Raw genomic sequence first — 93,427 nt, forward strand, 5'->3', positions numbered from 1 at the left:
CCCGACACTGCACATCCTGCTGAACCTCAATAAACGATCACTAAACGCATTCGGCAGTGTTCCCCGGCCGTCAGGCGGCCGGGGCGCCGGCCTGTGGTTCTTCTCAAGTGAGGGGGCTGCTCGGGGATCCCTCGATGTCGGCCACGGCGAGCTGAAAGATGCGGTGCTGATCCTCGGTTACTGGCACGTCCGAGGTCCCGGCCTGCTCAGCTGCCTCCACCCATTCGCGAATGATCACCTCGATGATGTCCGGCAAACCTGTGCCCAACAGCATCTCGATCAACTGCCAGGCGTGCTCCGTATGGGGAAATTTCGCGGCCAGGTAATGCGCTCTGGCTTCCTGCCATATCTTCCGTGCCGCCTCCGGTCCGTCATTGTGGGCTGCGTCGTGCAGCAGGCGGCACCAGCCGATAGCGATGCGGTCGGAACAACCGCTGAACTCACTCTCCCAAGGGCTGATTTCCGCGACCTCACGGAACAACGCACGGGCCGCGGCACGCTCGCCGACAGAGTAAAGCTCGTGCGCCTGCCCCAACTTCGCGTCCAGCCGTCCCCACGGCGTGGCCCCGTGCTTGGCCACGTAGGCGTGCATTTCCGCCTCGTATTCTCTGAACTCAGCTGCGCGGCTCAGCAGATGTTCGGAGTACCACCACAGCTCAGAAGTCTCACCCTCGTCGACGCCGTTGGCTTCGGCTTCCCGTAGCAGCTCGACGGCCCGTTCGCTGCCCTCTTTCATGTCGTCCGGGTCCATGAAGTCTTCCTGGGAGGCCAGGCAGCCGTATGCGCCGGCGAGGGCCACGGCACCTCGCACGTTCTCGTTCACCTCGCCGGATGCCAGATATTCGTCCACGGATGACGCGACATGGGACCAGTCCGCCTCGTCGGTCAGCTCTCCGGCCGGGGTGAAAAACGCCCGGAATTCCAACGGCAGCTCCCCGGAGGTGATCAATGTGGTGACACTGGCGGGAATGGACGGCAGGTCCATGTTCCTCCCCTAACGCTGTCGATCAACTACCGGTCAGTGTCCCGCACTTGGAGATTTCCGGAAGCGGATAGCGCGAAGCTGACGTCTTCCCTGCGCACTGGCCGGCCACGTGCAAGCGCATTGGCGTGCACGCGTACGCGCAGTGTGGCAGCCGTGGCTCAAGGCAGCAGCGTGTCGAGGAAGGCGTTGGAGAACACCCGCGCCGGATCGTAGGAGTTCAGTGTGTTCTGGGCAGTGCGCCAGTCGTTGAACGCGGCCGGGACCGTGTTGCCCAGCGTGGCAGGGTCCGTCCAAGGACCGCTGTCCGTGTAGGCCCAGCCCTTGGACCATTCGGGACGTACGGTCGCGTACGAGCCGGTGTAGGTCTGCCAGATCCATTCTTCCATTTCGCGGAAGAAGGGGGCCGCGCCGGGAGTGCCGGGGTAGGTGGCGAAGTCGAGCCACACCACGGTGTCCCATTCAGGGTGATCGGGACGGGCGAGGGCCGGCGAGAGGAGGGGGCCGTCGTGCGGATCGGTTCCGGTGATGCGGAGCTCGATCGGGCCGTTGACGGGGTAGGAGCCGCGGCTCTGGTGAGCTGCCAGCACGCTCTTGTAGTGACCGTAGAAGTCGCTCACCACTCGTTGTACGTTCGCCCGGGATGTCAGTACCGCCCAGCCGGCTTCGACGATGCGCAGTGTCGTGGGTTCGACGTACAGCAGACTGTTCTTCGACCAGCCCCAGACGTCCCACGTGCCGGTGACGATCAGCCCGGAGCCGACGATGGACATGGCGAGCTTCGTGAAGTCGGGTGTCTTGTCGCCCCCGCCGGCGGCGATCTCTCCGAGCAACTTCGACATGTCCTCGGTGACACGGTTGGCGAAGGAGTAGGGGTAGGGCGCGTCGAGCTGCTTGGCCAGCCAGGGCTTGGCCGGTGCCACACTCCACACCTTCAGCCACGGCACATCGGTGAACGGGAACCAGATCGCCTCGACGCGTCCGGTGCCGTCCAGATAGGAGCTGATCGTCCGGCCGCCGGTGCCGGGGGGACCGAAGACGGTGGCGACGTTGACGTCGTACCAGTTACGGCAGCGCAGACGGGCGTTGGCGGCAGCGGTCATGGTCACTTCGGTGATGAAGGCGCGGCCCAGGTGGACGAGGAAGGCCCGGATGTCGGGGTCGGAGCGAGTGAAGGTCCTGAGCGCGTAGCGGCCTTCCGCCGCGTTCCACACCACGGCGGTGAGTGAGGTGACCAGAGAGCTCAGGGTGCCGAAGCCGGAGCCGGCGGGCGGACGTTCGCCGGCGGTGGGCAGCCCGGTGCCGTGGCCACCGATGGCGAGGACCCCGCCGATGGTGAGGTCGCCGGGTGCAGTGGTCGCGGCGAGGCCGAGCCCCGAGTCCTCCAGGCGGGCGAGGATGGTGTCGAGGGTCGCCCCGGCCTGCGCGGTGACGCTCCCGGGGTTGCCGCCGCGGACGCTGACCGCGGTGAGATGGGAGGTGGTGTCGACGATGACGGTGCGGGAGGTGTCGGCGCCGGCGGGTACCACCAGCGGCGACCAGGTGTGGCCCTTGCCCCGGGCGCGGAGACGGTAACCGTGCTCGTGGGCCCAGTTGGCGAGGGTCACCACGTCGTCGGGGGTACGGGCCGAAGCGGTCCAGACGTCCTCGACGACGATCTCCAACGACCAGTTGCGGAAGGCTTGTTGGGAGAGGGGGATGCCGGCGGGGAAGCCGGGCGGTGGGGTGAGGGTGGCCGCGGCGCTGCCCGCGGGGATGCGATGCGAGGGCTGTAGACCGGCCGCCGCGGCGAGCCCGGCAGCGGCGGTCGCGGTCAGGAGCGTGCGGCGGGTGAGGGAAGTTCTTCGAGCGCTGTCATCGGACATGGCTGTCCCTCCGGCACGCGGCGCGCCGCCCCGCCTCACCGCGCACGGGATCGTAGGAGTGAGACCGTACGAGCGCCCCGGTGCGGTGGGGGTGCGGGGAGTGTAGGGTGACGGGCCGTCAGATGCAATGGCCGTGCGCAGGAAGCCGGTGGTACGCGACACGATCGCGCCCGCTGCCATCACGACGCTGGACTCACCATCACGGCGACGTGGTGCGTGCCGCGACGGAGTCATCAAGCCGGCGTCGGATGGCTCGCTCCGCGGGTGGCCGGCAGCCGCTTGACGGCGGACGTCCGACTCAGGTCACCAGTTGCCTGCGCCGGGGCCGACCAGGCCCTCTTCGTAGGCCAGAACGACGGCCTGAGTACGGTTGCTTGCGCCCAGCTTGGCCAGCACATTGCCCACGTGGGTTTTGACAGTCTCCAGGCTCACCCGCAACTGCGCGGCGGCTTCCTGGTTGGACTGGCCCTTCGCCATGAGTCGCAAAATCTCGGTCTCGCGGCTGGTGAGGGCGGCTGTCCGGGCGCGGGATGTGTTGTGGAGAACGGGCCTGTCAGCAGCAAGGCGGCGAACTGCTTCCGGAAACAGTACGGAATCGCCGGTGGCCACCAACCGGATGGCGTGCGCGATCTGCTGGGCCGGCGCCCGCTTGCGGATGAAACCACTGGCGCCGACCCGCAGGGCGTCATAGACGTGTTCGTCGTTCTCGAATGTGGTGATCACGATGACCTTCGGTGGGTCGGGCAGCGCGGACCGCAGCCGCCGGGTCGCCTCGATACCGTCCACACACGGCATCCGTATGTCCATCAGCACGACGTCGGGGCGTAGCCGCTCGACCATGGGAAGCACATCGGCGCCGTCCGCGGCCTCGCCGACGACGTCCACGTCGGATTTGGCGGCCATCAGGGCTCGCAGTCCGGTACGTGTGAGCTCGTCGTCATCGACGATGAGAACAGTAATGGGCGGGTCGGCGGCCGGGGTTGGGGCTGGTGCCCGAGTGGGGCTGATGCTCACGTTCACAGTGCCGAACGTAGCGGAATCCGAGCAGCCAGCCGCCAGCTTGTCCCGTGCTTGTCCGTGGGTCCCGCGGACACCTCACCGCGCAGCAGCCGCACCCGCTCGCCGATCCCGGTCAGCCCGTGCCCATGCTTGCGACCCGGGCGGAACGGCGCGGTGCCGTCGAGCGGGTTGATGAGCTCCACCTCCAGCCAGCCGCCCCGTACGGCCACCCACAGGCTCATCTCTGCCGTCTCGCCGTGCCGCAAGGAGTTGGTCAGGCCCTCCTGAACGATGCGGTATGCCTCCCGCGACACGGTGGCCGGTACTTCCGCGAGGTTTCCGGCGGTCTCCACGCGCAGCACCGCGCCGGCTTGCCGGACCCGCTCGGTCAAGGGACCGAGGTCGGCGAGGGTGTGCTGCGGTGTTGTGGACGTCTGCCCTGCCCGCAGGACACCGAGCACATGGTCGAGGTCGTCCATCGCGGCCCGGGAGGTCTCCTCGATGCTGCTGAGTGCGCGTCGGGCCGCCTGCGGATCGCTCTCCATCAGTTCCCCGGCGACCGCAGCCTGGATGGTGGATGCGGTCAGGGTGTGCCCGATCGAGTCGTGCAATTCCTGAGCCAGTCTGTTGCGTTGGGCCAGAAGATCCCGCTGCGCCTCCACGGCGGCCAGCAGGTCGGCAGGCCGCGGACCGAGGAGGAGCGGGGCGAGCAGACGCATGACTGCCGCGCCACCCACCGCGACGTATCCGGCGAGCGCCAGGCATCCGGCGGAGGCGACCGCCACCCACAGACCCTGCCACCCGGGCTCCACGTGGATGGTCCACGCGCCTGTCCTCACCGGACCGCCACCGCTCAGCCAGACCGAGAGGAACACCAGGGCCACGAAGACCGACAGACAGGTCACGACGGTCACCGCCACACCGACCGCCAGATGTGCGGTCAAGTACACCGCGGTGCGGAGCCGGTCCACCCAGGGGGAGGCCGGCGATTGCGGCGGGGCGGAAAGAGCAGTGCCCAACAGCCGGTTGGCCAGCCGAACGCACCCCCGGCGCGCCGCACGAGGAGCGCCCATGGCCACCAGCGCCGCGCACAGCGCGCAGCTGAATCCCACGACACGTAGCGCAGCCGGCCACTTCGGCGACGCCGAGACGAGCCCCAAGGCCATCGGCGGCAGGCTCATGACCGCCCCGATCCAGGCGTACATCCCACTCCGGCAGGCCGCTCTGCCGAAGGGCGAACGCATCATTGTGATCACGGCCTGCACCGTACCCTCGGGCGCCTCGGCGTGCCTCCCCCGAAAGAGCCAGTACCCGGGGCTCCGATTTCCCCCGTCGCAGCGATGCGCAGGAACACCGTCGACTGAGAACGTTGACGACAGAAAGTGACCGATTCGGCGCCTGAAAGGCCGTGATGAAAACCAGATCCGCGTCGCATTCCGAATACCGCACCTCCGCGACGGCAAGGATCGGTGCGGCCGCATGGCTCGTAGCCACCGTGCAGTTCTTCGTCGTCCAGCTTGTCGTGGAGGCCGGCTGGCGCACCCCCTACAGCTGGGCGAAGAACAACATCAGCGATCTCGGCAACGTCGGGTGCCGGATCTGGGATGAGTCCCGGCCTCGATATGTGTGTTCGCCGCTGCACGGCGCTATGAACGCCAGCTTCGCCGTCCACGGTGTACTGCTGCTCGCCGGCGTGCTGCTGGCCGGAGCCTGCTGGGGCCGCGGTGTGATAGCGGTAAGTTCCCGAATTCTGTTGGCCATTGGGGCCGGCGGGTGGGTTCTGGTCGGCCTTGTTCCAGCAGACGTCGAAGAGAATCTGCATGTAGGGGGCGCACTCCTCATCATGGGGCTGGGAAATCTCGGGCTTCTCCTCGCCGGATTTTCGTCCCGAGACTCACTCTTCGGCGGACTGCGGAGCGTAACCCTCTCGATGGCTGTCGCCGCGGTGCTCGGGGCATGGATGTTCTTCGGTCAGCACGACCCCGGAATCGGACTGGGCGGCCTGGAACGTATCGCGGCCTGCGCCCTGGACGCGTGGATCCTCGTCATGGCTCTCGCCATACTCCGTGCCCGCCGGTCGGACAACGCGGGCGCATCAGCGAGTCTTCGAAGCGACGGTGCGCGGAGCGATGGGTGACGACGCGTCCCTCGGGGCGCTCACCCAGAGGTACGTGCCTCGTCCAGGCCCCGGTATGCCCACGCCACCTGTACCCTCGGCGCGCCACCTTTCCCTGGACCAGCAGGCGTCCTGACTGGGGCAGTCAGTCTCTGACCGGTCACGGACGCAGCGATGAGTTCTCCCGGCCCGGCACGTCTCACCACCGTTGTCGCCAGCACAGGAGGAACACGTGGCCCAGCTACTGAGGGTTCAGAATTTCAACGTCTCGAGTGACGGAATCGGTGCCGGTGAGGATCAGACCCTGGAGAGGCCATTCGGTCATGTCGAGCCCGAGAGGCTGTTTGCCTGGGCCGGCGCCACGGCGAGCTGGCCCATGCGCACCGACTCCGGGGGCAGCCGGGGCCTGGACGACTATTTCACGCGGGACTATGCCCGCAACATCGGTGCAGAGATCATGGGCCGCAACAAGTTCGGGCCTCAGCGCGGGCCCTGGCGCGACCATGAGTGGCAGGGCTGGTGGGGTGACGAACCCCCGTTCCGCACCCCGGTATTCGTCCTGACCCACCACAAGCGTCCTTCGCTCACTCTTTCCGACACCACCTTCCACTTCGTCGACGGCGATCCGGCCACGGTCCTCGACCAGGCCCGGAAGGCGGCGCAGGGCAAGGACGTCCGGCTCGGCGGCGGGGTGAGCACCATCCGGCAGTTTCTCGACGCCGATCTCGTCGACACCCTGCACGTGGCGGTCTCGCCGGTGAAGCTCGGGTCCGGAGTACGCCTCTGGGAGTCCCCGGATGAACTGCTCGACCGGTTCCACCTGGAGGTCGTTCCCAGCCCGAGCGGGGTGACGCACCACCTGTTCTGGCGAAAGTAACCGGTCGCCCTGGCAGCCCCGGTCGGCGGTTTCGCCTCCGGGGCCGCCCTGAGGCGGGCCGTCGAGTCGCGCCTCGCCGGGCTCCGGTCAACGCGCCGTGGCAGTGAAGCGGACACGCGGCCCGTGGACTTTTGGATCACGGTGCGGTCGGTCAAGTCGGCCTCCTGGATCAGGCCGGGGGAGTTGGCCAGGTCGAATCCGCTGACCAGGGCCCCGTCCGAGGCAGGGGGCAGTTCCTCAGCTTCGTACCGCCCCCGTCACCAGCCAGGCCTCGCCGTGGGCGCGCCAGGCGAGTGTGGCGAGGCGGGCGAGCATCCATACGCCGATCGCGAGCCACAGGGCCACGAGTCCGCCGCCCGCCAGGTGGACCGCGCCGGCCGCCGGGAGGAAGACGAGGGTGGTCAGGACGCCGGCCACGGCGAGGAAGCGCATGTCGCCGGCGCCGATCAGTACCCCGTCGAGGACGAACACGGGTCCTGCCACGACTTGGAGGACGGCCACCACGACGAGCGCGCTCAGCAGGAGGGACCGCACGTGCGGCTCCATGCCGAACAGTGCGGGCAGCCAGGGGCGGACGGCAAGGAGCAGGAGGCCGAGGGCCGTGCCGGAGACGAGGCCCCACTGGGTCATCCGCCAGGTCGCCGCGCGGGCCGCGGGCGCGTCGCCGGCGCCCAGACAGCGGCCGGTGATCGCCTGCCCGGCGATGGCGATGGCGTCGAGAGCCAGGGCGAGGAACCACCACACCTGGAAAGCCACCTGGTAGGCGGCGATCTCGTCGTCTCCCATCGCTGTGGCGACGACCGTACCGGCGACCAGGACGACGCGCAGGGTGAGCGTGCGGACGACGAGGTTCACCCCGGCCGTCGCGGCGGCGCGGAGCCCCGCCAGGTCTGGGCGCAGCGGGGCCCCGTGGCGGTGCGCGGCGCGCAGCACCGTGGCCACGTAGACGGCGCCGCCGGCGGTCTGGGCGACCACGGTGCCCCATGCGGAGCCGGCGATGCCCCAGTGGAAGCCGTAGACGAAGGCCGCGTTGAGCGCGGCGTTGCCCGCGAAGGTGGCCACGGAGACGGCCAGCGGCGTGCGGGTGTCCTGCAGCCCGCGCAGTACGCCGGTGCTGGCCAGGGCCACGAGCATGCCGGGTACGCCGAAGAGGCTGATGCGCAGGTATGTCTCGGCGTGCGGGCTGACGGCCGCGGAGGCGCCGAACGCGTCGACGACGGCTGGGGCCAGTGGCCAGCCCGCGAGGATGACCAGCAGGCCGATGCCGACGGCCAGCCAGATGCCGTCGAGGCCTTGGCGGATGGCCTGGTCGAGTCGGCCGGCGCCGACCAGTCGGGCCACGGCGGCGGTGGTGCCGTAGGCGAGGAAGATGCAGATGTTCACCAGGGTGCCGATCGCCTGGCCGGCGACACCAAGGCCGCCGAGTGGAGCGGTGCCCAGGTGCCCGACGATGGCGGAGTCGGTGAGCAGGAAGAGGGGTTCGGCCACGAGCGCGCCGAACGCCGGCAGGGCAAGGCGCCAGATCTCCCGGTCGTGGGCGCGCGCGGAGACCCTCGGGGAGGCGGGGGTGGGGGCGGGGGCTCGGTCGGGCGGTGGGGTCATCCGTGCTCCGGGGTGTCGGGCCGGTCGGGGGCCGTGTCGCGGCGGCGGTCCAGTGCGCCCGCGATGGTGCGCAGGAGGTCGGCGCGGGCCGCTCGGTGCGAGAACGGGAAGAAGTGGCCGCCGGGTACGCGGTGGGCGGTGAAGGGTCCGCGGGTGCAGGCGCCCCAGGCCTGGACCGATGCCCAGGCCACCACGGTGTCGTCCGCGCCGGCGAAGGCGGTGACCGGGCAGTTGAGGCGGCTTCCGGGGCGGTGCCGGTAGGAGTCGGTGAGGGCGAAGTCGGCCCGTACGGCGGGTAGGAGGAGCTGCAGCAGTTCGTCGCTGTCGAGGACGGGGGCCGGGGTGCCGCCCAGGGCGCGCAGTCTGGACTTGAGTTCCGCGTCGGTGGGCTCGCGCTGCGGTGGTGAGCCGGTCCGTCCGGCCGCGGCGCGGGCGGCTACGGGGAAGAGGTGACTCACGGGCGTGCCTTCGCGTTCCAGGCGGAGGGCGAGTTCGAAGGCGAGGACGGCGCCGAAGCTGTGCCCGAGGAGTGCCAGGGGCCGCCCGGCGTGGGGTCGGACGGCGTCCATGAGGTCGGCGAGGAGGGTGTCGAGGTCGGTCTGGGGGTGCTCGTCGGTGCGCAGACCGTGGCCGGGTGGTTCGTAGGCGAACGCTTCGATGGTGGCGGGCAGGTCCTCCTCCCAGCCGCTGAACAGGCCGGCCGAGGCGCCGGCACCGGGCAGGCACACCAGCGCCGTGGCCCCGGTGTGCCTGGCACCCGGCGGCGAAGGCGAGGGCAAACGGGAAAGCGCGGGGGCGGGGAGGATCGTCACCACGAGGCGGGCACCTCCCCGCGCCCGGGGTCCTGCCCGGTGGTGCCGTAGCGCTCCCGCAGCTCGTCGGCGAGGCCGGGGAGCAGGGGCGCGGCCCAGGTGGCGAGGACCCGCAGGCCGTGGAGGGCCAGGGCGGGGTCGGTGGTGGCGCGGCCGGAGAGCAGGGCGAGCAGGTGGGCGGTGGTCTCGGCGGCCTGGCGGAGGCTGAAGGTCTCCAGGGTGTAGGCGCGTTGCATGCGGTCGCGGTAGCGGTCGAGGACCTCGGTGGTGGTCGGGTCGGGTGCGGCGGGCCGGTCGTAGGCGGTCAGGGCGGTGTGCAGTGCGGCGAGGGGGCGTTGCAGCCGGGTGTCGACGGTGGTGAGGAAGTTCCTCTCCGAGAAGTCGGCGGGCTGGTGTTCGGGGTTGGACAGGGCGAGGTGGAAGCGGACGGCATCGGCGCCGTGCTTGGTGACGAGGTCGCGGGCCCAGATGAGGTGGCCCCGGCTGGTGGAGAACTTGGCGCCCTCCAAGTGGAGGAACTCGTTGGTGATGATCGCGGCCGGTTCGGTCAGGCTGCCGTGGGCGAAGCGCAGGCCGAGGTGGGCGAAGGCGAAGTAGAAGGTGTTGTCGTAGCCGAGGAACTGCACCAGTTCGTCACCGGAGTGGTGGGCCCCAAGGTCCGGTGCCGGCCGGCCCGGGGCGAGCCCCGCGCGGGCGGTGGCGGCCATGTGGGTCAGGCCCGGCAGCATTTCGGCCCAGACGTTGAGGACCTGGCCGGGGAAGCCGTCGACCGGGACGGGTATGCCCCAGTCGGCGGGGTAGCTCACGGGGAAGTCGGGCAGCGGCCGGGCCAGCATCTCCTCGACGAAACGCAACACATGCGGCCGCATGGTGGCCCGGTGCCGGGTGTAGTAGGCCTCGAACCGGTCCCGGTAGTCCTCCAGGGGCAGGACGAGGATGTCGGTCCGGCGGGGTTCGGTGGCGGCCTGCTCGGCGGCGCCGCTGGGTGCCTGGTACAGCAGGGTGGCCGGCTCGTTGGGATGGCCGCAGGTTTCGCAGATCGCGCCGCAGGTCTCGGCCAGGCAATCGGGGCAGTACCCCGTGGTGAACCCTTCGAGGAGGTGGTGCCCGGTGGCCGGGTCGTAGGGGAAGGTCCAGGTGCGCCGGGCGAGGCGGCCGGCACGGTGGAGTTGGGCGAAGAAGTCACGGACATGGGCGCGATATGCCTGGTCCGGGGTGGTGAAGGCGTCGACGGCGATGTCGGCGAGGCGGAGGGTTTCGCGGATGTCGCGGTTGCAGCGTGCGGCGAGTTCGGTGGGTTCGACGCCCAGCCGCCGCGCCGTGGTGACCACGTAGCTTTGGTGGTCGTCGCCGCCGGTGACGTACAGGGCGGTATGGCCCAGCATGCGCTGGGCCCGGCAGAAGACGTCGGCGGCGAGGTAGGGGCCCGAGAGGTGACCGAGGTGCAGGTCGCCGTTGGTGGTCGGGGGCGTGGCGGTGACGAGGAAGGAGCGGGGGCGCGTTGTGCGCTCGGCGGTCATCGGGCCGCCCCGAAGGGGCCCATCGACCATACGGACACCATTTCCAGTTCCTCCTCGGCGGAGGTGTTCTCGAAGTGGTGGCGCCGGTGGGAGTCGACGACGAAGGCGTCGCCGGGGCCGATGGCCGTGCTCCCACCGTCGAGGTGGAGCAGGCCGGTGCCGCGGACGACGTAGAAGTGCTCGTGGTCGGCGTGGGAATGGGGCGTGGTGGTGGCGGCGGGGGCGACGGTGCACACGCCCATGCCGGCCTCGGAAGGGCCCGTCGAGCCCCAGGGCAGGATCCGGCGGAAGTCGCAGCCGTACTCCTGTGTCGTCGCGGCGTCGGCTCGCCGCTGAATGGGGGTGCTGCTCACGCGTCGGCTCCTTCGAGGGCGTCGGAGAGGGGAAGTTGTCCGGGGCCGGCCGGGTCGGGGCGGGGGCCGAAGACGGAGTCGAGGATGCGGGCGGACCGGTGGGCGAGGACGGACAGCAGGGTGCTGCTCAGGCCGTGGGAGTGCTCGGCGGCGCCGTGCAGGAAGATGCGGGGCCGGCAGTCGGCGGTCGTTTCCACGGAGTAGTCACGCCGGATGCGCAGGGTGCCGTCGGGGGCGCGCAGGAGCAGGGGTTCGAGGCCGGTCAGCAGGTCACCGGCCTCGCGGAAGTCGTAGCCGGTGGCCAGGACGACGGCGTCGAACCGGCTGGTGAGGGCCTGCCCGCTGGAGGGGGCGCGCAGGGTGACGAGGGCGGTCGGGCCGTCGGCCCGGCAGGCCGCCAGTTCCGTGAACCGGCACAGGCGCAGCCGGTCCTCGCCGCGGACGCGCTGGTCGTAGAGGAGCTCGGCGATGGCGCGAATGTCCTCGTCGTCGACGGCCGCGTAGTTGGTGGTGCGCAGCTCGGCCAGGATGGTGTGGCGGCGGGTGTCGTCGGCGGCGTGGAAGAGGTCGACGGACGCCGGGTCGAAGATCTCGTTGGCCAGCGGACTGCTGTTGGCGGGGACGAGGGCGAACCCGCGGTGGGCCAGGGTGATGTCGGCGTAGGGGAATTCGCGGGCCAGGTAGCGGAAGACCTCCGCGGCGCTCTGGCCGGCTCCGACGACGAGGAAGCGGTGGGGCAGGTCGCGGCCGCGCTGGTGGAAGCGGTCGATGCTGGGCAGGAAAGTGCTGCTGTGGAAGGTGACACCGCTGTCGAGGGCGTCGCGCTCGACCCCGGCCGGAACGACGGGCCGGCCGCCGGGTGCCAGGGACACGTGGTCGGCGGCGATGGTGTGCTTGTCCCCGGTGATGTCGCGGTAGTCGACCTCCAGGTGGCTGACGCCCCCGTCGGTACCGGTGACCGGCCGGACCCGTTCCACGAGGTAGCCGTAGGAGACGTGGTGGGCGAGCCGGTCCGCGGCCCAGCCGAAGTAGTCGGCGTATTCGCGTCGGGTGGGGTGCAGGGTGCCGAGGTTGAGGAACTGTTCGAGCCGCCCCTTGCCGACCAGGTAGTTGGTGAAGGAGAACGGGCTGGTGGGGTCCTGGGGGCTGACGAGGTCCTTGAGGAAGGCGATCTGCATCCGGGTGCCGTCCAGGAGCATGTCGGGATGCCAGCTGAAGGCGGGCCGGGCTTCCAGGCAGTGCAGGCGGGCCCGTACGGACGAGGCGCGGGTGGAGTCGCACACGGCGGCGAGCGACAGGTGGGACGGGCCGAAGCCCACGCCGAGCAGCCCGTAGTGCGGGAACCGCCGCAAGGAGGTGCCGGTCACGCGGATCGGCCCTCCTCGTCGGTGCGGAAGGAGGCGAGGTGATGGACGGTGCCCCTGCGGGTGAACAGGTCGCGCAGTGCGAAGGAGAATCCTTGCGCGCGGGCGAGCGAGGTGACCTTGAGCGCCGCCAGGGAGCTGCCGCCCAGTTCCAGGAACGGGGTGTGCACGTCCACGGCGTCGCTGCCGGTGCGCAGAACGGTGGCCCAGATGTCGGCCAGGGCGGCCTCGTTCGGGGTGTCGGGTGGGGCGGTGGGCCCGCCGGGAAGGGGCCGTGGAGTCGTGGCGGCGGGTGCCGTCTCCTGCGCAGGGCGGGGCGGCAGGCAGCCGGCGACGCGGTCGAGGAGTTTGCCGAGGGGTTCGCCACCGCCGTCGGCGATCGCCTCCAGGACGTCGCGGAAGGCGCCCATGACGCGGTCGACGGTCTCGCGGTCGAAGTGGGCGAGGTCGTACTCGGCCTGGAAGGTCAGCTCGCCCTCGGCCATCACGCCGATGGTGAAGGGGTAGTTGGTCCAGCCGAGGTTGCGCTCGTGCCGTACGGAGATGCCGTCGCGGCCGGCCCACCCGATGCCGTGGGGGATGTTCTCGAAGATCAGCAGCGATTCGAAGAGGGGGCGGCCGCTGGGGACGTCGGGATGCTCCTGGATCAGGGGCAGGGGGTAGTGCTCGTGGGCCCGGGCGGTGACCTGGGTGCGCTGGACATCGTGGAGCCAGCCGGCTACGGGCCGAGCGGGGTCGAGGATGAGCCGCATCGGCAGGATGTTGACGAAGATGCCGGCCATGTCCTCGATGTGGGACAGGCCGACGGGCCGGTGGGTGATGGTCATCCCGAAGCACACGTCGTGCTGTGCGCTGAGCCCGGAGATCACCGTCGCCCAGGCGCCCTGGATGAGGGAGTTGAGGGTGAGCCGGTGGGCCCGTGCGTAGGCCGTCAACCTGTCGGTCAGGTCTGTGCCGACGGGGTAGGCGGCGCCCGCGTGCATCTCCTGGGGGCTTGCGGACAGGCCGGGCCGGGCCGTACGGCCGATCGTGGTCGGTCCCTCGAAGCCCGCGAGGTGGCCGGTCCAGTAGTCCCGTGAGGCACGGCCGTCCTGGGCGCGGACGAAGGCGACGTAGTCGCTGAAGGGGCGGGTGGCCGGTAGATGGGGCGACGTGCCGCGGCGGCGGGCGTGGTAGATCTCCAGGGAGTCGCGCAGGAGCAGGAAGAGCGACCAGACATCCAGGATGAGGTGGTGGTAGCTCATGACGAGCCGGTGCCGGTCGGCGCCGGTGCGGATGACGGCCAGCCGGAAGAGCGGAGCCTGTTCGTACGCGAAGCCGCGGCGCCGGTCCTCGGCGAGGTGGGCGTCCAACAGGCCGCGTTGCCGCCCCTCAGGCATGCTCGACCAGTCCAGGACGGTCCACTCCAACGCGGCCTGCCGCTGGACGACCTGTAAGGGTTCCGCCAAACCCTTCACCGCGATCCACGACCGCAGAATCTCGTGCCGGCCGACGACCTCCTGCCAGGCCCGGTGGTAGGCGTCGAGATCGAGCTCGCCTTCGAGGGTGTAGAGGAACTGCTCGACGTAGACGCCCGAGTCGGGGTCGAGCAACGAGTGGAAGAGCATGCCCTTCTGCATCTCGGTGACGGGGTGCACCGTGGCGATGCCCTCGGGCTCGGCGGCGATCCGCCGTACGACCTGGAGGTCCTCGTCGGCCACCGTGAAGGGCCCGGCGACGAACGCGCCGTCGAAATCGCCGCGGTCACGGAGCCGTTCCTCGACGACGGCCGCGGTCTCCGCGATCGTCGGCGTGGCGAAGAACTGGGTGGAACTCAGCCCCAGCCCCTTCGTATTGGCCTTCGCACTGATGAGGAAGCCCTGGATGGAGTCGCCGCCGAGCGCGAGGAAGTCGTCGTGGATGCCGACCCGCGGCAGGGCGAGCACCTCCTCCCACAGCCCGCACAGGTACCGCTCCACCTCGTTGCGCGGCGGGTGGTACTCCTCCGACAGCTCCAGCCGGACCCCGTCCTGGCCGGCCAGCGCCCGGCGGTCCACCTTGCCGTTGTGCGTGAGCGGGATGGTGTCGACGACCGTGAAGGCGGCAGGGACCATGTAGTCGGGCAGCAGTCCCGCGAGGCGGGCGCGGATGTCGGCCGCGGTCGGTGGTGTGCCGTCGCAGGTGAGGTAGGCGACCAGGCGCTGGTGGCCGCCCGCGCCCCGGCGACCCACGGCGACGGCCGCGCTGACACCGGGGACCTCGCGTAATCGGGCCTCCACTTCGCCGAGTTCCACCCGGTAGCCGGCAATCTTGACCTGGTCGTCCAGGCGGCCGAGGAGCTCCAGACGGCCGTCGGCCGCCAGCCGGCCCAGGTCGCCGGTGCGGAACAGCCGGCCGTGCGGGCTGTCGGTGAACTTCGCCTGCGTCAGCTCGGGCAAGCGGTCGTAACCCTCGGCCATACCGGCACCCGTGAGGCACAGTTCCCCGGTCTCGCCGTCGGGCACCGGGCGCAGGTCCTCGTCCAGGATCAGCGGGGTGAGTTCGGCGGGCCTTCCGACCGGCACGAAACCGTCGTACGTGGCGCCGGGCCGGCATTCCCAATAACCGGCATACAACGCTTCCGTCAGGCCGTAGACGTTGAACAGCCGGGCCGACAGACCGACCGAGAAGAACGCCTCCGGCAGCGATCCGGGCATCGCATCACTGCTGCAAAAGACGTACTTCAGCGAGGAGAGGGACGCGAAGCGGGGGTTGTCCAGCATGCCGGAGAGCAGCGCCGGCACCACCATCAGCGTCGTCACCCGGCCCGCGTCGAGCCATTCGACGAGGCGGTCCGGATCCTTGTGCTCACCGGGCGGCACGACCACGGCGGTGCCGCCGGAGAGCATGGGCCAGAAGACCTCCCGCACCAGGTTGGTGATGCTGAGTGTGGTCCGCAGCAGGTGCCGGTCACCGCGGTCCAGGGGGAACGTCCGCTGCAGCCACTGTTGTCCGCTGAGCAGGGCGCGGTGGGTGAGCATGACGCCCTTGGGAACGCCCGTGGAGCCGGAGGTGTAGAAGATGAACGCGAGGGCGTCGTCGGCCAGGCGCACGGGTGTGGCGGGTGGTGCAGGGACCTCGTGCAGCAGGTCCTCGACGGCGACGGCACGCACACCGGACGGCCAGGGCGCACCGATCAGGGCGCGTTCGGTGAGCACGACGCGGGCCCGGGAGAACTCCAGGATCGTCCGGCGCCGCTCCGCCGGATCCTCCGGGTCGACGGGCACACAGACCGCGCCGGCGCGCAGCAGGCCGAACAGGGCCGGCCACAACCGCAGGGACCGCGTCAGATGCAGGCCCACGCGGTCACCGGGCCGCACGCCCAGCAACGCCAACCCGGCCGAGACCCGGTCGGCACCGGTCTCGGCCTGTCCGAAGGTCAGGGTGTCATCGCCGAGGAGCGCGGCGATCCCTTCCCCGTCCGTCCGTGCCTGGGTGGTCAGCAGATCGTGCAGAAACGGCATGGAGAAACCACCGATCTCCGCCAGTCGCGGAAAAGTCTGAGTGGGACTGCGCTGCACACGTGAGGACTGCGCTGCATACGTAAGGAAGCGTGGGAACGGCCTGATGGTCCCGTGCCACAGGCATGTTTAATTGACCCGCCAGGAACGCGGAAGGGCGGGAATCAGACGTCTGCCTGCCCACCGACCCCATGCAGCATCCGACCCGCGAGGGGTGGACCCCACGAGCCTGAACACCCTTGAACCCCATGGCCAGCGCGGCAGTGCAGGAGCCGGGGCCGCCCTCGACCTCCAACACCGCCCGCAGCCTGACGGTGAGGAAGGCCGACGACTCCATGGGGGCCGTGGTGCGCAAGGGGACCCAGAGCACGGCCGGAACGTCCCAGAACGCCACCAACTGGCCCTGGCCATGGGTGACTTCCTTGACAGCCCGGGGGAGTCATGCGCCGTAGACCTGGGCGAACGTGGTGAACGCCGCCCGGGCGCGGCCGCGGTCCTCGGCGTTGCAGATCTCCGGGGAGGGCCTCCTTCCTCCTTGGCTGCGCCGACTTCGGCGCGGAAGCAGAGACATTGGCCGTTTTGTGAACCCAACCTTTTGCCCGTGGGTCTCGGGAGCACCTCGGTCGGCGTTTTCCAGAGGTCCGGGCACCTCCCCACCGCGAGCGAGCACCGGGCGCGCATGCCCCCGCGGGCTTGCCGCTGTCGCTCCACCGGCCTGGCTATTCCTCCGGGCGAATCCAGGCCCGGGCAAGTTCCGCGACCCAGGCGGCCGCCGCATCCGCACCGGGCGGCGGCGCACCGACCACGACGAGTTCGGTGACCCCGCCGCATCAAGTGCCGGCAGGTGCTCCGGGACGCCATCGCTCAGCCACTCGCATCCGCCACCTCCGGGCGCCACCTTAAGTACCAAGCGCGGACGCGCCCGGGCGACATGGCTGGCGTCGGTTGCGGAGGCTCGTTGAAATTCCCCACCCAGGGGCCCCACCCACCTGTCCATGAGGCGCTCGCCACGCGAGACGATCGGACATGCGAGTGAGACTGTGAGCCATTCAGAAGCTCATTCGATCTCCGTACGGTGGACACCACCACACCGAATCAACAGGGAGATCCCGATGCGAGCTGTCATCCAGAACACCTTCGGCGGCCCGGAGGTCCTCAAGGTCACCGAGGTCGAACGCCCCCGCCCGCTCTCCGGCGAGGTACTCATCCGGGTCCACGCCAGCGCGGTCAACCCCGTCGACGCCGCCGTCAGATCCGGTGCGTTCCCGCTCCTGGGCGAGCCGCCGTTCGGCGTCGGCTGGGACATCTCCGGGGTCGTGGAAGAGGCGGGACCCGGCGCCCGGTTCGCGGTGGGCGACGAGGTGTACGGGATGCCGTTCTTCCCCCGCGCCGCCACCGGTTACGCCGAATACGTCGCCGCCCCGTCGCGGCAGGTCGCCCGCAAGCCCACCACCCTCGATCACGTACACGCCGCCGCCCTGCCGCTCGCCGCGCTCACCGCCTGGCAGGGACTGGTGGACGCGGCGCGCATCAAGGAAGGCGACCGGGTGCTGATCCACCGCGCAGCCGGCGGCGTCGGCCACCTCGCCGTGCAGATCGCCAAGGCGCACGGCGCGCACGTCACCGCAATCGCCAGTGCCGCCAGGCACGAGTTCGTGACCAACCTGGGAGCGGACGAGGTGATCGACTACCACACCACCGACTTCACCGACGCGGTAAAGGACGCGGACGTGGTCTTCGATTCCACCGCCCAAGGCGCACGTTCGCTGCGCGCGCTGCGCCCGGGAGGCGTGCTGGTCAGCATCCTCGAACACGGCGACACCGACCTCGCGGCCACCGTCGCGGCGGCCGGTCGGCGCTTCGCCGGAATCTCCGTGGAGCCGGACTACGCAAGCCTGGAGGCGATCGCCGCGCTCGTGGACGCCGGCCGGATCCGCCCCCACGTCGAGCAGACCTTCCCACTGGCCGAGGTCGGCAAGGCACACGAGCTGATCGAGTCGGGGCGGGTGCAGGGCAAGGTCGTACTGACGGTCTGATACGGATACCGGCCGCTCTCTCCCACGAGGGCGGCCGTACCTCTCCCACGAGGGCGGCCGTATCGTTCGTCATCGTTCTCATCGTTCGTCATCGAAGAAGGGGGGAGCGGCGATGGACATCCTCACCGAGGCACTGGCCTCCATGCGCACCGGCAGCCCGGCGTCCGTCCGCACCGACGGCCGCGCACCATGGGGACTGCGGCTGCCGCCGGTCGCGGGGGCGGGATTCCACGTGGTGCTCCACGGAACGTGCTGGCTCGTCCCGCTGGACGACACCCCGCCGATCCCGCTCGGCCCCGGCGACGTGGTCTTCGTACGCGACGGCCGGGGCCACGTCCTCGCCGACCACCCCTCGACACCGGCCGAGGAGCCCCGCCCCGAGCAGTTCAGCGACTCCATGCCCATCGGCTCCGTCTCGCTGGGCGGAGACGGCCCGCGCACCAGCCTGCTGTGCGGCAACTACCACTTGGACCAAGGCCGTCCACACCCCTTGGTCACGCGGCTGCCGGAGATCATCCACCTGCCCACCCGGCACGGCCACCACCCCGAACTCAGCGCCGCCGTCCAGCTGTTGGGCGCCGAACTGGACAACCCGCGCATCGGCTCCGAAGGCATCGTGCCCAGCCTGATCGACTCACTGCTGCTCTACATCCTGCGTGCCTGGCTGGACGACCAACCCACCGACACCACCCAGGGCTGGGCCGCCGCCCTACGCGATGCCGCGGTCGCCCCCGCCCTGGCAGCCATCCACCAGACACCCGCGACGCAGTGGACCGTCGAGTCCCTGGCCACCCGCTCCGGCCTGTCCCGCGCGGCCTTCGCCCGCCGCTTCACCGCACTGATCGGCGAGCCGCCGATGGCCTACCTGACCCGCTGGCGCATGACGAGGGCCGCGCAACTGCTGCAGCAGTCCGACGCACCACTGACGACAGTGGCGGCACAGACCGGATACGGCTCCGAATTCGCCTTCGCCAAGGCATTCAAGCGGGAATTCGGCCTCGCCCCCGGAATGTACCGACGCCAGACACGCGCCGCATGAGCCGCACCCCTGGACTCTCGGTATCTGGCTCGGCCTGCTTTCCGGCCTGGCCACCACCGCCGTACTCCTCCTGTGTCGCTACCACCGGTGCCTGACCGCCCGCCTGACTGAGCTCGTACCGGCACATGACTGCTTCCACGCCCAGGATCCGTTCTCCTCCCGCTCAGCTGAAGATCGCCAGCGGACGCACTTCCAGGACCGCATCCGGCGGGCTCTCTCGTCACGGGGAGCCGGTGCGGCACTTCCACGCGGTAACCTCCAGCGTGCGGCGGTGGTCGGCCCAGTGGCGCCCACGCTCCTCACATCCGGGCTCTCAGTACGTCGACCTCACAGCCCGGCGCGGACGGGTCGAAGCCGTGCTCGATGAGCCAGCGAACCCCCAGCAGGCTTCGCAACGACCACCACCCGCGGATCACGTCGAGGTCGACGTCGGTGCCGTAGCCGGCGATGACGTCGCTGAGGTGCTCCTCGTGTCCGAGCGTGAGGGTGGCGAGGTCGTACAGGGCATCGCCCTGGCCCGCCTCGGACCAGTCGATGATGCCCGTGATCTCGCCGCCGTCGACGAACACGTGAGCGATCTGCAGGTCGCCGTGCGTGAACACCGGTGGCCACGGGCGGAGCGCGGCCTCGGCGACTTGGCGGTTGCGGATGACCAGGTCGGCGGGCAGGAGGCCGTTCGCCATGAGCAGTTCGCACTCGCCGTCGAGGTCCGCCGCCAGCTCGTCGAGGTCCCGGCCGGCCCGACCGGGTCGGGGCGGCAGCTGTGCGTCGTGCAGCTTCCGGATGGCGGCGCCCGCCGCGACCCACGCCGCCGGGGACGCGGTCGACGGCTCGCCGAGGCGGCCGAGCGCCGTCCCCGCGACGGCGGCGATCGCGAGTACGGGTGGCTTGCACCACAGGATCTCCGGGGTCGGGACCGGCGCCAGGGCCATCGCCTCGATCTCGACGTCGATGCGCGCCTGATCGGCGTCCACCTTCAGGAACACGTCGCCGACGCGCAGGGTCGCGCGCTCGGAATGGGCGACGATGACCTTGACCTCATCCATGACGCCCAGTATCCCGGGGTAACCGTCGACGTCGCCCGGTTTTATCGCGTGCGATTGCGCGGCCGACCGCGTCCGCCCTACCCGGTGGCCTCGTGCACGACACCGACAGCTGACCGGGTCAATCCCACCAGTTTTGTGAGGAGTCCTAAGTTGAGGGCACTCTTTGCGTCTCCTCGCCCGATGCTCATGGGACGGCCAGACCTGCTCAGTTGACCTCCCCACCGAACTCGTCCGGCTGATCTCCCCACCCAGTGGGTTCGGTCTCGGGCCCGTGGGCGCGCCGTCTAGGGTGCGGGCATGATCTCGCATAGCTACCTCTCCGAACTGTTCTCGCTGGACAGCCGGGTCGCCGTGGTGACGGGCGGCAGTTCCGGTATCGGCCGAGCGATCGCCGAGGCTCTCGCACGAGCGGGGGCGAGCGTGGTGATCGTGGCACGCAAGGAGGCGGAACTGGCCGCCACGGTCGATGAGCTCGCGGCGAACGGCTGCCGGGCGGCCTGGGTGAGCGCCGACCTGAGCACCCGCGACGGGGTGCGCGCGGCTGCGGAGCAGGCAGCCGAGGTGTTCGGTGAGCCCGACATCCTCGTCAACAGCGCCGGGATCAACCTGCGGCCGCCGATGGGCGAGCTGGGCGAGGAGGTGTGGGACGCCACGATGGCGGTGAATCTGGAGGCGCCTTACTTGTTGGGCCAGCGGTTCGGGCCTGGCATGGCCGAGCGGGGCTTCGGGCGAATCATCCACATCACCTCCCAGCAGGCGCGACGGGCGTTCGTCCAGAGCGGCGCCTACGGAGTCTCCAAGGGGGCGCTGGAGTCACTGGCCCGCTCTCAGGCTGAGGCGTGGTCGCCACACGGCGTCACCTGCAACACGCTGGTGCCCGGCTTCGTCATGACCCCGCTCAACGCACGGTTGGCGTCCGACCCGGAGAAGGTGGCGGCGCTGGCCGAACGCACGATGGTCGGGCGCAACGGCCTGGCCGAGGACTTCGCCGGAGCGGCGGTGTTCCTGGCCAGCCGTGCATCCGGTTACGTCACCGGGCAGGCGATCTTCGTCGACGGCGGGTTCTCCGTTCACTGAGCCCCACACCGCATGAAGCCGAACCGACTGGGGACCACGAGCAGAGCTGGGGATGTTCGGAGAGCGGCGGCAAAGTGCAGTGGCCGGGCCACTGGCAGGGTAGTTTCACCCGCCCTGTCCTTGCCCTGCCCCGGCCCCGCCCCGCCCCCGCCGCCGGTCAGGCATGCCGTGGGTCCGCTCTTCGGTGGGCCCCGGTCTTCCGGTCACATGGTGCGGCTCCATGCGTCGACCGTGGCGGCAGCCCATGCCTTGACGCGTTCCGCGAACTCTTCGGCGGGGAACGTCCCGTCGACAGCGACATCTTCGATCGTGACGGAGAAACGGGATGGCGGCGCGTCCCGGCGCGGCAGCTCCGCGTCGCGGACGACTCGTGCAGGGGTGTTCTTCGCGCGATGGGAGTTGCCACGACGAGCCTGACCGACAAGCTGGTTCACTTCATCGAGGCCGCCTTCGAGATATGCGTGCAGGAGCGCCCAGGCCCTCGCACCATCGTCGGCGGGAAGCCGACTGGGGTGTTGGAGGAGGAAGCAAGAGACTGAGATCCCGTGCAACGGCCCCCATGGTGACTGACGTGCGTGGTCCAACGCGAGCAAGACATTGAACAGGTCGTCACAGGACCGCGACTCCATGGACGCACCGCATTCCGCGCAATGTTTCATGCCTCCTCCTTGATCGTCGATGGCAAGTTCAGTAGGTGGGGGACGGGCGGCTCAGCGCCGCACGCGCTGCAGGCCGCGCACGGCTGGGATCGCCAGCAACAGGACGCAGGCGACGAGCGCCATGGACGCGGACACGCACAGCAGCGGCACCGTCCCCGCGACGACCGCGAACGGCCCTGCCACCGCCTGCCCGACCGGCTTCATCACCAGCGAGCCGGCCGCGTCGTACGCGTGCACCCTGCCGAGGACGGCCTGCGGGACGTGTGTCTGCACGCTCGTGTGGAACATGACGATCCAGAACGCCATGCCCACGCCGCTCACCCCGTAGCACCCGGCGATGAGCGGCGCGGGAAGGCCGAGAGCGACCCCCAACGGCATGAGCGCCCACAGGGGCATGGAGAGGGCGCCGGCCCGGAGTGGATACCGCGGGCGGAGCCTCATCGCGACGATTCCGCCCACCACGCTTCCGGCGCCGAGGGACGACATGACCAGGCCGAACGTCGGCGCCCCGTAGTCGGTGACCAGCGTGCTGTTGCCGAGGGTCATGGTGGGACCGGCGCCCGCCAGCTGCCAGAGCATGAAGACGACGATGACACTCCACAACCAGGTTCTGGCCCGGAACTCCCGCCATCCCTCGACGAGATCGGCCCGGAACGACGAGGCGCCGTCCCGCGCGGCCGGTCCCATCGGGACCGAGCGGAGCAGGAGCAGGCAGGTGCCGCTGACCGCATAGGTCAAGGCGTCGAGGGCGACCACCGTTGCCGGTGAGGAGACCACCAGCAGCAGGCCGGCCAGCGAGGGACCGATGACGGCGGTGACGGACTCCGAGATGCGCAGGGTGGCGTTGGCCTTCAGCACGTCCTGGGCCAGGCGCGGGGTGATGCTGGCGACTCCCGGTTGGAAGAGCGCGCTGCCTGCCCCGACCAGGGCCAGCAGCACCAGGATCTGCCACAACTGCGGCGTACCCAGCAGGAACAGCAGCGCAAGAACCGTCTGGAAACACAGCCGGGCCGTGTCCGAGACGACCATCAGGCGTCGGGCGCCGAAGCGGTCGGACAGCACTCCACCAAAGATGATCAGTGCTGCGAACGGGGCTACGAGCGCGGCCAGCGCATAGCCCACCCCACTCGCCCCGTATCCCGCCCGGATCACGGCGGCCGTGATCGCGACGGGGAGCATCGCGTCGCCCAGCAGAGAGGTGGTGCGGGCGGCGAAGAACAGCCGGAAGTCCGTCGTCCACAGCGGCAGATCGGACGCGGTCTCCTTGACGTGCAGGTCATGGGCCATGTCCGAGCCAGCCACCGTTCACCGTCCCCCGTATGCCGTTGGTCACGACCAGGGCGACACTTTCCTGCCTCGGACGTCCCTCGGTCAACGGAATATCCTCGACAGGCTCAGCAGGACGCAGCGTTCGCCCGACGGGTGCAGCCAGGCGCCGTGGTAACCGCCCACCAGCACGCCGGCGCCGCCGGCTGGAGGCCGCAGCCTCCGCCGCCCTGCCCGCCGCGAGCACCGGTGAGGTGGTGCTCGCGGCCCGACCGAGCACGAACGCCCCCTCCCACAGCGCGATCGCCGAGCCTGACGTCTGGTGCGCGGCCGGCCGGGGGATGCCGCCGCCGCGTAGTGGGCGGCCAGGCCTTCGAGCCAGCGGTCGAAGACCTCCGAAGTGGCCTGCCGCAGCGTCAGAAGAACCGGCTCAGCGCGCGAACCGCTGCTGGAGCACTAGCCTTGTTTGCGTTCCAAGTTCAGGTGCGCGCGCATGAGTTCGCCGGGGTTCGTCAGCGCTGCCATGGTGGAGAGTTCGCCGCACAGCACCGTGGCGGCCGCGATGACGGCGAGTCGGCGTGCGTTCTCTCCCGGCTCGCGCTCGGCCCGGCAGCCGAGTCGCGTCAGATTGGCCTCGACGAAGTCCAGATCCTTGCCGTTGCCGACCGTGCCCACGATCAGGTTCGGCAACGTGCACGAGAAGTAGAGGTCGCCCTCCCGGTCTTCGGCCACGGTCACACCCTGTGAGCCCTCTACGATATTTGCCGCGTCCTGGCCGGTGGCCAGGTAGAAGGCGAGCAGCATGTTCGCGTAGTGCGAGTTGGCCGAGCGTATTCCGCCGGCGAGTAGCGTTCCGATCAGATTCTTGCGCACGTTCAGCTCTGCTATCTTGGCGGCCGTGGTGTGCAGCATTTCGGTGACCACGGTGCGCGGCACGAGCAGTTCGGTTACCACATTCTTTCCGCGACCCAGGATTCCGTTGACGGCGGTCGCTTTCTTGTCGGTGCAATAGTTTCCGGAAATCGATCCGTAGGAAACTCCTGGAACGTTGTCCAGGATGTACGCCAAGAGCGCGTCGGCCGCGAGCGTCGCCATGTTGTGGCCGGACGCGTCACCGGTGGTGAACTCGAACCGGATGAACAGAAGGTTGGCCGCGATCTCGTGCCGGATGCCGACCAGTTCGGCGAATCCGCTGCAGGCGCGCACGACCTTGTTCAAGTCGTCGAACTGCGCGTCGAGCCGGCGCGCGGCTGCGTACGCGGTCTGCGCGTCTTCGGCTTCGACGAGCACCGAGCGGGTCATCCGTTCGTCGACGAGGGTGGCGACGATACCGCGCTCGGTCTGCCGCGATATCTTTGCGCCGCGCCCCACGGAAGGCCACAGAGGTGACTCGTAGGTGGCGAGCGGGACTTCGGTCTCCGTGGTTGCTACATTTCCCGAAATCTTCAGTGGCCCCACCCACCTCATGGGGACCCCGGCAATTCCTTGCATGTCGTTCATCGTGCATTTCCCGTCGTCTGGCGGAGGGCGCGAAGGCACCGGAACACGGGTCCGGCCGCACGCGTCTCGACTCCGCGGTCGGTCCGCAGCAGCGTAGAGTGCCGTTGATCATCAGGGCACACCGGTCCCCACGCGGTGCCAATCCCCTCGGGCATACGCCAGTTGCCTGCGCTTCACCGAAGGCGGTCTGACGAATCGGGGCCGGCGCGAGGGCGATGAGGGGGACGCGCAAAAGAAGCCGCCCGGCGGTCTCGCCGTCGATCCGGCCGACCACGGCCTGGGACGCGCGCGCGGAGGCTTGACCACCAAGCTCCATCTGACCGTCGAACAGGGGTAGTAGCTGATGTCTGTCGTGGTTGTCGGTAGGCAGCGGGGGGAGCCCGCAGGCGGCGCGGGACCGCGGCACCATCCCGATCGTCTCAAGCGGTACCGGGCCGTGGCCATGAGGTACGACAGGCTCGCGGTCCGCTACGAGGCGACCGTCATCGTCGCGGCCATCAATGAGTGGCTGTGACTGCCCGCGGCCCCGCCGGGATGGCGAACTGCAACTCCGGGCGTTCCCAGACAATCTTTGGCGGCGATGGAGCAACTGTCCCGACACGCTTTGCGCCCATGCGCCGGTAGAACTTCTCGGCCGGCGGATGGGCCACCACATGCACGCTCGTCAGCCCGGCCTCCCCGGCCTGGCCGACCATGTGCCCCATCAGATGCCGACCGATGCCCAGGCCCTGCGCCTCATCCGCGACGAATGCCAAGTCCAACTCCGACGGCTCCAGCACGAGGGAGTAGAAGCCCAGTATCCGATCGGATGCATCGACGGCCACGAATACCCGATGGCGGGCGAGGTACTCCGCGGTGACCCGGTAGCCCGAGATGATCGAGGCGTACCGCCCCTGATAGGCACTGGACTGCTGGATCAGCGAGGTGAGGAGCTGCGCATCCTGCGCGACGGCACGCCTGATTGTCGTGGACTGCATCCGCCAGAGTATAGGGGCGCATGCCGTCTTCAGTCATTACATCTTCGGCTCAAGATCCGGCAGGTACCCCCTGGTGGTGCTCTCACCTGGCTTCGATCTTCAGCGCGCCAGACTGACCGGTCTTGCCGAGGACCTGGCCAGTCGTGGTCATCTGGTGGCGCTGGTCGACCACACCTACGAGGCGCTCGGTGTCACCTTCCCCGACGGCCGTACGCTCGCCTGTGCCATCTGCGACCGCCGGGACATCACCCCCAAGGCTGTGGCCGCCAGCAGAGTCAGGGATCTGTCCTTTGTCCTGGACCGGTTGACGTCCCGCCACCTGCCTGGCGGGACGCCCGTCTGATCGACGCCCAGCGCATCGGTATGGCCGGCCACTCTTTCGGCGGTGACGCCACCGCCCTGGCCAAGCCGCCGACCAGCGGATACGGGCCGGCGCCGACCTGGACGGCACCTTCTTCGCGCCGTTCCCGGCAGCCGGTTTGCACCACCGCCCTTCCTTCTGCTCGGCAACCAGCAGGACATGGTCCCGGGCCAGGAGAGCAGCTGGGACGACGCCTGGCAGCACATGAACGGCTGGAAGTGCCAATGAGGGCGGTCTTGGCGCTCATGCCTCGACCGCCGGCTTGAGGACCTGCTCGCACCACTCGCGGAAGGAGGTGGGGCTCGCGGTCCGCGGGGTGCGCGGCACTGCGTCGTCGAGGCCGTCGGCCTTGGCCCGCATCATGTCGAGGTAGCCCTGCACGAGCGCGTCGCTCATGCCTCGTCCCGCCAGTGCCTGGCGCAAGTCGTCGAAGGTCTGCCGTTCGTAGCGGATCGGGCGGCCGAGGACGTCGGACATGGTGCGTGCCAGGTCGTCGGGCGAAAGGTCTTCGGGGCCCAGTACCGGGGCTTCGCCGGTCCCTGTCCACGTGCGGTCGAGGAGCAGTTCGGCGGCGGCCGCGGCGATGTCGCAGGTGGCGACCATCGGTGTCTTGCGGTCGGCCTCGCCGGTGTCGGTGAACACGCCGTGGTCGCGGATCGACGGCACCTGCCACAGCAGGTTGTCGATGAACGTCGGGTTGGCGAGCGCCCGGTAGGCCACGCCGGAACCCGCGATGAGGTCGTCCATGGCCAACGACGCCGTCACATGCCCGGCGCGGCCGGCGACGGGGGTGCCCCGGCCGAGCGCCGAGACACCGACGACGTGCCCAACTCCATGAGCCGTGAACGCCTTCACGGCAGCGTGGGTGAATCCGGAGTACACGGTGTCCAGGCTCGGTGCCTGAGAGTTTGAGGGGACCAGCCAGAAGACGGCGTCCGCGCCGGTGAAGGCCCGGTCGACGACGTCTGCGTCGCCGTGCGAGCCGGTGACCACGTCGACCCGGGCGCGGACCGCGTCGGGGAGTTTGCCGGGGTCACGCACGATGACGCGCAGCTCTTCGCCGTGCGTGCGGGTCTCGTTGAGGAGGATTTCCAGCAGCCGGCCGCCGATCTGGCCGGTGGGAGTGGTGATGACGATCATGCATCGAGTCTCGGGCTGGTTCGCCCGTGGCGTCCAATACCCTTCCCGACGATTGATACCTTCAGGGCATGGATCTGGATCTGCGTAAGCTCCGCTACTTCGCCACGCTGGCCGAGCACCGGCACTTCGGCCGTGCGGCGGAACAGCTCTTCATCGCCCAGCCGGTGCTCAGTCGCCAAATCAAGTCCCTGGAGCAGGAGTTGGGGTGCACGCTGCTCTTACGGACCACCCGCAGTGTGGAGCTGACCGCGGCCGGCAAGCAGCTCTACGAGGACGCGCAGCAGGTCCTTCCGTCGGTCGCCGCGGCGGTCCGCCGTGTCCACGACGTCGATCAGGGTGTCCAACGGCTCGTGGTTGCGTTCTCGCCGGGGCTGCCGGTATCGGAGGCGATCCGGGCGTTCACGTCGCGCCATGCGGATGTCGAGATCGACGTCGTCCCGTCAAGCTGGTGGGAGCCGGACCGGCCGCTTCGGGACGGACGGGCCCAAGTCGGGTATCTGCGACGGCAGTTCGATGAAGCGGGCTTGCGTATCGTTCCCGTCGGTCACGACCCCAGGGTCGCCTGCATGCCCGCGACGCATCCCCTGGCGGGTCGCCCGGAGCTCACTTCCGCGGACCTCGACGGCGAGCGGATGCTCGACGCACCCAAGCGGCGGACGTCGTCGCTTGAGGAGAAGTTCGAGCTCATCGCCTCCGGGCACGGCATCGCCCTCATCCCGTTGAGCGTCGCGCGGTCCTACGCCCGCCCCGACCTGGTCCATCTCCCCGTCACGGACGCCCCTGGGATCGAGACCTGTCTGGCGGTCGCCGCGGACCGGCGCGGCAGGCTGCTGCGCGACTTCCTGGAGATCGCCACGGCGACACTGCGGCGTGCCTGAGCGGTGAGCGCGCTTGACACGCCCGTCCTCGGACCGCCTGGGTCTCATGAACGCTTGCCTGTCCGGCCGCGCGTTGGTGAGCGGTCCGAACCGTCCCGTGACCGCTCGGGAGGATTCTCGGGCCCGACGAGGCGATCGCCGGACAGTAGCGTGCCCGCCTGCTTGACGTGCTGCAGGACAGGTGAGATCTCCATGCTCTGCAGGCCGGGCAGGGACCCGATGCGGTCCGACGTGAATTCGAACAGTTCGTCGAAGTCTCGGCAGTGTGCGACGGCGTGGATGTTGTAGGGCCCGGAGATGGCCGCGGCGAAGGCGATCTCGGGTTCTCGCGCAAGCGCGCGTCCGACGTTCTTCACCGCTGACGGATGCACACGCAGCCACAGGTTCGCCCGCGCGTGATAGCCCAAGGCGGCTGCGGCGATCTCGACGTCGATGTGGACGACGCGTTGCTGGAGCAGGGTGTGAAGGCGGCGGGATACGCGGCCCGGCGTGGAGCCCGCCGCCGTGGCGAGGTCGACGAGACTGGCGCGACCGTCTGCGGCGAGCGCCTCGAGAATCTTCTCGTCCTCGCCGGTGAGGCGTACGGGGTCTCCAGCGACGACCGGGGACTCCGTGAAAGGGGGGCCGTCGCTCCCGAGCATGGCTTCCTGCTCCGGGGACAGCACGCCGTGTAGTGCGGCCCAGTAGTGGCCGCGGCCTCCCATGAACTGGCGGAGCATGGCGAAGGCGTTGATGTCGAGCACCGCCGCGGTGCGCGGAAGCCGTTGACCGAGCAGTTCCTCGCGCTGCGCCTGAGTCCGTGACTGCGTCGCGCAGGTGACCTCGCAGCCCGCTGCGCCCACGGCTACCCAGTTGACATCGTCGCGCTTGGCGAGTGCGCCGGCGATCGCGGCGACGCTGCCGGGCCGGCAGCGTAGTCGTACCAGCCATCTGCTCTGTCCCAACGCTCCCGGATTGACCATGCCGGCGACGCGGATGACGCCGTCGGCGCACAGGCGCCGGTACCGGCGGTTGACGGCGCCCTCGGTGAGGCCGAGCACGACCGCCATCGAGGCGAAAGAGGCCCGAGGAGCGACCTGCAGTGCCCGAATGATTCGCACATCGTCGGGCTGCAATTCGAAGGATTCAGACATTGATGCACCAGCCACAGGGGGAATCCTATGACTGGGCCTGTTTGAGTCGCGCCCGCGGCAGCACGCCGAACAGACTCCTCCCGTACCGATGAGGAGCCAGCCACAGCAGCGTCACGGTCCGCCCCCCCCGTGGCGGTCTCGGCGAAGGACGCACGAAGTGAGCTCACGACATAAGGAACGGAGATGACGCCGGATGTCATCGACTGTCATAGGGAAGCAACCGCCGACCGCTCTCATCGTGGGGGCCTCGCGCGGCCTGGGTCACGCGATGGTGGCTGAATTCCTCGGCAGGGGCTGGAGCGTCATCGGCACGGTCCGCGACACTTCTGCGCGAACACCCCTGCACGATCTCGCAGACCGGGCCGAGGGGCGCGTCACCATCGAGCATCTCGACATCAACGAGCCCGATCACCTTGCGCCCCTGCACGAGCGTCTTGCGGAACGCGAGCTCGACCTGCTCTTCGTCAACGCGGGCATCACGAACAATGAGCAGACGCTCATCGGCACGGTCGCGACAGCCGATTTCGTCGAGGTGATGGTCACCAACGCTCTCAGCCCCATGCGGGTCATCGAGGCGCTCGAAGACCTCGTATCCCTCACCGGACTCATCGGAGCGATGTCGTCCGGGCAGGGCAGCATCACGAACAACACGACCGCGGGCCGCGAGGTCTACCGGGCAAGCAAAGCGGCGTTGAACATGTTCATGCGCAGCTTCGCGATCCGGCAGGCCGAGACGCAGCGCGCCTTCGTCCTCTTGGCGCCGGGCTGGATCCGCACCGCGCTCGGTGGGCCGGACGCACCGTTCAGCGTCGAGGAGAGCGTCCCGTTGCTGGTGGACGTCCTGCTCTCCCGACTGGGCACGCCTGGTCTGGCATACCTGGACCGCTCGGGTCGGACAGTGCCCTGGTAGCCCTGCCGACGGCCCTTGCGGACGGCCGGACGAACACAGCAGGGACCGTCAGCGGCCTTATCACTCGAATTGACCAGCCCTCATCGCCCTTCGCCGACGTGGCCGACGCACGCACAGGAGATCGCAACGGATGACGACTACGCCTCTCATCGCCGTCGAAGAACACTGGACCATGCCGGACGTGACGTCCGCCCTACGTGCTGTGCCGCACCCTGATGAAAGCCTGGTCCTGAGCGAGTGGGGCGACAATCAGGAACGTCTGGAAGACATCGGAGCCGGTCGCATCGCCGCCATGGACGCTCAGGGCATCGACGTGTCGATCCTCGCCCTGACGCCGCCGGGAGTTCAGCCGCTACTGCCCAAGGAGGCACTGGCGCTGAGCCGCGCTGCGAACGATATGGCTGCCGCGGCCGTCGCCCGCCATCCGACCCGTTTCCGATCGCTGTCCACTCTGCCCATGTCGTCACCGAAGGACGTCGCGGGCGAGCTGGAAAGAGCCGCAGGCATGGGGCACGTAGGCACCATGGTCTACGGCCGATCAGGCGACCTTTTCCTCGACGACCTCGCCTATGACGACTTCTTCTCCGCCGCATCGGAACTCGGCCAGCCCGTGTTCATCCACCCGCAGCTACCCTCCAACGCAGTCCGGGACGCCTCATATCGCGGATTCGACCCCATGACGGACCTCGCCCTCGCCACTTTCGGCTGGGGGTGGCACATGGACGCCGCAACCGCGGCGCTCCGGCTGATCCTGCGAGGAACGTTCGACCGTCATCCCGACCTTCAGGTCGTGCTCGGCCACTGGGGAGAGATGCTGCTGTTCTGGCTCGACCGGGCCGACAGCCTCTCCCGCATCGCCGGCCTGGAGCGATCCGTATCGGACTACGTCCGGTCAAATTTCCACATCACCACCTCCGGCATGCTCAACCCGGCCCTCCTGCAGCACGCGCTGTCCGTCACCTCCGTCGACCGATTGATCTTCTCGACCGACTACCCCTTCCAACGGCCCACCCGAGAAGAGATCGATTCCTTCCTGAACCACTTCCCATCAGACGCGGAACGCCGGCAGTTCTCGTCGGCCAACGCGGCATCCCTGTACGGCATTGACTTCTCAGCCGTTTTTGATGGCTCTTGAACGATGCCGCAGAGCCTGATGACGATCGCGGCAACGCCCCGGGGCCCGTTGAAAGAGCCAGAAGTTCTCCGGTGAGGCACTGTCATGGCTTCAGAGCTGAGCTCCAAGCAAGCGCGTAAGCCCTGATCCTCTGGCGTGTCTCCCGAATAGTCTCGGCCCTGACATCAGTACACGCCGAGTCCTAAGGACGGGGATCTCATGCCCGCTTACGCCATCATCAACGTCGATGTGCTCAACGAGGAAGCTGGCCTGGCTTACGCAGACGTGGCCCAGAAGTCCATCCTCAGCCACGGCGGCCGTTACCTGGTCGCGGGCCCGACACCTGAGCCCGTCGAAGGCACGTGGGATTCCTCCCGGGTCGTGGTCATCGAGTTTCCCGACATGGACCGGATCCGGGAGTGGTACGACTCCCCGGAGTACCAGCGCGCCCGGGCGATACGTGAGGGCAAGGTTCGTGTGGGGATGCTGTTCGTTGAGGGCACGGTGCCCGAGGGCTTCTCGCTCCCGGTCTAGATCGTTTACGGTGGCTCTTGGACGGTGTCGCGGAGCCAGATGACGATCGCTGCAACGGCCAGGGTGCCGTTGAAGATGTAGTCGCGTTTGTCGTACCTGCTGGCCACTGCACGGTACTGCTTCCACTTGCTGACGCATCGCTCGACGGCACTGCGGTGGCGGTACTGGGCCTTGTCGAACACCGGAGGACGTCCACCGGTCCGGCCCTTCCGCTGTCGCTTGGCTTGCTGGTCATCGGGCTGGGCAATGGTCGCCTTGATGCCCCTCCGTCGCAGATAAGCACGGTTGTCGTAGTGGGAGTACGCCTTGTCACCGCGGACGCGATCGGGTCGGCTGCGGGGCCGGCCTGGTCCGTGCCGCCGGATCCGCAGGGCCTCCAGCACAGGGATGAACATGGGGCTGTCGCCCCGCTGGCCTGGAGAGGTCTGCCAGGTCAGCGGGCGGGTCCGGTCGTCGGCCGGCAGATGGACTTTGCTGGTCAGTCCGCCTCGTGAGCGTCCCAGCGCCTCTCGCCCATCGGTTTCCACACGCGCACAGCCGCCCTTTTGCGGGAAGTCACGCGGCGACCGGCGGCGGGCACCGGCCGCGTGCTGATGGGCCCGGCAGGACGTGGAGTCGATGTTCACCGCCCCTTCGGGCCGCCGCACGCTTTCCTTCTCGACGGCCTCGGCCAGTGCCCCATCCGGAGCGGCGGCGTCAGCCTCGATCTGTAACCCGGTCAGGATCTGCTGCCAGGTTCCGTCAGCTGACCAGCGGCGGTGCCGCTCGTGAGCGGTCTGCCAAGGGTCGTACCGTTCGGGCAGCTTCGCTGACGACGCTTCCCCACTCGTTACTGACTTGCTGTTCGGGGCGGGGACGCCGGGCGGGCGGCGGCTCAGATGACCAGGACCCGGCGCCCCCGGGTGTGGCCGGCGCGGCTGTCGGCGTGCGCCGCCGCCGCCTCGGTGAGCGGGTACGACTTCTCGACCGGGATGCGGAGCCTACCCCGGGCGATGAGGTCGACGGCCTCGGTGAGTGCGTCCGGCATGCTCCCGGCCACGCCGGAGAACCGGACGCCCAGCTGCGGCGCACCGAGGTCGGCGATGGAGACGACCTTGCGCGAGTCCCCGGTCAGCTCGACGAGTTCGCGGATCACGCCCGAGCCGGCCAGGTCGAGGGCCGCGTCGACCCGGCCCAGGTGCCGCACTCGTTCGACCCAGCCCTCGCCGTAGGTCGTGGCGAGGGCGCCCAGGCCGCGCAGGTAGTCCTGGTTCGCGGCCCCGGCCGTGCCGATCACCGTGATGCCGCGCTCGCGGGCGATCTGCAGCACCGCCGACCCGACGCCGCCGGACGCGCCGCTGACCAGCAGCGTCTGCCCGGGCCGCACGCCGACCTCGCGGATGATGCGCAGCGCGGTCTCCACCACCGACGGGTACCCGGCCGCCTCCTCGAAGGTCAGTCCCACGGGTATGCGGGCCCAGGCCGACAGCACGGCGAACTCGGCGTACGTGTCGGTGCCTTCGCCGAACACGCGGTCGCCGACCTCGACCCCTTCGACGCCCTCGCCGACCTCGTCCACCACCCCGGCGGCGTCCAGTCCGACCCCGGCGGGCAGCTCGACCGGATGGGCTCCCAGGACTTGGCCCTCCCGAATCCTCCAGTCGACGGGATTGACACCCGCCGCTCGTACGGCGATGCGGATCCGACGGGGGCCCGCGTGGGGCTCCTCGGCTTCCACCAGTCGCAGGACCTCGGGACCGCCGAACTCGGCGAAGCAAATTTTCCTCATGGGCCGAAGGTAACCCTAACCGTTAGCCTTTCACAACCGTTAGGAATTGGTACCTGGTAGTGTCAGGGCATGACCGAGCCGCCCGGACGCCGCGAACGCAAGAAGGCTGCGACCCGTCAGAAGATCGCCGACACCGCGCTGCGGCTCTTCCTGGAGCGCGGGTACGACGCCGTGGGCATCCGTGACGTGGCGGCCGAGGCCGACGTGGCCGTCACCACGGTTTTCTCCCACTTCGCCTCGAAAGAGGCCCTGGTGTTCGAGCGCGACCATGACTTCGAGCAGCGCCTCACACGGGCGGTCACCGACCGGCCCCCGCACGAGCCGCTCATCCCCGCGCTGCACCGCGAGGTCCAGGCCCTGGTGCGGCACTGCACGGCGGAGGGTAGCGCCCCCCTCCGACGCATGATCGAGGGATCACCCGCCCTGCGGGAGTACGAGGAGTCGATGAGCCTGCGTCACGCGCAGGCGCTGGCAGCGGCGCTGGCCGCCGATCCCCACCTGTCCCGGAGTGCGACGGCCTGCCGGGCGACCGCGCGGTTCGTCATCGACGCCTACGCGCTGGCCTGCCAGGCGGACGATCCCGGGGCCACGGCGGACGAGGTCTTCCGGATGATCCAGGCGGCCTGGGAAGCCACCGCGCCCTGAGCCGGGGCGCCGGCCCGCTGCGGCCGGGGCCGGGGCACGACACAGGCGGGTTGCACCGGGCGGCCCGTACTGGACCTGTCCGCCCGATCGTGTGACTTCCGCCTGGCCTGGGCCATCGACTGGGGCATCGGGCATCGGGCGGACCGCACCCGGTTCGAGCCTATGTGGGAGAAGATCTGCGACCCGTGTCTCGGACCCGGGCCGACCCCGAAAGACGCCCAGCAGCCTGGCCGCCGACAAGGCCTGTAGCAACGGGCCGTGCCACGACCACCTGTGCGGGCACGGCATCCGGCACACGATCCCGGAGAAGGTCGACAGCCAGGCGCCAGGCCGCCCGCCTGAGGAAGGGCTCCCCGGCGGGCGGCCCGCGGCAGCCCTCGTCATCTGGCTCCACGCATGATCGGCCGGACAGCTCCTGGATGTCCTTGAGGGCAGCGTTCCGGCACGCCTTGGCCTGCCGGTGTCGCAGGGGGAAGGCCAAGGCAGGCAGGTCGGTGGTCGGCTCAGTGCGTGCTCGCGGCCTCTTCGGGGCGCCGGCCCCATGCGGCGATGGTGACTTGTGGGATGTCGATGAACGCCGGGTCTTTGAGGAGGGTGGTGAATTCCGTCAGGTCTGCTTCGGTGATGAGGCCGTCGGCGAGCATGGCGGGGGCTGCCTGGGTGATGAGGGGGAGCCAGCGGTCCTTGGTGGTCCCGCCGCCCATGCAGCCGAGGTTTCCGGCGAAGGACACCTGGCTCAGAGCGTTGCGGGCGAGCAGGGAGGGAAGGCTCCGTGCCCACGTCATGTCTGCGCCGTTGTCGCGGTATGTGCGCTGGTAGGCGGCCAGGACGCGCTGGACGAGAGGCGAAGGCGAGGTGTCGGCCGGCAGGTGGTACGGCTCTTCGACGACCAGCCATCCGCCCGGGGCGAGCCAGCGGGTGGCTCGCGCGATGACCTCGTCGCGCTGGGGGAGGTGGCACAAGAGGTAGCGGGCGTGGATGAGGTGGAAGCTGCCGGGCGCGTAGTCCTCAGAGGTGATGTCGGCTTCCTGGACCTCCAGGTTCGTGGCGTGGTGTGCGTCGAGGTGTCGGGTGTCGAGGTCGACGGCGACCACCCGTCCCTGGGGGCAGCGTGCGGCGAGCCAGTAGGCGATGGAACCGGCGCCCGCACCCAATTCCAGGCAGTGGGAGGAGGCTTCGATGGGAAGCTCCTGGAGGACTTTGATGGTGAACGCATCGACGCTGTTCTGGATGGATTGAAGGCGTTCACGTTCGTTGGGGGCCTGATTGCTCAGCAGGCCGGTGCGGTAGGGGGCTGTGGTGGCGGGGTGCTGTGTCATGAATATCGCCTACGTGGTGGTTTTGGTCGGAGTGTGGTGATCGCGTCCCTCCGGCATGGCGGGAGCGGGAGCGGGCGAGGGCCCGGACGAAGGCGCGGGTGCGGCGGGGGAGTGGACGAAAGAGCGGACAGCGGGAAGCGTGCGAGCTCGCAGGACGGCGAGCAGGAAGTCGCTCTCGCTGCGGAGCCCGTCGTCCTTGAGGTTGACGGGCGTGAGCGGGTTCGGTTGGGCAGCGCCTTCGGCCGCCACGGCCTGAAGGGCGCTCTGCAGCCAGCACGCGGTGACCGCTGGTTCGAGGTGTTCTTCGGCAACACCGTGCTCGGTGACGTGGTGTCGGGCGCGCTCCACCACCTCGGGCCGCACGTAATCCTGCAGGACGAGCAGGACATCGAGGATCTCGATGACCTGGCGGTAGAGCCTGAGCCGGATGACCTGCGGGCTGCCCAGCACTGCACGGATCCGCCGGTGGGGCCTCTCCAGGGTGACGTGCGGGACGGCCTCGGTCAGGTCACGCCACAGGGGACTCAGAGCCCACAGGGCGCGTGCGTCGCGAGCCGCGCGGCGGATGGTCAGCGCCAGGGGCAGGCAGACCCCCGCGGTCATCAGCCAGGCCGTGACGCCGATGTTCAGCGGGAACAGTGCGCCCAGCCAGGCGGGGCGTGCCAGGAGGAAGGCCAGAACGACGCACCAGAACAGGGAGGACGAGGTGAAGCCGGCAGCGAGCAGCAACAGGCCGGTGCGCAAAGGCCGGTCGTCATGGGCCTGGCGGCCGTAGCGCACACACAACACCGCGCAGGGGACCGTGCCGACAAGATGCGCAGCCACCAGAATCCACCAGAAGGGGCTGTACCACGGGACGGCCTGCGCCGTGACGCAGCCGGCGTGCGGCGCGATGGTGAAGTTCAGTGTGATCAGCGCGACGATGGTGATGATCATGGGGCCGTAGATGAGCCAGGGACGGCGCCGGGACATCGCCGCGAGGACGAAATCGAGGATGAGGGCCGAGCTGAGGACTCCCCAGGCGTTCATGAACAACCCGCAGCTTTGGGCGAAGGTGAGGGATTGGTTCAACACCGCGGTGACAGGGTCGAGGTAGACCGTGATCGACCCGGCGATCCCGACCACGGCGAGCAGCAACATCTTCTGCTGATGGGAGTGACGGGCGGCAGGCAGTCGGAGAATGATCACCAGCCACAGCGCGGCTGCGCCCAACAACTCGACGCGGGAACCGAGTTCGTAGAGGGAAAGTGTGGTCATGGCCCTACTCCCGGATCCCGAGTGCGGCCTCCAGCTTGCCCCGCACTCCTGTCGACGGCGAGGGCGTGAGGATCCCCGCGGCCGAGTAGATCAGGCTGGCGACGAGTTCGGCTTCCTGCTCCTGCTCATTGGTGTAGTTACTACGGCCCAGGAGCCGGCTGATCATCTCGGGCCGGATGCTGGGCAACAGCATGGCGAGCGCCTCGTGGAACTCCCGGTCGCTGCGGCCGTGTTCGCACAGGATGTGCCCGATTTCATGGAGAATGATGTGCTCCTGGTGGAACTTGGTGGTCTTCTCCTCGACGTAGATGTTGTCGTCGGCAGCGGTGGCTATCCACAACCCGCAGGCGTTGATGGCGGCTCCGATCGGCACGGTGTGGATCCGGATCGGCCGCCCCCGCCGCACCGACAGCCCCTTGACGAAGGCGTCGACGGAAAACGGCCGGGGTAGGTCGAGTGTCTTGACGAGCGCCTGACACCGTTTGCGTACCTGTCGTGTGGTCATGGTGTCGCCTTGCCCTTCGATCGGACACCGGTGGAAGTAGACGTCATGTTCGTAGCGCATGGCCAACCTCCTTAGCAGTTTGCCAAACGGCTTCGAGGGCGGTTGCAGCAAGTCGGCCGCTTCCTGCCGTCGGTCGGCGCCGCATGACGCAGCGAGCCCGGACCCGCCCCGGCACCGGCGGTCCGCTGGGTACGAACCGGGTCGCGCGCCCGCACATCTGGCTGAAGTGATCACACGATGCTCCGAGGGGCAACGTCTGCTGGGCCCGCAGTCCGAGACAGCCGACCCGTCGCCCGCATCGCTCACCCTGCTGCTCTCCTTTCTGGGGCGCGACGAGGGCATCTCGTTCGACTTCCTGACACAGTGGCGGGTGGTCCCTGTCGGTCGACCAGGACAGCAAGTCAAGCCCGGCTCCGGCGTCCCTTCGAGATCCGTGAGACTCGAGATCCGTGAGATTGGGCGAGATCCCCGGCACCCTGTGGACACCTGGCTCCGCACCGGCCCCGCTGATCCTGATCGGCCACAACGGCGGCTTGCACAGGCGGGAACAGCGGCTGGTGGCCCGGGCCCGGCACTCCGCGGCTTACGGCTACGCGGTTGCCGCCATCGACCATCCCGGGCACGGTGCCCGGCCTCGTTAATCTGGTACTTCCATGCGATCGCATCGATCACCTGTCGATGATCGCGCCCCGGACGCCGCGCCCCGGCCGCCGCGGCACGGCGACCGGTCAGGAGCAACGGCTCGATCCAAGCCCACGGGGCATCCGTCAACGGCACGTCCGTGCAAGGTTCAGACGCTCTTCAAAGACACGATCCAGGCACCGCCTCAAACGTGTTACGAGGCGCGCGGCAGCGCGAGCCAGTCCTGCCAGGTAATGTCTCGGCCCAGATAACGGGGCTGCTGAAAGGGCCAGTCGGTGGCGATCCACTGCGGCACCAGCGCGTCGAGCGCGCGCTCGACCTCGCCGCCGACGAGGTCGTCCACCACCCACCAGGAGACCTCTCCATCGGAGCCGGTGCGCTCGGGCGGGTCGATGTAGACGCAGCCGAGGATCGCCGTCTCCTCCTCGTTGAGCAGCGCGTAGTTGAACGACTGGTGCGCGGCTATCTCCTTCTCGTGCCGCAGCAAGTCGATGCGGTCCTCTTCATAGGTCATCGTCTCCTGGGGCCAGCCCCATGCCGGGCCGAAGATTTCCCACAAGCGTTCTCTGGAGCCCATCACGGCGGGGTAGTCGAGCGCGGTGTCCGCTTCCCGGATCGGCCGTAGGTGAACCGCGGTGTTGGGCACGGGCACGTAGACGGGGTGGACGAAGTCGTCAGGCAGCCAACTCATAAGGTTTGAGGCTACAGCCGGTCGGCGCGGAATGATTCGGGCGGAGCGGGCGGCGGAGGCGGGCTCGGGGTGGAGTGAGGAGCGCCTGCCGCCCTGGTGCCGGGCCGGCTTGCGGAACGGGCACTACAGGGCTGTCCGTACGGTCACCACGCACCCGTAACGAGGAGCATCCCGGACAGGTGCCGGCTGGCTGTATGGCGCTGCATATCGGGTCGCTCGGTGCGGCGGCTCGATCCAGGCGCCTTCTCTTCATCGCGCCAGCTTGAGGGCGCCTGCAGCGTCCTGTGCGCGCAGCGACAAGAACTCCGTGCCGGGCAAGCGGCCGGTGGTGGAATTGCGCAATGGCGGGCTATGTCGTGGCTCGGATCCCGTGAGTTCGCCGAGCGTGAACAGCGGGAAACTGCTTGACCGTTACGGAACGTCTTTGCGGGCATGACACCTTTCAGAACCGAACCACCTCCGGCTCCGCCCGCATGGCCCCATTGCGGCTGTGGCGCACGTCCCTCGACCGACCCCATCGGTTGCCGAGGTATCCGGGTCCCCGCGCATTCCACATGCCTGGCCCACCTGAACCAGCCGGACCGCACTGACTACCTGGCCACGTTGTCGCCTGGTGCGGATATCGACCACCGTGGCACCGCCTTCACCGATGAACTGCTCCGCGAGCTGCTCGACGCCCTCACCGACCCCGCCGAAGGCCGGCCGAGGGTAGGCATGGCCCACTTTGACCAAGCCGAGTTCTACGGCGATACCGTCTTTGATGCCGTGACCTTCGCGTTCCCCGCCTGGTTCGCGGGAGCCACGTTCGGCGATGCTGTCAGTTTCAACGGAGCCGAGTTCGGCGGCGAAGCGCACTTCGAAGGGACGCACTTCGGCGGCTCTGCCGCAGCCCGGGTCGCCCGGGACTTCCAGCGGCTCGGTTGAGCGTCCGGTGGCCGCCGTCCCGGTTGATGCCGGTCAGTAGGCCCACCGCGCGCGTGTGGGTGGTACAAGCGGTACGGCTGGCCGCACCGCTACCGCTTTCGCATGTCGTCTCCCCGTGGCACATCGGAAGGCTCTCGCACGCACGTCTTGCCGAAGTTGGTGCATTCATCCCTCCTTCATCCCTAGCGGACGGTGTCGAACTCGCGCACCACCTGTGGCAGGGCCTTGAGGACCGTCGTGCTGTGGTCCAACTTCCCTACGTCGCTGAGTCGTTGGTTGGCTCCGTGGGCAGCCAGCTGGCGCTGGCAGTGCAGGGAGTTCGTAAAGGAGACGTCCTTGTCGCCCTTGGCGTGAAAGAGGTGCACCGGGACTTCGGGACGCCAGTCACACGTGGTGTCCATCACCTTCAGTTTGCGTCGCAGATCCCCCGTGGGGTGGCGCACCTTCTGGAGGAACTCTTCGGTGAACAGTCGCTTCGAGGTGTTGGGCAGTGCTGCCATGAGCTGCGCGGCCTCGTGGTCGCCGTCGAACAACGTCTCCACCGTCTTGTCGTAAGGGGCTCGGAACGCCTGGTGCGGGGCGCCGTACAGCCCGTACATCCGGTGCCACGCGGTGGCGAAATAGGCGAGGTACAGCGACGACCGTTCGACCTTGTCGTCTGCCGCGGCGGCCTCGAATCCGCTCAGGTCGAACGGGCCGGCGATCGGGGCGAGGGCGCCCGGACGGAAGTACGGGTCGACGCCCTGCTGCAGCGCCCGCCCGAACAGCATCGTGGCGGGGCCGCCCTGGGAGAACCCGCTGATGAGTACGCGCCGGTCGAGGCCGCGACCGTCCCTGCGGGCCACCGTGCGAGCCGCCCGCAACGCGTCCACTGAAGCCGTAACGGTCGCCTTCGGGTTCCCGTACGGATGGATTCCGGGGCCTTTCCCCAGGCCGAGGTAGTCCGGGGCAGACACCGCGCGCCCGGTGGAGGCGAACAGCAACGCCGTGGCCCGGTCGGGTGATTCGTCGTTCACCGAAGCGACCTCTCCTCGGTACACCTCGGTGCCGTGCAGCCAGGACACGACCCGAAGGCTGCGCTCGTCGTTCTTCGGCATCGCGACCAACTCGCTGGCCGTGCTGGGCCTGCCCTTGACATCGACGGTGCGATACACGATCCGGTTGGCCCGCACGCCGTAGCGCACCCGTGTGGTATCGATACCCGCCTTGGACAGGCGGGCTGTGACCTCCTTGGTGTTCAGGTCCGCCACGGGGGTCACGGAGACCACCGAACCGCGCGCTGCGGGCTGCTGGTGAGCAGACGAGGAGGCATGCCGGCTGTCTTCGCCGCACCCCGCCGCCGCCAGTACGGTCACGGCACACACCAGGGCGAGGGCGGCGTGCTTGGCTGCTCTTCCGTCGGACCGAGAAAAGTTCATGGCTGGACTCTGCCGTTCCCGGCACACTCGGCACATTGCGACTAACACCCCACTCGGCAGGGGGTTTTCCCTACCCGACCCGCGCGGCCGACCCTGGTGTCGGCGTCGATGACGATGTGCCCACCCGCGACCACACGATCGCCGACCAGCCCGAGAACTACCGCTACTCCACCAACCCCGGTGGCAGCGGCGCACCCTCCAGTACGAGGTGGAGCGCGGCGGCGGCAGCTCTCGGTGACCGGGTCGGTAATTACGGCCTGATCAGCCGAACAGCTGGGAACCGAGCGGATGTTGCCGGTCGAAGCCGGGGAGGATCAGGAAGGTCGCGCTGGCAGTGGTGGTGGTGAATGGCAGCAGTGCGTCGGAGGTGTCCATGTGGGTGAGGGTGGCGGTGAAGGTCCGCAGGTCGTTCTGGAAGCTGATGAAGAGCAGGCCGGGGGCGGGCTCGTCGGTGCTGTAGGAGCGGCGGAGCATGAGCCCGACCCCGACCGCGGTGGCGTGCGCTCTGCGCACATGGGCATCCGCGGGGACGAGATAGCGCCCGTCAGGTGTCTTGGCGCCGAGTTCCGGACCCGAGGCGGCACTGCCGCCGGAGAGGGGGACGCCGCTGGCCCGGCGCCGCCCGAAGACCGCTTCCTGCTCGGCTACGGACAGGGCGGCGAACCTTGGCAGGTCGAGTTCCATGCGCCGCAGCACGGCAAGCGTGCCGCCGGCGACCGCGGGGGGCCCGGCCAGCCACAGGTCGCGCTGTTGTTCGGCGGTCGTGCGCGGGCCCACGATGCCATCGATGAAACCGAGCGGGTTTCGTGAAGCGGTAAGGCCGTTGCCGACGGACACGTTCGTACCGTGGCGTCCGGACTGCCGCCAGCGTTCGCGGATGCGGTCACCGGCCTGGTCCAGGAGCGCGGCGGCGGCGACCGGTAAGAGCAGCGCGTCGCTGGCGCAGATCTGTATCAGCAGGTCTCCGCCGCGTGCCCGCGGTGCGATCCGTTCGCGGGAGAATCGCGGGAGGTCGGTCGTGCCGGGCAGCGAGGCACCGGCCGTGCGCACCAGCCGGGGGCCCACGCCGACGGTCACGGTGAGGTCGCCCGGCGGCAGGCCCAGCAACCGCGGGTCGGTCCCCGTGGTGAGTGTGCGGATGGCCTGGCCGAGTTCGGTGAGCAAGGGGCCGGGAGCCACGGTGGTGCCGAGGTCGGCCACCACGGCCAGCAGGTTGGGCTGGGCCGGCTGGGGAAGCGTGATGCCTGCCTGATGGCGGCCCATCGCCGCAACCGGCGCCGGCGTGGCCGCTGGGGTACGGGCGTGCCGGTCTGACTGGGCGGAGTCCGATGTGCACCCGGCGGTCAGGCCGGCGGCCACCACGGCGCCGGTGACATCGAGGAACCTGCGGCGCGACGGGTGGTGATCGGCTCGGTGCATGGTGTGCAGCGTGCCATACCCGCCTCGTACGTGCCGGTCAACCTCGCGATTCTGGCGTGGACTTGGGCGTCATGCCAGACTGGGATCATGCCTCGATTAGCTCTTCGCGTGGTGGCGGCGGTAGTGGGCACGCTGACCCTTGTGGCCGGCTGCGGCAGCGGCGATGGCGGATCGGGCAAAGGCCGGCGGCCGGCCGGTGCGCAGGTGACGATCCGAGTGCCTGCCGATGCCCCGACGATCTCGGATGCGGTGTCGTTGGCTCGGTCCGGTGACCTGGTGCTGGTCGCGCCGGGCGTGTACCACGAGTCGGTGAAGATCGACACCGCGCGCATCACTCTTCGCGGTGCGTCCCGGGACAAGGTCGTCATCGACGGGCGGTTGCAGCAGCCGAACGGTGTCGTCGTCGCGGCCCCCGGGGTGGCCGTGCAGAACCTGACCGTAAAGAACAACACGCAGAACGGCGTGCTGGTCACCGGTTCGGCGAAGGCGGCCGCCGGGCTGCCGGGGCAAAGCGGCGGCTACGACACCGGCCATGAACCCGTCACCTTCCTGAAGTCGTTCCTGGTCTCCTACGTGACCGCGACCCGCAACGGTCTGTACGGCATCTACGCGTTCTCCGCGCAGAACGGCGTCATCGAGCACTCGTACGCGTCAGGCGGGGCCGACTCGGGGATCTACGTCGGACAGTGCAAGCCATGCCGCATCGTGGTGCGCGACAACATCGCCGAACTCAACGCGGTCGGTTATGAAGGCACCAACGCCAGCGAGGACATGTACGTGATCGGCAACCGCCTGGTCGGCAACCGGGTCGGCCTGACCACCAACTCCGACCACCAGGAGAAGCTGCTCCCGCAGCAGGGCGCCGTCATCGCGGGCAACCTGATCGCTGCCAACCAGCAGAAGGCCACCCCGGCGCAAGCCGACGGCGGGTGGGGCACAGGCATCGGCATCGACGGCGGCAGCGACAACCAGTTCGTCCGCAACCGCATCGCCGACAACCGCAACGCCGGCCTGGTCATCACCGCAACCGCCGACCTGCCTCCGGTCGGCAACCAGATCGTGGACAACACGTTCACCGGCAACGGCGTCGACGTCGGCTGGACCTTCCCCACCGCTACGCGAGGGCGGGGCAACTGCCTGCGCGGCAACGACCTGCGCACCACGGTGCCCGCCCGCCTCGCGACGATCGCGTCCTGCCCGCTTCCCGCCCACTCGCCCTCGCCGGCCGGCAGGTGGGCGATGCCGACGGCGCCCGGTGGCATCCCGTTCACCGAGGTCGCAGCGCCTGCTCCACAGCCGCAGTTCCCCCACGCCACCACTACGGGCGCCACCGCTGTACCGGCCGTTCCGGCCCTGCCGGACACGGCAGGCATCCCACTGCCGTCGGCGTCCCTACTCGCCGCGGACGCCCGGGTGCGGACGTCCTGAACAGCGGCTACCGCGTCGGGGGGACGCCGGGTACCGGCTTGACCGGCACGTACTTCTGGGTGTCGAAATCGATGACTACCGGCTGTGACTGGGAACCCACGCTGACGCGGACCCGGTACATGGTGCCGTCCGAGCCGACCCAGTAACGCACGTTGCCCGCCGTACCGGAGCGGTCGCGGGAGGACGGCCCGGTCATGACCTCCACCCGATGCCCGTCCACCCGGTCTCGTCCCCACCAGGCGGCACCGTTCTGCGGCAGCAGTTCGGCGTTGTCCGGCCGGTCGCTGCCGAGACCGAGCGCGATGGCCAGCGAACTGTCCAGCGCGCTGCCGGACAACTGCAACGGACGTGCGTACCAGGCCGAGCGGGGCGGCGAAGCGGGTGCGTGCGCCGGGGCGTTCCCCATGGGGTGAACGAACACCGACGTGGCTGTCCACTCGATCAGCCCGTCGCTGGAGGTGTCGCGCCCGGTGCCGTGCACCACGCCGTAACCGAGCTTGCGTTGGTAGTCGACGGACCCGGTGACGGTCAGCCCACCGGCGGTGCCCGGCACAGTGATTGTCACCGCGCGGCCGTGTGCCTGAAAGTTACGGAACCGCGTGATCGCCAGCCGGTTCGCCTCCTCCGACGTCAGGGCGCGCGGACCGCTGGAGCCGGAGCCGTGGCCGGCGAGGAGGACTGCGGTCACCGCGACGGCCGCTGTGCCGATGACCGCTGCCGCCCAGCGCGGCCGCAGCCATCGGCGCCGGTCAGTCGCTCGGCCCGGTAGAGCTTGCCGGCTTCTCCCGCGCCGCACGCGGCTCGACACTGACACTCTTCTGGTTCACCCTCTCGATCACCACCCTGCTCGGCCGCCGTGTGCGGTCGCGACGGCACTCGGCAGTCCAGTGACAGACGACGCCAAGGCCGGCCCCTGCGGACCGGCCGAGACGTGATCTGCCCGACCACGTCATCCGGACCGCGGGCAGGCAGACCACTGTTGTTCGGTGCGTTCAGTGTTTCTGGGCGCGACGCTTCCGGGTCATGACCGTGATGACCACGCCCGCACCCACCAGCAGACCGACCAGGGCGATCATCCCTGGCAGGCCGGACAAACCGGTGTGCGCCAGCGAACCCGTGCTCCCCCCGGAGGGGCCCGGGTTGTGGGCGGACGGCGCGGGTGACGGAGGCGTCGAGGCCGGTGGCGAGGGCGGTGTTGCGCTCGGAGTCGGAGTCGGGGTCGGTGTCGGTGTCGGTGTTGCCTTCGGGATGTAGACCCCGGCGTCGATGGTGTGATCGACCCCGCCCGGCTTGTCCGGCGCCGTGACGGGGGCGAAGCCGTTGCACAACTGCCCGGTGGTCGGCGGGGTCACATTGGAGTCATGCGCACGGTTGGCACCGGCGCGGGGGAGCGTGAACCGCAGCTCGCTTGCCGGGGGTTGGCCGGGCACCTTGCTGGTGTCCGCGGTACACACGTCGAACTGCACCGTGTATGTGGCACCGGGTGTGAGCTCGTACGCGGCGCCGACGCCCCCGAAGTAGTACTCGCCGGCGGCATCGGTCCTGGTCGTGGCGACCTGCTTGCCGCCCGCGTCCAGCAGGTTGATCGTGGCTCCCGGCAGTAGCACTTCCGCCGGGTCCTGGATGCCGTTGTGGTCGCCGTCGAACCACACGAGGTTACCGATCTGGATCGGCGCGTTCGCCGCCGCGTACGCAATGTCACCGAGCCCGCCGGCCTTGCCGAACCCGCCTTGTTCCCGGCTGACGAACTGGAACCCGTTGGCGGTCGGGTTGTTGCCCGGGCCCTGACCGGTAGTGATGTCGTGGTACCCGGTGCCTGAGGTCGCGACGTTGACGACCGGGTCGAACTCCGTGCTGACGACCCACTGCTGCTGTGGGATATAGGCCACCGACCCCAGCGCGGTCTCCTGGTGCGCGTTGGCGTAGGAGTCGCCCGGGAAGTATTCGACGACATCGGCGGCCTGGCCGCCACTGTTGGCGGGGGTGGCGTGGTTGGGGCAGCTCCCCGTGCCTTCCCACTGGTATTCACCGGTGGGAGTGGCGCAAACCATGGTGATGTCACCACCGGACATGCCGTTTTCCGCCGTGTCGTTCCCCGGGCGGGGGTCCAGCCCTCCCCAACTGAGCACGTCCATGAACCGGTCGCGGAAACCCAGGATCATCGAGCCGTCGCGGGCGAAGGCGAGGGAGGCCAACTCCGGCTGCGGATCGATGAAGACGCCGCCCGCCTTCCGGTCGTCCCACGTGGCCAGGGTGGTGTTCCACGGGTTCCAGTGGGTGGCCTTGTCGCCGGAACCGAAGACGCTGCCACGCTTGTCGGTGAGTGAGTGGGTCAGCACCGTGGTGAACCGCTTGCCGTCGTAGGTGTAGACGACGGCTTTCAAATCCGCGCGCTGCTGCGTGCTCTCCGCGGTGCACACGCCGCCGACGTACAGCGTGTTGTTGTGGGTGGCGAGCCCGAACGGCCGCCAGTCGCCGGGGCTCGCGCACCCCGGGTCCGGGATCCGCACCGTCGCCTGGGGCACCGAGGCGGTGGCCCCTGTCGCGTGGAAGCTCACCAGGCTGCGGGTCAGCAGGTTCACCGCGTACAGCGTGGAGCCGTCCTCGGACAGGGCCAGGCCACCGATGCTCTCCTTGCCCGGGGCGTCGGTGAACCCAGGATCCTTCATCAGGTTGGCGGTGTCGTGCGGCGTCACGGCGGCGCCCGGCACCCGCGCGAACAGCTCCGGCGCTCCCGAGCCGCTGACCGGCACCGTGTAGATCGCGCCACCGCCCTTCGGCCCGTACGGGGCGTACCGGCGGGCGAACGCGCTCTGGAACAGCCGGCTGCGGTACGTGTCGTACGCCAACCCGAACGTCGTGCCCACCTGGGCCTGCGTGGCCAGCGTGGCCGGGCACGACACATCGGTAGGACACGTGCCCCGGCTCTTCGTCCCGAACGCCACCAATGCCCGGGTGTCGGTTCCGTTGGCGCCGTTGTGGACCGGCACGAAGTACAGGGAGTCCGGCAGGGCGTAGTCGGCCGGATCCCACACCCCCGTCACCACCGAGGCGTTCTTTCCGTCCGACACATCCACGAACGACGTGAAGCTGTCGAAGTGGTTGTCCGCCGTCGATGCAGGCGCCGCCCGCAGATAGCCGCTGTACGGCGCCGGGACGCTGACGTCGACGCGGTACCGGCCGCCGCTCAGCACGGTCGACCGCGACACCACGACCTTTCCCGTGGCATCCGTGACGCCGGTGACAGCGTGCCCCGCAGCGTCGGAGATCTCCACCTTCATGCCCCGCTGCGGCACGTCCATCGTCGCGTTGATCACGCCGGTGCCGAAGAAGTCGCGCAGTACCTCAACCGTCAGCGTGCCGTCGGCGGTCGAAGCGCCGGCCGGTCCAGCCGTCGCTCCCACGGCGCCGCCGGCCACTAACAGAACGGATAACCCCATGCGCACCAGCGGTCCCGCATGCCTGCGGGCCGACCGGCGCGAGTCTCTGCCGACTCGGTTCACGGCATCACACTCCACACTTCTCTTGTCTCGAAAACGAAGCGCCCGCTTCTCGCTGCACGTCCACTTCGTGGCCCCAGGAGCGGAAGCCCGTCGCGAAAGCCGCGGAAAAGGAAAAGGACCCACTGCTGTTTCGTGGGCCGCCTGGTAGCGATCTTTTGGCGATATTACTGACGAGTCGTAAGTGCCGCGGGCCAAGAAAAGCGAACGCACGTTCAGGGCCCCGGGCGGCATCGCCCCGCATTGAGTGCTTCTGCAGCTCAATCACGGTGCCCTCGCCCCCCACCGCCAACCTCACCGACCGCCATCGCGAGCAGCGCGCGATATTCTAGGCGCGGGAGTCTCGCCGCCACCAGCGGAATCCTGATATCCATCAGGATCCGTCGATAACTCCCGAGTGCCCGGAGAATGGCGACCGGAAGAATATGCGGCAGCGACGTGGTGGCTGAATCATGCGGCGACACAGACAGCTTCGTGTTCGTCAGCGTCCGCACCGGGCCCGGCGAGGACGGATCAGCCGCCGACGGCCTGGGGCCAGTTGTGACGGACGGTGCGCAATGCCTTGTTCAATTGGGCCTCGGTCGGGAACTGCGGTGTGCCCTCGACCGTCGGCAGCCGTGAGGCCAGGGCCTTGTCGAGGGTGCCCGTCTTGGCCATGAAGTCCATCAGCACCGGGCGGGCGTAGTCCACGAGTCGGAGGTTCTGACCCTTCGGGCTGAAGAGGTACTCCTCCCACAGGCGCGCCGCGGCCGGGTGGGGGGCGTGCTTGTTGATCGCCTGTGCGTAGTACTGCGAGAAGCTGCCGTCGAACGGGATGGAGACCTTCCAGTCGACGCCCGTCCCGCGGAGCTGGTCGACGTGCTGCAGGTTGAGGTAGTCCCACTCGATGCTGATCGGCGTCTTGCCCTGGGCGATGGCGGTCGGGTTGGGGTCGGCCCGGTTGTAGTTGCCGATCTTGTCGAGCCGGGCGAAAAAGTCGATGCCCGGCTGGATGTTGGAGAATGACCCTCTGTTGGCGAGTGCCGCCGCGTACACGGCGGCGAAGGCCGAACCGGCGATCGTGGGATCGCCGTGGATCGCGACCAGGCCCTTGTACTCCGGCCGGAGCAGATCCGCGAAGGAGTCGGGGCAGGTCCGGACGCGGGCGGCGTCGCAGCCGATGGAGATGTACCCACCGTAGTTGTTGTACCAGCGGGCCTTGGGATCCTTCTGTTCCGGTGGAATCTGGTCGAACTGCGCGACCCGGTAAGGGGCCAGCAGGTTCTGCCGCGCCGCCAACTGGGCGAAGGAGTCCCCGAGGTCGAGCACGTCGGGGGCGCGCTCCTGTCCGCGGTAGCGCTTCACAGCGTCGATCTCCTGCTGGCTGTGGCCGTACGGATTGTCGACGACGACCTTGATGCCGTACTTCTTCTCGAAGCCGTCGATGAGTCCTTCGTAGTTGGCCCATGGCCGCGGCAGTGCGATCGCGTTGAGCCTGCCCTCCCGCTTCGCCGCCTTGACCAGCGCCGCCGTCCCGCCCGCCTCCGCGGCCGACTGGGCCCGGGCCGGCTCGACCGGCCGGGTGGCTTGCTCTCCCTGGCAGGCACTCAGCCCCAGTGCCGCAAGTCCCAGACAGCAGACGAGAGCGCCTGCGCGGACCCGATGGTGTGTCACCACGACGCCTCCAGCGATGCGGGGTGGGGGGCGGTCCGCCGGTGGCCGGCGGAGCAGACAGGGCCGGCAACGAGCCATGCGGTCGCAGCACGGCCAGTACGGCGGCCCGACCGCCAAGGACGGCGCACACCCGGAGGTGAGGCGGTACACACAGGGGCCTGGCAGGCTCGCCGAGCGGGTGTCCTCGGCACTCCCGCGAGGCCGCCGACGCCTTGGCGTGCAGGCCATCCCGGCGCCACACCAGGCGGCATGCCACTGTCCGACATTTCTCTCTTCAGCAAGGGTCCGAGCCAGAGTACTCCGCCCCCTTGCGGACGCCGGTCAGGACGGTGATCGGGCCAGGTCACCGCGGCGAGCAGGCGCCACGCGGGGAGCCGGACACGCACGAGCACCACCCTCGTTTCCGGGCGCGGCCGCCAGGCCATGGCCTCATCCCTCCGCGCTGTCCTCTCGATGGCCGGGGAGGTGCTCCTCCGGCTCGTCGTCCGAAGGTGGGGCGTCGGGGCCGACCGTCTGAGCGGCCCAGATCGTCTTACCCCTGGGGGAGTAGCGGGTGCCCCACTGTTCGGCGAACTGCGCGACGAGGAAGAGGCCACGGCCTTCTTCGTCGGTGTCCTTCGCCTGGCGGACGTGCGGGGAGGTACTGCTGCCGTCGGAGACTTCACAGATCAGGGTCCGGGTGTGCAGGAGCCGCACGTGGATGGGCTCGGAGCCGTAGCGAACGGCGTTCGTGATCAGTTCGCTGAGGATGAGCTCGGTGCTGTAGGCGAGGTCCTCCAGACCCCAGTCCGTCAACTGCCGGACGCAGGCATTGCGGACCGGGCCCACGGCCGCCGGGTCGCGGGCCACGTCCCACTCGGCGACCCGTGCCGGGTCCAGCCGCCGGGTCCGGGCCACCAGCAACGCGACGTCGTCGGCGGACCTGGTCGGCAGCAGCGCTTGCATGACGGTGGCGCAGGTCTCCCCCGGCGTCCGGTCCGGTCCGGCGAGGGCCGCACGCAGCCCTTCCAGCCCCTCGTCGAGGTCCCGGCTGCGGTCCTCGACCAGCCCGTCGGTGTAGAGCACCAGCCGGGACCCCTCCGGCAGTGACAGCTCAGCGGGCTCGAAGGGCAGGCCGCCGCTCAGGCCCAGCGGCGGCGAGACCGGGGGGTGCAGGAACTCCACCCTGCCGTCGGGGTAGGCCACGGCCGGCGGCAGATGGCCGGCCGTGGCCGCGGTGACCCGTCCGGAGACGAAGTCGTAAACGACGTACAGGCAGGTGGCGCCGGTGATGGCCGGCCCGGCCTCGGTGTCCTCGTCCTGGACGTCGATGCGGGTCACCAGCTCGTCCAGGTGGCCCAGCAGCTCGTCGGGGGAGAGGTCCAGGGCCGAGAAGTTGTGCACGGCGATGCGCAGCCGGCCCATGGTGGCGGCGGCGTGCAGTCCGTGTCCGACGACGTCCCCGATGACCAGCGCGACCCGGGCGCCGGGCAGCGGGATGACGTCGAACCAGTCGCCGCCCACTCCCGCCTGCGCGGGGAGGTAGCGGTGCGCCACCTCCAGGGCGTCCTGCTCGGGCAGCCCGCGGGGCATCAGGCTGCGCTGCAGCGTCATCGCCATGGTGCGTTCACGGGTGTAGCGCCGGGCATTGTCGATCCCCACGGCGGCCCGACCTGCCAGTTCCTCGGCGAAGGACAGGTCCTCGTCGTCGAACGGAGGGGAGCTGCCCGACCGCCAGAAGTCCACCACTCCCAGCACTACGCCCCGGGCGAGCAGCGGTACGACCATCAAGGAGTGCACCCCGTGGTCCAGGATGCGTCGGGCGCGTTCCGGGTCCTGGGACCGCCATTCGGAAGAGCCGGCCAGGTCCGGCACCGCCATGGAGCGGCCCTGGTCCACACCCGTCGCCACCGGGGTGCCCGGGACGAACCCCATCAGCTCGCCGACGGGGTGGAGCGGATGGTCCGCCGCCAGGCCCGCGAGGGCCGCCCGGTGCAGCTTGGCACCCGCCGCGGCGGGCTCCTCGCCCTGCAGGACCGGCTCCCGCAGCTTGACGGCGACGATGTCGGCGAACCGGGGGACCGCGACCTGCGCCAGCGCCGCGGCAGTGCGTTCGACATTCAGCGTGGAGCCGATGCGTACCCCCGCGTCGTACAGCAGCCGCAACCGCTCCCGCGCCCTCTCGGCACGCCCTGTCAGCCACCTCAGTTCCGTGGTGTCGCGCAGGGTCACCACGCTCCCGTGATGGGCTCCGTAAGGGGCCGTGGACCGCTTGTTGAGGGCCAGTAGCCGGTCCTGGGCCAGGTGCACCTCGTCGGTGGCGGTCCGGTCCGACGACAGGAGGTCGACGGTGCGACTGTCCAGGCCCAGCTCGCCGACGTGGCGTCCCTCCGCGTCCGCCGGCAGGTCCAGCAGCCGCCGTGCCTCGTCGTTGGCCAGCAGCAGCCGCCCCCCGCGGCCGACGATGAGGACGCCCTCCCGGACCGCGTGGAGGACCGCATCGTGATGCTCGTACATCCGGGTCATCTCGGTCGGTCCCAGACCGTGGGTCTGCCGGCGCAGCCGGCGGCTCACCAGTCCCGCGCCGCCTCCGGCGAGTGCCAGTGCCCCGACTGCGGTGCCCAGGAAGAGGGGCAGCTGCCGGTTGACCGACTTCTGTACGTTCTCCACCGTGACCGGCGCTGCGACGATGGCGATGACCCTGCCCGAGGAGTCCGTGACGGGCGCCGCGGAGACCACGGAGAGGCCCAGGGCGCCCTGGAAGGTCCTGGTGAAGGTCTTGCCCCGGGCGGCCTCGGCATAGGGGCCGATGACGTGTTTGCCGATCTCCCGCGGGTCGCTGTGGGTGAGGGCGATCCCGTCGAGTTTGTACACGATGAGGGCGTCGACGCCGGATGCCTTGCGGGCCGCCTCGGCGCGGGGCTGGAGCTTGGCGGTCGGATCGTTGCTGTTCAGCGCCTCCTGGAGCCCATAGGAGTGCGCGAAGGACTCGGCGGCGGCGAGCGTCCGGTGCCGGGCGTCGGTCATGATGTCCCGCCGCGTCTGGACGACGACGGCCACCACTGCCGCCGCGATGAGCAGCACCACGAGCCCCAGCTGGAGCAGGAAGACCTCCCGGGCGACGCTGCGCGTCGTCAACCAGGCCCGCAGGCCCCGCGAGCCCCCGGCTCCCGCAGGGTGTTCACCCGGCCGTTCGCCTGGATCGCTCTCGGTAAGGGGGACGCCCCGGGAAGCGGAACGTCTGGGCGCGCGGCTCAACCAGCGCCGAAAGCGCCCTGAATGTCCGGTCATGGTCCATATTTACCCTGCGGCGCTCGGCAGCTGGCAAGGCGTGCCGCTGCGGTGCGTGCGACGACCGGCCATCGGCGGACGTGATTGCCGCAGCCCCTGGTGGCTCGGGCCGCGGGAGCCGTAGCAGATCATCCACCTGCCTGGCGGGGCCGGGCGGGCACGGAGGCCCAGCACCCGTGCGCGCGGCTCGCCCAGGGTCGTGTCGACGGCCCGGACCTCCGCGACGCGACCGGTCGGCGTACCGGAGCACCTCGCACGGATCACCCGGTCGGTGCCCGCCGCCTGGCGCGGCTCGCAGGAAGGCCCTGTCAGCTCACCGCTGACCGCTCTCCGTCTCCCTGGCCCGACGACCATCGTCCGCAGCGCGAGGCCCACGATCGTGCGCCAACCGATCCTGACCGCAACCTCAGGGGCGTGTGCCTTTCGGCTGACGTCCAGGCCGCTTCTGATGCCTCTTGGACGATGCCGCAGAGCCTGATGACGATCGCGGCAACGGCCAGGGTGCCGTTGAAGACGCAGTCACGTTTGTCGTACCTGCGGGCCACTGCGCGGTACTGCTGCCACTTGCTGACGCATCGCTCGACGGCACTGCGGTGGCGGTACTCGGCCTTGTCGCGGGCCGCCGGGCCGGACGTCCGCCGGCCGAGGGTGGTGGCCCCCGCTCCAGGTCAGGGACGAGTGGCCGGCAGCCGCAGCTGCAGCCAGCAGGAGAGGCGGACGTCCGGGGCGCCGAGGTCGATGCCGAACAGATCGTTGGCTCGGCGGAGACGGTATTTGAGGGTGTTGGGGTGGACGGTGAGCCGCTGGGCGGCCTCGGCGACATTGCCCGCCGCGTCCAGCCAGGCGACAACCGACGCCGCGTAATCGGTGTCTCGGGCGCGGTCGTGGTCGCGCATGGCCTCGATGCCGGGGTGCCGCAGATGAGGGCGGCGGGCCAGTTCGTCGGCGCAGTGGAGCAGCAGCACCTGGGCGTGTACGTCGGTGAGGGCGGCCACGGCCGGCGTGTCCGGGCCGGCCGTGGTCACGCGGAGGATGTCGTCCACCTCGGCGCGTCTCTGGGGCAGTTCCGCCAGGTCGTCGGCGGAACGGCCGACGGCGGCCCGCAGGGGCGTGTCCAGGGTCCGGCCGAGGGCGGCTACGGCCTGTTCGGCGAGGCGGCGGGCTTCGTCCGGTCCGGCCTGCGGTAGCAGAACGTAGACGGTGCGGCCGACGGTGGCCACCGCTGCGCCGTGGTGTACGGCCGCCCAGTGCCGCGCGGCCGCGTCGGCCAGCCGGACGACGGCGGGGCCCGTGCGGTCGGGCCCGTACGCGGCCGGGGTGAAACCCAGGAGCGCCGGCCGTGGCCGCTCGGGCAGGGCCAGCTGGAAGCGGATCTCCTGTGCGGGCCCGTCACCGCGCAGTGCGGCCCGCAGGGCGTCCCCGCGGGCCCGCAGTTCGAGCTCTGCCGAGCTGCGACGGCGCAGCATGTGCAGCGCCGCGAGCCGTGCGCCGTCCAGCAGCGCCCGTGCGCCCGCCGCATCGAGCCGGGATTCTCCCTCGATCGCCCAGATGGTGCCCAGCGGCAGATCCCCGGCCCGGACAGCGGCAGCTGCGCGCGGCAGCTCGTCGGATGCGAGGACCGGCAGCCGTACGACGTCCCGCGCGCCGAGCACCTCGCGGTACTGGCGCAGCTGCTCAGGATCCTCGGGGACCCGCCGTTCCAGGATGCCGCGGCGGCGGAGCTCGTCGATCCGCTGGCCGGGAATCGACGAATAGGCCAGCACCCGGTGGTCAAGGTCTTCTATCGCCACCGAACCGCCGATGACCGCCGCGACCGCGTTGGCCAGGGCGAACAGCTCCTCGCTGGTGCCGCCGAGACCGGCCGGGGCCGACGGCGCTCCGGCCGGGCCCGGCGGAGGTCCCGCGCCCGGCGGGTTTGGCGATTCCGTCATTTCCATGCGCGGACCCTAGGCGATTTCGCCAACGACGGACAGTGACGCGGGCCTCAGCATGGTGCGCAGCCCCTCGCGAACGCCCCGTTCCCGTAGCCCCGATCCCGTCCGCCTGTCCTTCGACGTCGACCCGCCCAGGAGAAGCCCCATGGTCGCCGCGACCACCACCACCGCCACCGCTGCGATGCCCGTCCGTCCCTCGTCCCTCGACCCGCTCCAGCTCTTCCCGCCCGGCACCACCACCGCGCCCGACGGGGCGCTGCGTATCGGCGGGTGCCATGTGGCCGAGCTTGCCGAGCGCTACGGGACCCCCGCCCTGCTTGTCGACGAGGGTGCGTTGCGGGCCCGGGCCCGCCACTATGCCGATGGCCTGGCCGCCCGCCGGCCGCATTCGGCGGTGGCCTTCGCCTCCAAGGCGTTCCCCTGCACCGCCGTCTACCGGCTGCTCGCCGAAGAGGGCCTCGGCATCGACGTCGCCAGCGGCGGCGAACTGGCCCTCGCCCTGGCCGCGGGAACCGACCCCGCCAAACTGATCGTGCACGGCAACGCCAAGACCGACGACTATCTCCGGGCCGCCGTCGAGGCCCGCGCCGGCCTCGTCGTCATCGACAACTTCGACGACATCGACCGGCTGGAGGACATACTCGCCGGCACACCGGACCAACGGCAGCCCGTCCTCGTACGGGTCACCCCCGATGTCTGCCCTGACACCCACGAGGCGGTCTCCACCGGCCAGCGCGGATCGAAGTTCGGCCTGCTGTTGCCGCAGGCGCGTGAGGCCATCGCCCGGCTGCGCGCCAGTGCCCGGCTGCGCCTGGACGGACTGCATGTGCACATCGGCTCGCAGATCCTCGACACCGAGCCTTTCGCCCGGGCCGTGGCGGCGCTCGCCGAACTCGGCGAGTTCCCTGTGTACGACCTCGGCGGCGGCCTCGGCGCCCGCTACACCTACAACGACCGGCCGCCGAGCGTCGACGAGTACCTGGACACGCTGCTGTCCGCGGCCGACGATCTGCTGCCGTCCAGCGCCCGTGTCCTCATCGAGCCGGGCCGTTCCATGGTCGCGGAGGCCGGGGTCTCGCTCTACCGCGTGGTGACGGTCAAACGCGCCGGCGGCGAGACCTTCGTCGCGGTGGACGGCGGAATGGGCGACAACCTCGAAGTGTCCCTGTACGGGCAGCGTTTCGAGGCGGCGATCGCCACCAGGCCGGCCGGCCCGGTCGGCGAGATGTGCCGGGTCGTCGGCCGGCACTGCGAATCCGGCGACGTGCTCAGCGCCGGCGTACCCCTGAACGATCCGCGCCCCGGCGACCTGATCGCCGTCCCCGTCACCGGTGCCTACACCTACTCCCTCTCCAACAACTACAACGCCGCCCGCCGTCCACCCGTCGTCTTCTGCCACGACGGCCGGTCCCGCCCCGTCGTACGCCGGGAGACCTACGCCGACCTCATGCGCCGCGACCTCCCCTGACCACGACGCATCCCACCATCGCTCCCGGAATGAGGCTGCCTTGAGACCCGTACCCAGCACGTCCCTCCGCCACCAGCTCCTGCGCCGCAAGCCGGTGGCGGCCTTCTCCGCGGAGGCCGACCCCCGGCCGACGGCAGCGGACTGCGCCGCACCGTCGGTACCTTCCAGCTCACCACGATCGGGATCGGTGCGACCATCGGCACCGGCATCTTCTTCGCCCTGAACGCGGCGGTTCCCGAGGCCGGCCCCGCCGTCACCGTCTCCTTCGCCATCGGCGCCGTCGCGGCCGCGCTCACCGCACTGTGCTGTGCCGAACTCGCCTCCGCCGTACCGGTCTCGGGGTCCTCGTATTCCTATGCCTATGCCACGCTCGGCGAGTTCGCGGCCTGTGCGGTCGGCTGGTGTCTGGTTCTGGAGTACGCGGTCTCCGGCGCGGCCATCGCGGTGAGCTGGGGCCAGTACCTCAACGACCTGACGCAGCGCCTCTTCGGCTTCCAGATGCCGGCGGCCATCTCCGCACCGCCCGGTGCCGGCGGTTACCTCAACCTCCCGGGCGTCGTACTGGTGTTGCTGTGCTGCGTTCTGCTGGTGCGTGGTGCCAAAGAGTCGGCGCTGGTCAATACCGTGATGGTGCTGCTCAAGCTTGCGGTGCTGGGGTTGTTCGTCGTGCTGGGCGCCACCGGCTTCGACAGCGCGAATCTGCATCCCTTCGCGCCCATGGGCATGGCCGGGATCGGCGCCGCCGCTTCCACCGTCTTCTTCTCCTTCATCGGCCTCGACGCGGTCTCCACGGCCGGCGAGGAGGTCAAGAACCCGCGCCGTACCCTGTCACTGGCGATCATCTGTGCCCTACTCGTGGTCACAGCGGTGTACATCCTGGTGGCCTTGATCGGGGTCGGCGCCCAGCCCTGGACCGCGTTCGCGGGCCAGGAAGCGGGCTTGTCGGCGATCCTGGCGAAGGCCACCGGGGCGGGTTGGCCGGGCGTGCTGCTCTCGGCCGGCGCGGTGCTCTCCATCGTCAGCGTCACGCTCGTGGTGCTCTACGGGCAGAGCCGCATCCTCTACTCCATGGGCCGCGACGGCTGATCCCCGCCGCCTTCCACCGCGTTGACCGCCGCACCGGCACCCCGGTCCTCGGCACGGTCATCGTCGGCGGGTTCGTCGCCCTGCTGGCCGGAGTGTTCCCGCTGGAGCTGCTGGCGGACCTGACCAGCCTGGGAACGCTGGTCGCCTTCACCGTCGTCTCGGCCGGCGTGATCATCCTGCGCCGCCGGGAGCCCGGCCTCGACCGCGGCTTCAAGATGCCCGGCTAGCCGGTGGTGCCCTTGCTGTCCATCGCCTTCTGCGGCTATCTCCTCTACGGCCTGCCGGCGCCCACGTACCTCATGTTCGCCTGCTGGCTCGCCGCGGCCCTTGCCGTATACGTCCTCTACAGCCGCCACCACTCGCGGCTGCAAGGCGAGCCGCTGGGCGGCGAGGGACAGCCGGTCCGGGCACAGGAGAAGCCTGCTGTTCGACTCGGGCCGACGGGTGCTCACTCGTGAAGACGTGATGGACGGCGTCCCGTAGGCGTGCGTCCTCTCCAGCGGCAGGCGGCCCTTGCTGGGAGCCTTCCAGTCCGCGTCCAGCTTGACCACGGCGGTGTTGTCAGCAGTGTGCTCGGCCAACAGCCGTAGGGCGAGGGTTGTGGAGCCGCATGAGCGGGGCGCCACAATGATGATCACGGGTTGGCGAGGGTGCCTGGTCGCTTGAAAGTCTCGTTGATCGATTCGATGACCTGTCGCAGCGGCTTGAACAGGGCTGCGCCAGGTCGTTCCCGTTCACCTTTACGGGCAGGCCGCAGCGACTGGACTCCATGCTCGGGCAGTTCGCGTTCGAAACCACGGCCGAAGTAGTTCTTGTCGCCGATGAGAGTCTGTCGGGGACGCTCTCGCAGAAGCTCGCATTTGGCTGCCAGGAGGTCAAGGAGGGTCTCGCGTTCGTCGGCCTTGGCCCCGGTCAGGGGTAAGGCGATGGGCAGGCCCTGAAGGGTGCAGACCAGACGCAGGCCCCAAAAGAAGCGGCTGCGGCTGGCGCAGTAGCCGTATTCGGCCCAACCTGCCAGCTCGGAGCGTTTGACGGTCTCGCGGGAGCGGCCGCATTCCACCGGGGTGGAGCCCACGACCCATACGTCGTCGCTCCACACCGAGGTGGTGGTGGCCAGGATCCGGTTGACGCTTCGCATCAGACCGGCGGCCTTGCGCAGCCGCTTGTTGTAGCCGGGCTGCTGGGGCAGGTAGGGGCAGAGGTGGCGCAGGTGGGCACGGGCATGGCGGAGCCATGTGGCCTCGGAGGTGTAGCCGAGTATGGCCTGCATCGTGGCGAGGGTGACCAGTTCGGCATCGCTCAGGCGGGGCGTAATGCCGACCGGCGGGCGCCACGGCGCCAGGTCGGGATGCTCCTTCAGCATGTCGTCGGTCGCGCATAGAGTGCTGTCGCGAGGGTGTCCACGTGGTTCGTCATAAAACGATCTTGGACACCTTCGTTCTCGTCTCCGCAGGCACCCCTTGGACCACACCACCAGGAGGAACCAGTGTCATACCCGCAACTGCTCACTCCCGAGGAGAAGCTCGCCGACGCGAAGAAGCTGTTGAGCCTCCCGCGTATCGTCGTGATCTGCGGCTCCACCCGTTTCATGACCGAGATGAACGAGGCCGATCTGCGGGAGACCAAAGCCGGAAAGATTGTCGTCAAACCGGGCTGTGACATGAAGTCGCCGCACGAACTTTGGTCCGATCCTGTCGAGGCCGAGGCGCTGAAGGTTCGACTCGACGATCTGCACGGGGCGAAGATCCGGCTCGCTGATGAGGTGCTCGTAGTCGGCGATTACATCGGAGACAGCACCCGAGCCGAAATCGCCTACGCCCGGTCGCTGGGCAAGCCCGTGCGGTTCACGCACCCCGAAGTCGACCCTGGCGCCTGACCGCCCGCTGCCACCTCGACAACCAGGGCCGGCAGCCCGCCGCCTGACCGTCTCGCGGTGGCTGCGGCCGCCGCCCACCCCACACCCTCCGCAGGCATCCCTTGGAATTGATCATCTAGGCAGTGCGGGCCTGGGGCCGGGCGGAAGAGTTCGGCGTCCGGTAGCAGCTGGTGGCGAGATGTGCGAGCGCCCGCCGTACTGTGATGGGAGCGCACGATCGTGAAATCCGGCCGAGATGTTCCGGGCAACCGTCCCAGCAGCAATTGCCGCGGATTGCACTTGTTGCAGCAGACGCTCCTAGTACTCCAGCTGAAGATCGCGATCTTGGCTGATCAATATTCGATCGCACCAGACAGAGGTGGGCTGCCAGGCTGCGGCCATGGATCACGCCGAAGTGCTACTCATCGGAGGACGGGCCGGGGTTGGCAAGACGAGTGTTGGGTGGGAGGTTTCGGTGTTGTTGCGGGGCGCTGCGGTTCCTCATGCGGTCATCGACGGTGACTTCATGGGGCAGGTGCACCCGGCTCCGGAGGGAGACCCTCACCGCGCGGAGATCACTGAGAGCAATCTGACTGCGGTGTGGGCGAACTACGCCCGGCGGGGTTACCGGCGTTTGATCTACACGAACACGCTGAGCGTGGTGCCCGAGGCGACCGGCATGTTCGAGCGGGCCATGGGCGGTCGGGTGCGGATCGTGAGGGTTCTGCTCACGGCCACCGATGCCACTACGCGTGCACGGCTGGAGCGCCGGGAACTTGGCTCGGAGCTGGAGACGGAGTGGGAGAGTAGTACGCGTAAGGCGCGGTTGCTGGATCAGCGGACTCCTGCGGATGCGGTGAGGGTGGCGACGGACGGGCGTGCCGTCGCGGACATCGCGCGCGAGGTGGTGGCCGCCACTGGCTGGTTCGGGCAGGGCTCCGCGGTCAGGCCGTGATCGTGCCGGTGGACCTGTCTGGAGGCGGCCGCGGCCACCGGTGATCATTGGTGTGTGAAGACAGAAGATCAGTCGGTGGCCGCGGGGCACAGCGTAGATCCCGGCCGCTGGCATGAGACGTTCGAGGTGCTGATGGGCCGTGTCGCGGGGCGGTTCGTGAGGGTGGAACCACGGCGCCGGGCGCGGGCGTTCGTGCTGGGACTGTTGTCTGAGCTGCCACGCAGGAACTACTGGACGCTCGCTGAGCATGCCGGGGATGCGACCCCCTACGGTCTGCAGCACCTGCTGTCGAGGGCCAAATGGGATGCCGATGCAGTACGTGACGACATCCGCAGCTTTGTCGTCGAGCATCTGCGCCACGAGGACGCGGTGCTGGTGGTGGATGAGACCGGCGACCTGAAGAAGGGCATGCACACGGTGGGTGTGCAGCGCCAGTACACCGGCACCGCACGGACGCATCGAGAACAGTCAGGTCGCCGTCTAGCTTGCCTTCTCCACCCCGCTCGGGCATGCGGCGATCGACCGAGAGCTGTATGTCCCGCGTTCCTGGACTGAGGACACGGCCCGCTGCCGTGCGGCCGGGATACCCGACACCGTCCGCTTCACCACGAAACCCGCCCTCGCCGCCCGCATGATCTGCCGTGCGCTGGACGCCGGCGTCCCCGCGTCATGGGTGGCCGGCGATGAAATCTACGGAGGCAACCCCACCTGCGAACCGAGCTGGAAAGGCGTGGGACCGGTTACGTACTCGCCGTCGGCCGAGACCACCAGATCAGCACCCGCGCGGGCAAGTTCAGGGCCGACGTCCTGGTCAAGAAGCTGCCGAAGCGGGCCTGGCAGAAGCTCTCCGCCGGCGTCGGAGCAAAGGGGCACCGCTTCTACGACTGGGCCCTGGCCGACATCGTCGACGGCCGGCCACCATCATCTGCTCGTGCGCCGCAACCGGCGCACCGGCGAACTCGCCTTTTACCGCTGCTACTCAGCGAGCCAGAGGCCATTGTCCACCCTGGTGCAGGTCGCTGGACACAGATGGACCGTCGAAGAGACCTTCCAGTCCGGCAAGGGCCTGGCCGGACTGGCCGAACACCAGGTCAGACGCTGGACGTCCTGGCACCGCTGGGTCACTCTCGCGATGCTCGCCCATGCCTTTCTCGCCGTCGTCCGCGCCGACGAAGACGCCCGCCGGCCCAGGCCGGACGGGCTGATACCGCTCACCTGCAACGAGGTCCAGCGCCTGTTCAAGGCACTCATCGTTCGGCTCGTCCAGATTGCTGGAGTCCCTGGAGGAGGAGGGCGATCAGGCGCCGGGGGTCGTACCGGGGGTCGTTGTTGCGTCCGATGCAGAGGTTGCCGATGCCGCGCATCAGCTCGTAGGGCTGCGTACCGGGCCTGATTTCGTCGGCCTCGGCCGCGGCGTCGAGCAGTTGGGCGCAGACGGGTAGCAGGCGGTCGAGGAAGTGGGCGTGCAGCGCGGCGAAGCGGTCGCTGTCCGACTGCAGGGCGTCGGCGAGTCCGTGCTTGGTGACCAGGAAGTCGACGAAAAGGTCGACCCATTGGCGCAGTGCGTCGAGCGGGGAGTCGGCACTCGTCAGCAGACGGGGGCCGGCCTCGGCGCATGCCTCGATCTGGTGGTGGTAGACCGCGGTGACCAGATCCGCCCGGCTCGGGAAGTGGCGGTAGATCGTGGCCATCCCGACGCCTGCCTGGGCCGCGATCTGGCGGATCGGGGCGTCGACGCCGGAGGTGACGAAGACCTCGGCGGCGGCGGTGAGTACCGTCTGTCGGTTGCGCTGGGCGTCGGACCGCTTGCTTCGGGACGGCGCCTCCCCTGCGGGGCCCTCAGTGGCCATCACGTTCTCCTTACACATCGCTTGACAAAACGGATCACTGCTCCAGATAGTAGTGGAGCGGTGTTCCGTTTCAGGTTAACCGAAACGGGGCGCTCCTGACCGTCTTGTCCGCCCGCCGGCCGCAGGTGACCGGGCGGGCGGCAGGCGCCACCGAAAGGGAACCCACATCGTGAGCACATCCACCGCCACCAGCGCCGACACCTTGGGCACACCCGTGCCGGTCCTGTCCTTCAGCCCCGTAGTCCTCTCCGTGCCCGGACGTCCCGTGAACCTCCAGGTGCGCGTCTCCGCGCCCGTGACCGGAACCAGCCTGCCCGTCATCCTCCTCTCCCACGGTCACGGCCCCTCGAACAACCTCTCCTCGCTCAACGGCTACGCGCCGCTCGCCAACTTCTGGGCGGCACACGGATTCGTCGTCGTCCAGCCCACCCACCTCACCTCCAGGACACTGAGCCACCTGGTCGCCGACGCACCAGGCGCACCCGACTTCTGGCGCTCCCGCGCCGAGGACATGACCCACATCCTCGACCGGCTCGACGTGATCGAGAACGCCGTGCCGCAGCTCGCCGGACGAATCGACCACACCAAGGTCGCCCTCGCCGGGCACTCGCTCGGCGGCTTCACCGCCGCCCTCCTGCTGGGCGCCGGCCTCACCGACCCCGACACCGGGAACGTGGTGCACCTCGTCGAGCCCCGGATCAAGGCGGGCGTACTGCTCGCCGCGCCCGGCAGGGGCGGCGACGTCCTCAACGGGCCCATGGCCGAGCAATGGCCCATCATCGGGGCGGTCGACTTCTCCACCATGACCGCACCCGCGCTGGTCGTCGCCGGCGACAAGGATGACTCGCGGCACTTCACGGACATGGGACCGGACTGGCACGCCGACCCCTACACCCTCGCCCCCGGCCCCAAGACCCTGCTCACCCTGTTCGACGCGGAACACGGACTCGGCGGGATCGCCGGATACGACGCCGCCGAGACCACCGACGAGGACCCCGAGCGAGTTGCCGCCCTTGCCCGGCTCACCGCGGCCTACCTCCACACCCAGCTCCACCCGGGCGCCCCCATGTGGCAGACCACGTGCGAGGCACTGACGACCGGTCCCGACCGGGTAGGACGGGTCGACGTCAAGTAACCCAGCCGCAGACGCGTAGGCCACCGGGCGGTCCCCACCGTCATCGTCCCGCTCGCCGCATCGGGTCTCGCAGGGGCCGCAGCCTCTCGCGCGGCACGAACGCGGTGAAGCTGTTTGCGCCCGGCACGTTGCGGTTGTGGCGCTTGAGTGGTGAGAACCGCTCACGGACCAGGGCTGCTGCGGGGGGCGCTGGTCACTCACGCTGGTTCAACGCCCGCGTCCACGTACGAGAGGGTCCCGACGACGGCGCCTGGGTAGCTGGCCACCACGGTGTGAGCGCCTCGGCCCCCAGGCCCCTCAGCCGAAATTGGCTGCCTCGGCGCCGCCCAGACTCCTGCACTGTTCGAATCGCAGCCGACCCCGCACACTGCTCAAACCGGTGAACAACTGCTGCTGCTGGGCGGGAACAGAGCCAGGGTGTGGATCCTCGGCCGGTCCGACTGTTTCATGAACCGCAACGTGTGCTCCAGTTCGAACCTCCTGAGGACCGCTCGCCAACGCACGACTGTCTCACCAGCCGTCTCCAGAGGGAGACCCTGCGCGGCGCCTTGTAGCCGGCTCCGATAGACCGACCGGCTACGTATGGACCCGCCACGTGTCCGACCAGGGTGTGCCTCAGGTGCGGGGGCGAGCGTCCCGCGCGTGCTGCAGGGCTGACTGCACGCCTTTCCCGAGGACGAGGTGCGTCGTCCCACCCGGCAGGGTGGGCAACTCGGCCCAGTGCGTCACGGTTTCGGCACTGGCGAGGCCGTGGGGCAAGCGGACCACCCCGTCGGAGTCGACGATGCAGTCCCTGTGCTCGGCCTCGTCCTCACTCCAGTGCAGAGTCATGAAGACCGTGGGCCTCACCAGCCAAAATTCCTCACCCAGCGCTGTGTCGGCCACGGACTCAGTGGCACTGTCAGCTGGATACCGGCCCGTGATCGCCGCTGCCACCGGTGTACCGCTCCCAGGCAGCCTCTCGCGTCCGTCAACCCACGTCACCACGGTGTTCAGATTCGTCATCTCCACCCTCACTCAAACACTCGGCACATCGCCTTCCACCACGTATTCCGGCGGCCGGCGCGGGCACTGCCCCACCTCGACACCTGCCTGGCAAGACTGCCTCGCGCCCGCGGGGGTTGCTTGAGCCGGAACGAGCGCTGGACGGCGAGCACCCCTCTACGGCCACGATCTAGGGCAGTCGAGTCGCCCGGATCGCTGTCAGCGTCCGAGGCGGGACGTGCTCCCTCCTATCGGGAGCTTGTGTCCGCTCCGTAGTGATGAGGGCGCGCGTCGCGCGCGAACCGTGCGTGCAGGGGTGGTTTGTCGAATCGCGGCGGCGGGTCGCACCACGGGTCGCCGGTCGGCTGCCGGAACAAGATTCCGTTGATCACCTTCCGGTGGCACGTCCACCGACCGCCCGCCTCTGTTCTTCGGCAAATGCGGATCAAGCCGGACCCACTCCCGATCCGTCGGGTCGCTCCACGCTGGCCGGAACGTCACCGAAACCGCACGGTCACGCGACCCGTCGGACAGGCTTTAGTCGTCGACGGCGCCGGGGGCCAGGGCTGGGGCGGGGAAGGCGTGGCGGACTTCGCTGCCGGCCCACCACACGCCGATGGCGAAGACCGCTGCGGCCTCCAGGAGCGCCGCCCGCTCCAGACCGCCGCACGGCAGCGGGGTGCAGCCCATCGACGTGATCAACTTCCTCGTCACAGCGGCGGCGGGCGGGGCGTCCGTGCAGAAGGGCACCGCCAGCGCAGCACCCTCGAAGGCCAGTTGGGGAACGGTCCAGATGCTCTCGTGGCAGATGCCGAACACCTTGGCAACATGGGCGGAGGGCGCGGCTGCGGCGATGCGCAGGGCGACCGAGTCCGTACCTCCGGCGGTGGACAGGACCGGGCTGCCGTCGCTGGAAGGCTGCATCGGCACGGTGCAGTCGAGGACGGTCCTTCCGGCGAGGCTCGCTGCCAGTTCCCCGGCCAGCTGCGATGCCGCGTCGGCGGGAACGGCGAGCAGTATCGCCTCGCCGTACCGCGCCGTCTCGGCGAGGCCGCCGTGCGCGGCGGCCCCGATGCGGGCGGCCGTGGCGGCGGCGGAAGCGGCGTTGCGGCCCCCCACCATGACCTCGTGTCCGGCCCGTACCCAGGCCCGGCCCAGTGCTGCTGCCATGGCGCCTGTGCCGAGAATTCCGATGCGCATCGTCCTGCTCCCGTTCGCGTTGTGGAATGTCATGCCCCGGACGCTAGGCGAGCCGATGCACACCGTCCGGTAGGCATCGGCCGGGGCAGGATGTCCGCATGGGACAGGTGGATGGGGACGGGGCCGACCTGGGCGGGGAACCGTTCGCGGCGGACTGCCGGGCGCGCATCGCCGTCGAGGTACTGGCCAACCGCTGGGACAGCGTGGTCATTTACGTCCTCGGCGAGTCGGGCCCGATGCGCCCGCGTGAGCTGCAGGCCCGCATCGGCGGGATCAGCCCCAAGGTGCTCAACGACGCGCTTCGGCGGCTCGCGTACAACGGCCTGGTGCAGCGCCGCCGTTACGCCGAGGCCCCGCCCCGCGTCGACTACGCCCTGACCGAGGCAGGCACCGCCCTGCTCACCCCGATCCGCGCACTGGGCGCCTGGGCAGCGGCCTACGGAGACGACGTGCTTGCGGCGCAGGACTGCTTTCACCGGCGCCAAAGAGCTTCGGACGGTCCACCGGATGACGACCCGTCGGACACGCCTTAGCTCCGTGATGCGTCGGTGTCTCTCAGTCCACGTCACGCCGATCCCGGAAGAGCAAGTCGTCACAGCAACAGGTCGTTTCACAGCGAGGTCCTTGAGGGACGGGATTCTGTGACGCTCGGGTGCGTCCGTATGATCACTCCATGCCTGCTGACGAACGCGTAACCCGGTCCACGTTTTCCGGTCGTGTCCAGCTGATATCGGCTCCTCAGCCGATGCCGCAGCTGCCCCAGCGAATCTGGTCAGATGAAGACTGGGAACAGATCCAGCGTGGCCACGCGTCGCGGGACATGGATGAGAAGTGGCACGTCTTCGCAGAGGACGAGGTCGTCTTCCTGCACCGAAGCTGGACCGGTAACGGAGTCTTCGCGGCGACCTTCGCGCCGGTTGATGGCGGTGGTTGGCGGATCGCCAGTGCGGTAGTTGAACGTGATTCTGAGCGCTATCGGGGCACGGACGATGCCTACGACTGCGTCATGCTTGAGTTGGTGATCAGCGCCATCGTGCTTGGCGAACCAGCGCCCGACCTCCGCGCGAAGCTGGTGGAGCTGTCGCGCCGGGAGTCGGGTTCTGCCGATACCCCCCCCGGCCTGATTCAGCACAGTGCCTTGGGGCTGCGCTCGAACTCCTAGTTGATCACTCGGGGGCCGCTGGACAGACGTCGGATGCAGATCAGGCTGCAGGCCAGTTCGAGCAGACCCTGGTGGAGATCGGCGCGTCGTTCGTAGCGAGCGCGGAGCCGTTTGAACTGGTGGAGCCAGGCGAAGGCGCGCTCGACCACCCAGCGCACCTTGCCCAGTCCAGAGCCGTGGGCGACGCCGCGTCGGGCGATCAGGGGTTTGATGTCGCGCTTTTCACAGCAGGCGGCGGTACTTGTCGAAGTCGTAGCCTCGGTCAGCGTACAAGCGCCGCGGCTTGCGGCGAGGTCGTCCGCGAAGTCCCTGGATCGGCGGAACGGCATCCAGCAGCGGCAGCGGCTGGGTGACGTCGTGTTGGTTGCCGCAAATGAGAGTGACAGCGAGCGGGTTCTGTGGCGGTCGACGATCAGATGGTGCTTGGAGCCGGGGCGGGCTCGATCCACGGGCGAGGGCCGACGTGATCCCCCCTTTGAAAGCCCGGACGTGCGACCCGTCCGCGGAGCAGTCGTCCAGCTCCAGCAGGCCCACACGGCGCAGCTCGGTCAGCAGGGTCGCGTGCAGGCGCGGCCACACCTGGCCGCAGTCCAGTCCCGCAGTCGACGTCAGGCCGTTACTCCGGAGCAGCCCACCGGCTCCGCAGGGACATCACGCCATGCGACGCCGGTCCGCAGCACCATCAGGATCGTGGAACACGGCCATCTCCCCGAGTCCAGGAATCTCCCAAGGGGAACCGCGCAGCTGCCACCGAGTCCCTTGGCCCGTTCGAAGGGCGCCTGCCGAGCGTCGCGGGCGCCATGGGCCGTCCGGCCCAGCGCCCGGGGCTTCCCCGCCTTGCGATGCACGGATGGTGGCGGGTACCCCCGCCTGGAGGCTGGGGGCGCCGCGCGCTGATCGGGCCGGATCCGTGAGAGAGGGCCGCCGAGCGGGGCCGGCGGGTGGGCTCACCGCGCGGCGTTCAGCGGCACAGGGTGCGCAGGGTGGTGAGGCAGTCCGCGGCCCGGCGCTGTGCGTCGGTGTCGGTGCTGGCCCAGGCGATCCGGGCGTCCGGCCGGATGAGGACGGCGGTGACGTCCCGCCAGATCGGATGCGCCGCCTCGGTGTTGACGGTTCCTGCCCGTTGTTCCAGGCCATCCACGGGGCACGGTGTCCGCGTCCCGCCGAGGTCCAGCAGTAGCGGTCGGCCGTGGTGCATCAACGGGTGGGCGGTGGATGCGTCGGCTGTGTCCAGGGCGAGGCCGGCCAGTCGAGTGCCGTTCAGCGGGTGCGCGCCGGATTTGGTGTCGGCGGGGAGCGGGTCGTCGAATCCGGCGATCCGGCGGGCCCACTGGCGGTTGGTCCGCGGTTCGGCGAGCGCGGCGGACCAGACCTCGCGCAGCGCGATCTGCTCCGGGCTCGCCGCCGCGAACAGGGCGAGCTGCGCGCGGGTGTTGTCGATGACGGCGCGGGCGACCGGCCGGCGCTCCGTGTCGTAACTGTCGAGTAGTCCGTCGGGCGCCCGGCCCTGGAGGGTGGCGGCCAGCTTCCAGCCCAGATTGGTGGCGTCCTGAATGCCGAGGTTCATACCCTGCCCACCAGCCGGGAAGAACATGTGCGCCGCGTCCCCGGCCACCAGCACCCGTCCGGCCCGGTACCGCGCGGCCTGGCGGGTGGCATTGCCGTAGCGCGACAGCCACCGGGGGTTGCGGATGCCCAGGTCCCGCCCCAGCAGCGTGCGGGTCTGCTCGCGCACCTCCTCCAGGGTCAGTGGCTCGCCGGTGCCATGGTGCATGGTGGCCGTGGAGAGGCCCGCCAGTCGGTGGACACCGTCGCCGATCGGGGCCGCCAGGAACGAACCGGCCGGCCCGGTGGCGGCGAGCGGCGCGGCGGGCGGATCGTCGAGTTCGACGTCGGCGAGCCACCCGGTCAAGGTGGTGTCCTGGCCGGGGAAGTCGATGCCGGCCGCCCGGCGCACCGCGCTGCGGGTGCCGTCGCAGCCCACCACCCAGCGGGCCCGCACGGTCCGATGGGTGCCGCCGGCCCGGATCACCACCTCGACGGCGTCCGGTCTCTGGGTGAGCGAGACGACCTCCTCCCCGCGCAGGACACGGGCGCCCACGGCGACGGCGTGCTCCTCCAGGAGCTGTTCGGTGACGGACTGACCGAGCGCCAGCATGAAGGGGTGCACCGCCCCGACTGCGGAGAAGTCCAGCCGGGTGGTCGCCGCGCCGAAGTGGCCGGTCGGCACCGGGGTGCCGCGTTCGATGAACCGCTCCGCGAGGCCGCGGGTGGCGAAGGTGTCCAGCGTGCCGGCCTGCATGCCGACCGCGCGCGACCGTCCGTCCGGTGCCGCCCGCCGTTCCACGACGGTCACCTCCACCCCGTGCAGGCGCAACTCCGCGGCGAGCCAGAGCCCCACCGGGCCGGCCCCTGCGATGAGCACGTCGAGCATGACAAGCACTTCCTCTCACATTTGGGACGATGCGCCATGACGGCCGCGCGCCGATCCGCGACGACGGGGACGGCGGCGGCCTCGTGGCGTCAGGTGGGTAATGCGGCTCAGCGGGCGCTGCCGAGGTTCCGGTCGGCGTCGGTGCCTTCGAGCATGAGGGTGGTCTCCTCGATGCGGCGGAAGCGGCCGTCGGGGGCGAACTCGCCGAAGAGGTAGACCTCCATGCGGACGGTGGAGCCGTCGGTCTTGAGGACCTCCATCGTGTGGCGGTCGGCGTAGCGGTCGCCGGAGAAGAGCTCGTCGTGGACCTCGACCGAACCGCCGGCGACGACCGTGCGCAGGTGGGCGATGTGAGCGAGGAACTCGGTGCGGTTGTCCCAGCTTCCGTCGGTGCGCTGGCGGTAGTCGGGGGCGAAGTGCCGGTCGGCGGCCTCGTCGAGGTCGAGGCCCGGAGTGAGGAGCAGGTCGGTGAGGGCGGTGCGGACGTCGGTGCGGTTCATGGGGATTCCTTCGGTTGGGCGCGGGAGTGACCCGTCGCGCATCGGTCGGAGATGCGTGCCTTAAGCACGCTTATTAACGTACAGGAAAAGCGTGTGTCGCGCACGCTAATCTGGAGGGGTGAAGAACTCGACGGGACACGACATCGCCGATGCGCTGGGCCTGCTTCTGCGGCGGAGCACTCGCGCCCGCCTCTACGCCCAGCTGACCGAGGGACTGGGGGAAGCGGTCGACGACCTCACTTACCCGGTCCTCAGCGGCCTGGCCCGGACCGGGGCGTACAGCGCCGCCGACCTTGGTCGCGAGATCGGACTGGACCGCACCACCGTGACCCGCCGCGCCGACCGACTGGAGCAGGCCGGCCTGCTCCAGCGCCAGCCCGACCCGGCCGACGGCCGCGCGACCCTCCTCGCGCTCACCGAGCAGGGTCACAACATCGTGTCGGTCACCAGACAGCGACTGGCGGCCGGCATCGAGTCCTCGCTCGCTACCTGGCCCCAGGCGGACGCCCAAGCCTTCGCACGCCTGCTGCGCCGCTTCGTCGACGAGGGCCCGTTCGCCGCCGAACGCCACTGACGGCCACCGGCGCACCGGGGCCGGACGGTTCGGCGTGCAGCCTCAGTATTCATGCGCGATTCGGCGGTATTTCACTCCGGCGGGGACACGCTGTTGCCGTTCTCCTTGGGCCTACCCTGCAACGAGGACGACGCAGGTTTCTGTAGGCACAAAGGGATGGATGCAGCCGTACAGACGATCAACCCGACCACAGGTATGGACAATTGCTCTTCCGCAGTCGGTCATGGGCGGCATCGGTGAGGGCAAGGCAGGCGTTCTGCCGCTCACAACGCTGTCGTCAAGTGCGCCAGCCCCCGGCAACCGCGCTCAGCGCCGCGTGGCCCCAGGGTGATGAGGCCTGCCCGATTCCGTCATGAGGGACTCCTGCGGTGGTGACGATCCAACGGCAGCCGGAGACCAAGCCTGGGTGGGCGGCGTGGAAAAGCCGACGGCGGCGAGATGGGGCCGGGTGCGGGATCGGGCCGCACTGACGCGGGCCGCAGGGGGAGAAGCCCCGGGTCGGTTGTTCGCACGAGCGAGGCTTGGACGATCTGTTCGCCGTAGTAGTCGGCCGTACCGGCGGACGCCGACGGATCACAGATCCGAAGGACGCGTTCAGTGTCGAGTGATCCGACGGTCAGCGCGCCCCGGCGCTGCGTTTCCCAGAGCACGGTCAGCTGGTCGATCGGCTCGCCCCGGTGATGAAGTGCCCCCAGGGGGCGATAGATCTGCCGGTGGCCCGCATCGGCGAAGTCGCCTGGTTGGAGCCAGCCGACGACATCACGCAGCTTTTCGGGACGGGCGCTCAGGCAGCCGAGGAGGAACTCCTCATCGGCGAGAATCTGTTCATCCGCTGGCTGGGGCTGTTCCGTCGACGCTCCGCTCGGCGCCGGGGGCTGCACGGGGAGGGGCTGGGTTCCCCCGACTGGCGAGGTCGGCGAGCACATCGGTCAGCACCTGGGCGTGCTGGAGCGTTTCCTCGACGCCACCGCGAATACCGTCGGCGCAGGCGGCCTGGTGGAGTCGGGTGGCGTGTTGGGCCACGCTGCGGTGGATGGCACACTCCAGCACCATCCGCCCGTAGACCGGGGGCCTGACGGACGACTGGGGTAACTGCCTGGGTCTCGCTTCGCAGCTCCGCAACGGCGCCGTTGTGCGAAGGCCGAGTTGGAGGCCGCCCTCGCCGGGGTCGTCCTGCATACGGTGGTAGATGTAGCTCTCGATGTCCGGTGTGCCGAGCACATTGCGGAAGGCGTCGCATACGGCTGTGGCCTGTTGCGACTCGCTGGAGTGATCTCCGGAGTTGATGCCGCTCTCGGTGAGCTGGATCGTCCAGGCGGAGGGTGTGTGCGGGAACTGCTTCGTTGTAGTTGGCGGCGATCTGATCGAGCCATTGCGTGGTGTCGCAGGGTTTGCCTCGGCCGCAGCCGATGTTGAACCAGGTGTTGGTGTTGACCTCGTTGTCGATCACGAAGTCGGCGATCCGGCCGTGCCCGTGGAGTCCGTCGTAGCGTTGGGCCAGCATTCCGGCGAATCGTCCGAAGTCGGCCGGATTATGAGGTACGCAGAACACTTCGTAGCCGGGTGGGGGATCGCAGGGTCTGTCTTGGCGGGCCCAGGTGGGCGTGCCGTAGACGAGGGCGGTGACCACCAGGCCCCGGTCGGTCCCCCCTTGATGGCCGAGTCCACCTCGGGCCGGATGGTGAAGCAGTGACCGTCGGATTCCTGCTCACCGGCGGGGCAGGGTGCTGTTTGGCGCTTGGCTCCCAGGCCGCCCAGACGAGGTTCATGGACACGCCGCCGGCGTTGTTGCAGGAGATCTCGTCCTTGTTGGGCCAGAAGTCCGGCTGGATGCCCTTGATGCGGTAGTCGGAGCGCGTCGGGTACGGCAGCGGTGCCCCCTCGGCACCGGCAGTGGCTGGAGAGCCTCAGGAAGGACAAGGGCGGAGATGAGCAGCACGAGGGCCGCGAGATACCGGGCTGCTCTGGCCATGATTCTCCTCAGTGTGTGGTGTCGTGGTGAACGGCATCTGCCGCAGGTGCAGCGTGCGGCGTGTGGGGCGGGTGTACGGCTGCGGTATGCCGCCGCGCTGTGCACTGTGCGGCGGCGGTGACCTCGGTCGGTTCAGCGGATGAAGTCGATCTCCGGGTAATGGTGTGAGGGGCCGTCGAGGATGTGGCTGCGCCGGTGGCGCAGGTGCTTGTCGAAAAGAGCCGCGAGGTAGGTGCGTTGGACCTCGATGGAGCGGTTGGGATCGATCGTGCCGAGTATCTGCGCCAGTTGGGGCGGGGCCAGCCCGAATGCGCCCGGTGCCTGGGGGGAACAGGACCTGGTGGTCGATGGAGGAGATGTGCCCAGAACGGCGCAGTTTCAAGTCGAGCCGCTCGCCGTGCAGGTGCTTCCAAAACCGTGCCCAGCTCCGATCGCTGTTGCGGTTGTGGTGCTTGGAACTGAACAGCATGAAGGGGCGGTCAAGCGGCTTGTCGGCCGACGATCCGAGGAGCTGGCTTGTTTGGTGCTCGCGGCTTGGGTCAGCCCGTGAGGGAGCGGCTTGTGTTCCACATCGGGGTTGTGGCCGCGGGCGATCTTGTCCAGCTGGTCGATGACGAAGTGGGTGCCCGCTGCGCGTATGGCGATCATGTGGCGCGATTTGGGGCCTGGCGGCATCAAGTTCACCTCATGGCGCCCGCCGGGGAACACCACGTCGCCGGAATCGTAGGTGTGGTCCATGGTGACGACCAGCAGCCGCGACCGGCCAAGTCCTGAACCTGTGCAGTCGACTGGCCCCGGTGCCCGTGCAGCGAGCAACTCACTTTGCTGCCTGGGCGTCCACGGATCCATGCATGACGAGTCGCGCAGGTGGAGGTCGACCGTTCCAACACGGAGGCGCCCGGACGGGGCGGGGAGAGTCAGCTGGCCCGGGGTCGGCGGCACGTCCAACGCCGCCGCCTGGCACGGGGCTTGCGCCACGTCGTCCCATGCCGTCGCCGCGGTCATGGGCGTACCGGTGCTCTTCCCGGCGGCGGCGGCCGACCCGACTCCGGCACTCAGGGCGACGGTCAGTGCTCCTGTGGTGCCGGCGACCCGTGCGCCCAACCGGCTCTGGCGCCTTCGTGCATGTTTCCCCATGGGCAGTCCTTCTCCTTGAGGTGAACGCCGCCTCAGCGACGGTCAGTTGATGCTCATCGTAATAGGTGTTCGCCACAGCAAAGCACAAGGCGCTTCCTTATACGGAGAGTTCTTATTACCGCACAGTTGACTGACCTTTCCGCCTGTCATCAGAAACGGAACCGCACAGAAGACGCCAACCGCCAGGTGACTGTCCGTGTCAGGCCGCCATACTCAGTGCGACGTCATGAATTGGGCAAACGTGCCTAAGTTCCAGCAATTTGTTGGGTCGGCGAGGGGTCTTGCGGGCATGGGCGACCCTGCGCATTTGCCTAAACTCACCAGTAGCCAAGGGGAGATTGACGGACCGTCATTTGATCAGCCGGTGAAGATGCTGTACTAATTCTCCTGCGCAATCCGAGCGTGACGGCTAGGGAGGTGCCGCCGGTTTTTTCGCTGCCGTTCGCCCTGTGTGCGGCGTGGACATGCACAGCGAAATGAAGCGGCAACAGAGCGCGCGCCAAAAGTGCCGACAGGTAGGTCCAGACCGCGTTTCATGAAACGCGCACCGGCTGCCCCGTAGGGGCTTCGCCAGGTGGCGAATCGGCGTACTCCCGCGTCATCCGCCCAATGGCTGGGCAATACAATCCCCCACACCTCGAAAGAGTCCGCATATGCGTCTTCCTCGCTTCAAAACGCTGTGGAGAGCACTAACGGTGGTCGCATTGTTCGCGATCACCGCAGGGTTCCTGCTCAGCGGTGGCAACGCCAAGGCCGGTTCCGTAACCGGGACCGTGACCGGCGGTCAAGGCAACTACCACGGCATCAATGAAAGGTCATCGGCCAGCCTTTCCGCCCGCATCGTCGGTCAGGCCACAGTCGGCAGCAAGGTCTCGATGACCTGTCGCGTCCAGGGGGAGGCCGTGGAGAACGACCCTCGCTGGATCTGGTCGGACTCCGGGCAGTTCTTCATAGCCAACGCGTTCATCCAAGGAAACACCGACAACCTGCCATCCTGCTCGTCCCGGCACCCCAAGTCCAACGGGCGCGTGGCCCTCAAGATAGACATGCAGAAGCAGGTTCAGGACCAGTGGTGCTGGGACGCCAGCGGCCTGACCATCGCCAGGTACTGGGGTTTCAGGCAGTACAGCCAGCAGGACTTCTGCCGGCTTGCCGCCCAGAACGGGAACCTCAGCTGTGACAACCAGCCTGCCACGCTCGACGACGTGGCCAACGGCCTTGCGAACATCGGCCTGGGCGACACCGGATACGGCCTCGACCGCAATGCCTCCTTCTCGGAGACAGGCAAGGAGATTGACGGTAAACGCCCTTTCGCCGTCCGTATCGGATGGAATTCCGGCGGCGGCCACATGAACGTCATCTACGGCTACGACCCGTCATCGCACATGATCGCGGTCGCTGACCCCTGGCAGACCACGCAGACCTACACCTGGTGGAACTTCAACGACTACGTAAGCAACTCAAGGTTCCAATGGACCCACTCCCGCGTCGGGATACACAAGTAAGGCAGGCAGCAATGCGCAGCAAGGAAAGTTCTCTACAGCAAAGTGCTACTCGTCTCGCCCTTACCCTCGGCGCGGCGGCGACCCTGCTCTCCACCGCCTTGTGCGGCCCGGCGCAGGCGGCCGATGGCCCGAGCGGCATTCCCGACTACGAGGGCGCACGGCAGGTGCTCAGGACCGCGCATGTGCACAACGCGGTCTCCCGATTCCTCGGCGCGACGGCGAACGCAGGCGCTGACGGCGGCTCGGGTGCGACGGCGCCGATGGCGCCTGGGGCACACGATGACCAGCAGGCGTTGACCTTGAAGGACCCGATCGCGCTGTACGAGCTCGCACCCGAATTCGTCACCGGGAAAACGAAGCCCACCGCGGGCAACGTGACACGCCTGTCGTACCTGGCCTCCCGGGCGAACGACGCCAGCGGGCACAAAGCCACGGTCCTGCTGGCCTCCACGGCCAAGAGCGGTGGTGGCAGCGGCGGTTGGCACCTGATGGGTCTGCGCGACGGCGACAGCGACCTCACCTACGGCAAACAGACCACGGACCACTCGAAGGTCTTCACCGAACCGCAGATCCACGCCTGGTACCGCCTGAAGAACGACATCGTCGAACCGCTCAACCGGGAAGCGGCCTCGGGACTGGGAGGCAAGCGGACGGTGACGCTCGCCGCCTACCAGAAGCTGGTACACAGCCGCTACGCGGACAAGATGCCGGGGTCCGCGTATGACCGCAAAGGACTGGCCGGCGGATTCGGTCCCGCGGGCCCACCCTCATCTCCGTCCACGCCGGCATCTTCCTCCCCGGCTCCCCTGCAACTCGGCGCCTCGGGAGTGGCGGTCGCGCTTGCCGGCGGCGCCATCGCCGTACGCCTCCGCAACCGCAGACGCTCGCAGGGCCCGGCAACCGCAAGCGGTCGCAAGTGAGCTGAAGGGCCACACTGACCTGGGTGTTCCCATACGAACCCCGGCCCACCCTCACTGAGGAGGATTGGGGCGCCGGATTCCCATCAACGGAGTCCGGCGCCCTCCCATGAAATGCCGCTCCTCGTAGGGCACTTCACCCAGAACATCGCACTGGCCGAGAAGCAGCTACCGCAGCTCGTCGACTACGCAGGCGAACGCGACGCTCTCCTCGTCACGTTGGTCGATTCGCCCATGAAAGCGGGTATCCGCCGCGATATGCACGCCGGGCGGAGCCGACCGATTCTCCGCTTCCCGGGCCCGGCGTCCAGTTCGTCGCTCGGATACTGGCCGAGATGGGAGACGACCGCACCCGGTTCGCCGAGGCTCTGCGTCAGCGGCAGGCCATGGCGCACCTGGTCGCCCGCACCGGAACACTGCCCGTGCCTGCTCGGGCCGGTCAGAAGATCGGCGTCTGCGCTCGGATCTCGGTGAGACCTTCTTCCATGGTCAGCGACGGCAGCACACGGACGCTGTTCCACTGGGGGAGACGAGCCTCCATGAGGAAGCGGTCGACGTTCTCGGCCTTGTCGGACTGTACGACCACGACAACCGTGTGCTCGCGGTTGACGAAGGGACCGGCCACGATGTCGACGCCTGCCTGCTGGGCGAGGCTCGGCAGGTCAGGAGCGATCTTCAGCAACAGGTCGCGCGTCGTCGTGTTGGCGGTGGGACAGATGTCCGGCGTGTGGGTCGCCAGCAGGACGAAATGCATCTCACGGCTCCTTGTCCACTCGTGATCTCAGGCTGAACGGCCCCGGGTGCTCCCGCGACAGGAGATTGCGGTTCCGACCGCGGACGGAGCTCGGATCGCGGTGCCGCTCTCAACTATCCCGATGCCCCGCCGGGCGTCGGGATGACGCCGAGCTGCTGAAGGAAGCCGAGGAGATCCTTGTCCGACCACTTCTCGGCGAGCTTGCCGTTCTCGATGCGGTGAATCACCGTCGCGGTCATCGTGATCGGCATGCCGGTGGCAGGGATGCCCGGGAGGCCCTTCTCGTGGATGCCCCGTGCCCTCAGCCGGGTCACGACTTTGTCGCCCTCCGCGATCTGGTCCTCGATCTCGTGGGTTCCGGGTGTGGCCTCCCAGAACAGACGAAACGCCTGCTTGAGTCCCTCGCGGCCGGGTGCGAACCCCGGAAACGGCGGCGGTGAGTGGTCTTGGTAGTCCTCGGCCACAAGCTCGTCCATGGCATCCAGGTCGCCCTCGTCGATCTCCTGGTAGAAGCGACGAACCAGCCTCTTGTTCTCCTCGATGGACACGGGACCCCTTTCGCGTTCATTCGCGTCGCCGGAGCGGCACACCCATGCTGAATCGTGACCCGTCGCATCCCCCGGCCCCATCCTCGGCACGCCGGGCCGCCGTGGACATTCACGCTGAAGCAGCTGTACATATCACGGGTGGTCACAGCGGTCCCGGTGCGTCAGCTGCCGTCGACGGTGGCTATGTGGAAGATGTGAACGCTGGGCACGGCTTGGCTGGCGTGCGGCAGCCACGGCAGTCGAGCCGCGCGCTGATGCTGATCCCGATCGTGCTCATCTTGGTGATCACGGTGGTGGACCGTTGGTCCCGGAGGACGTCCATCTCGGTCCGCTCCTGGTCCTCGCCCCCGCGATCACCGTGTCGTTCGCCGGTCTCTGGCTCACTGGGCTGATCGGGTTCCGGAGTGTGACGGCGCAGGGGTATATCGGGGCGCAGGACTCGGCCGACCAGGGGCTGGTGCTGGATGGCGATTGGTGGTCGCAGGAAAGCTTCGATGACGTCCTCGAGGGTCAGCCGGAGAGTGCCTTTGGGGATCAAGATCTCTCCAGTTCCGCGTCGCTGCAGGACGAGGCGCGCGGATCCATGACGACCGGGGCACGATCAGCGATGCATCGACGCGATGGAGGAGATCGCCGCGATCCGCGGTGCCGTGGAGAGCGCGCAGTGGCCGTCGGCCGACGGGAGAGGGCCGGCGTACAAGAACCTGATCTTTCGGCTGAGCGTGTGCGAGCGGGCCGCCAGCGTTGAACACCGCCTGGTCCACGGCGGGCAGATCGTCGGGCGTGCCGGGCCGGGTAGACCGTCAGTAGGCAATCAGCGTGCTCGCTGGTGTCGTTGGCGCGCCGTTAGCGTTCCCAGGCCCATACTGTGGCCGCCAACTGCTCGGCGAACTGCGGGCCCTGCTCGCCGAAGGCGTGAACGACCCACTCCCACTCCTTGTCCTCGGGGCGTTCGCCGTGCCGGGTTAGACATGCGTCAGGTAGGCCAGCGAGGCGTCGCCGACGATGGCCGGTGCGTCACGGTCCTTTGCGATACCGGTGACGCCCGTGTCCTGGTGCGCGGCCGGCCGGCAGAAGGCGAGCAGGGTGTGGCCGCATACAGATGCAGGGAGCCGAAATAGGCACCCGCCTCTATGGTGACGCCGGTGACAACCTCGTGCCGCGGCCCGCGTAGCGCCTCCTCCAGGCCCTCCGTGGGCGCAGTAGGTGAAGCGGCGGGCGTGCCGCGCCCGGCCGCACTGCTCGAAGGCGATCGCCCGGGTGTAGCCGCTGATCTCGAGCGGCAGGACGAGGCGTCCGCCCTCGGCCAGCTGCTCCCGCCAGGCCGGGTGATGTCCCAGCAGTTGTAGGTGACCGTGCTGGCGTCGAATCTGGCGGGTGTGGTCATAGCGGACTCTTGCTCGCAGCGCCCGGCGAGGTAGTGCCAGGTGTCGCCTGCGTAGCGGGAGTTGGGATGGCGCAGCCCGAGGAGCACTCGGCCCTCGTCGTCCTGCAGGTGGAGGTGGACGCCGATGCCGTTCAGCACGGTCCGGGCCCCGCCGTCCCACGGCGGAGCGGCCTCGGCCGGCCGTCCGTCCGGCGTGTTCACGGACGCGTGCCGGTGGATGAGGTCGGCTGTCGCGGGGCTCAGGCGCAGTCGGTCCAGCTGGTCGGGGGTGAACCAGCGCAGCAGCACCCCTTCCTGCAGCCGGAGCCGGTCGGGATTGCCACGCCAGCGCCCCGCGAAGACCTGAACCGGAACGCTAAGCCCATGGACGCTGGTGGCCGTCACCACGGCGTACGGCGCCAGGTTTTCGAGGCGGAGCCCGGGGACCTCCTCGGACAGCTCACGAAGCAGGGTGCCCTCAAGGCTCTGATCGTCGTGGTTGCGGCCGCCGCCGAGAAGGGCGAATGCTCCTGGCTGCGCGATGCCGGGCATGTGGTCGCGTAGATGGAGCAGGTAGCGGCCCTGCCCATCATGGACCAGAACGGAGGCGTTCACCGGATCCGGCTGACCGTCCAGCTGCGCCCGGAGGAGTTTCGCGCGCAGCATCGGCGAGGCGACCTCCGACATGGGAGTCCACCGGGCACCGGACACCTCTTCGTCCTGCAGGGTGATCGCGGGCGGCTCCTCGTCGGCGAGGTAGAACACGTAGCGGAAGTCGTAGTGTCGGTGAGCCGGTTCGCCCTTGGACAGGTTGGCGTCGATGTCGTGGACGTCGATGTCGATGGGAGAGCCGAGCGTCTGCCGGGTCAGGCACAGGGCGCCCGGCGGGATCCCGGCCTCCTCCGACACCTCACGCAGCGCCGCGGCGAGCAGCGTGCGGTCGGCGGGCTCGATGTGACCGCCCGGGACGAGCATGCGGCCGCCGGTGGCCCGGTGCCGAATGTGCAGGACCCGTCGCTCGCGGTCGATGACGACGGCGCTGCAGGTGACGTGACCGGGCAGCGTCGTCCGGGCGGTCGCGTCGACGGGCCGGTCCAGCGCGGCGAGCAGTTCGGCCACGGCGTCACGCTCGTCAGGGTGGCGGTTGAGGTACGCCTCGACGGCCTTACGGATCAAGGAAGGGCTGGGTGGCACGTGCGTCGTCTCGCCTTCGATGGGGGGGCCATATTGCGGGCCGGGCTTGTGAAAGTCGCGCTGGTGGGTCAGCTCGCCGTCTCGTGGTCGGACGACTGGTTGCCGCGGGGGCGGGGAACCGCGTCGGCTGCGGGCGCGATCCCGTACTGGGCGGCCTGGGCCGTGAACATGCCCTGGTACAGGCCGTGGCGGGCCATCAGGTCCTCGTGCGTGCCGGCCTCGACGACGCGACCCTGATCGAGGACGTAGATGTGGTCGGCCCTCATGGTCGCGGCCAGCCGGTGGGTGACGAGGACGATCGCGTGGCCCTCCTGCGCCAGGGACCACAGCCCCTCGAACGCGGCGATCTCCGCATGCGGATCCAGGGCGCTGGTGGGCTCATCGACCAGCAGGAACGGCGCCTGGCGGTACCGAGTGCGAGCGGTCCCCAGCTTCTGCCACTGTCCGCCCGAGAGCTGGACACCGCGCTCGTAGCCCTTGAAAACGATCGAGTCCCAGCCGTGCGGCAGGCCCTCGACCAGGTCGAGCACGCCCGCGTCCCCAGCGGCCGTGCGGACGCGGTCCATTTCCCGGGCACGGTCGCCGGCGCCGATGGCCACGTTCGCGGCCGCCGTCATCTCCCAGCGCGGGAAGTCCTGCGCCAGCACCCCGACCGCGGCGAACACCTGGGCACGGTCCGCCTCACGGAGTTCAACCGGTCCGCCCGAGCCTCCCTCCCACCACACGCTCCCCTCCGTGGGAAGGAGCAACCCGGCCAGCACCTTCGTCAAGGTGGTCTTCCCCGAACCGTTCGCCCCCACCAGGGCCGTCACCTTCCCCCGGGGGACCCGCACGCTCACGCCCTTCAGGGCAGGGGAGTCCGCTCCCGGATAGGTGAACGACACCGACTCCGTCCGGACCTCCCGCACCGGCGCGGGCAGCGGCGTGCCAGTGAGCGGGATGGCGTTCTCACCCGCCACCCTGATGGCGTCCTCCGTGTCAGTGAGGTACAGCAGCTCCTCATACAGCCGGTTGACCTGCTGCACCAGCGACGTGAGGCGCGCCGTCGATGTGCGGATGGCGATCACCGCGGTCCCGCCGACGGCGAGCGGCAGACCACCGGTCGCCAGGAGCCACCACAACACGCCGTAGCAGGCCAGCGAAGCCACGCCGGCGAACGCTCCCGCGACGAGGTCCGTGGATGCCTGCGCGCGGGCCAGGCGCCGCTGCTCCGCCTCCGTCTGCCTCGACATCTCCTCGTAGCTGGACAGCAGCTTCGTGCCGGCGGCGTGCACACGGATTTCACCGGCGGCGTGCGGGCGGGTCAGGTAGGCCAGCAGCGAGGCGATCGCCCTGCGGTGGTCAACCCAGTTCATCCGCGAGAGGTACTCACGGCGCGCGGAGCGGACCGCACCCCACCCCTTGGGCAGGGCGATCGCCAGCAGCATCGGCAGCAGCGCCCAATGCAGCGACGCCAGCACGACCGCCGCTGCCACCATGCCGATCACCACCTCGCCCACGCCCACCGACAGCCGGAGCATGCTGCGGACAGAATCGGTGCCGAACTTCCCCGCCTCCAGGACCCGCTGGACCTCCGGCCGCTCGGTCGCCTCCACCTCCACGCCGGTGACGGCCGTGTAGTACCGGGCGGAGACAGCCCGCTCCACCTGCGGTTCGAGCCGGCCGGACATGGCCGTCGACCACGCCGACAACACGGCAGTCGCCACCGCCGCGACCGCGAGCACCGCCAGCGACGGCAGCGCGTCGCGGAGCTTGTCCGCAGTCGGACCGTCGGCGAACAGCTGTGTGAGAACGCTGTTGACCGCCACCAGCCCCCAGCCGGCCGTCACGCCCTGCCCAAGCTGTGCCGCCACAACGCCCGACAGCGCCCGCCGGTCCGTCCGCCACCCCGTGCGCAGCACCATGCCCACCATGCGCGGAAGCGCAGCCGCCATGTGCCCGAACTTCAGCCGGGTGAGCGGGCCTTCGTGGCGCACGTAGGACTGGTCATAACGCAGCCGGCCGCCGTACAACTCACGCTCGGCGTCCGAGATGCTGTCCGCGGTCGCGACCTTCGGCGGGTTCTCGTTCTCGTCGCCGCCTGGTTCCACTGGCGTCAATGTGCTCCCCCTCATGGACGTGATGGCAGTGTCGGTGTGCCCAACGACGCCACCCCGATTTCGAACACATGTCTTTCGGTCGGGTTGCGCCCCCTGGGATTGAGCGGTTCTCGGAAGGTGCACAGTGCACCGACCCTTGCCGCCCAAGAGCGCGCGGGTTAAGGCGGTTTGGCCGAAACGCCGACGTTCGAGCGGAGCGCCGTACGGGATCAGCAGGCATCCGAAGCTGTTGCCTCACCTGCTCGCCCAAGTCCGCCGGCAGGCCCAGCCGAAGGGTGCGGGCGTCCAGGTCCCGCTGGTCGGCCGGTTGAGTAACGACCGAGAAAACTCAGACCGCGGTCGATGGCGGCCGGGTCCTCCGAGAAATTGATCCGTAGCAGTTGCCCGTTCGGATACAGCGCCTCCCAAGCAGCGGTCTACGGCCTCGTCGGCCTGCTCTGTGCAGCCCACGCGTAGCCCCGTTGCGACGGAGCAGCAGAGTATTCGAGGAGGTCCCGTACCGGCGGGTGGCGGATGTGCGTCTTGAAGTGGGTGAGCAACTGCTCTGCCAGCCCGACAGAACGCGCTGCTCCCGTGCGACGGGCCGCATCAAGCGCACTTCTCGCATATGTCGTAGCCGCGTCCAAGTCGTGAGCATCGAGCGCGCTGCGGGAGCGGTAGGTAAGAAAGACTGCCTCGGTACGGGTCCGGGCGGGGTCCAGGCTATTGAGTCCGGTGGTGATGCTGGCTGCTGCTTGATGTGGAAGGCCCAGGTCGAGCCAGCACCTTCCTTCGTCTGCTGCCAGGTCCGCGCCCGACATCCACGTCAGCCAGCTCGGAGTTGTTTCCGGGCGCGCGCGGTCCAGCTCGCGGTGCGCTGAGTGCAGGACGCGGCGCACACCGGATCTGTCCCCCAGCACGGCCAGTGCTCGGGCGGTGCGGATATCCAGGAGGGAGCGAGAGGCGGGGGAGTGGGCTCGGGCCCGGGCATGCGCGAGGATCTCCACGGCTTCACGTGGTCCGTGCTGCCAGGTGGCCTGGTAGGCCAGATCACTCCAGGCATGGGCAGCGAGCTCCAGGTCAGGAGCGGCCGTCGCCGCCATACGAGTCTCCGTCAGAGCGTGCAGGACCCCATTCGTAGTGAACGGCGCAGGGTCGGCGTAGGCAGGTAACCACAGGGGCCATGGGAGGGCCTGGGAGTGGGCGAGGGGGAGCTTCAGGGCGAGTGCGATCAGGGCCTGAGTGCCGCGCGTAGGAGTAACCCCCTCGATCTCGTATCGCCAGGTCGACGTGCGCGCTCTCTGCGCCGTCGGTATGCGCCCCTGTACCTCTTGTCAGCAGGTGTGCCTTTCGGAAAGGTAGCGCTCAACGCCCTTGCACGCTGCACCATATGAGCTGGACGGGTAGGGCGCGCGAGGGGAGCGGCCATGCAGGAACCGAAGGATCGAACGGCCCGGAAGGAACGGCGGGCAATCTTCGTTTCCTATCGGCGTTCGGACTCGGCTCCGTGGGCCGGGCGGTTAGCTGCCGACCTGCGGAAGTATGTCGGGAAAGAACGGGTCTACCTGGACATTGATTCGAATCTACCTGCCCGAGACTACGTAGTGGCGTTGGAGCAGGCATTATTCGCGTCTCGTGTGGTGATCGCGGTTCTCGGGCCTCAGTGGTCGAACAGCCTCAATGATCAAGGGCAGCGACGGCTGGACGACTCAAGCGATCTGGTGCGCGTGGAGCTGGAGACCGCTCTTCGGAATGGTATTGCTCTCATACCGGTGCTTGTTGGCGGGGCGACGATGCCACCCGCGCAGGAACTACCGTCCTCACTCCATACCCTCGCGCGCCTGCAAGCCGTCAGGCTCGCTGATGAGGACTGGCCCTACGATTTTGGCCGCCTTCTGGAAACCCTTGAGCGTCACGCGGTACTTCCCGCTTCCGTAGCAGATGCCGTCCCTCCCAGTGAGGCGACACTCCTGACCACCAAACGCTACGAGCGCACCCTGCAGGCTTCCCGGCGTCGGGCATTCGATGCGCTGACGGGGGCAGTCGAGTTGTTGCGTTACCCGATCGTCGAGGTGAGCCCGGAAGCCGCGATGGTGACCTTCAACGCCCGTCGCGGCGGCGTGGTTTCCGCCGAGGTAGTCGACGCTGATCCGGGCCATTCCACCGTGGTGTTGAAGCTGCCTTCTGTCAAAACGGGGGCGGTGGTCGGCATATCCGTCGCGCTTGCGATGGTTACCAACGGTGTCTCCCTGGCAGCCGGACCTGCCCTCTTGGCATGGCAACGTCGCTTTGCCGTCGGCTTTTTCGACAACGTGGAGGGGGTCTTGCAGGGGCGAGGAGTCGGCGAAGACTCTTCGCTGTTGCCAGGCATCCATGCGTGGCGCAACAGGCGACGAGAAGTATGAGAACCGCCGAAACGGGCCAGCCTTGCTCAGATTCGTCCGGGAGGTCGGTCTGCTGTCGGCCGTCCTGCCAATCGTCCCTCTTCTCTCGTACGTCAGCCCTGCCGGTCCTCGTCCTCCGCTTGGGAAGTGGCTGCTCGGCGGGCTGATCCAACGACGGCGTGTTGCGAAGGTGCTGGGCACGGCCAATTGTGGACGGCTGCGGCCAGCACTTTCGGATGATTGCCAGGTGGATAACCACCATCTCGCAGAGAGAAGCGGGTGGACGACTACTGGCGGGGCGTTTCGACCGCCAGGGCGTCAAGGTGGGTGGCGACCCGCTGGAGCAGTTCCATCAATACCGTGTGCTCCTCGGACGAGAGGCACTCCATCATCCGAACCCTCAGGGCTCCGGAGCGCTCGGAAACCCGCTGGTGGGCCCGCCGGCCTTCGCCGGTCAGCGACACCGCACCATCGCCAGCCGTATGCGCCCAGCCGCGCTCGACGAACCGGTCGACGTACGGGCGCATGGTCGACTCGTCAGCGGACAGGAACGCGGCCATGGTCTGGTCGAGTTCGGCGATGGTGATCGGGTCGTACGAGATGGTGTTCAGTACCTGCCACCCCCGCCGGTTCAGGCCGTCCGCGGCGAACAGTCGGCCCAGGCTCTCCTCGATCGCCCCGTCAATGTGCTTCAACCAGTAGCCGAGCGGGCGCTGCTCGCGGACGTTGGGCAGCTGAGTCAGGTCGGTCATGACAATCCCCCAATGCATGTCTTTTGACAACTGTTGTAATCTAGCATGCATGTCGAAGAGGGAACACGGCGAGGCGATCGCCGACGTCGAACGGGCCATGGTGGCGATCCGCCGCAGCCAGACCCGCCGATCGCTGGGGCGGTTGGCGCCCCCCGATGGCAGCAAGCCGATCGATCCCACGCTGTTCAACGTGCTGGACGTGGTCGAGGGCCGCGACAAGCCGTGCTCTGTCTCGGACGTCGCCACCGCGCTGGGCGTTGATCACCCGAGGGCGAGCCGACTGGTGCTCCGCACCGTCGAGGAAGGGTGGCTGGACCGCAGGACCGACCCGTCCGACGCCCGGCGCACGCTGCTCGCCCTGACCAACTCGGGGCGCGAACAGCTCGACCGCACACACCGGTTCCGGCAGGCGATCTTCGCGCGGGTGATGGCGGATTGGTCGGACGCCGACCGGTCCGAGTTCGCCCGACTCATCACCACGTTCGTGACCTCGTTGACCCAGGTGGTCCCCGACACCGAATGACCTCCTCGGCGTGTGGCGGTCACAGTCATTCGTTGAGGGCAGCGACCAGCACGGTCGCCTCGAACCGCACCGCGAGCGACACGGCCGAGACGTGGTCGAGGTGGCCGCGGACCAGCGGGACGTCGGTGAGCCGGTCGACGGCCCGCTTCAGCATCGCTCGGACGCGGATTGTCGGGCTACCCCTTGTTTCCCAGCCTGCCCAGTGCCTTGGCCACCCGGTCGACGGCCGTGCAGACCTCCTCGGGCTGGCGGGCGGTGTAGCAGAGGCGGAAGAAGCCGGGGGCGGGGCAGGACATCACGCCTCCGGGAAGAAGGGTGACTTCGGCGGCGGGGCCGGCGAGGTAGTTGAAGAGGAAGACCTCGTCGGGGTCCAGGTCGTGCGCCTTGAGGGGCAGCACTTCAGTGACGTTGTCGCCGCTCTTCGGCGGGCGCTTGCCCAGCCAACCGGTGAGGTCGAGCCAGAAGAACTGCGCGGCATTGCTCTGGGGCTCGTGGACGTACGGGATCTTGTTCGCGTCCAGCCGGGCCTTGACCTTGGTGAAGCTGGCATCGAGAAGGCCGGGGTAGCGCTTCATCGCATAGGTCGTGTACAGCTCCGAGCTGCCGTTGACGGTGGTGCTCAGGACCGCGCCGATGACGAAGTGCTTGAGGGAATCGAACGGAGTGAACCAGGACATCGGGTGGCGCTTCTCCGCCACGTCGTGCGTTCCGAGCATGGCGCGCTGCACCGGCCCGTACTTGGAGACAAGGAAACCGGTGCGGAGGCCGGAGAGCCCGAAGTCCTTGGCGAAGCCCCAGACGACGTGCACCCGCTCGGGTGACTTCGTGTAGGCGCTCAGTGCCACTGCGCTGGTGAACGGCACTGTGGTCTTGGGCAGTTGGGAGTGGCAGTAGATCTCGTCGGAAACGATGTGCATGTCCGTGTGGTCGAGTGCCCAGGCGTAGATCTGCTCCAGCAGTTCCTTGGGGTAGTTCACGCCCAGGGGGTTGTGCGGGTTGGTGAGGACCAGCAGCCGCGGTGCCTTGCCGGTCCGCTTTCGCGTCGCCTCGTACTGGTCCTTGATCAGGTCGAGGGTGAGCTGGAAGCGCTTGGGGCCCGAGGTGGGAAGATTCACCGGGACACACGTCAGTTTGGGCCGCTGCTCGAAGGACCAGTTGAACCCCTGCCAGAACGGTGCGGGCAGCAGCACCGCGTCCCCGTCGACCAGCGGCGGGGGCCCGGATTCCGAGCTTCTCGGCTTGTCCTTGAGGGCAAAGGCCAGGCACTCCAGCGCCGAGGCGACACCCGCCGTACCGAAGACATCGTCCGCAGCCACCGTGGCGCCGAACGCCCTGGTCAGAAGCTCGGCCACCTGCCGGCGCAGGGCCGGTGTGCCGTAGGGGGAGAAATAGTTGATGTACTGCTCGGGCAGCAGACGGGTGTAATCGAACACCAGCTTCTGCATGGAGTCCTGGTAGACGAGGACGTTCTCCGCCACGGAGAGGTCGATCGCGGTCTCGGGCGCCAGGTGCTGGTGGTAGAAGGCGAGCGCCTGCTCCAAGTCCGGGAGGTGCGTGAGGAGCTCGACTGCCTCCTCGGGCCGCACGGTCTGACGCTGACTGCTGGAGGTGGATTCGGTAACCATGGATGTCTGTTCTTCCCGCTCGCAGGTCACATAGAAGGCGGGCGCAGCCTTGCCGGCCCGCACACGCATGAGGCCAGCGGACCACGCCCCACCCCCGCCCGCCACCGCTCGGCGGCCATCCGGCTCGGCCGGCTCCGCGGCCCGGCGCCGCTGTCATATCTGGTGGTCACGCCCGGGCCTTCTTGGGCAGTCCGATCCGGCACGCCATCTTGTGTCTGCGCTTTCAGCGGTCTCATTGCGCTGGCCGTTGACAGCCGAACGCGACATCACCCGTGAGGGCAAGGGCGCCGTCGAGCGGCACTACTGACAACCGGCCCGCACGGTGTGAACCGGACCGCGGGCGGCTCCGGTCCGGTCCGGCAAGCCTCCGGATGCGCCGGGTGCCGTTTCCGGTCATGCCCGGACGGCGATATCTCGCGATATCTGGCAATGGAACCCCCCTCTGGCCCGGGTCTTTCATGACGTCTCAGGTCGGGCGTCATTTCCCCGTGGGGCGTCGAGCCGGCAACCAGGTGTCGATGACGGCTGCCAGCTCGTCGTGGTCGGTGAAGAGGTGTCCGTTCATGCCGGCGGCTTGAGCGGCGCTTACGTTCTCTTCGCGGTCGTCGACGAAGAGGAAGTCGGTCGGGGCGGCCCGCATGGCGACGACGCAGTGATGGAAGGCTGCGGGGGCCGGCTTCGCTACTTTGATCTTCCCGGAGAAGGCAACGTGGTTCAGATTCCGCAGCCAGGGCTGCGCAATGAGGAAGGCGTCCGCGTGGTCTGAGGGGATGTTGGACAGCAAGGCGACCTCGGCGACATCGCGCAGGGACTGGACGTAGGCGACCATTCGGTCGTCGACGCGTGACCAACTGTCGATGTCGGCAAGACGCAGTTCCTCGATCGTGTCGGCGTCGAGGGACAGGGACAGGGACAGGGACAGGGACAGGGACAGGGACAGGGACAGGGATAGCGATCGCAGTACAGCGGTCCAGTACTCGGGTGCGGACTGCTGGCCGGCGTCGTAGGGCGGGCGGCAGGCCCAGTAGGCCGTGGTGAAGGCGGCGGTGGGTGCGTGGCAGCGGGCGGCCATCTTTTCCTGGGCGCCCGGGCGTTGGTGGCGGGCGATGACCCCGAAGAGGTCGAACAGCACGATCTTCCGGTCGGTGGACATGGTGATGGATTCCTCCGGATCCCGAGGGGTGTTCAGTGCGTGCTTACTGCCATCTCGCGCGTGTGGTCGGATCCGATGCGCAGGATCCCGGCGGCCACGGCGGTGAGCGCACACAGCAGGGTCAGCAGTACGAAGGCGTGGTTGAGGGCGACGAGGTGGGTCAGCCAGCCGATGACGGCGGGGCCGGCGAGCATGCCGACGTAGCCGAGTCCGGCGACGCGGGAGACATTGGCCCCGGCAGCGGAGGGGTCGGCGTGACCGGCTGCGCTGAACAACTGCGGGACGCAGCCGGACAGTCCGAGACCGAACAGCGCCCAGCCTGCGAACGCGGCCGACATCCACGGGGAGAGGGCCACGATCGTGATGCCGACGGCGGCCGCGGTCGCGCCGTAGCGCAGGATTGCCATGGACCCGAACCGGGCGACGAGGCGGTCGGCGAGCAGCCGGCCGATCGTCATGGTCGCCGCGAAGGTGCCGTACGCGAAGGCGGCAGTGCTCGCGGGTGCACCGAGGATGTCCTTCACGTGCAGCGCGCTCCAGTCGTTGGCGGCTCCTTCGCACAGCATGACCATCAGGGCCAGGGCTGCGAGGAGCCAGATGCGCCCGCTGCTTCGGCGGCGCTCGGCGGCCGGTGCTTGCTCGGCCTCCTCCACCGCGTCGGTGTGGGCAGCGCTGGGTGCGGCCGGCAGCAGGGCACCTGCCGACACCAGGGAGATCACGATGCCCAGGGCTCCCATGGCGGCCATGCCTGCGGCCGGACTCAGGCCGGCGCTCGCCGTGCCTGCTCCGACGAGCGAGGCGAGGACACCGCCGACCGAGAACGTGGCGTGGAAGGCCGACATGACGGGACGGCCGTACGCCTTCTCCACGTGTACGGCGTGGGCGTTCATGCTCACGTCCAGGCAGCCGTTGCAGAATCCGAAGACCAGCAGGGCACCTGCCAGTGTCCATGGGTCGCGGGGAAGACCGGGCAGTGCCAGGGCCGCGCTGCACAGCACGCCGGTGGCGGGGACGACGATGCGCGCGCCGAGCCGGTCGGTCAGACGCCCGGCCGCCTGCATGCCGAGGAAGGCCCCCACACCCAGCAGCACCAGGAGTCCCCCGAACGTCGCGTGGCTGATGCCGACGCGCTCCTCGATGGCGGGGATGTGCACCACCCAGGTGCCCATCGTGGTGCCGCACAGGATGAAGTAGACAAAGGTCGCCACTCGGGCAGCTCGAAGCGAACGATTCATGACAGCCACCGTAATGAACATTCAGAGTGGTTGAACACTGTCACTTCGCACACATTGATTGTTCGTTTCGGGGAGTGTTCAATCGCGGTATGAGCAACGCAGACCGCCACGGGTTGATCGTGCAGGCCGTAAGAGAGTCCGGAAGGATCACGGTCCAGGAACTCGCCGAACTCACCGGTGCCTCCGAGATGACCATCCGGCGCGACCTCGACGTACTGGCCGCACAAGGCGTCCTCGAACGCGTCCGTGGCGGAGCACGCACCCTGCTGCTGCGGGGCGAGGAGCCGCCCTTCGCACTGCGTGCCCACGAGTCCGTCGATGCCAAGCGCCGCATCGCGGCCGAGGTGTCCTCGCTCATCGCCGACGGCGAGACCGTCCTCCTCGACAGCGGCACCACCTGCCTGGAGATCGCACACCTGCTGCGCCGACGGCCAGTCACTGTGATGCCCCTGTCGTTGCAGGCCATCCATGTACTCGGCGGAGGTCCGGGACCGGCAACGCTGATGGTGCCCGGCGGGCAGCCTCGGGCCGCCGAGGGTGCGCTCACCGGCCCCCTCACGCTCGCCTCCCTGGCGGCGCTGCGCTTCGACACTGCCGTCATGGGCTGTTGTGGCCTGAGTGCAGCCGAGGGCCTGACCGCCTACGACCTCGATGACGCGGCAGTGAAGAAGGCCGGCATCGCCTCCGCGCGCCGCATCATCGTCGCAGCCGACGGCAGCAAGCTCGGCCACACCGCCTTCGCATACGTCGGCCCCTCCACACTCCTGCACACTCTCGTCACCGACACCACAGCCCCCGCCGACGAGGTAGCCGCGCTCGAAGCCGCCGGCATCGTCGTCAAGGCCGTCTGACGAGGAGTTTCGCTCCATGGGGCCGTGGGCGCCGGATGGGCTCCCGGCATGGACGTCCGCGGACTGCCGCGCTCGGAAGCCGAGGCGCTCGCACGGGCGGCGCGCGATCATCGTGGTCACGGCCGCCCTCGTCCGTAACTCCTGCGGATACGGCCGCCCTTCATGACGTACGACGAAGATCGCCACCTGCACGGCAAGCGCTCCTCGCGTGAGGACGACGCCTCGCTGAGCGCGTACTTCACCAAGACGGACCACATCGCACACAGCATCGACGGCCTGCCGGGGCTGCGTCTTCCACTGCCGCCCAGTAACTTCTGAGCAACCGTCCCTCTCCCTTCGGGGGTTGCCATGGCCGTCCTACCTGCCGGTATCGTGCTCTCCGCCGTCCTGCTCACCCTGGCCTCGGACGGCAGCGGTCCGCCGCTGCCGGAGCGGCTGGCCGACACCGGCGGAGGCAGCCAGCTGATCACCGCCGTCGCGCCCCGCACCGGCGCCACGACGGGGACGCTGACCTGGTGGGACCGGCGGGCCGGCAAGTGGGGCGTGGCCGGCAGCGTGCCCGCCCGGTTCGGGGCGAAGGGTCTTGTCGAGGGCGGCAAGCGCAGACAGGGCACCGACACCACTCCCACCGGTCTGTACGACCTCCCCTACGGCTTCGGTATCAAGGCCGCGCCGCGCGGGACCTCGACGCCGTACCGCCGGGTGAACCGGAACTCCTGGTGGTGCCAGGACAATCGCTCGCGCGCGTACAACCGCTGGGCCGAGCCCCTGCCCGCCGACTGCCGCGCCGCCGAGTCCGAGCACCTCGCCGACTACGGCACCCAGTACGCGCACGCGCTCGTCATCGGCTTCAACTACAACAAGCCGGTACGCGACCGGGGCGCGGGCATCTTCCTGCACGTCAACGGGCGGGCAGCGACGGCCGGTTGTGTCTCCGTACCCGCGGATGCCATACGCCGGATCCTGGCCTGGGCCGAGCCCCGGCAGCGGCCGCACATCGCGATCGGGACCACCTCCGGGCCCACCGCGATCACGCGTTACTAGACGAGTCACAGCGTGGAGGACGTAGACGAGCAACGTGCTGGCGGCCATCGTGTTCGCGGCCACCTCGGATGTACGGGGCGCCAGCGGCCGTCGGGCTTCGGGCTTCGGCCCGTCTGGGCAGGGCACACACCGGCGGCCCACGGAGTAGAGCCGGGCCGGGGTGTGGGGCAAGCTTCACCGCTTGGTGCTGGGTGAGCTCGGCGTCCGCGGCGAGTTGGACTGGACCCGGTGCGCCATTGACTCGGTGAACATGCGGGCGGTCAAGGGGGGAACCTGACGGGTCCGAAATCCCGTAGATCGCGGGAAGAAAGGATCGAAGATCCACTTGATCGCCGAGCGGTCCGGCCTGCTCCTCTCGATCGGCATCTCTGCTGCCAACACCCATGACAGCCTGGGACCGGAACCCCTGATCAGGGGCCTCCCACCGATCCGCTCCCGCCGCGGACCCCGCCGCCGACGGCTCGCCAAGCTCCACGCAGGTGGGCCGGTCGGGGGCGCGCGTCCGCCGCGAACGGCCCCGTTGCGACACCTCGTCGCGCGCCGAACTCAACGCCCTGGTTGCCGCGGGTAGCCGAGCACTCATCATCTAGGTGCGCCCTTGCATGGAGCGGGTGCAAGTCTCACCTCTGCTATACGCTTTGGTTATGGATTGGGACCTTCGAGAGCTGAGGTTCTTCGTCACCGCCGCCGATGCAGGGTCGTTCACCGAGGCCGCCGCGCAGTTGTTCGTCTCACAGGCGGCGGTCTCGCGCACCATCGCCGGCCTGGAGAAGAGCGTTGGCGAGAGGCTGTTGCGCCGCCTACCGCGGGGATGCGAGCTGACCAGTACCGGACAGCAGGTGCTGCCACGAGCCCGCCGGGTGCTGGCGGAGGCCGGGAGGTTCACCGAATTCCTCGTCTCGCGCCACGGGGTCCTGCGGCTGGGGTACGCGTGGGCGGCTCTGGGGCAGCACACCAGGCGCCTGCAACGGGACTGGGCACAGGGTCATGCCGAAACGACGTTGGATCTTGTCCGGCACAACTCGCCGACCGCGGGCCTGGCCGAGGGCCTGTGCGATGTGGCGATCGTGCGCCGCGCAGTCGACGAGAAGCGGTTCGACTCCCTCGTGGTCGGGCTGGAACGCCGGCTGGTCGCCTTCGCTTCGGACGATCCGCAGTGGTCGCGCCGCCGTCGGGTGAGCATGGCCGAGATCGCGGACCGTACCGTGGTCATCGATCCCCGGGTCGGAACCACCAGCGGTGAGCTGTGGACGGGCACCGACCATCAGCCGCGGTTCATCCAGTCCACCGACGTCGATGGCTGGCTCGACATCATCGCCGCCGGACGCGGGGTGGGGACCACCGCCGAGGCCACGGCCCACCATCACCCGCGTCCTGGCGTGACCTATCGCCCCATCAAGGACGGTCCGCGCATTCCTGTCGCGCTCGCCTGGTGGCGTGACCACCGTCCCCATGGGCTCGGCGACCTGATCGACGCCGTGACTCGCCTCTACGCGACCGCCTGAAGCGCACGAGGCGAGGGCATGGGGCCACCCCGCGTCTCGCGCCGCCTGGCATTGCTTTTCCAGTGCCGACGGGGTGCCCAGAAGATCCCGGACGCCCCGTCGCCCCCCCCGCCATGGAATCAGCAGGGAACCTAAGCCGGCCGGCGTGCAGGCTGCTTCAGCGCTACTGGTGATACGCGGCCTCGATCTCGAAGAGCAGCTCGGGCCCGGCCATGCCCGCAACCACGGGACTGTCAGCTTGTGGGTGGGCGTTACCCATACGCACACCGTATGGGTAACGCGGAGATTGCACTTCATGTATGCAGGCAGGGGGCTCATGGTTGAGGCATGAAATCTGCGCCCTCCCCTGTCTCCGTCGACACCACTGCTGTCTCCCCGCACTCCGCGGTCGTGCGTGGGTCCGGTCGACACGTGGATCGATGGGGCGGAATCGCGCTGATGCTGGGCAGCGGACTGTCCAACCAGTCCGGAGCGGCTCTCGCCGCGCTCGCCTTCCCCGTGATCGGTCCGGCAGGTGTGGTGGCCGTGCGCCAGTGGGTGGCCGCCGCCGTGCTCGGGGCGGCCGGCCGACCGCGGCTCCGCAGCTTCACCGCGGCGCAGTGGCGTCCGATACTGGGCCTGGCGCTGGTGTTCGCCGGCATGAACCTGTCCCTGTACACGGCCATTGAACGGATCGGCCTCGGACTTGCCGTCACGCTCGAATTCCTGGGCCCCCTGACCGTGGTCCTCACCGGCTCGCGACGCCGACTCGACCTCGTCGCCGCCCTCGCCGCGGCGGGAGCGGTGGTCGTACTCGCACGCCCCACACCGTCCACCGACTACCTGGGCATCGGCCTCGCCTTGTTGGCGGCAGTCTGCTGGGGCTGCTACATCCTGTGCAACCGCACCGTCGGCGTCCGACTGCCCGGCCTGGAAGGCTCGGCCACCGCAGCGCTCGTCTCCGGTGCCCTGTACCTGCCCGTGGGCGCATGGGTGCTCTGGCATCACACCCCGACACCGGGAGCCTTGGTCTGCGCGCTGGCAGCCGGAGTCCTCTCCTCGGCCGTACCGTTCGTGTCCGACCTGCTGGCGCTGCGCCGGGTGCCGCCGCACTTCTTCGGCGTCTTCATGAGCGTCAACCCCGTCTTCGCGGCGCTGATCGGCCTCATCGTTCTGGGGCAGCGCCTCGACGCTGCCTCCTGGCTGGCCATCGCCGTGATCGTCACCGCCAACACGGTCGTGGTCTCCACGGCGGCCCGTGATGTTGCGGACAACGGGAACTCCGTGGCCGCATCCTGAGCGTCCAGGCGCGCTCGCGCCGACGAAGACCGGGCCCTGCCCCACGGCCCGACAGTTGCCCAAACGGCGCCAGCATCTTCCGCCAGCTGACGAAAGACCAGCGCGGCGCCCGCTTCCTACGCTGACGCCACCATGTCCGCAACCATGGAACGACCGACCGTGGAGCTCCACTCCGATATCGGCGAAGGATTCGACAACTGGACAGTGGCTGACGAGGAGAAACTGCTCTCGACGAGCACCGACGCTGCTGTCGCCTGTGGCTTCCACGCGGGTGACCCCGACACCATCTAGCTGTGTTGTCCGGAGAGGTTGGTGACGCGGCTGGCTGGGGTGTGGCCGCTGATTCCGGTGTGGGGTCGGTGGTAGTTGTACCAGTCCAGCCAGCCAGGGA

78 protein-coding genes and 9 pseudogenes are annotated in these 93,427 nt (G+C 69.0%); 37 read left to right on the plus strand and 50 right to left on the minus strand.

Annotation, left to right across the window (positions count from 1 at the left end; translation table 11 throughout):
- Positions 1-103: 103 nt before the first annotated feature.
- The 4 genes from IG62_RS0101765 to IG62_RS0101780 form a co-directional block, all read right to left on the minus strand.
- Positions 104-985: a hypothetical protein gene (locus tag IG62_RS0101765; RefSeq protein WP_030796644.1), complete on the minus strand. Its 882-nt coding sequence runs from the start codon at positions 983-985 to the stop codon at positions 104-106.
- 158 nt (positions 986-1,143) lie between these two features.
- On the minus strand, positions 1,144-2,847 hold the full coding sequence (locus tag IG62_RS0101770) for a cholesterol oxidase substrate-binding domain-containing protein (RefSeq protein WP_030796646.1): 1,704 nt from the start codon (positions 2,845-2,847) through the stop codon (positions 1,144-1,146).
- Positions 2,848-3,150: 303 nt separating this feature from the next.
- Positions 3,151-3,867, minus strand: a complete 717-nt coding sequence (locus tag IG62_RS0101775; protein ID WP_078871739.1) for a response regulator transcription factor — start codon at positions 3,865-3,867, stop codon at positions 3,151-3,153.
- Complete coding sequence (locus IG62_RS0101780; protein ID WP_234326154.1) at positions 3,864-4,958, minus strand: sensor histidine kinase; 1,095 nt, start codon at positions 4,956-4,958, stop codon at positions 3,864-3,866. The genes IG62_RS0101775 and IG62_RS0101780 overlap by 4 nt, the downstream gene beginning before the upstream one ends.
- Before the next feature lie 299 nt (positions 4,959-5,257).
- On the opposite strand from IG62_RS0101780, the gene IG62_RS41205 reads away from it, so the two are divergent.
- Both IG62_RS41205 and IG62_RS0101790 read left to right on the plus strand, forming a co-directional pair.
- Positions 5,258-5,983 (plus strand): DUF998 domain-containing protein, encoded by a 726-nt coding sequence (locus IG62_RS41205; RefSeq protein ID WP_063755314.1) that lies wholly within the window; start codon positions 5,258-5,260, stop codon positions 5,981-5,983.
- Between the two features lie 211 nt (positions 5,984-6,194).
- Positions 6,195-6,839, plus strand: a complete 645-nt coding sequence (locus IG62_RS0101790; RefSeq protein ID WP_030796655.1) for a dihydrofolate reductase family protein — start codon at positions 6,195-6,197, stop codon at positions 6,837-6,839.
- A 237-nt stretch (positions 6,840-7,076) separates the two neighbouring features.
- On the opposite strand, the gene IG62_RS0101795 is transcribed toward IG62_RS0101790, so the two are convergent.
- From IG62_RS0101795 to IG62_RS0101820, 6 genes are read right to left on the minus strand one after another with little or no spacing between them, the layout of a single operon-like run.
- A complete protein-coding gene (locus IG62_RS0101795) occupies positions 7,077-8,441 on the minus strand; it encodes an MATE family efflux transporter (protein ID WP_037837631.1) in 1,365 nt (454 codons plus the stop codon).
- A complete protein-coding gene (locus tag IG62_RS0101800) occupies positions 8,438-9,256 on the minus strand; it encodes a thioesterase II family protein (protein ID WP_051797415.1) in 819 nt (272 codons plus the stop codon). Before IG62_RS0101800 ends, IG62_RS0101795 begins: the two co-directional genes overlap by 4 nt.
- Positions 9,250-10,803: a class I tRNA ligase family protein gene (locus IG62_RS0101805; RefSeq protein ID WP_234326156.1), complete on the minus strand. Its 1,554-nt coding sequence runs from the start codon at positions 10,801-10,803 to the stop codon at positions 9,250-9,252. The genes IG62_RS0101800 and IG62_RS0101805 overlap by 7 nt, the downstream gene beginning before the upstream one ends.
- Positions 10,770-11,126 carry a cupin domain-containing protein gene (locus IG62_RS0101810; RefSeq protein ID WP_030796662.1) on the minus strand — a complete coding sequence of 119 codons (357 nt, stop codon included), beginning with the start codon at positions 11,124-11,126 and terminating at the stop codon, positions 10,770-10,772. Before IG62_RS0101810 ends, IG62_RS0101805 begins: the two co-directional genes overlap by 34 nt.
- Positions 11,123-12,493: a lysine N(6)-hydroxylase/L-ornithine N(5)-oxygenase family protein gene (locus tag IG62_RS0101815; protein ID WP_051797417.1), complete on the minus strand. Its 1,371-nt coding sequence runs from the start codon at positions 12,491-12,493 to the stop codon at positions 11,123-11,125. The genes IG62_RS0101810 and IG62_RS0101815 overlap by 4 nt, the downstream gene beginning before the upstream one ends.
- A complete protein-coding gene (locus tag IG62_RS0101820; protein WP_030796668.1) occupies positions 12,490-15,972 on the minus strand; it encodes a non-ribosomal peptide synthetase in 3,483 nt (1,160 codons plus the stop codon). Before IG62_RS0101820 ends, IG62_RS0101815 begins: the two co-directional genes overlap by 4 nt.
- A gap of 1,109 nt (positions 15,973-17,081) precedes the next feature.
- Between IG62_RS0101820 and IG62_RS0101825 the strand changes: the two genes are divergently transcribed.
- Together IG62_RS0101825 and IG62_RS0101830 are read left to right on the plus strand one after the other, a co-directional pair.
- Positions 17,082-18,005: an NADP-dependent oxidoreductase gene (locus IG62_RS0101825; RefSeq protein WP_030796671.1), complete on the plus strand. Its 924-nt coding sequence runs from the start codon at positions 17,082-17,084 to the stop codon at positions 18,003-18,005.
- A gap of 112 nt (positions 18,006-18,117) precedes the next feature.
- Entirely contained in the window at positions 18,118-19,044 is a 927-nt protein-coding gene (locus IG62_RS0101830; protein WP_030796673.1) for an AraC family transcriptional regulator, read from the plus strand.
- A 299-nt stretch (positions 19,045-19,343) separates the two neighbouring features.
- On the opposite strand, the gene IG62_RS0101835 is transcribed toward IG62_RS0101830, so the two are convergent.
- Positions 19,344-20,090 carry a phosphotransferase family protein gene (locus IG62_RS0101835; RefSeq protein WP_030796675.1) on the minus strand — a complete coding sequence of 249 codons (747 nt, stop codon included), beginning with the start codon at positions 20,088-20,090 and terminating at the stop codon, positions 19,344-19,346.
- 297 nt (positions 20,091-20,387) lie between these two features.
- Between IG62_RS0101835 and IG62_RS0101840 the strand changes: the two genes are divergently transcribed.
- Positions 20,388-21,167, plus strand: coding sequence for an SDR family NAD(P)-dependent oxidoreductase (locus IG62_RS0101840; protein WP_030796677.1), 780 nt, complete (start codon positions 20,388-20,390; stop codon positions 21,165-21,167).
- 203 nt (positions 21,168-21,370) lie between these two features.
- On the opposite strand, the gene IG62_RS44035 is transcribed toward IG62_RS0101840, so the two are convergent.
- The 4 genes from IG62_RS44035 to IG62_RS0101865 all read right to left on the minus strand — a co-directional run bounded on the left by IG62_RS44035 (position 21,371) and on the right by IG62_RS0101865 (position 25,569).
- On the minus strand, positions 21,371-21,826 hold the full coding sequence (locus IG62_RS44035) for a DUF5946 family protein (protein ID WP_078871741.1): 456 nt from the start codon (positions 21,824-21,826) through the stop codon (positions 21,371-21,373).
- A gap of 51 nt (positions 21,827-21,877) precedes the next feature.
- Complete coding sequence (locus IG62_RS0101850; RefSeq protein WP_234326159.1) at positions 21,878-23,128, minus strand: MFS transporter; 1,251 nt, start codon at positions 23,126-23,128, stop codon at positions 21,878-21,880.
- Positions 23,129-23,548: 420 nt separating this feature from the next.
- Positions 23,549-24,592, minus strand: coding sequence for a hydroxymethylglutaryl-CoA reductase (locus tag IG62_RS0101855; protein ID WP_199812389.1), 1,044 nt, complete (start codon positions 24,590-24,592; stop codon positions 23,549-23,551).
- A 497-nt stretch (positions 24,593-25,089) separates the two neighbouring features.
- On the minus strand, positions 25,090-25,569 hold the full coding sequence (locus IG62_RS0101865) for a GNAT family N-acetyltransferase (RefSeq protein ID WP_030796683.1): 480 nt from the start codon (positions 25,567-25,569) through the stop codon (positions 25,090-25,092).
- Between the two features lie 73 nt (positions 25,570-25,642).
- On the opposite strand from IG62_RS0101865, the gene IG62_RS42985 reads away from it, so the two are divergent.
- Positions 25,643-25,912, plus strand: a complete 270-nt coding sequence (locus tag IG62_RS42985; RefSeq protein ID WP_158794943.1) for a hypothetical protein — start codon at positions 25,643-25,645, stop codon at positions 25,910-25,912.
- Positions 25,913-26,173: 261 nt separating this feature from the next.
- On the opposite strand, the gene IG62_RS0101875 is transcribed toward IG62_RS42985, so the two are convergent.
- The gene (locus tag IG62_RS0101875) at positions 26,174-27,070 is read right to left on the minus strand and encodes an NAD(P)H-binding protein (protein ID WP_030796685.1); all 897 of its coding nucleotides are present in this window, start codon (positions 27,068-27,070) and stop codon (positions 26,174-26,176) included.
- A 68-nt stretch (positions 27,071-27,138) separates the two neighbouring features.
- On the opposite strand from IG62_RS0101875, the gene IG62_RS0101880 reads away from it, so the two are divergent.
- Positions 27,139-27,948, plus strand: coding sequence for a LysR family transcriptional regulator (locus tag IG62_RS0101880; protein ID WP_030796687.1), 810 nt, complete (start codon positions 27,139-27,141; stop codon positions 27,946-27,948).
- 44 nt (positions 27,949-27,992) lie between these two features.
- On the opposite strand, the gene IG62_RS0101885 is transcribed toward IG62_RS0101880, so the two are convergent.
- Complete coding sequence (locus IG62_RS0101885; RefSeq protein WP_234326161.1) at positions 27,993-29,081, minus strand: Lrp/AsnC family transcriptional regulator; 1,089 nt, start codon at positions 29,079-29,081, stop codon at positions 27,993-27,995.
- Positions 29,082-29,274: 193 nt separating this feature from the next.
- Here IG62_RS0101885 and IG62_RS0101890 point away from each other — a divergent pair, with 193 nt between their 5' ends.
- The 3 genes from IG62_RS0101890 (at position 29,275) to IG62_RS0101900 (ending at position 31,639) form a co-directional block, all read left to right on the plus strand.
- Complete coding sequence (locus IG62_RS0101890) at positions 29,275-29,991, plus strand: SDR family NAD(P)-dependent oxidoreductase (RefSeq protein WP_030796690.1); 717 nt, start codon at positions 29,275-29,277, stop codon at positions 29,989-29,991.
- Between the two features lie 130 nt (positions 29,992-30,121).
- Positions 30,122-31,126, plus strand: a complete 1,005-nt coding sequence (locus tag IG62_RS0101895) for an amidohydrolase family protein (protein WP_030796692.1) — start codon at positions 30,122-30,124, stop codon at positions 31,124-31,126.
- A gap of 198 nt (positions 31,127-31,324) precedes the next feature.
- On the plus strand, positions 31,325-31,639 hold the full coding sequence (locus IG62_RS0101900; RefSeq protein WP_030796694.1) for a DUF1330 domain-containing protein: 315 nt from the start codon (positions 31,325-31,327) through the stop codon (positions 31,637-31,639).
- A gap of 5 nt (positions 31,640-31,644) precedes the next feature.
- Here IG62_RS0101900 and IG62_RS44040 read toward each other — a convergent pair.
- Positions 31,645-32,595: pseudogene (locus tag IG62_RS44040) on the minus strand (IS5 family transposase); the annotation flags it as partial.
- Positions 32,514-33,407, minus strand: a complete 894-nt coding sequence (locus IG62_RS0101910; RefSeq protein WP_030796698.1) for an NADP-dependent oxidoreductase — start codon at positions 33,405-33,407, stop codon at positions 32,514-32,516. The pseudogene IG62_RS44040 and the gene IG62_RS0101910, both read right to left, overlap by 82 nt.
- A 69-nt stretch (positions 33,408-33,476) precedes the next feature.
- On the opposite strand from IG62_RS0101910, the gene IG62_RS0101915 reads away from it, so the two are divergent.
- Positions 33,477-34,052, plus strand: a complete 576-nt coding sequence (locus IG62_RS0101915) for a TetR/AcrR family transcriptional regulator (RefSeq protein ID WP_030796700.1) — start codon at positions 33,477-33,479, stop codon at positions 34,050-34,052.
- A 503-nt stretch (positions 34,053-34,555) separates the two neighbouring features.
- Here IG62_RS0101915 and IG62_RS0101920 read toward each other — a convergent pair.
- Genes IG62_RS0101920 through IG62_RS0101930 form a run of 3 tightly spaced genes read right to left on the minus strand, consistent with a single transcriptional unit; the run spans position 34,556 to position 37,193 of the window.
- Positions 34,556-35,371, minus strand: coding sequence for a class I SAM-dependent methyltransferase (locus tag IG62_RS0101920; protein ID WP_030796702.1), 816 nt, complete (start codon positions 35,369-35,371; stop codon positions 34,556-34,558).
- A 9-nt stretch (positions 35,372-35,380) separates the two neighbouring features.
- Complete coding sequence (locus IG62_RS0101925; protein WP_030796704.1) at positions 35,381-36,628, minus strand: MAB_1171c family putative transporter; 1,248 nt, start codon at positions 36,626-36,628, stop codon at positions 35,381-35,383.
- Positions 36,629-36,632: 4 nt separating this feature from the next.
- On the minus strand, positions 36,633-37,193 hold the full coding sequence (locus tag IG62_RS0101930; protein ID WP_078871744.1) for an ImmA/IrrE family metallo-endopeptidase: 561 nt from the start codon (positions 37,191-37,193) through the stop codon (positions 36,633-36,635).
- Positions 37,194-37,582: 389 nt separating this feature from the next.
- On the opposite strand from IG62_RS0101930, the pseudogene IG62_RS0101935 reads away from it, so the two are divergent.
- A pseudogene (locus tag IG62_RS0101935) lies at positions 37,583-37,771 on the plus strand (alpha/beta hydrolase); the annotation flags it as partial.
- 197 nt (positions 37,772-37,968) lie between these two features.
- Here the strand turns inward: IG62_RS0101935 and IG62_RS0101940 are convergent.
- Positions 37,969-38,466, minus strand: a complete 498-nt coding sequence (locus tag IG62_RS0101940) for a hypothetical protein (protein WP_030796711.1) — start codon at positions 38,464-38,466, stop codon at positions 37,969-37,971.
- A 603-nt stretch (positions 38,467-39,069) separates the two neighbouring features.
- Between IG62_RS0101940 and IG62_RS0101945 the strand changes: the two genes are divergently transcribed.
- The gene (locus IG62_RS0101945; protein ID WP_030796714.1) at positions 39,070-39,390 is read left to right on the plus strand and encodes a pentapeptide repeat-containing protein; all 321 of its coding nucleotides are present in this window, start codon (positions 39,070-39,072) and stop codon (positions 39,388-39,390) included.
- 182 nt (positions 39,391-39,572) lie between these two features.
- Here the strand turns inward: IG62_RS0101945 and IG62_RS0101950 are convergent, their stop codons facing one another.
- Together IG62_RS0101950 and IG62_RS0101955 are read right to left on the minus strand one after the other, a co-directional pair.
- Positions 39,573-40,808: a lipase family protein gene (locus tag IG62_RS0101950; RefSeq protein WP_030796716.1), complete on the minus strand. Its 1,236-nt coding sequence runs from the start codon at positions 40,806-40,808 to the stop codon at positions 39,573-39,575.
- A 261-nt stretch (positions 40,809-41,069) separates the two neighbouring features.
- Positions 41,070-42,227: a Dyp-type peroxidase gene (locus tag IG62_RS0101955; RefSeq protein WP_030796720.1), complete on the minus strand. Its 1,158-nt coding sequence runs from the start codon at positions 42,225-42,227 to the stop codon at positions 41,070-41,072.
- Positions 42,228-42,443: 216 nt separating this feature from the next.
- Here IG62_RS0101955 and IG62_RS0101960 point away from each other — a divergent pair, with 216 nt between their 5' ends.
- Positions 42,444-43,655 (plus strand): right-handed parallel beta-helix repeat-containing protein, encoded by a 1,212-nt coding sequence (locus IG62_RS0101960; protein WP_030796723.1) that lies wholly within the window; start codon positions 42,444-42,446, stop codon positions 43,653-43,655.
- Positions 43,656-43,662: 7 nt separating this feature from the next.
- On the opposite strand, the gene IG62_RS0101965 is transcribed toward IG62_RS0101960, so the two are convergent.
- The 5 genes from IG62_RS0101965 to IG62_RS0101985 all read right to left on the minus strand — a co-directional run bounded on the left by IG62_RS0101965 (position 43,663) and on the right by IG62_RS0101985 (position 54,015).
- A complete protein-coding gene (locus IG62_RS0101965; RefSeq protein ID WP_030796725.1) occupies positions 43,663-44,343 on the minus strand; it encodes a hypothetical protein in 681 nt (226 codons plus the stop codon).
- Between the two features lie 304 nt (positions 44,344-44,647).
- Positions 44,648-47,095 (minus strand): SdrD B-like domain-containing protein, encoded by a 2,448-nt coding sequence (locus IG62_RS0101970; protein WP_199812390.1) that lies wholly within the window; start codon positions 47,093-47,095, stop codon positions 44,648-44,650.
- Between the two features lie 573 nt (positions 47,096-47,668).
- Entirely contained in the window at positions 47,669-48,808 is a 1,140-nt protein-coding gene (locus tag IG62_RS0101975; RefSeq protein WP_030796731.1) for an extracellular solute-binding protein, read from the minus strand.
- Between the two features lie 429 nt (positions 48,809-49,237).
- Positions 49,238-52,078: a SpoIIE family protein phosphatase/ATP-binding protein gene (locus IG62_RS0101980; RefSeq protein WP_078871745.1), complete on the minus strand. Its 2,841-nt coding sequence runs from the start codon at positions 52,076-52,078 to the stop codon at positions 49,238-49,240.
- A gap of 668 nt (positions 52,079-52,746) precedes the next feature.
- Positions 52,747-54,015, minus strand: coding sequence for a PucR family transcriptional regulator (locus tag IG62_RS0101985; RefSeq protein WP_107052882.1), 1,269 nt, complete (start codon positions 54,013-54,015; stop codon positions 52,747-52,749).
- A 142-nt stretch (positions 54,016-54,157) separates the two neighbouring features.
- Here IG62_RS0101985 and lysA point away from each other — a divergent pair, with 142 nt between their 5' ends.
- From lysA to IG62_RS48230, 4 genes are all read left to right on the plus strand, one after another.
- Positions 54,158-55,480 (plus strand): diaminopimelate decarboxylase, encoded by a 1,323-nt coding sequence (gene lysA / locus IG62_RS0101990; protein ID WP_234326163.1) that lies wholly within the window; start codon positions 54,158-54,160, stop codon positions 55,478-55,480.
- Between the two features lie 207 nt (positions 55,481-55,687).
- Entirely contained in the window at positions 55,688-56,566 is an 879-nt protein-coding gene (locus IG62_RS48225; protein WP_234326192.1) for an amino acid permease, read from the plus strand.
- Between the two features lie 92 nt (positions 56,567-56,658).
- Positions 56,659-56,793: a hypothetical protein gene (locus IG62_RS49430; protein ID WP_267887846.1), complete on the plus strand. Its 135-nt coding sequence runs from the start codon at positions 56,659-56,661 to the stop codon at positions 56,791-56,793.
- 3 nt (positions 56,794-56,796) lie between these two features.
- The gene (locus IG62_RS48230; protein WP_063755316.1) at positions 56,797-57,024 is read left to right on the plus strand and encodes an amino acid permease C-terminal domain-containing protein; all 228 of its coding nucleotides are present in this window, start codon (positions 56,797-56,799) and stop codon (positions 57,022-57,024) included.
- A gap of 203 nt (positions 57,025-57,227) precedes the next feature.
- Here the strand turns inward: IG62_RS48230 and IG62_RS41225 are convergent.
- A pseudogene (locus IG62_RS41225) lies at positions 57,228-57,982 on the minus strand (transposase); the annotation flags it as partial.
- Positions 57,983-58,052: 70 nt separating this feature from the next.
- Here IG62_RS41225 and IG62_RS0102005 point away from each other — a divergent pair.
- The 4 genes and pseudogenes from IG62_RS0102005 to IG62_RS50010 form a co-directional block, all read left to right on the plus strand.
- Positions 58,053-58,442, plus strand: a complete 390-nt coding sequence (locus tag IG62_RS0102005; RefSeq protein WP_030796744.1) for a hypothetical protein — start codon at positions 58,053-58,055, stop codon at positions 58,440-58,442.
- A gap of 379 nt (positions 58,443-58,821) precedes the next feature.
- Positions 58,822-59,376 carry a hypothetical protein gene (locus IG62_RS0102010; RefSeq protein ID WP_030796746.1) on the plus strand — a complete coding sequence of 185 codons (555 nt, stop codon included), beginning with the start codon at positions 58,822-58,824 and terminating at the stop codon, positions 59,374-59,376.
- 54 nt (positions 59,377-59,430) lie between these two features.
- On the plus strand, positions 59,431-59,931 hold the full coding sequence (locus tag IG62_RS50005; RefSeq protein WP_420711039.1) for a transposase: 501 nt from the start codon (positions 59,431-59,433) through the stop codon (positions 59,929-59,931).
- Positions 59,906-60,481: pseudogene (locus IG62_RS50010) on the plus strand (transposase); the annotation flags it as partial. The gene IG62_RS50005 and the pseudogene IG62_RS50010, both read left to right, overlap by 26 nt.
- Before the next feature lie 142 nt (positions 60,482-60,623).
- On the opposite strand, the gene IG62_RS0102025 reads toward IG62_RS50010, so the two are convergent.
- Complete coding sequence (locus IG62_RS0102025; protein WP_030796748.1) at positions 60,624-61,226, minus strand: TetR/AcrR family transcriptional regulator; 603 nt, start codon at positions 61,224-61,226, stop codon at positions 60,624-60,626.
- Between the two features lie 169 nt (positions 61,227-61,395).
- Here IG62_RS0102025 and IG62_RS0102030 point away from each other — a divergent pair, with 169 nt between their 5' ends.
- Positions 61,396-62,361, plus strand: coding sequence for an alpha/beta hydrolase family protein (locus IG62_RS0102030; RefSeq protein ID WP_030796750.1), 966 nt, complete (start codon positions 61,396-61,398; stop codon positions 62,359-62,361).
- A 615-nt stretch (positions 62,362-62,976) separates the two neighbouring features.
- Here the strand turns inward: IG62_RS0102030 and IG62_RS0102035 are convergent.
- The 3 genes and pseudogenes from IG62_RS0102035 to IG62_RS0102040 all read right to left on the minus strand — a co-directional run bounded on the left by IG62_RS0102035 (position 62,977) and on the right by IG62_RS0102040 (position 64,578).
- On the minus strand, positions 62,977-63,366 hold the full coding sequence (locus IG62_RS0102035) for an AQJ64_40280 family protein (RefSeq protein ID WP_030796752.1): 390 nt from the start codon (positions 63,364-63,366) through the stop codon (positions 62,977-62,979).
- 305 nt (positions 63,367-63,671) lie between these two features.
- Positions 63,672-63,846, minus strand: a pseudogene (locus IG62_RS47665) (transposase); the annotation flags it as partial.
- Between the two features lie 36 nt (positions 63,847-63,882).
- Entirely contained in the window at positions 63,883-64,578 is a 696-nt protein-coding gene (locus IG62_RS0102040; RefSeq protein ID WP_234326166.1) for an NADPH-dependent F420 reductase, read from the minus strand.
- A 65-nt stretch (positions 64,579-64,643) separates the two neighbouring features.
- Here IG62_RS0102040 and IG62_RS0102045 point away from each other — a divergent pair, with 65 nt between their 5' ends.
- Together IG62_RS0102045 and IG62_RS0102050 are read left to right on the plus strand one after the other, a co-directional pair.
- Complete coding sequence (locus tag IG62_RS0102045) at positions 64,644-65,078, plus strand: winged helix-turn-helix transcriptional regulator (protein WP_051797423.1); 435 nt, start codon at positions 64,644-64,646, stop codon at positions 65,076-65,078.
- Between the two features lie 212 nt (positions 65,079-65,290).
- Positions 65,291-65,707 carry a hypothetical protein gene (locus tag IG62_RS0102050; RefSeq protein WP_037837633.1) on the plus strand — a complete coding sequence of 139 codons (417 nt, stop codon included), beginning with the start codon at positions 65,291-65,293 and terminating at the stop codon, positions 65,705-65,707.
- Here the strand turns inward: IG62_RS0102050 and IG62_RS44055 are convergent.
- The 3 genes and pseudogenes from IG62_RS44055 to IG62_RS0102065 all read right to left on the minus strand — a co-directional run.
- Positions 65,704-66,396: pseudogene (locus IG62_RS44055) on the minus strand (IS5 family transposase); the annotation flags it as partial. The gene IG62_RS0102050 and the pseudogene IG62_RS44055 overlap by 4 nt on opposite strands.
- Before the next feature lie 272 nt (positions 66,397-66,668).
- Positions 66,669-68,141 carry an FAD-dependent monooxygenase gene (locus tag IG62_RS0102060; protein WP_030796762.1) on the minus strand — a complete coding sequence of 491 codons (1,473 nt, stop codon included), beginning with the start codon at positions 68,139-68,141 and terminating at the stop codon, positions 66,669-66,671.
- Positions 68,142-68,248: 107 nt separating this feature from the next.
- Positions 68,249-68,641, minus strand: a complete 393-nt coding sequence (locus IG62_RS0102065; protein ID WP_030796763.1) for a nuclear transport factor 2 family protein — start codon at positions 68,639-68,641, stop codon at positions 68,249-68,251.
- A gap of 118 nt (positions 68,642-68,759) precedes the next feature.
- Between IG62_RS0102065 and IG62_RS0102070 the strand changes: the two genes are divergently transcribed.
- The gene (locus IG62_RS0102070; RefSeq protein ID WP_030796766.1) at positions 68,760-69,215 is read left to right on the plus strand and encodes a MarR family winged helix-turn-helix transcriptional regulator; all 456 of its coding nucleotides are present in this window, start codon (positions 68,760-68,762) and stop codon (positions 69,213-69,215) included.
- A 350-nt stretch (positions 69,216-69,565) separates the two neighbouring features.
- Here IG62_RS0102070 and IG62_RS48235 read toward each other — a convergent pair whose 3' ends face one another.
- Together IG62_RS48235 and IG62_RS50015 are read right to left on the minus strand one after the other, a co-directional pair.
- Positions 69,566-70,096, minus strand: a complete 531-nt coding sequence (locus tag IG62_RS48235) for a DnaB-like helicase N-terminal domain-containing protein (RefSeq protein WP_234326168.1) — start codon at positions 70,094-70,096, stop codon at positions 69,566-69,568.
- A complete protein-coding gene (locus tag IG62_RS50015) occupies positions 70,041-70,580 on the minus strand; it encodes a DUF5722 domain-containing protein (RefSeq protein ID WP_420711041.1) in 540 nt (179 codons plus the stop codon). The genes IG62_RS48235 and IG62_RS50015 overlap by 56 nt, the downstream gene beginning before the upstream one ends.
- Positions 70,581-73,019: 2,439 nt before the next feature.
- Between IG62_RS50015 and IG62_RS42995 the strand changes: the two genes are divergently transcribed.
- Together IG62_RS42995 and IG62_RS0102100 are read left to right on the plus strand one after the other, a co-directional pair.
- Positions 73,020-73,829, plus strand: coding sequence for a papain-like cysteine protease family protein (locus IG62_RS42995; RefSeq protein ID WP_234326170.1), 810 nt, complete (start codon positions 73,020-73,022; stop codon positions 73,827-73,829).
- Positions 73,830-73,840: 11 nt separating this feature from the next.
- Complete coding sequence (locus IG62_RS0102100) at positions 73,841-74,749, plus strand: hypothetical protein (RefSeq protein WP_037837634.1); 909 nt, start codon at positions 73,841-73,843, stop codon at positions 74,747-74,749.
- 436 nt (positions 74,750-75,185) lie between these two features.
- On the opposite strand, the gene IG62_RS0102105 is transcribed toward IG62_RS0102100, so the two are convergent.
- The 4 genes from IG62_RS0102105 to IG62_RS0102125 all read right to left on the minus strand — a co-directional run bounded on the left by IG62_RS0102105 (position 75,186) and on the right by IG62_RS0102125 (position 80,722).
- Complete coding sequence (locus IG62_RS0102105; RefSeq protein WP_199812391.1) at positions 75,186-75,500, minus strand: hypothetical protein; 315 nt, start codon at positions 75,498-75,500, stop codon at positions 75,186-75,188.
- Positions 75,501-75,613: 113 nt separating this feature from the next.
- Positions 75,614-76,048, minus strand: coding sequence for an ester cyclase (locus tag IG62_RS0102110; RefSeq protein WP_030796782.1), 435 nt, complete (start codon positions 76,046-76,048; stop codon positions 75,614-75,616).
- Positions 76,049-77,024: 976 nt separating this feature from the next.
- Entirely contained in the window at positions 77,025-78,608 is a 1,584-nt protein-coding gene (locus IG62_RS48240) for an NUDIX hydrolase (RefSeq protein ID WP_234326172.1), read from the minus strand.
- A 68-nt stretch (positions 78,609-78,676) separates the two neighbouring features.
- Positions 78,677-80,722 carry an ABC transporter ATP-binding protein gene (locus IG62_RS0102125; RefSeq protein WP_078871746.1) on the minus strand — a complete coding sequence of 682 codons (2,046 nt, stop codon included), beginning with the start codon at positions 80,720-80,722 and terminating at the stop codon, positions 78,677-78,679.
- Positions 80,723-82,113: 1,391 nt separating this feature from the next.
- On the opposite strand from IG62_RS0102125, the gene IG62_RS44075 reads away from it, so the two are divergent.
- A complete protein-coding gene (locus IG62_RS44075; RefSeq protein ID WP_078871747.1) occupies positions 82,114-83,091 on the plus strand; it encodes a toll/interleukin-1 receptor domain-containing protein in 978 nt (325 codons plus the stop codon).
- Positions 83,092-83,357: 266 nt separating this feature from the next.
- On the opposite strand, the gene IG62_RS0102135 is transcribed toward IG62_RS44075, so the two are convergent.
- Positions 83,358-83,822 (minus strand): MarR family winged helix-turn-helix transcriptional regulator, encoded by a 465-nt coding sequence (locus IG62_RS0102135; RefSeq protein WP_051797431.1) that lies wholly within the window; start codon positions 83,820-83,822, stop codon positions 83,358-83,360.
- A gap of 49 nt (positions 83,823-83,871) precedes the next feature.
- Between IG62_RS0102135 and IG62_RS0102140 the strand changes: the two genes are divergently transcribed.
- Positions 83,872-84,345, plus strand: coding sequence for a MarR family winged helix-turn-helix transcriptional regulator (locus IG62_RS0102140; RefSeq protein WP_030796793.1), 474 nt, complete (start codon positions 83,872-83,874; stop codon positions 84,343-84,345).
- A gap of 25 nt (positions 84,346-84,370) precedes the next feature.
- Here IG62_RS0102140 and IG62_RS49435 read toward each other — a convergent pair whose 3' ends face one another.
- From IG62_RS49435 to IG62_RS0102160, 4 genes are all read right to left on the minus strand, one after another.
- On the minus strand, positions 84,371-84,499 hold the full coding sequence (locus tag IG62_RS49435; RefSeq protein ID WP_267887847.1) for a hypothetical protein: 129 nt from the start codon (positions 84,497-84,499) through the stop codon (positions 84,371-84,373).
- Positions 84,500-84,521: 22 nt separating this feature from the next.
- On the minus strand, positions 84,522-85,970 hold the full coding sequence (locus IG62_RS0102150) for a pyridoxal phosphate-dependent aminotransferase (protein ID WP_051797432.1): 1,449 nt from the start codon (positions 85,968-85,970) through the stop codon (positions 84,522-84,524).
- Between the two features lie 478 nt (positions 85,971-86,448).
- The gene (locus tag IG62_RS0102155; RefSeq protein ID WP_030796798.1) at positions 86,449-87,123 is read right to left on the minus strand and encodes an HAD-IA family hydrolase; all 675 of its coding nucleotides are present in this window, start codon (positions 87,121-87,123) and stop codon (positions 86,449-86,451) included.
- 32 nt (positions 87,124-87,155) lie between these two features.
- A complete protein-coding gene (locus IG62_RS0102160) occupies positions 87,156-88,358 on the minus strand; it encodes an MFS transporter (RefSeq protein ID WP_037837635.1) in 1,203 nt (400 codons plus the stop codon).
- A gap of 89 nt (positions 88,359-88,447) precedes the next feature.
- Between IG62_RS0102160 and IG62_RS0102165 the strand changes: the two genes are divergently transcribed.
- The 7 genes and pseudogenes from IG62_RS0102165 (at position 88,448) to IG62_RS44080 (ending at position 93,327) form a co-directional block, all read left to right on the plus strand.
- Positions 88,448-89,209 (plus strand): DeoR/GlpR family DNA-binding transcription regulator, encoded by a 762-nt coding sequence (locus IG62_RS0102165; protein WP_030796801.1) that lies wholly within the window; start codon positions 88,448-88,450, stop codon positions 89,207-89,209.
- A gap of 88 nt (positions 89,210-89,297) precedes the next feature.
- Positions 89,298-89,527 (plus strand): annotated as a pseudogene (locus tag IG62_RS41240) (pyridoxamine 5'-phosphate oxidase family protein); the annotation flags it as partial.
- A 30-nt stretch (positions 89,528-89,557) separates the two neighbouring features.
- Positions 89,558-90,253, plus strand: coding sequence for a L,D-transpeptidase family protein (locus IG62_RS0102175; protein ID WP_030796802.1), 696 nt, complete (start codon positions 89,558-89,560; stop codon positions 90,251-90,253).
- A gap of 34 nt (positions 90,254-90,287) precedes the next feature.
- Positions 90,288-90,728: pseudogene (locus tag IG62_RS48245) on the plus strand (IS5/IS1182 family transposase); the annotation flags it as partial.
- Between the two features lie 127 nt (positions 90,729-90,855).
- A complete protein-coding gene (locus IG62_RS0102185) occupies positions 90,856-91,758 on the plus strand; it encodes a LysR family transcriptional regulator (protein ID WP_199812392.1) in 903 nt (300 codons plus the stop codon).
- A gap of 438 nt (positions 91,759-92,196) precedes the next feature.
- Positions 92,197-93,036: an EamA family transporter gene (locus IG62_RS0102195; RefSeq protein ID WP_037837636.1), complete on the plus strand. Its 840-nt coding sequence runs from the start codon at positions 92,197-92,199 to the stop codon at positions 93,034-93,036.
- Between the two features lie 144 nt (positions 93,037-93,180).
- Positions 93,181-93,327: a LamB/YcsF family protein gene (locus tag IG62_RS44080; RefSeq protein WP_107052890.1), complete on the plus strand. Its 147-nt coding sequence runs from the start codon at positions 93,181-93,183 to the stop codon at positions 93,325-93,327.
- On the opposite strand, the pseudogene IG62_RS46010 reads toward IG62_RS44080, so the two are convergent.
- Positions 93,324-93,427 (minus strand): annotated as a pseudogene (locus tag IG62_RS46010) (IS481 family transposase); the annotation flags it as partial. The gene IG62_RS44080 and the pseudogene IG62_RS46010 overlap by 4 nt on opposite strands.

The sequence above is a fragment of the Streptomyces sp. NRRL S-337 genome (assembly GCF_000720175.1).
GTDB lineage: Bacteria > Actinomycetota > Actinomycetes > Streptomycetales > Streptomycetaceae > Streptomyces > Streptomyces siderophoricus.

Bases quoted from the DNA above. Each gene is read 5' to 3' on its own strand.
- IG62_RS0102100 (WP_037837634.1), top strand. From the start codon at position 73,841: ATGCGCAGCAAGGAAAGTTCTCTACAGCAAAGTGCTACTCGTCTCGCC.
- IG62_RS0101885 (WP_234326161.1), bottom strand. From the start codon at position 29,081: ATGTCTGAATCCTTCGAATTGCAGCCCGACGATGTGCGAATCATTCGG.
- IG62_RS0101900 (WP_030796694.1), top strand. From the start codon at position 31,325: ATGCCCGCTTACGCCATCATCAACGTCGATGTGCTCAACGAGGAAGCT.
- IG62_RS0102195 (WP_037837636.1), top strand. From the start codon at position 92,197: ATGCTGGGCAGCGGACTGTCCAACCAGTCCGGAGCGGCTCTCGCCGCG.
- IG62_RS0101825 (WP_030796671.1), top strand. From the start codon at position 17,082: ATGCGAGCTGTCATCCAGAACACCTTCGGCGGCCCGGAGGTCCTCAAG.
- IG62_RS0101855 (WP_199812389.1), bottom strand. From the start codon at position 24,592: ATGAACGACATGCAAGGAATTGCCGGGGTCCCCATGAGGTGGGTGGGG.
- IG62_RS0101890 (WP_030796690.1), top strand. From the start codon at position 29,275: ATGTCATCGACTGTCATAGGGAAGCAACCGCCGACCGCTCTCATCGTG.
- lysA (WP_234326163.1), top strand. From the start codon at position 54,158: ATGGTCGCCGCGACCACCACCACCGCCACCGCTGCGATGCCCGTCCGT.
- IG62_RS44080 (WP_107052890.1), top strand. From the start codon at position 93,181: ATGGAACGACCGACCGTGGAGCTCCACTCCGATATCGGCGAAGGATTC.
- IG62_RS0101875 (WP_030796685.1), bottom strand. From the start codon at position 27,070: ATGATCGTCATCACCACTCCCACCGGCCAGATCGGCGGCCGGCTGCTG.
- IG62_RS0101955 (WP_030796720.1), bottom strand. From the start codon at position 42,227: ATGCACCGAGCCGATCACCACCCGTCGCGCCGCAGGTTCCTCGATGTC.
- IG62_RS41205 (WP_063755314.1), top strand. From the start codon at position 5,258: ATGAAAACCAGATCCGCGTCGCATTCCGAATACCGCACCTCCGCGACG.
- IG62_RS0101985 (WP_107052882.1), bottom strand. From the start codon at position 54,015: ATGGAAATGACGGAATCGCCAAACCCGCCGGGCGCGGGACCTCCGCCG.
- IG62_RS0101765 (WP_030796644.1), bottom strand. From the start codon at position 985: ATGGACCTGCCGTCCATTCCCGCCAGTGTCACCACATTGATCACCTCC.
- IG62_RS0102125 (WP_078871746.1), bottom strand. From the start codon at position 80,722: ATGAGGGGGAGCACATTGACGCCAGTGGAACCAGGCGGCGACGAGAAC.
- IG62_RS0102185 (WP_199812392.1), top strand. From the start codon at position 90,856: ATGGAGCGGGTGCAAGTCTCACCTCTGCTATACGCTTTGGTTATGGAT.
- IG62_RS0101980 (WP_078871745.1), bottom strand. From the start codon at position 52,078: ATGACCGGACATTCAGGGCGCTTTCGGCGCTGGTTGAGCCGCGCGCCC.
- IG62_RS44035 (WP_078871741.1), bottom strand. From the start codon at position 21,826: ATGAAACATTGCGCGGAATGCGGTGCGTCCATGGAGTCGCGGTCCTGT.
- IG62_RS0102040 (WP_234326166.1), bottom strand. From the start codon at position 64,578: ATGACATTCCACAACGCGAACGGGAGCAGGACGATGCGCATCGGAATT.
- IG62_RS0101835 (WP_030796675.1), bottom strand. From the start codon at position 20,090: ATGGATGAGGTCAAGGTCATCGTCGCCCATTCCGAGCGCGCGACCCTG.
- IG62_RS0102035 (WP_030796752.1), bottom strand. From the start codon at position 63,366: ATGACGAATCTGAACACCGTGGTGACGTGGGTTGACGGACGCGAGAGG.
- IG62_RS49435 (WP_267887847.1), bottom strand. From the start codon at position 84,499: ATGCTGAAGCGGGCCGTCGACCGGCTCACCGACGTCCCGCTGGTCCGC.
- IG62_RS44075 (WP_078871747.1), top strand. From the start codon at position 82,114: ATGCAGGAACCGAAGGATCGAACGGCCCGGAAGGAACGGCGGGCAATC.
- IG62_RS0102065 (WP_030796763.1), bottom strand. From the start codon at position 68,641: ATGAACCGCACCGACGTCCGCACCGCCCTCACCGACCTGCTCCTCACT.
- IG62_RS0101970 (WP_199812390.1), bottom strand. From the start codon at position 47,095: ATGGGGTTATCCGTTCTGTTAGTGGCCGGCGGCGCCGTGGGAGCGACG.
- IG62_RS0101820 (WP_030796668.1), bottom strand. From the start codon at position 15,972: ATGCCGTTTCTGCACGATCTGCTGACCACCCAGGCACGGACGGACGGG.
- IG62_RS0101770 (WP_030796646.1), bottom strand. From the start codon at position 2,847: ATGTCCGATGACAGCGCTCGAAGAACTTCCCTCACCCGCCGCACGCTC.
- IG62_RS0101950 (WP_030796716.1), bottom strand. From the start codon at position 40,808: ATGAACTTTTCTCGGTCCGACGGAAGAGCAGCCAAGCACGCCGCCCTC.
- IG62_RS0102105 (WP_199812391.1), bottom strand. From the start codon at position 75,500: ATGCATTTCGTCCTGCTGGCGACCCACACGCCGGACATCTGTCCCACC.
- IG62_RS0102050 (WP_037837633.1), top strand. From the start codon at position 65,291: ATGCCGCAGCTGCCCCAGCGAATCTGGTCAGATGAAGACTGGGAACAG.
- IG62_RS0101940 (WP_030796711.1), bottom strand. From the start codon at position 38,466: ATGAGTTGGCTGCCTGACGACTTCGTCCACCCCGTCTACGTGCCCGTG.
- IG62_RS0102140 (WP_030796793.1), top strand. From the start codon at position 83,872: ATGTCGAAGAGGGAACACGGCGAGGCGATCGCCGACGTCGAACGGGCC.
- IG62_RS0101925 (WP_030796704.1), bottom strand. From the start codon at position 36,628: ATGACCACACTTTCCCTCTACGAACTCGGTTCCCGCGTCGAGTTGTTG.
- IG62_RS0102155 (WP_030796798.1), bottom strand. From the start codon at position 87,123: ATGTCCACCGACCGGAAGATCGTGCTGTTCGACCTCTTCGGGGTCATC.
- IG62_RS0102165 (WP_030796801.1), top strand. From the start codon at position 88,448: ATGAGCAACGCAGACCGCCACGGGTTGATCGTGCAGGCCGTAAGAGAG.
- IG62_RS0101930 (WP_078871744.1), bottom strand. From the start codon at position 37,193: ATGCGCTACGAACATGACGTCTACTTCCACCGGTGTCCGATCGAAGGG.
- IG62_RS0101920 (WP_030796702.1), bottom strand. From the start codon at position 35,371: ATGACACAGCACCCCGCCACCACAGCCCCCTACCGCACCGGCCTGCTG.
- IG62_RS0102060 (WP_030796762.1), bottom strand. From the start codon at position 68,141: ATGCTCGACGTGCTCATCGCAGGGGCCGGCCCGGTGGGGCTCTGGCTC.
- IG62_RS0101840 (WP_030796677.1), top strand. From the start codon at position 20,388: ATGATCTCGCATAGCTACCTCTCCGAACTGTTCTCGCTGGACAGCCGG.
- IG62_RS0101915 (WP_030796700.1), top strand. From the start codon at position 33,477: ATGACCGAGCCGCCCGGACGCCGCGAACGCAAGAAGGCTGCGACCCGT.
- IG62_RS0102150 (WP_051797432.1), bottom strand. From the start codon at position 85,970: ATGGTTACCGAATCCACCTCCAGCAGTCAGCGTCAGACCGTGCGGCCC.
- IG62_RS0102135 (WP_051797431.1), bottom strand. From the start codon at position 83,822: ATGACCGACCTGACTCAGCTGCCCAACGTCCGCGAGCAGCGCCCGCTC.
- IG62_RS0101895 (WP_030796692.1), top strand. From the start codon at position 30,122: ATGACGACTACGCCTCTCATCGCCGTCGAAGAACACTGGACCATGCCG.
- IG62_RS0101910 (WP_030796698.1), bottom strand. From the start codon at position 33,407: ATGAGGAAAATTTGCTTCGCCGAGTTCGGCGGTCCCGAGGTCCTGCGA.
- IG62_RS0102010 (WP_030796746.1), top strand. From the start codon at position 58,822: ATGGATCACGCCGAAGTGCTACTCATCGGAGGACGGGCCGGGGTTGGC.
- IG62_RS0101795 (WP_037837631.1), bottom strand. From the start codon at position 8,441: ATGACCCCACCGCCCGACCGAGCCCCCGCCCCCACCCCCGCCTCCCCG.
- IG62_RS0102045 (WP_051797423.1), top strand. From the start codon at position 64,644: ATGGGACAGGTGGATGGGGACGGGGCCGACCTGGGCGGGGAACCGTTC.
- IG62_RS0101805 (WP_234326156.1), bottom strand. From the start codon at position 10,803: ATGGTCGATGGGCCCCTTCGGGGCGGCCCGATGACCGCCGAGCGCACA.
- IG62_RS0101880 (WP_030796687.1), top strand. From the start codon at position 27,139: ATGGATCTGGATCTGCGTAAGCTCCGCTACTTCGCCACGCTGGCCGAG.
- IG62_RS0102175 (WP_030796802.1), top strand. From the start codon at position 89,558: ATGGCCGTCCTACCTGCCGGTATCGTGCTCTCCGCCGTCCTGCTCACC.
- IG62_RS0101830 (WP_030796673.1), top strand. From the start codon at position 18,118: ATGGACATCCTCACCGAGGCACTGGCCTCCATGCGCACCGGCAGCCCG.
- IG62_RS0101865 (WP_030796683.1), bottom strand. From the start codon at position 25,569: ATGCAGTCCACGACAATCAGGCGTGCCGTCGCGCAGGATGCGCAGCTC.
- IG62_RS0102025 (WP_030796748.1), bottom strand. From the start codon at position 61,226: ATGGCCACTGAGGGCCCCGCAGGGGAGGCGCCGTCCCGAAGCAAGCGG.
- IG62_RS0102160 (WP_037837635.1), bottom strand. From the start codon at position 88,358: ATGAATCGTTCGCTTCGAGCTGCCCGAGTGGCGACCTTTGTCTACTTC.